99 protein-coding genes, 1 tRNA gene and 1 pseudogene (2 of these 101 running past the window's edge) are annotated in these 114,866 nt (G+C 71.9%); 43 read left to right on the forward strand and 58 right to left on the reverse strand.

Annotated elements, in window-relative coordinates; genetic code table 11:
- On the forward strand, positions 1–138 hold the 3' end of the coding sequence (locus tag ACZ6AA_RS31115; RefSeq protein ID WP_468448853.1) for a class I SAM-dependent methyltransferase. 705 nt of this gene lie to the left of the window's left edge; only the last 138 of its 843 coding nucleotides appear in the window; the start codon falls outside the window, past its left edge; its stop codon occupies positions 136–138.
- 84 nt (positions 139–222) lie between these two features.
- Positions 223–2,898 (forward strand): ATP-dependent RNA helicase, encoded by a 2,676-nt coding sequence (locus ACZ6AA_RS31120; protein ID WP_471461516.1) that lies wholly within the window; start codon positions 223–225, stop codon positions 2,896–2,898.
- A 15-nt stretch (positions 2,899–2,913) separates the two neighbouring features.
- Here the strand turns inward: ACZ6AA_RS31120 and pgfA are convergent, their stop codons facing one another.
- The 4 genes from pgfA to polA form a co-directional block, all read right to left on the reverse strand.
- Positions 2,914–3,915, reverse strand: coding sequence for a cell envelope lipid trafficking protein PgfA (gene pgfA / locus ACZ6AA_RS31125; RefSeq protein WP_471461519.1), 1,002 nt, complete (start codon positions 3,913–3,915; stop codon positions 2,914–2,916).
- Between the two features lie 11 nt (positions 3,916–3,926).
- On the reverse strand, positions 3,927–4,061 hold the full coding sequence (locus tag ACZ6AA_RS31130) for an SPW_0924 family protein (RefSeq protein WP_190116731.1): 135 nt from the start codon (positions 4,059–4,061) through the stop codon (positions 3,927–3,929).
- Between the two features lie 186 nt (positions 4,062–4,247).
- Positions 4,248–6,026, reverse strand: coding sequence for a lytic transglycosylase domain-containing protein (locus ACZ6AA_RS31135; RefSeq protein ID WP_468448859.1), 1,779 nt, complete (start codon positions 6,024–6,026; stop codon positions 4,248–4,250).
- Between the two features lie 352 nt (positions 6,027–6,378).
- A complete protein-coding gene (polA, locus tag ACZ6AA_RS31140; protein WP_468450106.1) occupies positions 6,379–9,039 on the reverse strand; it encodes a DNA polymerase I in 2,661 nt (886 codons plus the stop codon).
- Between the two features lie 219 nt (positions 9,040–9,258).
- Between polA and ACZ6AA_RS31145 the strand changes: the two genes are divergently transcribed.
- From ACZ6AA_RS31145 to ACZ6AA_RS31180, 8 genes are all read left to right on the forward strand, one after another.
- Positions 9,259–11,538 (forward strand): FdhF/YdeP family oxidoreductase, encoded by a 2,280-nt coding sequence (locus tag ACZ6AA_RS31145; RefSeq protein ID WP_468448861.1) that lies wholly within the window; start codon positions 9,259–9,261, stop codon positions 11,536–11,538.
- 82 nt (positions 11,539–11,620) lie between these two features.
- Positions 11,621–12,118 carry a PaaI family thioesterase gene (locus ACZ6AA_RS31150; RefSeq protein ID WP_471461528.1) on the forward strand — a complete coding sequence of 166 codons (498 nt, stop codon included), beginning with the start codon at positions 11,621–11,623 and terminating at the stop codon, positions 12,116–12,118.
- Positions 12,119–12,192: 74 nt separating this feature from the next.
- A complete protein-coding gene (locus tag ACZ6AA_RS31155) occupies positions 12,193–12,594 on the forward strand; it encodes a hypothetical protein (protein WP_471461531.1) in 402 nt (133 codons plus the stop codon).
- A gap of 678 nt (positions 12,595–13,272) precedes the next feature.
- Complete coding sequence (locus tag ACZ6AA_RS31160; protein WP_468448867.1) at positions 13,273–14,505, forward strand: branched-chain amino acid ABC transporter substrate-binding protein; 1,233 nt, start codon at positions 13,273–13,275, stop codon at positions 14,503–14,505.
- A gap of 91 nt (positions 14,506–14,596) precedes the next feature.
- Positions 14,597–15,526, forward strand: a complete 930-nt coding sequence (locus ACZ6AA_RS31165) for a branched-chain amino acid ABC transporter permease (protein ID WP_468448869.1) — start codon at positions 14,597–14,599, stop codon at positions 15,524–15,526.
- Positions 15,527–15,531: 5 nt separating this feature from the next.
- The gene (locus ACZ6AA_RS31170) at positions 15,532–17,376 is read left to right on the forward strand and encodes a branched-chain amino acid ABC transporter permease (protein ID WP_468448871.1); all 1,845 of its coding nucleotides are present in this window, start codon (positions 15,532–15,534) and stop codon (positions 17,374–17,376) included.
- A 5-nt stretch (positions 17,377–17,381) separates the two neighbouring features.
- Entirely contained in the window at positions 17,382–18,311 is a 930-nt protein-coding gene (locus ACZ6AA_RS31175; protein ID WP_468448873.1) for an ABC transporter ATP-binding protein, read from the forward strand.
- Positions 18,308–19,024 carry an ABC transporter ATP-binding protein gene (locus tag ACZ6AA_RS31180; protein ID WP_380851588.1) on the forward strand — a complete coding sequence of 239 codons (717 nt, stop codon included), beginning with the start codon at positions 18,308–18,310 and terminating at the stop codon, positions 19,022–19,024. The genes ACZ6AA_RS31175 and ACZ6AA_RS31180 overlap by 4 nt, the downstream gene beginning before the upstream one ends.
- A 130-nt stretch (positions 19,025–19,154) precedes the next feature.
- Here the strand turns inward: ACZ6AA_RS31180 and ACZ6AA_RS31185 are convergent, their stop codons facing one another.
- Positions 19,155–19,808 carry an ANTAR domain-containing response regulator gene (locus ACZ6AA_RS31185; protein WP_030362911.1) on the reverse strand — a complete coding sequence of 218 codons (654 nt, stop codon included), beginning with the start codon at positions 19,806–19,808 and terminating at the stop codon, positions 19,155–19,157.
- Between the two features lie 100 nt (positions 19,809–19,908).
- On the opposite strand from ACZ6AA_RS31185, the gene ACZ6AA_RS31190 reads away from it, so the two are divergent.
- Both ACZ6AA_RS31190 and ACZ6AA_RS31195 read left to right on the forward strand, forming a co-directional pair.
- Positions 19,909–19,991 (forward strand) — tRNA-Leu (locus tag ACZ6AA_RS31190).
- Positions 19,992–20,073: 82 nt separating this feature from the next.
- Positions 20,074–20,859, forward strand: a complete 786-nt coding sequence (locus ACZ6AA_RS31195; protein ID WP_471461546.1) for a helix-turn-helix domain-containing protein — start codon at positions 20,074–20,076, stop codon at positions 20,857–20,859.
- 10 nt (positions 20,860–20,869) lie between these two features.
- On the opposite strand, the gene pyk is transcribed toward ACZ6AA_RS31195, so the two are convergent.
- Both pyk and ACZ6AA_RS31205 read right to left on the reverse strand, forming a co-directional pair.
- The gene (gene pyk, locus ACZ6AA_RS31200) at positions 20,870–22,306 is read right to left on the reverse strand and encodes a pyruvate kinase (protein ID WP_468482989.1); all 1,437 of its coding nucleotides are present in this window, start codon (positions 22,304–22,306) and stop codon (positions 20,870–20,872) included.
- Between the two features lie 223 nt (positions 22,307–22,529).
- The gene (locus ACZ6AA_RS31205) at positions 22,530–23,243 is read right to left on the reverse strand and encodes an SIMPL domain-containing protein (protein ID WP_468448878.1); all 714 of its coding nucleotides are present in this window, start codon (positions 23,241–23,243) and stop codon (positions 22,530–22,532) included.
- Positions 23,244–23,389: 146 nt separating this feature from the next.
- On the opposite strand from ACZ6AA_RS31205, the gene ACZ6AA_RS31210 reads away from it, so the two are divergent.
- Positions 23,390–25,204 carry a bifunctional metallophosphatase/5'-nucleotidase gene (locus tag ACZ6AA_RS31210; RefSeq protein WP_468483057.1) on the forward strand — a complete coding sequence of 605 codons (1,815 nt, stop codon included), beginning with the start codon at positions 23,390–23,392 and terminating at the stop codon, positions 25,202–25,204.
- 17 nt (positions 25,205–25,221) lie between these two features.
- Positions 25,222–25,641, forward strand: coding sequence for a hypothetical protein (locus ACZ6AA_RS31215; protein WP_468448882.1), 420 nt, complete (start codon positions 25,222–25,224; stop codon positions 25,639–25,641).
- Here ACZ6AA_RS31215 and ACZ6AA_RS31220 read toward each other — a convergent pair.
- The 3 genes from ACZ6AA_RS31220 to ACZ6AA_RS31230 all read right to left on the reverse strand — a co-directional run bounded on the left by ACZ6AA_RS31220 (position 25,631) and on the right by ACZ6AA_RS31230 (position 30,620).
- Positions 25,631–27,085, reverse strand: coding sequence for a lysine N(6)-hydroxylase/L-ornithine N(5)-oxygenase family protein (locus ACZ6AA_RS31220; RefSeq protein ID WP_468448884.1), 1,455 nt, complete (start codon positions 27,083–27,085; stop codon positions 25,631–25,633). The two genes, ACZ6AA_RS31215 and ACZ6AA_RS31220, sit on opposite strands and share 11 nt — an antisense overlap.
- Complete coding sequence (locus tag ACZ6AA_RS31225) at positions 27,082–28,473, reverse strand: pyridoxal phosphate-dependent decarboxylase family protein (RefSeq protein WP_471461554.1); 1,392 nt, start codon at positions 28,471–28,473, stop codon at positions 27,082–27,084. Before ACZ6AA_RS31225 ends, ACZ6AA_RS31220 begins: the two co-directional genes overlap by 4 nt.
- Before the next feature lie 317 nt (positions 28,474–28,790).
- Positions 28,791–30,620: a glycoside hydrolase family 35 protein gene (locus tag ACZ6AA_RS31230; protein WP_471461557.1), complete on the reverse strand. Its 1,830-nt coding sequence runs from the start codon at positions 30,618–30,620 to the stop codon at positions 28,791–28,793.
- 114 nt (positions 30,621–30,734) lie between these two features.
- Here ACZ6AA_RS31230 and ACZ6AA_RS31235 point away from each other — a divergent pair, with 114 nt between their 5' ends.
- On the forward strand, positions 30,735–31,655 hold the full coding sequence (locus tag ACZ6AA_RS31235; protein WP_468482985.1) for a helix-turn-helix domain-containing protein: 921 nt from the start codon (positions 30,735–30,737) through the stop codon (positions 31,653–31,655).
- Between the two features lie 11 nt (positions 31,656–31,666).
- Complete coding sequence (locus ACZ6AA_RS31240; RefSeq protein ID WP_468448891.1) at positions 31,667–32,047, forward strand: chorismate mutase; 381 nt, start codon at positions 31,667–31,669, stop codon at positions 32,045–32,047.
- A gap of 25 nt (positions 32,048–32,072) precedes the next feature.
- Here ACZ6AA_RS31240 and ACZ6AA_RS31245 read toward each other — a convergent pair whose 3' ends face one another.
- Both ACZ6AA_RS31245 and ACZ6AA_RS31250 read right to left on the reverse strand, forming a co-directional pair.
- On the reverse strand, positions 32,073–33,002 hold the full coding sequence (locus ACZ6AA_RS31245; RefSeq protein WP_471461565.1) for a site-specific integrase: 930 nt from the start codon (positions 33,000–33,002) through the stop codon (positions 32,073–32,075).
- Between the two features lie 428 nt (positions 33,003–33,430).
- Entirely contained in the window at positions 33,431–33,658 is a 228-nt protein-coding gene (locus ACZ6AA_RS31250; protein ID WP_471461568.1) for a hypothetical protein, read from the reverse strand.
- On the opposite strand from ACZ6AA_RS31250, the gene ACZ6AA_RS31255 reads away from it, so the two are divergent.
- The 5 genes from ACZ6AA_RS31255 to ACZ6AA_RS31275 all read left to right on the forward strand — a co-directional run bounded on the left by ACZ6AA_RS31255 (position 33,657) and on the right by ACZ6AA_RS31275 (position 38,647).
- Entirely contained in the window at positions 33,657–33,935 is a 279-nt protein-coding gene (locus ACZ6AA_RS31255) for a DUF6011 domain-containing protein (RefSeq protein WP_471461571.1), read from the forward strand. The two genes, ACZ6AA_RS31250 and ACZ6AA_RS31255, sit on opposite strands and share 2 nt — an antisense overlap.
- Before the next feature lie 251 nt (positions 33,936–34,186).
- Entirely contained in the window at positions 34,187–34,687 is a 501-nt protein-coding gene (locus tag ACZ6AA_RS31260) for a hypothetical protein (protein ID WP_471461574.1), read from the forward strand.
- 11 nt (positions 34,688–34,698) lie between these two features.
- On the forward strand, positions 34,699–35,028 hold the full coding sequence (locus ACZ6AA_RS31265) for a hypothetical protein (RefSeq protein WP_468448901.1): 330 nt from the start codon (positions 34,699–34,701) through the stop codon (positions 35,026–35,028).
- Positions 35,029–35,113: 85 nt separating this feature from the next.
- Entirely contained in the window at positions 35,114–37,618 is a 2,505-nt protein-coding gene (gene pepN, locus ACZ6AA_RS31270) for an aminopeptidase N (protein ID WP_471461579.1), read from the forward strand.
- A 180-nt stretch (positions 37,619–37,798) separates the two neighbouring features.
- Positions 37,799–38,647 (forward strand): NAD(P)H-binding protein, encoded by an 849-nt coding sequence (locus tag ACZ6AA_RS31275; RefSeq protein ID WP_468482977.1) that lies wholly within the window; start codon positions 37,799–37,801, stop codon positions 38,645–38,647.
- Between the two features lie 157 nt (positions 38,648–38,804).
- Here the strand turns inward: ACZ6AA_RS31275 and ACZ6AA_RS31280 are convergent, their stop codons facing one another.
- The 4 genes from ACZ6AA_RS31280 to ACZ6AA_RS31295 all read right to left on the reverse strand — a co-directional run bounded on the left by ACZ6AA_RS31280 (position 38,805) and on the right by ACZ6AA_RS31295 (position 44,987).
- The gene (locus tag ACZ6AA_RS31280; protein ID WP_471461583.1) at positions 38,805–41,921 is read right to left on the reverse strand and encodes an endo-alpha-N-acetylgalactosaminidase family protein; all 3,117 of its coding nucleotides are present in this window, start codon (positions 41,919–41,921) and stop codon (positions 38,805–38,807) included.
- 268 nt (positions 41,922–42,189) lie between these two features.
- A complete protein-coding gene (locus tag ACZ6AA_RS31285) occupies positions 42,190–43,356 on the reverse strand; it encodes a sensor histidine kinase (RefSeq protein ID WP_471461586.1) in 1,167 nt (388 codons plus the stop codon).
- Positions 43,353–44,024, reverse strand: coding sequence for a response regulator (locus ACZ6AA_RS31290; protein ID WP_468448910.1), 672 nt, complete (start codon positions 44,022–44,024; stop codon positions 43,353–43,355). Before ACZ6AA_RS31290 ends, ACZ6AA_RS31285 begins: the two co-directional genes overlap by 4 nt.
- 165 nt (positions 44,025–44,189) lie before the next feature.
- Positions 44,190–44,987, reverse strand: coding sequence for a S1 family peptidase (locus tag ACZ6AA_RS31295; RefSeq protein ID WP_468448912.1), 798 nt, complete (start codon positions 44,985–44,987; stop codon positions 44,190–44,192).
- A gap of 233 nt (positions 44,988–45,220) precedes the next feature.
- Between ACZ6AA_RS31295 and ACZ6AA_RS31300 the strand changes: the two genes are divergently transcribed.
- Positions 45,221–46,132, forward strand: a complete 912-nt coding sequence (locus ACZ6AA_RS31300) for a hypothetical protein (protein WP_468448914.1) — start codon at positions 45,221–45,223, stop codon at positions 46,130–46,132.
- Between the two features lie 118 nt (positions 46,133–46,250).
- Here the strand turns inward: ACZ6AA_RS31300 and ACZ6AA_RS31305 are convergent.
- The 3 genes and pseudogenes from ACZ6AA_RS31305 to ACZ6AA_RS31315 form a co-directional block, all read right to left on the reverse strand.
- Positions 46,251–47,927: pseudogene (locus tag ACZ6AA_RS31305) on the reverse strand (DEAD/DEAH box helicase); the annotation flags it as partial.
- A 92-nt stretch (positions 47,928–48,019) separates the two neighbouring features.
- Positions 48,020–48,223, reverse strand: coding sequence for a cold-shock protein (locus ACZ6AA_RS31310; RefSeq protein WP_030362889.1), 204 nt, complete (start codon positions 48,221–48,223; stop codon positions 48,020–48,022).
- A 260-nt stretch (positions 48,224–48,483) separates the two neighbouring features.
- A complete protein-coding gene (locus tag ACZ6AA_RS31315) occupies positions 48,484–49,971 on the reverse strand; it encodes an MFS transporter (protein ID WP_471461596.1) in 1,488 nt (495 codons plus the stop codon).
- A 145-nt stretch (positions 49,972–50,116) separates the two neighbouring features.
- Here ACZ6AA_RS31315 and ACZ6AA_RS31320 point away from each other — a divergent pair, with 145 nt between their 5' ends.
- Positions 50,117–50,605, forward strand: a complete 489-nt coding sequence (locus tag ACZ6AA_RS31320; RefSeq protein WP_471461600.1) for a MarR family winged helix-turn-helix transcriptional regulator — start codon at positions 50,117–50,119, stop codon at positions 50,603–50,605.
- Positions 50,606–50,795: 190 nt separating this feature from the next.
- Positions 50,796–51,725 (forward strand): tyrosine-protein phosphatase, encoded by a 930-nt coding sequence (locus ACZ6AA_RS31325; RefSeq protein WP_471461603.1) that lies wholly within the window; start codon positions 50,796–50,798, stop codon positions 51,723–51,725.
- Here the strand turns inward: ACZ6AA_RS31325 and ACZ6AA_RS31330 are convergent.
- The 10 genes from ACZ6AA_RS31330 to ACZ6AA_RS31375 all read right to left on the reverse strand — a co-directional run bounded on the left by ACZ6AA_RS31330 (position 51,697) and on the right by ACZ6AA_RS31375 (position 65,624).
- Positions 51,697–52,476 carry a VWA domain-containing protein gene (locus ACZ6AA_RS31330; protein WP_468481068.1) on the reverse strand — a complete coding sequence of 260 codons (780 nt, stop codon included), beginning with the start codon at positions 52,474–52,476 and terminating at the stop codon, positions 51,697–51,699. The two genes, ACZ6AA_RS31325 and ACZ6AA_RS31330, sit on opposite strands and share 29 nt — an antisense overlap.
- 34 nt (positions 52,477–52,510) lie before the next feature.
- Complete coding sequence (locus ACZ6AA_RS31335) at positions 52,511–53,263, reverse strand: alpha/beta fold hydrolase (RefSeq protein ID WP_471461891.1); 753 nt, start codon at positions 53,261–53,263, stop codon at positions 52,511–52,513.
- Between the two features lie 335 nt (positions 53,264–53,598).
- Complete coding sequence (locus tag ACZ6AA_RS31340) at positions 53,599–54,699, reverse strand: hypothetical protein (RefSeq protein WP_471461607.1); 1,101 nt, start codon at positions 54,697–54,699, stop codon at positions 53,599–53,601.
- A gap of 18 nt (positions 54,700–54,717) precedes the next feature.
- Positions 54,718–54,936: a hypothetical protein gene (locus ACZ6AA_RS31345; RefSeq protein WP_468448930.1), complete on the reverse strand. Its 219-nt coding sequence runs from the start codon at positions 54,934–54,936 to the stop codon at positions 54,718–54,720.
- Between the two features lie 159 nt (positions 54,937–55,095).
- A complete protein-coding gene (locus ACZ6AA_RS31350; protein WP_468448932.1) occupies positions 55,096–55,929 on the reverse strand; it encodes a carbohydrate ABC transporter permease in 834 nt (277 codons plus the stop codon).
- A complete protein-coding gene (locus ACZ6AA_RS31355; protein WP_468448934.1) occupies positions 55,926–56,918 on the reverse strand; it encodes a carbohydrate ABC transporter permease in 993 nt (330 codons plus the stop codon). Before ACZ6AA_RS31355 ends, ACZ6AA_RS31350 begins: the two co-directional genes overlap by 4 nt.
- 31 nt (positions 56,919–56,949) lie before the next feature.
- The gene (locus ACZ6AA_RS31360; RefSeq protein ID WP_468448936.1) at positions 56,950–58,257 is read right to left on the reverse strand and encodes a sugar ABC transporter substrate-binding protein; all 1,308 of its coding nucleotides are present in this window, start codon (positions 58,255–58,257) and stop codon (positions 56,950–56,952) included.
- Positions 58,258–58,532: 275 nt separating this feature from the next.
- Positions 58,533–59,993: a glutamate synthase subunit beta gene (locus ACZ6AA_RS31365; RefSeq protein WP_468448938.1), complete on the reverse strand. Its 1,461-nt coding sequence runs from the start codon at positions 59,991–59,993 to the stop codon at positions 58,533–58,535.
- On the reverse strand, positions 59,986–64,500 hold the full coding sequence (gene gltB, locus ACZ6AA_RS31370; RefSeq protein WP_471461894.1) for a glutamate synthase large subunit: 4,515 nt from the start codon (positions 64,498–64,500) through the stop codon (positions 59,986–59,988). The genes ACZ6AA_RS31365 and gltB overlap by 8 nt, the downstream gene beginning before the upstream one ends.
- Before the next feature lie 392 nt (positions 64,501–64,892).
- Positions 64,893–65,624 (reverse strand): VIT1/CCC1 transporter family protein, encoded by a 732-nt coding sequence (locus ACZ6AA_RS31375; protein ID WP_468448940.1) that lies wholly within the window; start codon positions 65,622–65,624, stop codon positions 64,893–64,895.
- Between the two features lie 329 nt (positions 65,625–65,953).
- On the opposite strand from ACZ6AA_RS31375, the gene ACZ6AA_RS31380 reads away from it, so the two are divergent.
- Genes ACZ6AA_RS31380 through ACZ6AA_RS31410 form a run of 7 tightly spaced genes read left to right on the forward strand, consistent with a single transcriptional unit; the run spans position 65,954 to position 74,001 of the window.
- Positions 65,954–66,958, forward strand: a complete 1,005-nt coding sequence (locus ACZ6AA_RS31380; RefSeq protein WP_468448942.1) for an ADP-ribosylglycohydrolase family protein — start codon at positions 65,954–65,956, stop codon at positions 66,956–66,958.
- Positions 66,958–68,379, forward strand: coding sequence for an ADP-ribosylglycohydrolase family protein (locus tag ACZ6AA_RS31385; RefSeq protein WP_471461621.1), 1,422 nt, complete (start codon positions 66,958–66,960; stop codon positions 68,377–68,379). Before ACZ6AA_RS31380 ends, ACZ6AA_RS31385 begins: the two co-directional genes overlap by 1 nt.
- Positions 68,276–69,472 (forward strand): ADP-ribosylglycohydrolase family protein, encoded by a 1,197-nt coding sequence (locus tag ACZ6AA_RS31390; protein ID WP_468481065.1) that lies wholly within the window; start codon positions 68,276–68,278, stop codon positions 69,470–69,472. The genes ACZ6AA_RS31385 and ACZ6AA_RS31390 overlap by 104 nt, the downstream gene beginning before the upstream one ends.
- Positions 69,469–71,016 (forward strand): ADP-ribosylglycohydrolase family protein, encoded by a 1,548-nt coding sequence (locus ACZ6AA_RS31395; RefSeq protein WP_471461626.1) that lies wholly within the window; start codon positions 69,469–69,471, stop codon positions 71,014–71,016. The genes ACZ6AA_RS31390 and ACZ6AA_RS31395 overlap by 4 nt, the downstream gene beginning before the upstream one ends.
- A complete protein-coding gene (gene rbsK / locus ACZ6AA_RS31400) occupies positions 71,013–71,918 on the forward strand; it encodes a ribokinase (protein WP_468481064.1) in 906 nt (301 codons plus the stop codon). The genes ACZ6AA_RS31395 and rbsK overlap by 4 nt, the downstream gene beginning before the upstream one ends.
- Positions 71,915–73,147 carry a CaiB/BaiF CoA transferase family protein gene (locus ACZ6AA_RS31405; protein WP_468448952.1) on the forward strand — a complete coding sequence of 411 codons (1,233 nt, stop codon included), beginning with the start codon at positions 71,915–71,917 and terminating at the stop codon, positions 73,145–73,147. The genes rbsK and ACZ6AA_RS31405 overlap by 4 nt, the downstream gene beginning before the upstream one ends.
- Entirely contained in the window at positions 73,144–74,001 is an 858-nt protein-coding gene (locus ACZ6AA_RS31410; RefSeq protein WP_468481062.1) for an HpcH/HpaI aldolase/citrate lyase family protein, read from the forward strand. The genes ACZ6AA_RS31405 and ACZ6AA_RS31410 overlap by 4 nt, the downstream gene beginning before the upstream one ends.
- A gap of 9 nt (positions 74,002–74,010) precedes the next feature.
- Here the strand turns inward: ACZ6AA_RS31410 and lgt are convergent, their stop codons facing one another.
- The 11 genes from lgt to hisI all read right to left on the reverse strand — a co-directional run bounded on the left by lgt (position 74,011) and on the right by hisI (position 83,320).
- Positions 74,011–74,991 (reverse strand): prolipoprotein diacylglyceryl transferase, encoded by a 981-nt coding sequence (gene lgt / locus ACZ6AA_RS31415; protein ID WP_468448956.1) that lies wholly within the window; start codon positions 74,989–74,991, stop codon positions 74,011–74,013.
- Between the two features lie 144 nt (positions 74,992–75,135).
- Entirely contained in the window at positions 75,136–75,918 is a 783-nt protein-coding gene (locus ACZ6AA_RS31420; protein WP_468448958.1) for a DsbA family protein, read from the reverse strand.
- A 63-nt stretch (positions 75,919–75,981) separates the two neighbouring features.
- On the reverse strand, positions 75,982–76,797 hold the full coding sequence (trpA, locus tag ACZ6AA_RS31425) for a tryptophan synthase subunit alpha (protein ID WP_468448960.1): 816 nt from the start codon (positions 76,795–76,797) through the stop codon (positions 75,982–75,984).
- Positions 76,794–78,080, reverse strand: a complete 1,287-nt coding sequence (gene trpB, locus ACZ6AA_RS31430) for a tryptophan synthase subunit beta (RefSeq protein WP_468481059.1) — start codon at positions 78,078–78,080, stop codon at positions 76,794–76,796. Before trpB ends, trpA begins: the two co-directional genes overlap by 4 nt.
- A gap of 323 nt (positions 78,081–78,403) precedes the next feature.
- A complete protein-coding gene (trpM, locus tag ACZ6AA_RS31435; protein ID WP_468450110.1) occupies positions 78,404–78,622 on the reverse strand; it encodes a tryptophan biosynthesis modulator TrpM in 219 nt (72 codons plus the stop codon).
- Between the two features lie 93 nt (positions 78,623–78,715).
- Complete coding sequence (gene trpC, locus ACZ6AA_RS31440; protein ID WP_405654112.1) at positions 78,716–79,525, reverse strand: indole-3-glycerol phosphate synthase TrpC; 810 nt, start codon at positions 79,523–79,525, stop codon at positions 78,716–78,718.
- 225 nt (positions 79,526–79,750) lie between these two features.
- On the reverse strand, positions 79,751–80,188 hold the full coding sequence (locus ACZ6AA_RS31445; RefSeq protein WP_468448964.1) for a DUF2752 domain-containing protein: 438 nt from the start codon (positions 80,186–80,188) through the stop codon (positions 79,751–79,753).
- A gap of 145 nt (positions 80,189–80,333) precedes the next feature.
- A complete protein-coding gene (locus ACZ6AA_RS31450; protein WP_289952043.1) occupies positions 80,334–80,567 on the reverse strand; it encodes an HGxxPAAW family protein in 234 nt (77 codons plus the stop codon).
- Between the two features lie 164 nt (positions 80,568–80,731).
- On the reverse strand, positions 80,732–81,373 hold the full coding sequence (locus tag ACZ6AA_RS31455) for a TIGR02234 family membrane protein (protein ID WP_471461646.1): 642 nt from the start codon (positions 81,371–81,373) through the stop codon (positions 80,732–80,734).
- 43 nt (positions 81,374–81,416) lie between these two features.
- Positions 81,417–82,925 (reverse strand): anthranilate synthase component I, encoded by a 1,509-nt coding sequence (locus ACZ6AA_RS31460; RefSeq protein WP_471461649.1) that lies wholly within the window; start codon positions 82,923–82,925, stop codon positions 81,417–81,419.
- Positions 82,926–82,936: 11 nt separating this feature from the next.
- Positions 82,937–83,320: a phosphoribosyl-AMP cyclohydrolase gene (gene hisI, locus ACZ6AA_RS31465; RefSeq protein WP_468448970.1), complete on the reverse strand. Its 384-nt coding sequence runs from the start codon at positions 83,318–83,320 to the stop codon at positions 82,937–82,939.
- Between the two features lie 81 nt (positions 83,321–83,401).
- Here hisI and ACZ6AA_RS31470 point away from each other — a divergent pair, with 81 nt between their 5' ends.
- Positions 83,402–84,037, forward strand: a complete 636-nt coding sequence (locus tag ACZ6AA_RS31470; protein ID WP_468448972.1) for a TIGR03085 family metal-binding protein — start codon at positions 83,402–83,404, stop codon at positions 84,035–84,037.
- A 141-nt stretch (positions 84,038–84,178) separates the two neighbouring features.
- On the opposite strand, the gene ACZ6AA_RS31475 is transcribed toward ACZ6AA_RS31470, so the two are convergent.
- The 11 genes from ACZ6AA_RS31475 to hisD all read right to left on the reverse strand — a co-directional run bounded on the left by ACZ6AA_RS31475 (position 84,179) and on the right by hisD (position 92,227).
- On the reverse strand, positions 84,179–84,370 hold the full coding sequence (locus tag ACZ6AA_RS31475) for an antitoxin (protein ID WP_164325846.1): 192 nt from the start codon (positions 84,368–84,370) through the stop codon (positions 84,179–84,181).
- Between the two features lie 78 nt (positions 84,371–84,448).
- Positions 84,449–85,690, reverse strand: a complete 1,242-nt coding sequence (locus ACZ6AA_RS31480) for an MFS transporter (protein WP_471461660.1) — start codon at positions 85,688–85,690, stop codon at positions 84,449–84,451.
- Between the two features lie 11 nt (positions 85,691–85,701).
- A complete protein-coding gene (locus ACZ6AA_RS31485) occupies positions 85,702–86,382 on the reverse strand; it encodes a winged helix-turn-helix domain-containing protein (RefSeq protein ID WP_468448976.1) in 681 nt (226 codons plus the stop codon).
- A gap of 121 nt (positions 86,383–86,503) precedes the next feature.
- On the reverse strand, positions 86,504–87,259 hold the full coding sequence (gene hisF / locus ACZ6AA_RS31490; protein ID WP_468448978.1) for an imidazole glycerol phosphate synthase subunit HisF: 756 nt from the start codon (positions 87,257–87,259) through the stop codon (positions 86,504–86,506).
- Positions 87,256–87,666 (reverse strand): RidA family protein, encoded by a 411-nt coding sequence (locus ACZ6AA_RS31495; RefSeq protein ID WP_468448980.1) that lies wholly within the window; start codon positions 87,664–87,666, stop codon positions 87,256–87,258. Before ACZ6AA_RS31495 ends, hisF begins: the two co-directional genes overlap by 4 nt.
- A complete protein-coding gene (gene priA, locus ACZ6AA_RS31500) occupies positions 87,663–88,391 on the reverse strand; it encodes a bifunctional 1-(5-phosphoribosyl)-5-((5-phosphoribosylamino)methylideneamino)imidazole-4-carboxamide isomerase/phosphoribosylanthranilate isomerase PriA (RefSeq protein WP_468448982.1) in 729 nt (242 codons plus the stop codon). Before priA ends, ACZ6AA_RS31495 begins: the two co-directional genes overlap by 4 nt.
- The gene (gene hisH, locus ACZ6AA_RS31505; RefSeq protein WP_468448983.1) at positions 88,388–89,038 is read right to left on the reverse strand and encodes an imidazole glycerol phosphate synthase subunit HisH; all 651 of its coding nucleotides are present in this window, start codon (positions 89,036–89,038) and stop codon (positions 88,388–88,390) included. Before hisH ends, priA begins: the two co-directional genes overlap by 4 nt.
- Complete coding sequence (locus ACZ6AA_RS31510) at positions 89,035–89,199, reverse strand: hypothetical protein (protein WP_030361641.1); 165 nt, start codon at positions 89,197–89,199, stop codon at positions 89,035–89,037. The genes hisH and ACZ6AA_RS31510 overlap by 4 nt, the downstream gene beginning before the upstream one ends.
- A 3-nt stretch (positions 89,200–89,202) precedes the next feature.
- Positions 89,203–89,796: an imidazoleglycerol-phosphate dehydratase HisB gene (gene hisB / locus ACZ6AA_RS31515; RefSeq protein WP_468448985.1), complete on the reverse strand. Its 594-nt coding sequence runs from the start codon at positions 89,794–89,796 to the stop codon at positions 89,203–89,205.
- Positions 89,793–90,908 carry a histidinol-phosphate transaminase gene (locus tag ACZ6AA_RS31520; protein ID WP_471461676.1) on the reverse strand — a complete coding sequence of 372 codons (1,116 nt, stop codon included), beginning with the start codon at positions 90,906–90,908 and terminating at the stop codon, positions 89,793–89,795. Before ACZ6AA_RS31520 ends, hisB begins: the two co-directional genes overlap by 4 nt.
- Positions 90,905–92,227, reverse strand: coding sequence for a histidinol dehydrogenase (gene hisD, locus ACZ6AA_RS31525; protein ID WP_468448989.1), 1,323 nt, complete (start codon positions 92,225–92,227; stop codon positions 90,905–90,907). Before hisD ends, ACZ6AA_RS31520 begins: the two co-directional genes overlap by 4 nt.
- 259 nt (positions 92,228–92,486) lie before the next feature.
- Here hisD and ACZ6AA_RS31530 point away from each other — a divergent pair, with 259 nt between their 5' ends.
- The 4 genes from ACZ6AA_RS31530 (at position 92,487) to ybaK (ending at position 96,577) form a co-directional block, all read left to right on the forward strand.
- A complete protein-coding gene (locus ACZ6AA_RS31530) occupies positions 92,487–94,001 on the forward strand; it encodes an oxidoreductase (RefSeq protein WP_468450112.1) in 1,515 nt (504 codons plus the stop codon).
- A gap of 256 nt (positions 94,002–94,257) precedes the next feature.
- Positions 94,258–95,274, forward strand: a complete 1,017-nt coding sequence (locus ACZ6AA_RS31535; RefSeq protein ID WP_468448990.1) for a hypothetical protein — start codon at positions 94,258–94,260, stop codon at positions 95,272–95,274.
- Positions 95,275–95,285: 11 nt separating this feature from the next.
- A complete protein-coding gene (locus ACZ6AA_RS31540; RefSeq protein WP_468448992.1) occupies positions 95,286–96,026 on the forward strand; it encodes an LON peptidase substrate-binding domain-containing protein in 741 nt (246 codons plus the stop codon).
- A 50-nt stretch (positions 96,027–96,076) separates the two neighbouring features.
- A complete protein-coding gene (gene ybaK / locus ACZ6AA_RS31545; RefSeq protein WP_468448994.1) occupies positions 96,077–96,577 on the forward strand; it encodes a Cys-tRNA(Pro) deacylase in 501 nt (166 codons plus the stop codon).
- Positions 96,578–96,916: 339 nt separating this feature from the next.
- On the opposite strand, the gene ACZ6AA_RS31550 is transcribed toward ybaK, so the two are convergent.
- The 4 genes from ACZ6AA_RS31550 to ACZ6AA_RS31565 all read right to left on the reverse strand — a co-directional run bounded on the left by ACZ6AA_RS31550 (position 96,917) and on the right by ACZ6AA_RS31565 (position 100,954).
- The gene (locus ACZ6AA_RS31550; RefSeq protein ID WP_468448996.1) at positions 96,917–97,621 is read right to left on the reverse strand and encodes a DUF2567 domain-containing protein; all 705 of its coding nucleotides are present in this window, start codon (positions 97,619–97,621) and stop codon (positions 96,917–96,919) included.
- Between the two features lie 55 nt (positions 97,622–97,676).
- Complete coding sequence (locus ACZ6AA_RS31555) at positions 97,677–98,498, reverse strand: ABC transporter permease (protein ID WP_468448998.1); 822 nt, start codon at positions 98,496–98,498, stop codon at positions 97,677–97,679.
- Positions 98,499–98,595: 97 nt separating this feature from the next.
- The gene (locus tag ACZ6AA_RS31560; RefSeq protein ID WP_468449000.1) at positions 98,596–99,633 is read right to left on the reverse strand and encodes an ABC transporter ATP-binding protein; all 1,038 of its coding nucleotides are present in this window, start codon (positions 99,631–99,633) and stop codon (positions 98,596–98,598) included.
- A 106-nt stretch (positions 99,634–99,739) separates the two neighbouring features.
- Positions 99,740–100,954, reverse strand: coding sequence for an NYN domain-containing protein (locus ACZ6AA_RS31565; RefSeq protein ID WP_468449002.1), 1,215 nt, complete (start codon positions 100,952–100,954; stop codon positions 99,740–99,742).
- 333 nt (positions 100,955–101,287) lie between these two features.
- On the opposite strand from ACZ6AA_RS31565, the gene ACZ6AA_RS31570 reads away from it, so the two are divergent.
- Positions 101,288–101,458, forward strand: coding sequence for a hypothetical protein (locus tag ACZ6AA_RS31570; RefSeq protein WP_468449004.1), 171 nt, complete (start codon positions 101,288–101,290; stop codon positions 101,456–101,458).
- A 99-nt stretch (positions 101,459–101,557) separates the two neighbouring features.
- Here the strand turns inward: ACZ6AA_RS31570 and dnaE are convergent, their stop codons facing one another.
- Positions 101,558–105,097, reverse strand: a complete 3,540-nt coding sequence (dnaE, locus tag ACZ6AA_RS31575) for a DNA polymerase III subunit alpha (protein WP_468449006.1) — start codon at positions 105,095–105,097, stop codon at positions 101,558–101,560.
- Between the two features lie 159 nt (positions 105,098–105,256).
- Here dnaE and ACZ6AA_RS31580 point away from each other — a divergent pair, with 159 nt between their 5' ends.
- The 5 genes from ACZ6AA_RS31580 (at position 105,257) to ACZ6AA_RS31600 (ending at position 111,715) form a co-directional block, all read left to right on the forward strand.
- A complete protein-coding gene (locus ACZ6AA_RS31580; protein WP_468449008.1) occupies positions 105,257–106,585 on the forward strand; it encodes a DUF2252 domain-containing protein in 1,329 nt (442 codons plus the stop codon).
- Between the two features lie 72 nt (positions 106,586–106,657).
- Complete coding sequence (locus tag ACZ6AA_RS31585) at positions 106,658–107,344, forward strand: hypothetical protein (protein WP_468449010.1); 687 nt, start codon at positions 106,658–106,660, stop codon at positions 107,342–107,344.
- Between the two features lie 40 nt (positions 107,345–107,384).
- Positions 107,385–108,203: a thioredoxin domain-containing protein gene (locus tag ACZ6AA_RS31590; protein WP_468449012.1), complete on the forward strand. Its 819-nt coding sequence runs from the start codon at positions 107,385–107,387 to the stop codon at positions 108,201–108,203.
- A gap of 104 nt (positions 108,204–108,307) precedes the next feature.
- On the forward strand, positions 108,308–110,002 hold the full coding sequence (locus ACZ6AA_RS31595; RefSeq protein ID WP_471461698.1) for an alkaline phosphatase D family protein: 1,695 nt from the start codon (positions 108,308–108,310) through the stop codon (positions 110,000–110,002).
- Between the two features lie 54 nt (positions 110,003–110,056).
- A complete protein-coding gene (locus ACZ6AA_RS31600; RefSeq protein ID WP_471461701.1) occupies positions 110,057–111,715 on the forward strand; it encodes a serine/threonine-protein kinase in 1,659 nt (552 codons plus the stop codon).
- 7 nt (positions 111,716–111,722) lie between these two features.
- Here ACZ6AA_RS31600 and ACZ6AA_RS31605 read toward each other — a convergent pair whose 3' ends face one another.
- The gene (locus tag ACZ6AA_RS31605; protein ID WP_468449018.1) at positions 111,723–112,292 is read right to left on the reverse strand and encodes a dienelactone hydrolase family protein; all 570 of its coding nucleotides are present in this window, start codon (positions 112,290–112,292) and stop codon (positions 111,723–111,725) included.
- Between the two features lie 30 nt (positions 112,293–112,322).
- On the opposite strand from ACZ6AA_RS31605, the gene ACZ6AA_RS31610 reads away from it, so the two are divergent.
- The gene (locus ACZ6AA_RS31610; protein ID WP_468449019.1) at positions 112,323–113,414 is read left to right on the forward strand and encodes a mechanosensitive ion channel family protein; all 1,092 of its coding nucleotides are present in this window, start codon (positions 112,323–112,325) and stop codon (positions 113,412–113,414) included.
- A 63-nt stretch (positions 113,415–113,477) separates the two neighbouring features.
- On the opposite strand, the gene ACZ6AA_RS31615 is transcribed toward ACZ6AA_RS31610, so the two are convergent.
- Positions 113,478–114,866, reverse strand: the 3' portion of a protein-coding gene (locus ACZ6AA_RS31615) for a Na+/H+ antiporter (protein ID WP_468450114.1). Its footprint extends 198 nt past the window's final position; 1,389 of the gene's 1,587 nt are visible here — the last part of the coding sequence; its start codon lies beyond the right edge, outside the window; its stop codon occupies positions 113,478–113,480.

Here is a 114,866-nt window from a genome sequence, read left to right on the forward strand (position 1 = left end):
GTCGCGGGCGGATTCCGCCTGGTGGACCTGGTGGAGCCCGAGTGGCCGGAATGGAACACCCAGGAGTGGGGCGGCTGGTCCCCGCTGCGCGGGAACCTCATTCCCGGGACGGCGATCTTCGTGTGCGAGCGGGACTGAGGCAGTCCTTCTTGTAGGGGCGGGGCCGAGGCCTTCTCCGGGTCTCGGTTCCGGCGCCGCGCGGTGGCGTACGAGACTGGGGGCGTGATCCGTGACGACGCTCTGAGACTGCCCGTGCGCGACGCGCTGCCCGCCCTGCGGGAGGCCCTGGAGGGGCCGGGGTGCGCCGTGCTGTGCGCGCCGCCCGGCACGGGCAAGACGACGCTCGTGCCGCTGGCGCTCGCGGGTCTGGTGCCCGGGCTCGGTGCCGAGGGTGGTGCGGTACGCCGTGTCGTGGTCGCCGAGCCGCGGCGCATCGCCGCCCGGGCCGCGGCACGGCGGATGGCGTGGCTGCTCGGCGAGAAGGTCGGCCGGAGCGTCGGCTACACGGTGCGCGGCGAGCGCGTGGTGGGGCCGCACACGCGCGTGGAGGTCGTCACCACCGGGGTGCTGCTGCAGCGCCTCCAGCGGGACCAGGAGCTGGCGGGCGGCGGCGGGGGCCGCGCGGTTGACGCAGTGGTGATCGACGAGTGCCACGAGCGGCATCTGGACGCGGACACGGTCGCCGCCTTCCTGGTCGACGTGCGCGAGACGCTGCGGCCCGAGCTGCGGCTCGTGGCCGCGTCGGCGACGACGGACGCCGAGGGGTGGGCGCGGGTCCTCGGCGGCGCCCCCGTGGTGGAGGCGGCGGGGACCACGCATCCCGTGGACGTGGTGTGGGCGCCGCCCGCGCGGCCCGTACGGCCGCCGCACGGCATGCGCGTGGATCCGGCGCTGCTCACACACACGGCGTCCGTGGTGCGGCGGGCGCTGCGGGAGCGGGACGGGGACGTGCTGTGCTTCCTGCCCGGGGTCGGCGAGATCGGCCGGGTGGCCGGGCAGCTGGGGGATCTGGGCGGCGTCGAGGTGCTTCAGGTGCACGGGCGCGCTCCGGCCGCCGTGCAGGACGCGGTCCTCGCGGGCGGTGAGCGGCGCCGCGTCGTCCTCGCCACGTCCGTGGCCGAGTCGTCCCTGACGGTGCCGGGGGTGCGGATCGTGGTCGACTCCGGGCTCGCCAGGGAGCCGCGGGTCGACCACGCGCGCGGGCTCAGCTCACTCACCACCGTGCGGGCCTCGCAGGCGGCCGGGCGGCAGCGGGCGGGGCGGGCCGGGCGGGAGGCGCCCGGGGCGGTGTACCGGTGCTGGGCGGAGGCCGAGGACGGGCGGCTGCCACGCTTCCCCTCCCCCGAGATCAAGGTGGCCGACCTGACGGCGTTCGCGCTCCAGGCCGCGGTCTGGGGAGACCCCGGCGCGTCCGGGCTCGCGCTGCTCGACGCGCCGCCCGCCGGGGCGATGGCCGCCGCGCGGGACGTGCTCGTCGCGATCGGCGCGGTGGACGGGGCGACAGGGCGCGTCACCGAGCGGGGCGTACGGCTGTCCCGGGCCGGGGTGCATCCGCGGCTCGCCCGGGCCCTCCTGGACGCGACGCCCCGGGTCGGCGCCCGGCGGGCCGCGGAAGCCGTCGCCCTGCTCAGCGAGGAGCCTCCCCGGGAGTACGGGGACGACCTGGCGGCGGGGCTGCGGGCCGCCCGGCGGGGCACCGACGCCTATGCCGCGCGCTGGCGGGGCGAGGTGGGGCGCCTCGCCTCGGCCGTCGGTGCGGGGTCGGCCCGTGCCACGTCCGGGACCGGGGGCGGCGCCGATGTCACCTCCGCGTCGGCGCCCGCGCCTTCGGCGCGGGACATCTCCCACCCGCCCGCCCACGACCCGCAGCCGGGGGAACCCGGCGCCGACGCTCCCCGGAGCAAGGTCCCCGACGACCTCGTCGTCGGCCTCGTCGCCGCCCTCGCCTTCCCCGAGCGCGTTGCCCGGCGTACCGACGACGGGACGTTTCTGATGGTCGGGGGGACCCGGGCCGAGGTGAGCGGGGGGTCGGGGCTCGCGGGGGCCGGCTGGGTCGCGGTGGCCGTGGCCGACCGGGCTGCCGGGGCGGGGCATGCCCGGGTGCGGCTCGGGGCCGTCGTCGACGAAGGCGTCGCGCGGGCGGCCGCCGCGTCGACGCACGCCGAGGGGGACGAGGTCGCGTGGGTCGACGGGGATCTTGTGGCGCGCCGCGTGGAGCGGCTCGGTGCGGTGGAGCTGGTGGTGCGGCCGCTCCGGGAGCCGGACCCCGGCCTCGTACGGGAGGCGCTGCTGGAGGGGCTGCGGCGGGACGGGCTCGGGCTGCTGCGGTGGAGCCGGGACGCCGTGGCCCTGCGGGACCGGCTGCGGTTTCTGCGGCGGCACCTCGGGGAGCCCTGGCCGGACGTGTCGGACGAGGCGCTCGTCGAGCGTGCCGACGCCTGGCTCGAACCGGAGCTGGGCCGGGCCGGGCGCCGCGCCGACCTGGGCCGGATCGACGCCGGGCAGGCCCTCGCACGGCTGCTGCCGTGGGCCACGGGCGAGGCGGTCCGCCTGGACGGGCTCGCGCCGGAGCGGGTGGAGGTGCCGAGCGGGTCACGGGTGCGGATCGACTACACCGACCCCGAACAGCCGGTTCTCGCCGTCAAGTTGCAGGAGATGTTCGGGCTCGACGACACCCCGCGGGTGGCGGGCGTACCGCTCCTCGTCCATCTCCTCTCGCCCGCGGGACGCCCGGCCGCCGTCACCGCCGACCTCGCCTCCTTCTGGCGCGACGGCTACCGCGCGGTCCGCGCCGAACTGCGCGGGCGCTACCCCAAGCACCCGTGGCCGGAGGATCCGGCCGGGGCGGCGCCGACGCGGTACACCAAGGCCCGGCAGGAGCGGGCCCACCGGGGGTGAGCCCGGGGCCGGGCCTCACGCGTTGACCGGTTGCGGCTCCGCGTCCGGCGCCGGTGCCGGGTCCCCCGGCCTGCGGCTGCGGGCCTCCAGCCAGAGGGAGAGCGCGAGCAGCAGCACGCCGAGGATCAGAAAGCCCCAGGGGAGGTACGAGGTCAGCAGGAGCACCAGGACGCGCTGGGACTTGACCAGGTCGACCGTGCTCCTGATGTAGTCCTCGCGCATCTTCACGTGCCCGGCGAAGACGGTGAGCTTGTCGCGGTCGCCGAGGAGGGTGCCGCCGCGCAGTTCATTGCGCTGGATCTCCTCGCCGTAGACGGGCGCCCCGGTGGTCGGTTCGACCCAGAACTTGCGGACCGTGGTGTACCAGCGGGTGGTGCCGGTCTTGGCGAGGGACTCCGGGGTGATGTCCTCGACCGGCATCGTCTTGGGGAAGGGGACCTTGGTCCAGGGGATGGTCTGCTCGAAGTAGTAGACCTTCACGCCGCGGAAGTCCTGGGTGCCCTTGTAGTGGATGGGCCTGGTGACGCGGGCCTGCGCGTCGAAGTACTCGTAGTCCCGCTTCTCGGTCAGGAAGGGCCACTTGAACTCGATGCCCTGGCGCTTGACGGGGTCGCCGTCGACCATCTCGCCGGTGGCGTGGACGGGCTCCTGGCTGTGCGCGTCGAAGATGTACCGCTCGGGGATCTTGGAGACCATCTTGCCCTTGGAGTCCTGTACGTAGGACAGGGCGTCCCAGACCACGACGTCGCGGGAGGAGTCCCCGTCGTTCTTCTCGATCTTCTCCGACGCCTCCACGTTGCCCTTGAGGGTCTGCACGATGGTGACCTTGGGGACCTTCTTGGCCTTCATCGTGCCGTAGTCGATGAGCGTCGCGTCCTTCGCCTCCAGGACCGCGTCCTGGTACTGGCTCGGCGGGATCTTGGCGAGGCGCGGGAAGGCGTACCAGCGCATGAGCGGGGACATGGCCGCGCAGAACACGGCGAAGGCGAGCAGGACCAGGCTGGCCTTGCGGCGCATCTCGGCCCTCCCTACGGGTGCTTGGGGACGGTGGTGAGCAGCGGCTTGGGCGAGGTCTCGCCGGACGGCGCGCCGATGGCTGTGATCGTCAGGACCAGGGCGAAGGCGACGGCGAGGCCGGTGGCGGCGGCGATGAGGGCACGCATGCGGGCCTCCCGAGGCGGCTGGAACCGGGAACTGACTGTGCGTCAGAGCGGGGGCACCGTAGCAACGGACAGGCCAGATGAGAACACGTTGCACACACGGCGACCGCCCCCGGCCCGTTGTGGGCCGGAGGCGGTCAGGTGCTGCGCGCGTGCGGTGCTCGCGCCGGGGCGCGGGCGGGTGGCTGGTTACGCGGTGGGCGAGGCGGAAGCGGTCGGCGAGGCGGACGCGGTGGGCGAGGCGGAAGCGGCCACCTTCAGTTCGACGGTGAGGGTGGCGCCGCCGTTGGTGACGATCCGCAGGAGGTACGTCCCGGCGGTGTCGTCGGCGTACATCTTCGGCAGCAGGAGCTTGCCGTCCTCGTCGGTCTTGAGGCCCTTGAGGGTGCGCACGGGCTTGCCGTTCGCGTCCTTGAAGTAGGGGCCCTTGTCGTTGGCGGTGCCGTCCTGCGCCGACTTGATCATCGTGGCGGTGGCGGTGACGCCTGCGGCGCTTTCGCCCTTGTACGTGGCCTCGACCTCGACCTGGTCGGCGAAGGCCTGGCCGGGCACGCAGGTCAGCGCCTTGTCGCTGGTGCGCTCCAGCTTGTCGGCCTGGCGCGCGGTGACGGTCGCGGGCACCTCGACGGCGGTCAGGGAGCGGTCCACGACCCGGGCGCGGACGGTGAACCCACCGGTCCGCTCGCCCGCCTCGATGACGGGTGCCGTGGCCGTGCCGCTGCCGGTCGTGGTGACGGTGACGCTGCGCGCGCCGCCCTCGAACCGGGTGTCCGTGTCGCCGGAGATGGTGAACCGGACCTTGACCTTGGGCACGCCGATGCCGTTGCGGTTCTCCGCCTTGGCCGCGACCCGTCCGGCGAAGGTGTCGCCCGCGGTCGCCGTGAGCTTCGCCGCGCCCGCGTTCTCCAGGCGGGTGACCTGCTCGGACGGCGAGGGCTTGGGCGGCTTCGGGGGCTTGGGCTCGTGGGGCTTGCCGGGCTTGTCCGGCGGCTTCGGGGTTCCGGGGTGCGTACCGGGCTTGTCCCCGCCGGGCGTCTTGCCGGGCTCATGGGGCTTGGGCAGCTGCTTCGGCGGGGTGGTGCTCGGCGGGGGCGTGGGCCGCAGCGGCGGGTTCGACGTGCCGGGCGAGGGCCGGTTCTCGTCGCTGCGGTCGTCGGGCAGGACGCCGGTGCCGTCGGGGACCTCGTGGGTGCCCTTGCGGTAGTACTCCAGCCACGAAAGGACCGTGTTCAGGTACTCCGTGGAGCGGTTGTAGCTGAGGATCGCCGCGTGCAGGTCGTCCTTGTCGGCGAGGTCGCGGCCGCCCGCGCACAGATAGTGGGCGGCGCCGAGCGCGGCGTCGTAGATGTTGTTCGGGTCCTTCTTGCCGTCGGCGTTGCCGTCCTGCTGCCAGCTCGCCCACGTCGAGGGGATGAACTGCATCGGGCCGACGGCGCGGTCGTGCGTGGTGTCGCCGTCGAAGGCACCGCGGTCGGTGTCGGTGATCTTCGCGAAGCCGTTGCCGTCGAGGACCGGGCCGAGGATGGGCGTGAGGGTCGTGCCGTCGGCGTCGACGCGGCCGCCGCGGGCCTGTCCCGACTCGACCTTGCCGATGGCGGCGAGCAGTTGCCAGGGCAGGTTGCAGCCGGGCCGGGAGGTGCGCACGGCCGCTTCGGCCTTCTTGTACGCGTCGAGGACCGAGGCCGGCAGGCCCGCTTCCTTGTCGCCTGTGGCCACGCCGCCACCAGGCTTGGAGCTCGGCGGGACGGGGCTCTTCAGCGGCGGGAGGTCCGTGTAGTACGGCGAGTCACCGGTGGCCGAGTCGCCGTCCGGCGACGGCGTGGTGTCCGCCGCACCCGCCCGGTCGTCCCGCGCCTGGTCGTTGGTCACGCCCGGGGCCTGCGATGCGGCCAGCGCCGCCACCGCGGCGGCGGCGACCGCGGTGGTCACCGCGGTCCTGCGCACCCGACTGCCGAATACCGCCGCCATGTCCGTGAACCCCTCCCCTTGACGACCCGGCCCGTACGTCCCGGCGCACCCGCGCGCCCTTGACGGAACGACTCAGGCGACACTACGACAACTTCCGGAGCCCAGACACCCGTTCGTGACCGTTTTTCCCGTCTTGGCGCGTCACGGTCCTGTCCCGGTTCCCCACGGTTGCGCTCCGGATGCTTCTCGTTCACCCGGGGCCTGTCCAGACCGCCCCGAGCCGACGGACGCACGAAGGCTGTCAAGAGCCCGTCCGGCGATTGAGGACGAGCGCGCAGCGCGATCAAGGGCGCCCCCGGCCGACGGGACCGAAAGCCCCACGCCCAGAGGCACCCCACCCCAGCCGGAGAGGCTAGTGCGCGGCCGACTCCCAGTCGGCCCCCACGCCCACCGACACATCCAACGGCGCTCGAAGCGAAACCGCCCCGGCCATCTCCCGCCGGACCAGCTCCTCCACGGCCGCCCGCTCCCCCGGAGCGATCTCCAGGACGATTTCGTCGTGGACCTGGAGCAGCATCCGCGAGCCGAGCCCCGCCTCGCCCAGCGCACGGTCCACGTTCAGCATGGCGATCTTGACGATGTCGGCCGCCGTGCCCTGGATCGGCGCGTTCAGCGCCATCCGCTCGGCCATCTCGCGCCGCTGCCGGTTGTCGCTGTTGAGGTCGGGGAGATAGCGGCGGCGGCCGAGCATCGTCTCCGTGTACCCCGTGGCGCGGGCGTCGTCGACGACGCGGCGCAGATAGTCGCGGACCCCGCCGAAGCGCTCGAAGTAGGTGTCCATCAGGGCGCGCGCCTCCCCCGCCTCGATGCCGAGCTGTCCGGACAGGCCGAAGGCCGAGAGGCCGTACGCCAGGCCGTACGACATGGCCTTGATCTTGCGGCGCATCTCCGCGTCGACGCCGGAGCGCTCCACGCCGAACACCTGCGAGGCGACGGTGGTGTGCAGGTCCTCGCCGGAGGTGAACGCCTCGATGAGGCCCGCGTCCTCCGACAGGTGGGCCATGACGCGCAGTTCGATCTGGCTGTAGTCGGCGGTCATCAGGGACTCGAAGCCCTCGCCGACGACGAAGCCGCGGCGGATCGCCCGGCCCTCGTCGGTGCGGACGGGGATGTTCTGCAGGTTCGGGTCCGTCGACGACAGGCGGCCGGTGGCGGCCACCGTCTGGTTGTACGTCGTGTGGATGCGGCCGTCCGCGGCGATGGACTTGACCAGGCCCTCGACGGTGACGCGCAGCTTGGCCTGCTCGCGGTGACGGAGCATGATCACGGGGAGTTCGTTGTCCGTCTGGGCGGCGAGCCAGGCGAGGGCGTCCGCGTCCGTGGTGTACCCCGTCTTGGTCTTCTTCGTCTTGGGCAGGCCCAGCTCGCCGAAGAGGACTTCCTGGAGTTGCTTGGGCGAGCCCAGGTTGAACTCGTGGCCCGCGGCCGCGTGCGCCTCCTTCACGGCCTGCTGCACGGCGCCCGCGAACTGCTGCTCCATGGACTCCAGATGCGCCCGGTCGGCCGCGATGCCGTGCCGCTCCAGGCGGGCCAGGAGGGTGGACGTGGGCAGCTCGATGTCCTTGAGGAGGTCGGCGGCGTTCACCTCCTTGAGGCGGTCCCCGAACGCCGTGCCCAGGTCGAGGATGGTGCGGGCCCGGACCATCAGCGTGTCCGCCTCGGCGCCGGCGTCGTCCTCGACGCCGAAGGCGAGCTGCCCGTCGGCCGCCGCGGGCACCAGCTCGCGGCCCAGATACTCCAGGGACAGCGCGTCCAGGTCGAAGGAGCGGCGCCCGGGCTTGACGAGGTACGCCGCGAGGGCGGTGTCCATGGTGATGCCGTCGACGCTCCAGCCGTGCTCGGCGAAGACCCGCATCACGCCCTTGGCGTTGTTCAGGACCTTGGGCTTGTCGGCGTCGGCGAGCCAGGCCGCGAAGGCGTTCTCGTCGGCCTCGTCGAGCTGCGCCGGGTCGAACCAGGCCGCCGCGCCCCCGGCCGCGGCGAGCGCGACCTCGGTGACCGAGCCGGTGCCGAGCTGCCAGGAGTCGACCGTGGCCAGGCCGAGGACGGCCTTGCCGTGCTCGGTGAGCCAGGGCCCGAGCTCACCGGCGCCGAGCACCGCTCCGTCCAGGTCGATGCCCTCGGCGGCGGGTGTCTCCTCGGCCTCCTCGGCGCCCGGGTCGACGGCGAGGAGCCGCTCCCGCAGCGAGGGGTTGCGGATCTCCAGGGTGTCCAGGACCATCGCGAGGCCCTTGCGGTCGTACGGAGCGCGCTCCAGGTCGTCGACGCCCTTGGGCAGCTCGACGTCGCGCACCATCTCCGTAAGACGGCGGTTGAGCTTCACGGCGTCCAGGTGGTCGCGGAAGTTCTGTCCGGCCTTGCCCTTGACCTCGTCGGCGCGCTCGACCAGCTCCGCGAACGAACCGAACTGGTTGATCCACTTCGCGGCCGTCTTCTCGCCGACGCCGGGGATGCCGGGGAGGTTGTCCGACGGGTCGCCGCGCAGGGCCGCGAAGTCGGGGTACTGCGCGGGCGTCAGGCCGTACTTCTCCTCGACCTTCTCCGGCGTGAAGCGCGTCAGCTCCGAGACGCCCTTCGTCGGATACAGCACCGTCACGTGGTCGGTGATCAGCTGGAAGGAGTCGCGGTCGCCGGTGACGATCAGGACCTCGAAACCGGCCGCCTCGGCCTGCGTGGCGAGCGTGGCGATGACGTCGTCCGCCTCGAAGCCGTCGACGGCGAACCGCACGGCGTTCATCGTGTCGAGCAGCTCGCCGATCAGCTCGACCTGGCCCTTGAACTCGTCCGGGGTCTTGGAGCGGTTCGCCTTGTACTCCGTGAACTCCTCGGAGCGCCAGGTCTTGCGCGAGACGTCGAAGGCCACCGCGAAGTGCGTGGGCGCCTCGTCGCGCAGCGTGTTCGCCAGCATCGACGCGAAGCCGTAGATCGCGTTCGTGGGCTGGCCCGTCGCCGTCGTGAAGTTCTCCGCGGGCAGCGCGAAGAACGCCCGATACGCCAGGGAGTGCCCGTCCATCAGGAGCAGGCGCGGACGCTCGCCGCCGGTCGGGGTCGCCTTCTTCGCCGTCTTGGCGGCGGGCGCGGACTTCTTCTTCGCTGCTGTTTCTGCCACGCCCCCGATCCTGCCACGCCCCACTGACAGTCCAGCCACTCCTAGCCCGCCCGGGGGCGGTGTCAGTCGTGCGTGGGAGGATCGGAGACGTACGTCACGTATGCGCTCGAAGAGGAGCAGGCCATGGCAAGCAAGCCGCCCAAGGGTGATCCGGTCCAGGACGCGCCGCAGGTCACGGACGCCCAGCACGCGGCGGCAGGACTGCCCGCCATCGGTCACACCCTGCGTATCGCGCAGCAGCAGATGGGCGTGCGGCGCACGGCGCTGACGCTGCTGCGCGTCAATCAGAAGGACGGCTTCGACTGCCCCGGCTGCGCCTGGCCCGAGCCGGAGCACCGGCACAAGGCGGAGTTCTGCGAGAACGGCGCGAAGGCGGTCGCCGAGGAGGCGACGCTGCGCCGCGTCACACCGGACTTCTTCGCCGCGCACCCGGTCTCCGACCTCGCCACGCGCAGCGGGTACTGGCTGGGGCAGCAGGGCCGCCTCACCCACCCCATGTATCTGGCGGAGGGCTCCGACCGGTACGAGCCGGTGTCGTGGGAGCGGGCCTTCGACATCGTCGCCGAGGAGCTGGCCGCCCTCGGCTCCCCCGACGAGGCCCTCTTCTACACATCGGGGCGCACCAGCAACGAAGCGGCGTTCCTGTACCAGCTGTTCGCCCGCGAGCTGGGCACGAACAACCTCCCCGACTGCTCGAACATGTGCCACGAGTCGTCGGGCTCGGCCCTCACCGAGACCCTCGGCGTCGGCAAGGGCAGCGTCCTCCTCGAAGACCTCTACAAGGCCGACCTGATCATCGTCGCCGGGCAGAACCCGGGCACGAACCACCCGCGCATGCTCTCCGCCCTGGAGAAGGCGAAGAACAACGGCGCGAAGATCATCACGGTGAACCCGCTGCCCGAGGCCGGCCTGGAGCGGTTCAAGAACCCGCAGACCCCGCAGGGCATGCTCAAGGGCACCGCGCTCACCGACCTGTTCCTGCAGATCCGCCTCGGCGGCGACCAGGCCCTCTTCCGCCTCCTCAACAAGCTCGTCCTGGAGACAGAGGGAGCGGTCGACGAGGAGTTCGTCCGCGAACACACCCATGGGTACGAGGAGTTCGTGGCCGCCGCGCGCGCCGCCGACTGGGACGAGACGCTGACGGCGACCGGCCTGGACCGCGCCCGCATCGAGGAGGCGCTGCGCATGGTGCTCGCCTCCAAGCGCACGGTGGTGTGCTGGGCGATGGGCCTGACCCAGCACAAGCACGCGGTGCCCACGATCCGCGAGGTCGTCAACTTCCTGCTCCTGCGGGGCAACATCGGCCGCCCCGGTGCGGGCGTGTGCCCGGTGCGCGGGCACTCCAATGTGCAGGGCGACCGCACGATGGGCATCTTCGAGCGGCCCGCGCCCGCGTTCCTGGACGCCCTGGAGAAGGAGTTCGGGTTCGCGCCGCCGCGCCACCACGGCCTGGACGTCGTCCGTGCCATCCGGGCGCTGCGCGACGGCGAGGCGAAGGTGTTCTTCGCGATGGGCGGCAACTTCGTCTCCGCGTCGCCCGACACGGAGGTCACGGAGGCGGCGATGCGGCGCGCCCGTCTGACGGTGCACGTGTCCACGAAGCTGAACCGCTCGCACGTCGTGACCGGCGCGCGCGCCCTGATCCTGCCCACCCTCGGCCGCACCGAGCGCGACCTCCAGGGCGGCGGCGAGCAGTTCGTGACCGTCGAGGACTCCATGGGCATGGTGCACGCCTCGCGCGGGCGCCTCGACCCGGCGAGCCCGCAGCTGCTGTCCGAGCCCGCGATCGTGTGCCGCCTCGCGCGCCGCGTCCTCGGCCCGGAGTCGGCGACGCCCTGGGAGGAGTTCGAGAAGGACTACGCCACGGTGCGCGACCGCATCGCGCGCGTGATCCCCGGCTTCGAGGACTTCAACGCGCGCGTGGCACGCCCCGAGGGCTTCGCCCTTCCGCACGCCCCGCGCGACGAGCGCCGCTTCCCCACGGCCACCGGCAAGGCCAACTTCACGGCCGCGCCCGTCGAGTACCCCGCCCTCCCCGAGGGCCGCCTGCTGCTCCAGACGCTGCGCTCCCACGATCAGTACAACACCACGATCTACGGCCTGGACGACCGCTACCGAGGCATCAAGAACGGCCGCCGCGTCGTCCTGGTCAACCCTGACGACGCCCGCGAGCTGGGCCTCGCCGACGGCGCGTACACCGACCTCGTCAGCGAGTGGCAGGACGGCGTCGAGCGGCGCGCGCCGGGCTTCCGCGTCGTGCACTACCCGACGGCGCGGGGCTGCGCGGCGGCGTACTACCCGGAGACCAATGTGCTGGTGCCGCTGGACGCCACGGCCGACACCAGCAACACCCCCGCCAGCAAGTCCGTGGTCGTACGCCTGGAACAATCGGCGACCGACTGAGCGTTCGCTCAGCGATAGGCGCGCCGCCGCGGTGGCCGCCGCGGTTGTTGTCAGGTGTCGTCGACGAACGGAGCCCGGCCCGATGGGTGAGCAGCACACGACGAAGTTCCCGCAAGAGGTCATCGACGAGTACGCGGCGCTCGGCGTCGACCTGCCCGCCCTGTTCTCCGCCGGGAACCTCGGCAGGCGCATGGGCGTGCAGATCCTGGAGGCCGCCGCCGACCGCGTGGTCGGCACCATGCCCGTCGAGGGCAACACCCAGCCGTACGGCCTGCTGCACGGCGGCGCGTCCGCGGTCCTCGCCGAGACGCTCGGATCGGTCGGCTCGATGCTGCACGGCGGCAGCACGAAGGTCGCCGTGGGCGTCGACCTGAACTGCACGCACCACCGGGGCGCGCGCTCGGGCCTGGTCACGGGCGTGGCCACGCCGGTGCACCGGGGGCGCTCCACGGCGACGTACGAGATCGTCATCACCGACGAGGACGGCAAGCGGGTGTGCACGGCGCGCCTGACGTGTCTGCTGCGGCCGGTCGACGCGATGCCCGGCATCGACGGGGCGGACGGCGGCTCCCCGGCCTGAGGCCCGGGGTTCTCCCGTCGGGCGGGGGCGCCCGGGCGTTGCCGGAGCGGGCGCCCCCGGCCTAGCGTCGCCGCATGAGGCCAAGCAGGCTCCGCCGCGCGCTCGCCCTCGCCGCCGCCCTCTGTGTCCTGCCCGTCGCCGTCGGCTGCTCGGGTGCGGGCACCGACCGCGCCCATGGCTCCCGTACGCCCGACTCCCCCGCCCCACGCACCACTTCCCCCGCGGACCTGTGCGCGATCCTCATCGTCAAGTGGGGGCGCGACGTCTACGACTTGGGCAAGGAGCCCTACGGCGACTACCAGAACATGGGCCTGTCGAACGGGCAGTACACGATCCTCCTAGACGTCCTGAAGGCCGCGCGGGCCGAGCGCGAGCGCCACGGGGCCACCGCGGGCCGGAAACTGATGCAGCGCCAGGCGCGCGAGAAGTGCGCGGACCGCTACCGCGACGGCGGACCCGGCGGAAATCCCTGGTAGCGCACGGGCGGACGCGCCCGCTCCGCCCAACTCCCGGCGCCCGCGCGGCCCGACGGGAACGGGCCCCGCCCCGGCACTGCCCGGATAGCGGACACGAGTCGTCACCAACCGTATCCGGAGCGCGCCAGCGGGCCGCCACCCGGCCGCACCCGTGCGCGCACCGTGGTCTTCACCTCAAAAACAGGAGTGCTACGCAAAAACACTCCTGACCGCGCACATTCGCGAAAGCGGAAAAGTGGCACGGAATGCCGGGCTCCCTTTTTGTCGGAGTAACGCTGCGTAATGCGCGTGCAATCCCCTCGCGACCCACCGGAAGCACGCCACGCAACGCAAAAGATCATTTCCGTGCGTTCGGCTCCGCATACCCCCCGAACACGGCTGTCATGAGTGAAACCACTTAACGGTCCTGCTGGTTTACGGGGGCGACATCTGCCGAAGCGTGCATATTCCGCCACAACCGACCCCTGCGTTCCAGCGCGGAATACTCCGTGGCATAACAAGAGCGTCACAGCCTTGGCTCGACCACTCCACCAGGATCAATTGCCCCCTTAGAGTCACGGCCAGTCACCGCGCCGCCGGGCGCGAACTGAATTGCACGGCCCGGTACCACCACCAGTACGGCCCGGCGATCTTCACGGCTCCTCCGCAGAGGGGACCGCGCCAGGGAAAGGACCCATCGTGCGAAACCGTTCCGCGCTCATCCTCACCACGGTGTTGACCACGGGGGCACTCACCCTCACCGCCTGCGGGTCGCGCGACAAGGACAAGGACTCCGACGACAACGGCGGCGGCAAGACCACCGTCACCATCGGCTTCGACGCCCCGCTCACCGGCGACCTCTCCGCGCTCGGCATCGGCATGCGCAACTCCGCCGAGCTCGCCGTCAAGACCGCCAACAAGGAGAACACGGTCGACGGCGTCAAGTTCAAGCTGGAGCCCCTCGACGACCAGGCCCAGCCCTCCGTCGGCGGCCAGAACGCCCAGAAGTTCATCAGCAACGACGACGTCATCGGCGTCGTCGGCCCGCTGAACTCCAGCGTCTCCCAGTCGATGCAGAAGCCCTTCAACGACGCCAACCTCACCCAGATCTCGCCCGCCAACACCGGCACCGAGCTGACCCAGGGCGACGGCTGGAAGAAGGGCGACAAGAAGCGTCAGTTCAAGACCTTCTTCCGCACCGCCACCACCGACCAGGTCCAGGGCCAGTTCGCCGCCCAGTACCTGTACCAGAAGGCAAAGATCAAGAAGGTCTATCTGATCGACGACCAGAAGACCTACGGCGCCGGCCTCGCCGCGTCCTTCAAGGACACCTTCACCTCCCTCGGCGGCAAGATCGTCGGCCAGGACCACGTCAACCCCGAGGACCGCGACTTCAAGTCCGTCGCCTCCAAGGTCAAGGGCAAGGGCGCCCAAGCCGTCTACTACGGCGGCGAGTACCCCGCCGCGGCGCCCCTCAGCCAGCAGCTCAAGGAGTCCGGCGCCGACGTCCCGCTCATGGGCGGCGACGGCATGAAGAGCGACGAGTTCCCGAAGCTCAACAAGAAGGCCGAAGGCGACCTCGGCACCTCCGTCGGCGCCCCCGTCGAGGAACTTCCCTCCGCGAAGAAGTTCATCGCGGAATACAACAAGAACTACAAGGAAAACATGGAGACCTACGGTGGCGGCACCTACGACGCCACCTGGGCGATCATCGAAGCCGTGAAGCTCGCCGTCGACGACAACGACGGAAAGCTTCCCGACGACGCCCGCGAGAAGGTCCTCGCCAGCATGAGCAAGGTCAAGTTCGACGGCGTCACCGGCAGCGTCTCCTTCGACCAGTACGGCGACACCACGAACACGATGATGACCGCGTACGAGATCAAGAACAACAAGTGGGAGTCGAAGTTCAGCGAGGCCTACAAGCCCCGGTAAATCCCACGCACACCCATTGACTCAAGACCGCGCGGGAAGCGCTACCAGCGCTCCCGCGCGGTGCCATATCCGAACCAACGGAGGCCCTGCGGTGAACGAACTGCCGCAACAGCTGGCCAATGGACTCATCCTCGGCGCGATGTACGGTCTCATCGCGATCGGCTACACGATGGTCTACGGAATCGTCCAGCTCATCAACTTCGCCCACGGCGAGATCTTCATGGTCGGGGGCTTCGGCGCCCTCACCGTCTCCCTGTGGCTCCCCGAGGGATTCTCGCTGCTCGCCGCGATCCCACTCATGATCATCGGCGGCGTCATCGTCTCCGTCGCCGTCGGCACCGCGGCGGAACGCTTCGCCTACCGCCCCCTGCGCGGCGCCCCACGCCTGGCACCCCTCATCACCGCCATCGGCCTGTCCATCCTGCTCCAGCAGGCCGTCTGGAAGTGGTACCCCGAGGCCAAGAAGGACCGCACGTTCCCGCAGTTCAGCGGCGACCCCGTGCACATCTTCGGCGCCGACATCCAGCGCGGCGACTTCTTCCTCATCCTCGCCGCCCCGCTGTGCATGGTCGCCCTCGCCTACTACGTCAACAAGACCCGCACCGGCCGCGGCATGCAGGCCACCGCGCAGGACCCCGACACCGCCAAGCTCATGGGCATCAACACCGACCGCATCATCGTCATGGCCTTCGCCATCGGTGCCGCGTTCGCCGCCGTCGCAGCCGTCGGCTACGGCCTGCACAACGGCCAAGTCGGCTTCAAAATGGGCTTCATCATGGGCCTCAAGGCCTTCACCGCGGCCGTCCTCGGCGGCATCGGCAACATCTACGGCGCCATGCTCGGCGGCATCGTCCTCGGCGTCGCCGAAGCCCTCGCCACCGGCTACATGGCCGACGTACCCGGCATGGAACAGTTCGGCGGCGGCGCCTGGAAGGACGTGTGGGCCTTCGCCCTCCTCATCCTCGTCCTGCTCCTGAGGCCCCAAGGCCTACTCGGCGAACGCGTCGCGGATCGGGCGTGATACCCATGACCACCAACACCACCAAGGACTCCGGGAACCCGGGAGGCACGGGGAACACCGGCAACACCGCCAAGACCCCCGCGGACCTGTCCACCTCCACCCTCCCCCTCCCGCCGCACCTCGCCCGCATCGCCGTCTACACCGGATCCGCCGCGGCCCTCGTCGGCACCTTCCTCGCCTGGACCTGGACCGCCGCCTTCCCCGGCGACCTCACCGTCACCGGCTACCCCGGCGGCCTCCAGATCATCACCCTCGTCGGCGCCGCCCTCACCCTGCTCTTCGCCCTCTCCGGCCAGGGCATCCGCGGCCTCGGCTGGCTCACCCCCGGCGGCACCAACAGCCCCGTCGTCCTGCTCAGCCTCGGCGTCCTCGGCTCCACCGGCTACACCATGGGCGCCATCGCCGAACACCTCGGCGGCATCGTCAACCTCGAACCCGGCGCCTGGGTCTCCGGCATCGGCGCGCTCGTCGCCACCATCGGCGCCCTCGGGCTCCCCTCCGACCTGCCCGCCGACGAACCCCACCAGAACCCCTGGGAACGCCTGCGCGCCAGCCTCAAAGCACCCGCGCCCAAGCGCGCCAAGACCCTGCCCGACTGGGTCGAGATCCTCATCATCGCCGCCTCGTTCGGCATCGGCCTCTACGTCTTCGCATACGGCATCGAGGCCTACTCCGAACTCTTCATCGGCTTCCTCATCACCACCGTCTTCGGCGCCACCGCACTCAACCGCGCAGGCCTCATCCCCCGCCTCAACGCGCTCACCACCAAGCACCGCAACGTCACCTTCACCGCCGCCATCGTCGCCGCGGCCATGTTCCCCTTCACCCAGAGCGACGCGAGCTACGCCCTCATCGGCGTCAACATCCTCATCTTCGCGACCGTCGCCCTCGGCCTGAACGTCGTCGTCGGCCTCGCCGGACTCCTCGACCTCGGATACGTCGCCTTCCTCGGCGTCGGCGCCTACACCGCCGCCCTCGTCTCCGGATCGCCCGCGTCCACCTTCGACGTCCACTTCCCCTTCTGGGCCGCCGTCCTCGCCGGCGCCGCCGCCTCCCTCCTCTTCGGCGTCATCATCGGCGCCCCCACCCTGAGGCTGCGCGGCGACTACCTCGCCATCGTCACCCTCGGCTTCGGCGAGATCTTCCGCATCACCATGAACAACCTCAACGGCAGCGCGGGCCCCGACCTCACCAACGGCGCCCAGGGCATCCCCAACATCCCCGACCTGGAAATCCTCGGCTGGAACCTCGGCGTCGAACACGAAGTCCTCGGCTTCACCCTCAGCAGGCCCGCCAACTACTACCTGCTGATGCTGTTCTTCACCGCCGTCGTCGTCCTCGTCTTCCGCCGCTCCGGGGAATCCCGCATCGGCCGCGCCTGGGTCGCCATCCGCGAGGACGAGACCGCCGCCACCGCCATGGGCATCAACGGCTTCCGCGTCAAGCTCATCGCCTTCGCCCTCGGCGCCACCCTCGCCGGGTTCGCCGGCACCGTGCAGGCACACGTCTCGTACAGCATCACCCCCGAGCAGTACCTCTTCGCCAACACCGTGCCGCCGAACTCCGCCTTCCTGCTCGCCGCCGTCATCCTCGGCGGCATGGGCACCATCAGCGGACCCCTCATCGGCGCGGCCCTGCTCTACCTCATCCCGGCCAAACTCCAGTTCCTCGAGGACTACCAGCTGCTGCTGTTCGGCCTCGCCCTCATCCTGCTCATGCGCTTCAGGCCCGAAGGCCTCGTCGCCAACAAGCGCGCGCAGCTCGAATACCACGAGACCGACCAACTCGACGTACCCGACCAGCAGAAACTGCCCGAAGGAACCGTCGGCGCCAGCAAGGCGGGGGCGTGACCACCATGACCACCACAACCACCACCACCGTCCTCGAAGCCAGCGGCGTCACCATGCGCTTCGGCGGCCTCACCGCCGTGCGCTCCGTCGACCTCACCGTCAACAGCGGCGAAATCGTCGGCCTCATCGGACCCAACGGCGCCGGCAAGACCACCTTCTTCAACTGCCTCACCGGCCTGTACGTCCCCACCGAGGGCAAGGTCTCCTACAAAGGCACCGTGCTGCCCGCCAAACCCCACCTCGTCACCGACGCCGGCATCGCCCGCACCTTCCAGAACATCCGGCTCTTCGCCAACATGACCGTCCTGGAGAACGTCCTCGTCGGACGCCACACCAGGACCAAGGAAGGCCTCTGGTCGGCGCTCCTGCGCGGCCCCGGCTTCAAACGGGCCGAAGCCGCGTCCCACGCACGGGCCATGGAACTCCTCGAATTCATCGGCCTCGCCCACAAAGCCGACCACCTCTCCCGCAACCTCCCCTACGGCGAACAACGCAAGCTGGAGATCGCCCGCGCACTCGCCAGCGAACCCGGACTGCTCCTCCTCGACGAACCCACCGCGGGCATGAACCCGCAAGAGACCCGGGCCGCCGAGGAACTCGTCTTCGCCATCCGCGACCAGGGCATCGCCGTCCTCGTCATCGAGCACGACATGCGGTTCATCTTCAACCTCTGCGACCGCGTCGCCGTCCTCGTCCAGGGCGAGAAACTCGTCGAAGGCACCTCCGAAGTCGTCCAGGCCGACGAACGCGTCGTCGCCGCCTACCTCGGCACCCCCTTCGAAGGCGCCCCCGGCGCCGCGGAAGTCGCCGAGGTCGAGGCGGCCGAAGCAGAGGCCGAAGCCGCCGCGACCGCCCCCGACGACAGCGCGCCCGGCAGCACCAGTACCGGCAACTCCGGTACCAGCACCACCGGTTCGGAAGGAAAGAGCCTGTGACCACACTGCTCGAGGTCGAGGACCTCAGGGTCGCCTACGGCAAGATCGAAGCCGTCAAGGGCATCTCCTTCAGCGTCGAAGCCGGGCAGGTCGTCACCCTCATCGGCACCAACGGCGCCGGCAAGACCACCACCCTGCGCACCCTCTCCGGCCTCCTCAAACCACTCGCCGGAAAGATCATGTTCGACGGGCAGCCGCTCAACGGCATCCCCGCCCACAAGATCGTCGCGCTCGGCCTCGCCCACTCCCCCGAAGGCCGGCACATCTTCCCCCGGCTCACCATCACCGAGAACCTCCAACTCGGCGCCTACCTCCGCGACGACAAGGCAGGCATCGAAAAAGACATCCAACGCGCCTACGACCTCTTCCCCATCCTCGGAGAACGCCGCAAGCAGGCCGCGGGCACCCTCTCCGGCGGCGAACAACAAATGCTCGCCATGGGGCGCGCCCTGATGTCCCGGCCCAAACTCCTCATGCTCGACGAACCCTCCATGGGGCTCTCGCCGATCATGATGCAGAAGATCATGCAGACCATCAGCGAACTCAAGGCCCAGGGCACCACCATCCTGCTCGTCGAGCAGAACGCCCAGGCCGCGCTGTCCCTCGCGGACCACGGTCACGTCATGGAGGTCGGCAACATCGTCCTGTCCGGTACGGGCCAGGACCTGCTGCACGACGAGTCCGTCCGCAAGGCGTACCTAGGTGAGGACTGACCTGGCCCCTGGGCCCTGAGCAGCGAAGAGGGCGGTCACCCCGGTGTCGGGGTGACCGCCCTCCTTGTGCGTTCTTTGGCTGTGCGCCGGTGGGGGCTGGTCGCGCAGTTCCCCGCGCCCCTTACGGGACTCAGCCCTTGGCTGCCTTCTTCTCTTCCGCGTCCTCGATGACCGCCTCCGCGACCTGCTGCATCGACAGGCGGCGGTCCATCGACGTCTTCTGGATCCAGCGGAAGGCGGCGGGCTCGGTCAGGCCGTACTCCGTCTGAAGAATCGACTTGGCGCGGTCCACCAGCTTGCGGGTCTCCAAGCGCTGTGTGAGGTCCGCGACCTCCTGCTCCAGCGCCTTCAGCTCCGTGAAACGGGACACCGCCATCTCGATGGCGGGCACCACGTCGCTCTTGCTGAACGGCTTCACCAGGTACGCCATGGCACCGGCGTCGCGAGCCCGCTCGACGAGGTCCCGCTGGGAGAACGCCGTGAGCATCAGGACCGGGGCGATGGACTCCTCGGCGATCTTCTCCGCCGCGGAGATCCCGTCGAGGACGGGCATCTTCACGTCCAGGATCACGAGGTCCGGCTTGTGCTCACGGGCCAGCTCGATGGCCTTCTCACCGTCACCGGCCTCACCGACGACGGTGTAGCCCTCCTCCTCCAGCATCTCCTTGAGGTCGAGCCGGATGAGGGCCTCGTCCTCGGCGATGACGACACGGGTCGTCAGCGGCGGCACGTGCGACTGCTCGTCGGACACGTCAGCGGGCTCGGGCGACTCGGGGGTGGTCACGGGGGCTCCTCGTTCATGGCAGGTGCACTGCCTCGTCAGGGTACCTAGCTGCGGCGCTGCGCGGTGACCCGGTATGCTTCCGGGGTGCGTAGCGCCCCAAGCCGGGTTGGCGGAATGGCAGACGCTGATGTCTCAAACACATCTGTCCGAAAGGACGTGCGGGTTCGAATCCCGCACCCGGCACTCCACGTAGCGGAGGTTCACATTCTCGTGAACCTCCGCTTTTTGCTACGCGGCGCCACGATCAGTTGCACAGAGTGGTCGCATGGACTTTCACAGCACAGAAGTGCGACAGAAAGCGCTGACTCTGCTCCGCGGCGGCGCCAGGAACGCGGACGTAGCGCGCCTACTGAACATCCCGAACGGCACGATCAGCTACTGGCGCCATGTGGACCGGGCGAAGCGTGGCGAGTGTCCTGGGCGGGTCCCGCCGCCGTGCCCCCGCTGCCAGGGAGAGCTGCACCTCTCGGCGTATGCCTACCTGCTCGGCCTCTACCTGGGGGATGGGTACATCGTCCAGAACCGTTCCATGCGATCCCCAAGCCTTTCGGTCACCTGCGCTGAAAGCCATCCCGGCCTCATGGACGAGTGCGAGAACGCCATGCGCTTGGTGTTCCCCAAAAACTCCGTGTGCAGGGTCCGCCGCCAGGGCTGCCGGGAAGTGAAGCTGCATTCCATGCACCTGTGGTGCTTGTTCCCCCAGCACGGCCCCGGCAAGAAGCACGACCGCACCATCGCCCTCGAACCCTGGCAGCAGGAGATCGTCGACGCTCACCCGTGGGAGTTCATCCGAGGGCTCATCCACTCCGACGGCTGCCGCCTCACGAACTGGACCACCCGGCTCATCGGCGGCGAGCGCAAGCGCTACGAGTACCCCCGGTACTTCTTCACCAACAAGTCCGACGACATCCGTCAGCTCTACACCGACACCCTCGACAAACTGGGTGTCACCTGGACGCACTGCACCCGCCAAGGCAACGAGTACAACATCTCCGTCGCCCGCAAGGCCTCCGTGGCCCTCATGGACGCCCACGTGGGCCCCAAGTACTGAGAGCGGGCGCCTACTGGGCGCCGTCGTCCTCGCCGATGCGGTGGATGCGGACCAGGTTGGTGGAGCCTGCCACGCCGGGAGGCGAGCCCGCCGTGATGACGACCATGTCGCCCTTCTGGCAGCGGCCGATCTTCAGGAGGTGCTCGTCGACCTGCTGGACCATCGCGTCGGTGGACTCGACGTGGGGGCCGAGGAAGGTCTCGACGCCCCAGGTGAGGTTGAGCTGGGAGCGGGTGGCGGCGACGGGGGTGAAGGCGAGGAGGGGGATCGGGGAGCGGTAGCGGGAGAGGCGGCGGACGGTGTCGCCGGACTGGGTGAAGGCGACGAGGAACTTGGCGCCGAGGAAGTCGCCCATTTCGGCGGCGGCGCGGGCGACGGCGCCGCCCTGGGTGCGGGGCTTGCTGCGTTCGGTGAGCGGGGGCAGGCCCTTGGCGAGGATGTCTTCTTCGGCGGCTTCGACGATGCGGGCCATGGTGCGGACGGTCTCGATGGGGTATTTGCCGACGCTGGTCTCGCCGGAGAGCATCACGGCGTCGGTGCCGTCGATGACGGCGTTGGCGACGTCGGAGGCCTCGGCGCGGGTGGGCCGGGAGTTGTCGATCATCGAGTCGAGCATCTGGGTGGCGACGATGACCGGCTTGGCGTTGCGCTTGGCGAGTTTGATGGCGCGCTTCTGGACGATGGGGACCTGCTCCAGGGGCATTTCGACGCCGAGGTCGCCGCGGGCGACCATGATGCCGTCGAAGGCGGCGACGATGTCGTCGATGTTGTCGACGGCCTGGGGTTTTTCGACCTTGGCGATGACGGGGAGGCGCCGGTTCTCCTCGTCCATGATGCGGTGGACGTCTTCGATGTCGCGTCCGCTGCGGACGAAGGAGAGGGCGATGACGTCGAAGCCGGTGTTGAGGGCCCAGCGGAGGTCGGCTTCGTCCTTGTCGGAGAGTGCGGGGACGGAGACGGCGACGCCGGGGAGGTTGAGGCCCTTGTGGTCGGAGACCATGCCGCCTTCGATGACGGTGGTGGTGACGCGGGGGCCTTCGACGGCGGTGACTTCGAGGGTGACTTTGCCGTCGTCGACGAGGATGCGCTCGCCGGGGGTGACGTCGTCGGCGAGCCCGGCGTAGGTGGTGCCGCAGAGCTGGCGGTCACCCTGGGTGTCGGGTTCGACGGTGATGGTGAACTCGTCGCCGCGTTCGAGGAGTACGGGTCCTTCGTGGAAGCGGCCGAGGCGAATCTTCGGGCCTTGAAGGTCGGCGAGGATGCCGACGCTGCGGCCGAGCTCGTCGGCGGCCTTGCGCACGCGCTGGTAGCGCTCCTCGTGGTCGGCGTAGGTGCCGTGGCTGAGGTTGAAGCGTGCCACGTCCATTCCGGCCTCGACCAGGGCCTTGATCTGGTCGTAGGTGTCGGTGGCGGGTCCCAGGGTGCAAACGATTTTCGCTCGGCGCATGCTTCGAGCCTAGGCCTTACTGACGGGTAGAGGTTTGGCCGGGCATGACTACTCAACGACCTTTGCATGAAAGGGTCTTGACAAGTGTTGAAGTGTGCGCGCGCTCGCTCTGATGAGCGCGTTCAGAGGTCAACGGGGCGTCGGACGGTCACAGTTGCGATGGTTGCGGTTGCTCAGCGTCGCCGAGCGTCCGCGCTGCGGCGTCGCGGTGGGCCCGTGTTGCTCAGAGTCGCGGCGGGTTCATCGTGAAGCGCGCGTTGACCTGGGCGTAGACGGACTGACGCTGGGGTTCGAGGTCGAGGGGGGCGGCGGCTTCGGGGGCTCCGCCGTAGGCGGCGCGGGCCATGCCGGGGGCGGCGGGGCCGCCGCCGAACGGCGGGTAGGGGGCGTTGTCGGCGCCGATGTCGGCGATCTCGACGAGGGCGGCGAGGGCGGTGCCGAGGGCCTCGGCGTACTCGCGGGCGCGCTGGACGGCTTCCTTGACGGCTTCCTGGCGGGCGCGGCGGTGGGAGGGCGAGTCGGGGCGCAGGGACCACCAGGGGCCGTCGACGTGGGTGAGGTCCAAGTCGGCGACGCGGGTGGTGAGTTCGCCGAGGGCGGTGAAGTCGCTGAGTTCGGCGGTGATGTGGACGCGGCCGTGGTAGGTGCGGACGCGTTCGCCCTTGCCGCGTTTGGTGAGTTCGGGGGTGATGGAGAAGGAGCCGGTCTCGACGCGTTCGACGGCTTCGCCGTAGGTCTTGACGAGGTCGATGACGGTGGCGTTGCGGCGGGTGAGGTCGGCGAGGGCGTCGCGGCGGTCGGTGCCGCGGGCGCTGACGGTGATGCCGATGCGGGCGATCTCGGGGTCGACTTCGAGGTGGGCTTCGCCGCGGACGGCGAGGCGGGGGGCCTCGGGGGTGCCGTAGGGGACGCTCTGCTGGGGCTCGTCGGTGGTCATGGCCCCCACTCTCGCATCGGTGGCGGGCACCGGACAGTCATCGGATCGAAACCTGGCGGGTCTGTCGCGAGCCGGTCGGGCGGGTCAGAATCTACGCGCGTTACCACTGTTCATCGATGTTGTACGACGTGTTGGAGGAAGCCGAGATGCCACTGAACCGCAGGAAGTTCCTGGGGCGGTCCGCTGCGACGGGTGCGGGGGTGGCGCTGGCGGGTGCGGTGACGGCGCCGGTGGCCGACGCGGCCGTGGCGCCGGGTGCGGCCCGTCCGGGCAAGCGGCCTCGGCGTTATTCGTTCACGGTGATGGGCACGACCGATCTGCACGGAAATGTCTTCAACTGGGACTACTTCACGGACAAGGAGTTCGACGACAAGGACCACAACGACGTGGGCCTGGCGAAGATCTCCACGCTGGTGTCGGCGGTCCGCAAGGAGAAGGGGCGCCGCAACACCCTCCTGATCGACGCGGGCGACACGATCCAGGGCACCCAGCTGTCGTACTACTACGCGAAGGTCGACCCGATCACGGCCAAGCGCGGTCCGGTGCATCCGATGGCGCAGGCGATGAACGCGATCGGCTATGACGCGGCGGCGCTCGGCAATCACGAGTTCAACTACGGCATTCCAGTGTTGCGGAAGTTCGAGGAGCAGTGCGACTTCCCGCTGCTCGGGGCGAACGCGCTGGACGCGAAGACGCAGCGGCCCGCGTTCGCGCCGTACAGCATGCACCGGCTGCGCACGCCGCACGGTCGTGATGTGCGGGTGGCGGTGCTCGGTCTGACGAATCCGGGGATCGCGATCTGGGACAAGGCGAACGTCCAGGGGAAGATGACGTTCCCGGGTCTTGAGGAGCAGGCGGCGAAGTGGGTGCCGCGGCTGCGTTCGATGGGCGCGGACGTGGTGATCGTGTCGGCGCATTCGGGGTCGAGCGGCACGTCGTCGTACGGGGATCAGCTGCCGCACATCGAGAACGCGGCGGCGCTGGTGGCGGAGCAGGTGCCGGGGATCGACGCGATTCTGGTGGGGCACGCGCACACGGAGATTCCCGAGTATCTGGTGGAGAACAAGAAGACGGGCAAGAAGGTGGTGCTGTCCGAGCCGTTGAAGTGGGGCCAGCGGCTGACGCTCTTCGACTTCGACCTGGAGTGGTCGAAGGGCCGCTGGCGGGTCGCGAAGGTCGGCGCGAAGGTCCTGAACTCGAATACGGCGGCGGAGGACCGGAAGATCACGCGGCTGCTCGGGGACGAGCACAAGAAGGTCGTGGCGTATGTGAACCAGGTCATCGGCACCTCGAAGGAGGCGATGAGCACGGCCGAGGGCCCGTACAAGGATGTCGCGATCATCGATCTGATCAGCCATGTGCAGGCGGAGACGGTGAAGGCGGCGCTCGCGGGGGGCGCGTACGCGAAGCTGCCGGTCCTTTCGCAGGCCTCCTGCTTCTCGCGCACGGCGAAGATCCCGGCGGGCGAGGTGACGATCCGGGACGCGGCGGGTCTGTATCCGTTCGAGAACACCCTCGAAGCGCGGGTGATCACGGGTGCGCAGCTGAAGGACTATCTGGAGTTCTCGGCGCGCTATTACGTGCGGACGGCGGCGGGCGCGCCGGTGGATCCGGCGAAGCTGACGAACGCGGACAGCATTCCGGACTACAACTACGACGCGCTGTACGGAGTGACGTACGAAATCGACATCGCGCAGCCGTCCGGGTCCCGGATCACGAAGTTGCGTTTCGAGGGCAAGGACCTCGATCCGAAGGCGGAGTTCGTGCTCGCGGTGAACAACTACCGGGCGAGCGGTGGCGGCAATTTCCCGCATGTGGCGGCCGCCAAGCAGGTGTGGGCGAATTCCGACGAGATCCGCAACACGATCATTTCGTGGGTGAAGGCGAAGGGCACCGTGGACCCGGCGGAGTTCGCGGCGGTGGGCTGGCGGCTGACCCGCGAGGGCACGCCGGTGTTCTGAGGTCTAGCCTCGGTCGTATGAACGAGGAACTGGCCGTGGCGCTGGCCGTCGTCGAGCGCGACCTCAAGTCGACGTGTGCGGTGCAGCCGATCGTCCGTGAGGAGTTGGACTTCGACGAGGAGCCGCTGGTGGTGCTCTATGAGGCCGACGGTTCGGGGGTGGGGGTCGCGGTGCCGGAGGGCGCCGCTCCCGCCGAGCAGGTGGCGAGCCTCGCGGAGCAGGTGAAGGACTGGGCGGTGGAGGCGCTGGCCGCGCAGTTGCTGCCCGCGACGTGGCCGGAGTGCCCGGACCATCCGGCGTCGCATCCGCTGGACGCGTCGGTGACCGGGGGTGTGGCCGTGTGGTCGTGCCCCCGGTCGCGGCGGGTGGTGGCGCCGGTGGGCGCGCTGAAGGAGCTGGGCGCGCCCGGGGTGCGGCGGCGGGGCGTCAGTTCTTGAGGCGTACGAGGTTGGGGTGGCTGGTGGTGGCGGCGCTCCGGTCCGGGGTGTGGGGGCGGGGGTCGGCGAGGCCGAAGCTGGTGAAGGCGGTGCGGTCCGGCAGGGGGTAGGGGTTCTTGCCGGTGAGGGTGTTGAGGATGGTGGCGCTGCGCCAGGCGGCGAGGCCGAGGTCGGGGGCGCCGACGCCGTGGGTGTGGCGTTCGGCGTTCTGGACGTAGATGTTGCTGCCGGTGCCGGTGACGGAGGGGTCGAGGACGAGGCGGTACTGCTCGTCGATGCGGGGGCGCTCGGAGGAGTCGCGCCGCACATAGGGGTCGAGGCCGGCGAGGAGCTGGTCGAGGGGGCGTTCCTTGTAGCCGGTGGCGAGGATGACGGCGTCGGTGGTGATGCGCGACCGGGTGCCCTGCTCCAGGTGTTCCAGGTGGAGTTCGACGCGGGTGGCGCCGACGCGTCCCGCGGTGCGGACGGCGACGCCGGGGGTGAGGACGGCGTCGGGCCAGCCTCCGTGGAGGGTGCGTTGGTACAGCTCGTCGTGGATGGCGGCGATGGTGTCGGTGTCGATGCCCTTGTGGAGTTGCCACTGGCCGGGGACGAGGCGGTCACGGACGGGTTCGGGCAGGGAGTGGAAGTAGCGGGTGTAGTCGGGGGTGAAGTGTTCCAGGCCGAGCTTGGAGTACTCCATGGGGGCGAAGGCGGGGGTGCGGGCCAGCCAGTGGAGTCGTTCGGCGCCTGGTGGGCGGTGCCGGAGCAGGTCGAGGAAGACTTCGGCGCCGGACTGTCCCGAGCCGATGACGGTGATGTGGTCGGCGGCGAGGAAGCGGTCGCGGTGCAGCAGGTAGTCGGCGGCGTGGACGACGGGGACGGTGGGGGCGTCGGCGAGGGGCCTGAGGGGTTCGGGTACGTAGGGGGCGGTGCCGACGCCGATGGCGATGTTGCGGGCGTGGGTGCGGCCGAGGGCTTCGGCTTCGCCGTCGGAGTCGAGCTGGGTGAAGTCGACCTCGAAGAGGTTCCGTTCGGGGTTCCAGCGGACGGCGTCGATCTGGTGGCCGAAGTGGAGTGCGGGCAGGTTCTCGCTGACCCAGCGGCAGTAGGCGTCGTACTCGGCGCGCTGGATGTGGAAGCGCTCGGCGAAGTAGAAGGGGAAGAGGCGCTCGCGGGCGCGCAGATAGCTGAGGAACGACCAGGGGTTCGCGGGGTCGGCGAGGGTCACCAGGTCGGCGAGGAAGGGGACTTGGAGGGTGGCGCCCTCGATGAGGAGGCCGGGGTGCCAGTGGAAGGAGGGCCGCTGTTCGTAGAAGGCGGCGTCGAGGCCGTCCAGGGGCTGGGCGAGGGCGGCGAGGGAGAGGTTGAACGGGCCGATGCCGATGCCGACCAGGTCGCGGGGTGCGGTGGGGGCGGTGGGCGCCTGGGGTGGTCGGTCGGGCAGTTCGGGCGTCGCCGTCATCGGGGAGTGGTTCCTTCCACGAGCGTGAGCAGGGCCGCGAGGTCTTCGGGGCGGGTGTGCGGGTTGAGCAGCGTCACTTTGAGCCAGCGGCGGCCGTCGAGCTGGGCGCGGCCGAGGACGGCGGTGCCGTCGTTCAGGAGTTTCCTCCGTACGTGGGCGATGTGGTCGTCGTCGGCGTCGGCGGGCCGGAACAGGACGGTGCTGATGGCCGGTTTCTCGTACAGCTCGAAGCCGGGGTGGTCGGCGACGAGGTCGGCGAACTCTCTTGCATGGTCGCAGACTTGGTCGACCAGGTCACCGAGTCCGGTGCGGCCCAGGGCCTTGAGGGTGACGGCGATCTTCAGGGCGTCGGGGCGGCGTGTCGTGCGCAGGGAGCGGCCGAGGAGGTCGGGAAGTCCGGCTTCGGTGTCGTCGTCGGCGTTCAAGTAGTCGGCGCGGTGGGCCAGGACGGCGGTGTCGGCGCGGTCGCGGACGGTGAGGAGTCCGGCTGCCGCTGGTTGCCAGCCCAGTTTGTGCAGGTCGAGGGCGACGCTGTCGGCGCGGTCGAGGCCGTGCAGCTTGGTCCTGCGGGTGTCGCTGAAGAGCAGGCCCGCGCCGTAGGCGGCGTCGACGTGCAGGCGGGCGCCGTGGGCCGCGCACAGGTCGGCGATGTCCGTGAGCGGGTCGATGAGGCCGGCGTCGGTGGTGCCCGCGGTGGCGGCGACCAGGAAGTGGCCCCGTCGGCCCGGGAGTTCGGTGAGTGCCTCGTCCAGGGCCGCGGGGTCCAGTACGCCGGCGGGCGCGGGCACGGTGACGGGCTCGGGCAGGCCGAGGAGCCAGGCGGCGCGGCGCAGCGAGTGGTGGGCGTTGGCGCCGACGAGGAGGTGGAGGGGGTGGCCGTGGGCGGCGGCTTGTTCGCGGGCCAGGAGCAGGGCGAGTTGGTTGGACTCGGTGCCGCCGGTGGTGACGAGGGCGTCGCCGCCGTCGCCGTGGACCTCGGTGGCGAGTGCCTCGGCGAGGAGTGCTTCCAGGGCGGACGCGGCGGGGGCCTGGTCCCAGGAGTCCATGGACGGGTTCAGGGCGGACGCGGCGAGGTCCGCCGCCACCGCCAGGGCCAGGGGTGGGCAGTGCAGGTGTGCCGCGCACAGGGGGTCCGCCGGGTCCGCCGCGCCCTCGCCCACCGCGCCCACGAGTGCGCGCAGCGCCTCCTGCGCGCCCGTGCCCCGCTCCGGCAGGAGGTCGCCCGCCGCCTCCCGCACCCTCGCCGCCACGGCGGCCGGGCCGCCGGGCGGCAGGGGGCCGCCGCGGGCCTCCGCGCCCGCCGCCAGGGCGTCGAGGACCGTGGCGAGCAGCGGCCTCAGGGCGTCGGGGCCCTGGGGGCCTCCGGCGAGGGGCGGGGGGCTGCTCATCGCTGTCCTCCGGGTGTGCGGGTGGGGTCACCAGCCTGTACGGACGGTGGACGGCATGCCCGGAAAGCCCAACGATCGAAACCCGAAAGGGGTATTGGGGGTGGGGGAGTTTGCGGTGGGGTGGGGGTGGGTGTTAGGGCGCGGGGGCCTTGCCGGGGGGGGCTCCCCAACCCCGCCCCTTCCCGAAACCGGGGGCTGCGCCCCCGGGCCCCCGCCAAGGGGGTGGGTGTCCCGGGCGGGTGGGACAGCCCGCCGCCGGATCGGCGCTCCGCGTCTCGTCCTCAAACGCCGGACGGGCTGAAACAGCCCCGCAGGGCCTACCCCAGCCGCACCACCGCCCCCTCCCCCACCTCCCCCTCCACCTCGAGCACCCACACCTCGTTGGCCCCCGGCCGCAGCACCGGCCCGGGCACGTGGAGGCTGTGCTGCGGGCCGACGGCCCAGTAGCGGCCGAGGCAGAAGCCGTTGATCCAGGCGAAGCCGCGTCCCCAGCCGGGGAGTTCGAGGGCGGCGTCGCCGGGGGCGGGCACGTCGAGGGTGCCGCGGTAGAGGCCGGGCGGGCCGGGGGGCGAGGGGGCGGCCGGGAGGCCGCGTACGGCGTCGGTGGAGTCGAAGGCGCCGAGGGGGAGGCCCACGGCCCGTATCCCGTGGGCGTACTGCCGTTCGTGCAGGACACCCCCGGTGATGCCCTTGGGCTCGCCGAGCCGGGGCCCGTAGTTGACGCGGCCGAGGGATTCGGTCCAGAGGGTCACGCGGGCGGGGCCGGGGACGGGTTCGGGAAGGGTGGGGGTCTCCTCGGTGAGGACTCCGGCCCGGGCCCCGTCGACGTACACGGTGGCGCGGTCGCGCAGGCCGCGCACGGTCAGGGGGTACGGCTCGCGCGGCCCCGGCAGGTCGAGGGTGTAGCGGACCAGGCCCCGGTCGACGCCGAGCTGCTCGAAGGTGGGCGGGACGGCGTGCTCGGTCTGGGGGGTGCCGAGGTGGTCGGCGACGGTGTCGAGGGGTACCCAGTCGGTGAGGCGGGCGGTGGCGGGGGCGGCGAGGGCGGCCGGGGGCGGGGGCACCTCGGGCAGGGGGCCCTGGGTGTGGGCCGCGAGGATCTCACGGAAGAGCCAGAACTTCTCGGTGGGGCGGCCGCGTTCGTCGATGGGGGCGTCGTAGTCGTAGGACGTGACGTCGGGTTGGAGGGCGCCGTCGTGGAGCCCGCCGCCGAGGGGGGTGCCGTCGGACGTGGTGCCGTCCGCCCGGTTGGCGCCCGCCCAGCCCGCGAAGTTGGTGCCGCCGTGGGCCATGTAGAGGTTGACGGAGGCGCCGAGGTCGAGGATGTCGCGGAGGGCGGCGGCCGCGTCTCGCGGGGAGCGCAGGACGGGTTCGGCGCCCCAGTGGTCGAACCAGCCGCACCAGAACTCCATGCACATCAGGGGGCCCTTGGGGCGGTGGCGGCGCAGGGTGGCGAAGCCGTCGCGGGCGGCGGAGCCGAAGTTCACGGTGGCGAGGACGCCGGGGACGCTGCCGCCGGTGAGCATGTGGTCCTCGGGGCCGTCGGAGGTGCACAGCTCCGCGGTGACGCCGTGGGCGAGCAGGAGGTCGGCGAGGCGGCGCAGGTAGACCTGGTCGGAGCCGTAGCTGCCGTACTCGTTCTCGACCTGGACCATGATGACGGGGCCGCCGCGGTCGTGTTGACGGGACACGACCTGGGGCAGCAGACGGGCGAACCAGCGCTCGACGTGCGCGAGGTAGGCCGCGTCGCGGGTGCGGACGCGGCCGCCGACCTCGGCGGTCAGCCAGTGCGGCAGCCCGCCGTTGTCCCACTCGGCGCAGATGTAGGGGCCGGGGCGGACGATCGCCCACAGGCCCGCGGCGTGGGCGGCGTCGAGGAAGCGGCCGAGGGCCGTGATGTCGTGGAGCTCGCCGGGGCGTGGTTCGTGCAGGTTCCAGGGGACGTACGTCTCGACGCAGTTGAGGCCCATCGCCCGCAGCATCGCGAGCCGGTGCCCCCACTGGGCCTCGTGCACCCGGAAGTAGTGCAGCGCTCCCGAGAGCAGCCGCACCGGCCGTCCGTCCAGTTCGAAGTCGTCCGCGCCCACCCGGAAGCTGTCGCCGCGCGTGCCGGTGCCGTCGTCTGCCACGTGGTGGCTGGCGTCCATCGTGTCCCTCCCGATCACTACTGCGGCCACGATTGCCTCTGGCGGGCGGCACGGTCCATGGACAAAGATCGAGCCGGGTTGGACGCAGCGATCCGACGAGAGGGGCGGCAGCGGATGTACCACACGTGGATGCGGTATTTCACGCCGAGCCCGGTCCATCACCGCCTCGGCCTGGTGTGTCTGGGCGTGGGCCTGCAGCACGGCACGCTGCCCGCCGTGGGGCCCCGCACCCTGGACCACCACGTGGCCCTGGTGATCAGTTCGGGCGGCGGCTGGTTCCGGGCGCCGGACGGGCGCCGCCGACCGGTCACGGCGCCCGCGTTGATCTGGCTGTCGCCGGGGGTGCCGCACCACTACGGCGCCGATCCGGAGACGGGCTGGGACGAGTGCTTCGTGGACTTCACGGGGCCTGCCACGACGACGTACACGGAGCTGGGCTACATCGAGCCGGACCGGCCGGTGGTGCCGCTCGCCGACCCGGACGGGGCGCGTGCCGTCGTCGGGCGCGTCGCCCGCGCCGCGCGCCGGGGCAATCCGCTGCTCGAGGTCGAGACGAGCGCCGCCGTCCATGAGCTGCTCGTGGCGCTGCGCCGGGCCCGCGCCGACATCGCGCCGGACGGCGACCCGGTGCTTCAGTCCCTGGCCAGGGACGCGTTCAAGGCGCTGTCGGTGACCGAGCACGCGGCCCGGCACGGCATGACGCCCGCGGAGCTGCGGACGGCGGTGCGCCGGGGGGCGGGGTGCAGCCCCAAGGACTATCTGCTCGGCATCCGGCTCGGCCGCGCCAAGGAGCTGCTCGCGGCGACGGAGCTGCCGGTGGCCGCGGTGGCCCGGCGGGTGGGCTACGACGATCCGGCGTACTTCTCGCGGCTGTTCACGCGGCGGGTCGGGATGGCGCCGGTGCGGTTCCGGGAGCAGCAGGGGCGGGCGGTGCCGGGGGGCTGGTCGCAGCAGGTGCCGGACCCGGAGCGGCCGCCGACGCTCACGTCGCTCGACGGCACGGCCGCTTCGGGTGGCACGGGTGCGGGCACGTAGGCTCGGCTGCCATGACCACACGCCACACCAGTGACGACAGCGGCGCGGCCGGGGCCGGTGCGGGGGACGCCGTGGACCCCGCGGTGCGCGCGGAGCTGTCCCGGCTGCGCGACAGCATCGACAACATCGACGCGGCCGTCGTCCATATGCTCGCCGAGCGCTTCAAGTGCACCCAGCAGGTCGGCCATCTCAAGGCCAACCACCAGTTGCCGCCCGCCGACCCGGCGCGGGAGGCCCGGCAGATCGCGCGGCTGCGGGAGCTGGCGGAGAACGCGAAGCTGGATCCGGCGTTCGCCGAGAAGTTCCTGAACTTCATCATCGCTGAAGTGATCCGGCACCATGAGCAGATCGCCGATGACACTGTGACCAGCAGCGCAAGCCCATCTGAGTGATCCCCTTCTCTCCTCTGGGGATCGTTTAGGAGGGATTTGGGAGATCATCAGTCTTGGGGCTCGCCACCTCCGGCCAGATCTCCGTCCACCCCAGGTCGGCCATCGCGCGGTCGAACAGCCCCTGGAGGCCATCGAGTCGGCGCTTGCGCATCGCCGGGGTGGGGCGCCGGTAGGTGCCCTTGATGCCAGGGTACTTGTGCCCCATCTGCTCGTAGGCCAACACGGGGTGGACGCCGATCTCCTCCTGCCACGAGTCGTGCGTCTTGCGCAGGTCCCGGGCCGTCAGCCCCGGCTTGATCGGCTTCCACTCCTCCTTCACCGCCCGCCCCCGCGCCTTGGGGCGGGCGTCGCGCCCGTCCGCGGCCGGGCGGAGCACGCTGTGCCAGTGACTACGCCACCACAGCTTGCCCGTCGGGGTGGTGCCCACGTGCTCGTGCGGCCACGACGGCAGGAACGCCAGCCAGAGCTTCTCCAGGAACGGCGGCACATCGATGTCCCGCGCGGACGTCGGGTTCTTCGGCGGCTCCAGTGCACGGAAGCAGCGCCGCTTGCCGTCCTCGTCGCGCACGTAGTACTCGGCGAGCGCACCCGTGTCCTTGTCGACACGGATCACCGGGCATTCGAAGACGCCGCCGTCGTACTTCCGCTTCCGGCGCCGCAGCACATTAGGACGGCGCAGGCCGGCGTTCTCCTCGTAGCGGGGACCGCACCAGGCGAGGGTGAGGACCTGGATGCCAACCACCGGGCCGAGCCGCCGGGCCAGGAGCAGAACCTCCTCCGGCGTGGCGATGATGCTGTCGTCATCCTCGTCCTCGTCCCCATCGCGCGCCACGACGTCGTGAGCTGGGGCCTGCTCGGCGCCGGACAAGCCCGTGAGGCGCCTCCCGTAGAGCGGGTTGACCGTGAGGTGCTTCGCGTCCACAGCCCCGGTGAGGATCCGGGAAAGGAGTTGCACGCACGCGCGGGTGGTCCGCGGCGCACAGCTCAGCGTGCGCGCCCGCACCTCGACGTCGAACCAGTTGAACGTGATGCGTGATGAGCGGCGCGTACTCCCACTTCGGCAGAATGTGGGCTTCCAGCCGCTCCCACCGGTTCATCGTCGTCCGGCCGCGCGGCGTCTGGACTGCCATCCACTCCCGGGCCCACACGCCGAAGTGCTTGCGCATCAGGTCAGGATCGACCCAGCGGCCTTCCCTGATTGCCGTTTCCTGGGTGTCGCGCCACTCTTCGGCGATTCGTTTCGTCGGGAAGCCCGGCTCGCTGCCCCATGCCCCGTCGGGCTTCTTGTAGCGGGCCCGCCACGTGTACTGCTTCGTAGTCCGTCCGCCCCGGACCTTGTAGACCTTCTCTGCGTACGCCATGAGACCCCCTCCGGCTACGCGTTCAGTCAGCTCGCCTGGGCGTGGACGACGTAGCGAGCCGGGGTCCGCATCGCATCCAGTCCGGTGACCGCTCGGCCTGCGAGCCCGTGATCACGTCGCCTGCGTGCTGCGTAATCAGGTCCGCGCGCACGACGTAGCAGATGCTGTCGGCACGGTCGTCCACGAGGATCGCCACGCCGTCGTCGACGTGCTCGCGCCCCGCCGCGCACGCGCACAGAGGGCCGGACATGACCACCTCCACCCCGCAGCCGACCAACTGCGCGCTGTGCGGCAGACCCTTGCGCACGGCCGCCGCCCGGGCCCGGGGCATCGGCCCGCACTGCCTGCGCAAACTCCCCCGCGCGCCGAGCCCCGCTCCAGCTCCGGGAGCGCAAGCCCTCACCGCGGCGACCACCACGCATCCCGAACAGGCCGCGGAACTCGCCGAATGGGCCCAGCGCGTGCACCAGCGGTGCCGCCGCAACCACAAATTCACCGGCAGACTCTGCGACTGCACCTGCCACTGACGTCCCCGCTCCAGACGCACCGGCCCGCATATGCGAGCCGGTGCGTGGTGTTTCCCGGCGGGGGGATGAAGCGTGGGGATCGGTTTCCGGCGCTCCCGAAAGTCGGGGGCGGGATACCGGAAGGATTCCCCTATCGCTATAACGGAATTTCCTTGTAGATCTTGGTATGGAGATGTGCGTAGAGTTCCGCGGCAGTAGAGGGACCTCAATCAGAGACCCCTCTAGCTGAACCGGGAGAAGGGTGAATTCACGTGCATCCCAATCGAGCGATCACAGCTTCACTTGCTGCCGCCGCAGCAGTGGCCGGCGTCTCACTCTCAGTGCCAACAGCCAACGCATTACCTCAAGCGCATGACGGTATTGCGCAGGCCGCGAAAAAGAAGCCCACCGAGCCCTGCAAGGGCAAGCAGCCCAATAGCAAGATTGTCTACACGTTCCACCGTGGCCCCGCGAAGATCCCTCTGCGCTGCGGGAACAAGAACTGGGGATTCCGTCACATAGTTGCCCGTGGCAGGTGGAGCGATTCCTTCAAAAACAAGATCAGTAATACGCTCTGGAAGGGCTATGAACAGAGCCCAGGCGTCATCTTCCGGGACAAGCCGGGAGTGAGTTGCACCCCCAATCCCAAAAAGAACTTCAAGGTCGTCTACAATAGTGGCCCCCTCGGAGGGAAGCCCGGAGGGATCACCCCTCAAGGCGTCATCACGGCCTCCGTGCAGTACACTGCAAAATCTGCCAAAGGTCCGTGCTAGAAAGGTCAACCATGGCGACCTCGGAACAAGTGGAAGAAGGACTAAGCGAGAAGCTCCTGGGGAAACAGCAAGAATATCCAGGCTTCACCATCGAAGTCCTAGACCTACGAGTTCCTGAGGTCTACCCAACCCTCACAGTACAGCTCAAAATAAAAACCCAAGGCCAGCAATGGCAAGTCACCCTCAACTACAAGGGCCCAGAAGCAAGCCTCGTCAGCGGCGACCTCGACCCCGACCACGTCACGTACCTCGCATTCCTGATGCGCACCCACCTCTTCGAATGGTGGGACACAAAGGACACCGAGGAGCTATCCACGAGAATGGGTCAAAGGCTCAACTAGCGCTGAGGTTCGCTCCCCGCGTCGGCGCCCCCGTCGCGGGGACACCCACTCCCAGCCGCCGGGCCCGATCGGGCACCATGGCCAGATGCCCGCACTGACGCGCGACGAAGCGCAGACCCGAGCCCAGCTCCTCGACGTCCGGCGGTACGAGATCGCCCTCGATCTCACCACCGGCGAGGAGACCTTCGACTCCCGCACGGTGATCACGTTCACGGCCGCCGCGGACGGGGACACCTTCGTCGAACTGAAGCCCGCCCAGCTGCGTTCCGTCACGCTCGACGGCGCCCCGCTCGACCCGGCGGACCTGGCCGACAACCGGCTGCCGCTGCGGGGCCTCGCCGCGGGCGAGCACGAGCTGCGTGTCGACGCGTCGATGCGCTACTCCCGCACCGGCGAGGGCATGCACCGCTTCACCGACCCGAGCGACGGCGAGACGTACGTCTACACGCAGTTGTTCATGGAGGACGTGCAGCGCGTGTTCGCGGCCTTCGACCAGCCCGATCTGAAGGCGGTGTTCGCGCTCACCGTGCGGGCCCCCAGGGGCTGGACGGTCCTGGCCAACGGTGTCACCGAGCAGGTGGGGGCGGGCGAGTGGCGGGCGGCGCCCACGCCGCCGCTTTCGACGTATCTCGTGGCGGTCGCCGCGGGGCCCTGGCACTCGGTGCGCACCGAGCACCGGGGGCTGCCCTTCGGCCTGCACTGCCGTCGCTCGCTGGCGCCGCACCTGGACGCCGACGCCGACGAGCTGTTCGACATCACACGGGCGTGCTTCGACCGGTACGAGGAGAAGTTCACCGAGCCCTACCCCTTCGACTCCTACGACCAGGCGTTCGTGCCCGAGTTCAACGCGGGCGCGATGGAGAACCCGGGTCTGGTCACCTTCCGCGACGACTTCGTGTACCGCTCGGCGGTCACCGACACCGAGCGGCTGATCCGCGGCATGGTCGTCGCGCACGAGATGGCGCACATGTGGTTCGGCGACCTGGTGACCCTGCGGTGGTGGGACGACATCTGGTTGAACGAGTCGTTCGCGGAGTACATGGGCTATCAGACGCTGAGCGAGGCGACGCGTTTCACCACCACCTGGGTCGACTTCGCCGTCGCCCGCAAGTCGTGGGGCTACGACGCCGACCAGCGCCCGTCCACGCACCCCGTCGCGCCGGACCCGGACGCGGTGCCCGACACGGCGTCGGCGATGCTCAACTTCGACGGGATCTCCTACGCCAAGGGCGCGAGCGCGCTGCGTCAGCTCGTCGCGTGGCTGGGCGAGAAGGACTTCCTGGCGGGCATCAACGCGCACTTCGCACGGCACAGGTTCGGCAACGCCACGCTCGCCGACTTCATCGACAACCTCGCCTCGGCCACGGACCGCGACGTGCACGGCTGGGCCCGGTCGTGGCTGCGGACGACCGGCGTGGACGCGTTCACGCCGACGGTCACGCACGGCGGCCGGGAGTGGACGCTGTCCCTGGAGCGGAACGGCAGCCGTCCGCACCGGGTGGCGGTCGGTGTGTTCGACCGCGATCTGTCGGACGGCACGTCGCTGGTGCTGCGCGAGCGGTACGAGACGGACGTGCCGGAGCAGGAGGCCCCGGCGGCGCGCGACGGGGGCAGGCCCGCGCTGATCGTGCCCAACGACCACGACTTGACGTACGCGAAGATCCGCCTTGACCCGGTGTCCCAGGAGACCGTCCTCACGTCCCTCTCGGGGGTGCCGGACGCGCTGACGCGGGCGGTGCTGTGGAACGCGCTGCGCGACATGGTGCGCGACGGCGAGCTGGCGCCGGGCGTGTTCCTGGCGGCGGCGCGGGCGCATCTGCCCGCGGAGAACGACCTGGCCCTCGTCTCCGGTGTGCTGCCGTTCGCGTCGGCCGTCGTCGCCGGGCGCTACACACCGCCGGACGGCCGCAGCGCCGCCCTCGCCGTCCTGGACGCGCTGTGCCAGGACGTGATCCGTCGCACGGAGGACGGTTCGCACCCGGGGCTCCGCCTGGTGGCGGTGCGGGGTCTCATCGACGCGGCGACGCAGCCCGAGCCGCTGACGACGTGGCTGTCGCAGGGGGCGGTGCCCGGCGGGCCCGAGCTCGACCCCGAGCTGCGCTGGCGGGTCCTCGGGCGGCTCGCGGTGCTCGGGGCGACCGACGAGGACGCCATCGCCGCCGAGCTGCGCAGGGACCCGAGCGCGACCGGCAGGGAAGGGGCCGCGCGCTGCCGGGCCGCGCTGCCGGACGCGGAGGCCAAGCGGGCCGCGTGGGACGCGATGTTCGGCTCCGACGAGCTGTCCAACTACCTGTTCACCGCGACCGCGCAGGGGTTCTGGCAGCCCGAGCAGGACTCGGTCGTCCGCACCTATGTGCCGCGGTTCTTCGAGGACGCGGTGGCGCTCGCCGCCCGCCGCGGACCCGCCATCGCCGAGGCCGCGGGGCAGTACGCGTTCCCGGTGTACGCCGTCGACGAGGACACCCTGCGCCTGGGCAGGCAGTGCCTGGAACGCACCGATGTGCTGCCCGCGCTGCGCCGTCGACTCGTGGACCAACTGGACGACCTGGAGCGGGCGTTGCGGGTGCGCCGGGGTGCCGAGGGGGTGTGAGGCGGGCGCGGCGGGCTTGGGTCCTGCGACCTAGGTCCGCCGGACCAGGAGGGCGTGGGTCATCTACTTCCTGGTGATGATCCGATGGACCCGGTCCGCCGCCTAGGGTCGGTGGTGATCAGAGCCGGGCCGGGGGCGTGCGTCCCCGGCCCGGTGTCGTCCCGACCTCAAGGAGCCCCCGTGATCGTCGTGACCGGTGCCACCGGAAACGTAGGCCGCGCTCTCGTCGCCCAACTCGCCGCCGACCAGGTTCCGGTCCGCGCCCTGACCCGGGATCCGGCCCGCGCGCGGGTGCCGGCCGGGGCCGAGGTGGCGCGGTTCGCGGGGCCGGGCGAACCCGCCGCCATGGCCGCGCAGTTCGAGGGCGCGACGGCGCTGTTCCTGCATCTGGTGGCGGGCGGCGAGGACACCCCGGCGCTGCTCGCGGCCGCGCGGGACGGCGGCGTCAAGCATGTCGTGGTGCTCTCGTCGATCATCGTCGACCACGACGCCGCCGCCGAGCACCCCATCCACGTCGTGCACTCCGCGCTGGAGCGGCACGTCCGGGAGAGCGGGCTCGGCTGGACGGCGCTGCGGCCGGGCGCGTTCAGCACCAACTCGCTGCAGTGGGCGCCCCAGGTCCGCGCGGGCGACACGGTCCGCGGGCCGTTCGGCGACGCCGTGTCCTCGCCGATCCACGAGGCCGACATCGCGGCCGTCGCCGCCGTGGCGCTGCGCGACCCCGCCGGGCACACCGGCGCCGTCCACTCCCTGACCGGGCCGGAGGGCGTCACCACGCGGGAGCAGATCCACGCCGTGGGCCGGGCGGTCGGCCGGGAGCTGCGGTTCGAGGAGATAGCGCCCGCCGAGGTGCCCGCGGACATGTTCCCGCACGTCGCGCCGGAGATGCTCCCGGCCCTCCTTCGGGCCCTCGGTGACAGCGTCGGCACGGAACCGGACCTGACGACGGCGGTGCGGGACGTCACGGGCCGTCCGGCGCGGACGTTCGCGCGCTGGGCCGAGGACCACGCGGACGACTTCCGCGCGTAGGCGAAGGCGGATACAGCGGGTACGGGAGCGGCTGGCTCGCCGACACGTCCCAGGGCGGCCGGGCGGGTCCGGGAGCCACACCCCCGGACCCGCCCGGACCCGCCGAGCCCGCCGGACCCGCCGGACCCGCCGGACCGCCGAACCCTCCCCAGGCCCCCTAGACCTCCCGCACCTCGAACGCGTCGAGCACGAACTCCGCCTTCCCGTCGTCGCCGACCTTCCGCAGCCCGACCCACGCCTCGCCGTCCCCGGGGGCGGTGAACTCGTAGGACAGGGTGGTGGGGGCGGTGGCCACGGGCAGGGCCTCGCGGGACAGTTCGCGCGCGTCGGGCTCGTCCACCGCGGTCACCCACGCGTACTGCCCGGCCTTCTCGTTCTCGTACCGGAACGACACCCGGTAGCGCTTGCCGCCCTCGAAGCGGACCGTGTGCGGCACCGTCCGGTAGACGAGGCCGTCGTTCTCGCCGCGGGACTTCAGGGACTGGGTGCCGTCCACGACGTCGTCGACGGCCTTGCCGTTCCAGCCGCGCTGGGTGTACGGGGCGTGGCGCTGCGCGATGTGGGTGCGGGGGTCGGTGGCTCCCCCGGCGTCGCCCTTCACGAACGGCCCCCAGCCCTGCGGTACGTCCTCGAAGTCCTCGTGGGCGAGGACGCCCCGGCCGAGCGGCGCCCGCGCGCCGACGGCGACGACGCGCACGTTGTCGAAGCGCACCCGGGCGTCCCCGGCGACGGCGCGCAGCGCGAGCCGCACCGGGCCGCCGCCCTCGGGGACGGTGAAGCGGGTGAACAGGCGCTGGAAGCGGGTGCCGTGCTTGCGGTCGGCGGCGACGAAGTTGCCCGCGGTGGAGGTGTGCGTCCAGTTGGCGGCGGTGACGCCGTCGGCGGTGCGGACCTCCAGGGCGGCGCGGCGCCGCTGCCCGGCCTTCTCCCCCACCTCGACCTGCACGGACGCCACATAGGTGCCGGGCTTGAGGCGGCGCAGGCGCTGGCTGACGGAGGCCGCGGCGCCCGCGGCGAGGACGAGTTCGTAGTCGCCGAGCTTGCTGCGCTCCACCGACGCGGGGCCGCTGACCTGCCAGGCGTCCAGGTCGCCCGCGTGGAAGCCGGGGTCGCGCAGCGCGGTGCCCTGGCCCCAGTCGGGGTCGGGGGCGCGGCGGACGCGGGTGCGGTGGACGACGTAGGGCTGCTTGGCGTCCGCGTCGAGGGTGATCTTCCCGGCGCGCACGGGGACGTCGGCGACGAAGACGCGGCCCTGGTCGGTGAGGCGGTACAGGGCGACCTTGCGAGCGCCGGACCAGCCGCGGGGCAGGGCCCAACTGGTCTTTCCGCCGCCGGGGTTGAAGTGGTAGAGCTTCGCGGGGTCGGTGGCCCGGCGCGGCTCCCAGGGCAGCAGATAGCTTCCGCCGTCGTAGACGAGGTGGCCGTCGGTGGTGATGCGGCGCGTGCCGCCGTCCGCGTCGGACACGGAGGTGGCTCCGGCGCCGAAGAACGTGATCTCGTGCTCGCCCCATGTCTTGATGGGCTGCGCCTGGAGGTACTTGGCGGGCAGCGCGTGCGTCCAGATCAGCTCGTGGAACGTCGTCCAGTCGGTCTTGCCGGTCCAGCCGGTGAAGTTGCCCATGCGGGCGATGCCGAGCAGCGAGGGCCACTTGTCGGCGAAGACGTCCTTCTGGTGGTGCCGGATGAAGCGGATGAGCTGGGAGTTGATGCCGCGGGAGGTGTCGGGGCCGTAGTCGGTCTCGGTCGCCCAGTGCGACCACAGGGCCGAGCGTTCGAAGCCGTGGCCCCATTCGCTGGTGACCATCCAGCCCTGGTCGCGGAAGGTGCGCTGGAGGCGGTCGGAGGTCCAGCCGGACTCGCGGAACACGTCGATGTAGAGGGTGTTCAGGGCCGGGTGGGCGTCGCGGCGCAGGTCGGCGAAGCGGCGCACGATGTCGCCGGAGACCAGGTCGCGGCGCTGGTCGATGCGGTAGCTCTGGTCGAGCCAGTCCCACTGCTCGTTCTTCTTGTCGACGAGCGTGTCGGAGAAGGCGTTGGCCACGGGGTAGGACTCGGTGGCGTTGACGTGGACGCCGAAGTCGCTGTTCCACTTGGAGCCCTCGCGGACCAGGGTGTTGAGGTCGGCGAGGCCGCCCGCGCGCTGGTTGTAGTTGCCCGCGTAGTCGGGGTGCGCGGAGTCGTGGCCCTCGGACTGGTAGCCCTTGAGGAGCGTGTACTGGCGCAGCCCGTCGGTGGCCAGGTGGATCCGCTTGACGTCGTCGAGGGTCGCGAGGAACGGGTTGGTGGCCTGCGAGGCGAAGTTGAAGGGGATGTGCGGGACGACGCGGAGGTGCTGCTCGTCCGCGCCGAGCGGGTTCACCATGATGTCGCGGAAGGCGATGGCGGCGTCCTGCCAGTCGACCTTGCCGTCGCCGTTGCGGTCGCCGGTGACGACGACGGTCGCGTACGGCAGGGGTTCGGTGGCGCCGACCGGGGAGGTGGCGGCGCGGTGCGTCCACTGGCCGGGGGTGAGGCGGGCCTCGACGTGGGAGTCCTTGCGCACGGTCTGGCGCCACAGCCGGCCGTTCTCCCAGCTGGTCTCCGAGGTGGGCTTGTCGTAGACGGTGTTGGTCTCGACGGCGCCGCCGAGCCTGTCGTGGGCGAGCACCGCGTACGCGCAGCCGCTCGCCGCGTCCGCGGGGGTGTCCGGTGTGAGCTTGACCAGGGTGTCGCCGCTCTTGGCCTTGTCGAGCTGCACCTTCGCGGCGAGCAGCGCGGCGCCGGGCTGGTCGCTGCGCACGGACAGCAGGGCGAGGCCGGGGATCCGCAGGGTGCCGACGCGCAGGGCGGCGGTGTCGGCGATCTTCGTGACGCGCCAGTGCACCTGGCGGCCCTTGACCGCGATCTCCACGTCGATGCGGGTGCCGCCGTCGAGGGTGAGGGTGTACGCGGCCCGGTCGCCGCGTACGTCCGCGGTGACCTTCGGCGTGTGCTCCTTGTCGTCGATGAGGAGCGTGGTGACCGGGTCCGGCTGGCCGTGCAGGACCGCGCGGCTCTTACGGTCGGTGTACGACACGACGCGCGGGAAGCCGGTGGCGACGCGCACCTCCAGGGCTGCCGAGCGCAGGATCGCCTCGTCCGCCGCCGCGCGGGCGGCGGACGAGGCCGAGGGGGCCGCGTGCGCGGAGCCGGTGCCGGCTCCGACGGCGGCCCCTATCCCTGCGATCGCTCCCGAGGCGACCACGGCTCTGCGGCTCGGGCCGGAACCTGAACCGGATGTCTCTGACGGCAGCATGAACGCACCCTCCGTGGAACCGAATTTGTGACGGTCACGATGCGTCGGGTGGGGTGAGGGCGCCCATGGACAAAGGTGGGAGAGGTGTTGGACTAACGTCCTGGCCCTCGCGGGGCGCCCCAGTCCCGCCCCTTCTCCGAAACCGGGGGCGCGCCCCCTGGACCCCGCTTGTCGGCGCTCCGCGCCTCGTCCTCAAGCGCCGGACGGGCTGAATGCTCGGGTGGGGGTCCCTGCGGGTGGGACGGGCCGGGGTGTTGCCGGGTGGGGGCTACCCCGCCGTCCCCTGCCCGTACGGCAGTACGGCCCGTACCTCCCAGCCGCCCTCGGGCGACGGTCCCGCCGTCAAGGTGCCGCCCAGTGCCGTGGCCCGTTCCTCCAGGCCGGTGAGGCCGAACCCTCCCCGCTCGCCGGAGCGTTCAGGCGGCTGTCCGCCGTCGTCGGCGACCCGCACCTCCAGGCCGCCCTCGACGACGCGGACACCGACGCGCACCGCCGAGACGCCGGTGGCGTGTTTGCGGACGTTCGTCAGTGCTTCGCGGACGATGTGGTGGGTGGTGGCGGCGAGATCGGCCGGAAGCCGCTCCTGAAGGGCCTGTTCCACATGCACGGTGACCGGAGGGCCGGTCCGGGTGAACGTCTCGGACAGCTCGCGCAGCTCGGCGAGCCCGGCCACGGGCACGGTGCGGGCCTCTCCCTCGCGCAGGACCCGCACCAGGCGCCGCATCGCACCGAGCGCCTCGTCGCCCGCGTCCGCGATCCGCACGAATGCGCTGGTCGCGGTGGAGGCGCCGACCTCGGTGAAGGACGCGGCGCGGGCCTGTACGACGATTCCGGTGACGTGGTGGGCGACCAGATCGTGCAGTTCCCGGGCGAGTTCGAGGCGTTCGGCGGCACGCACGGCCTCGATGTCGCGGACGCGCTGCGCCTGCTGGGCGCGTAGAAGCAAAGAGAAGGCGCTCACCACGGCGGCCAGCGCGGAGAACAGGAGCGTGAACCGGCCCGGTGAGGCGTCGCGCACCGGCGCGGCCACGCAGGCGAGCGCGAGCAGCGGCCCGAGCACGGCGGCACACCGCGCGGGCAGCCGCAGCAGGACGCCGGTGAGGAGCACGAGCAGCGCGATGGCCTCGCCCATGCCCCAGACGATCTGCGGCCGGGCGCTGACGAACACGTACAGGGTGGCGGCCCAGGACACACAGGCGGCGAGCCAGGCGCGGGTCGCGAGGGCCGGGCGGGCCCAGGGGACGGCGCACAGGCAGCAGAGGATGCCCGCCGTCCAGACGGCGGCGCGCGGCCCGGTGGGCTGGCGGGCGAGGGTCAGGCCCTCGACGCTGACGAGCAGGACGAGGACGGCGGCGAGCAGCAGGCGGGCGGCGGTGCGGCGCGCGGGGTGCCGGTCGAGCAGGCGCGCGTACCGGTCGAGGATCGCGGTGGTCACGGCGTGCGGGTGGCGAGGCCGGACTCCCAGGCCCAGGCGGCGATCTCGACGCGGTTCCTGGCGTCGAGCTTGGCCTGGACGTTCGCGAGGTGGGACTTGACCGTGGACAGGGAGACGAAGAGTTCGGCGGCGATCTCGTTGTTGGTGCGGCCGCGGGCGAGGGCGCGCACGACGTCCTGCTCGCGCTGGGTGAGGGGTTCGGAGGGGGCGCGGGCGCCGGGCCCTTCCGCGGCGGCGGGGGTCCCGGCGGCCAGCTCCCGCAGCAGTCGTACGGTGATCGCGGGTGAGACGAGCGCGTCGCCGACGGCCGCCGCACGCACGGCCTCCACCAGCATGGCGGGGCTCGCGTTCTTCAGCAGGAAGCCGCTGGCGCCCCCGTGCAGCGCCGCGTGCACGTACTCGTCGAGGTCGAAGGTGGTGACGATGACGACGCGGGGGCGCACCCCGGCGCGGGCGGCCAGGCGGCGGGTGACCTCCAGGCCGTCCAGGCGCGGCATGCGGATGTCGAGGAGCAGCACGTCGGGGTCGTGGCGGGCGACGGCGGCGAGCGCGGCCTCGCCGTCGGTGACGTCGGCGAGCACCTCGATGTCGGGCTGGCTCTCCAGGATCATGCGGAAGCCGGTGCGGACCATGTCCTGGTCGTCCGCGATGACCACCGTGATCGCCATGTGCTGCCGTCCGCCCTGCCGTGCCTGTCTCGTACGCCCCCGAGTGTCCCATATATGGGCATACGAAGCGGGGCCGGGTCAGCCGTGACCCGGCCCCGCGACGGCTCAGCCGTTCACCTCACGAACGCCCTGGGCGCCCGGGGCGTCAGAGCTGGTCAGAACTGGTCAGAGCTGGTTGGCGTGCTTGGTGATGTCGGCCGCGAAGGTCGAGACCTCGGTGTAGACACCGGGGAACTTCGGGCGGGCGCAGCCGTTGCCCCAGCTCACGATGCCGACCTGGATGAACTGACCGGCCTCGTCCTTGCGGAACATGGGGCCGCCGGAGTCGCCCTGGCAGGTGTCGACGCCACCCACGTTGAGCTTGCCCGCGCAGATCTCCTCGCCCGGGATGATGTCGCCGCTGTAGGCGGCCTGGCAGTCGGCGTCGCTCACGAAGGGCACGGTGGCCTTGAGCAGGTAGCGCTGCTGCGCGCCGCCCTCGCGGTTGGCGCCCCAGCCCGCGACGGTGAAGTTTCCGTTGTTGTACTTGGTGGTGGTGGCTATCTTCAGCGTGGGCTGGTTGATCGGCTTGGCGAGCTTGATCAGCGCCCAGTCCTTGCCCTTGCCGTTGTAGCCGGGGGCCTGCAGGACCTTGGTGGACTTGACCTTGACCGCGCTGGAGCTCTGCAGGTCGACGACGCCGCCGGTGGCGGTGATGGAGGTGTTGTTGCCCGAGCCGTCGACACAGTGCGCGGCGGTCAGGACGACGTCCTGCTTGAGCAGGGAGCCGCCACAGCCCATCGAGAGCCGGACCATGAACGGGAACTCACCCTGCGCGGCACGCACACCGCCGACGACACGCTCGCCGGGGTTCGGGCCGGGGTGAGGGGCCGCCTGCGCGACGACGGGCTGCAGGCTGGCGACACCGAGGGCGACCGACCCGAGGACGGCGGCTCTCTTGACTCCACGGAACTTCGTCTTCAACTTCTTGCCCCTTCGTGGGAGTTGTGGGGGGTTGCGCACGCGGCGGGCCCATGCCGCACGCACCAGAGGCACTGCGTGGCATGAGCCCGCCAAGCGTTGTTGGATTATGAGGAGGGCCACACACGGGCGACAAGGGGCGGTTTTCGGCCAGGCGTTGGGGTCCGGGCTGGTTACCGGTGCGAACAACCCCCGTACAGTGGGGACGAATCGGGCGGTGCTCAGGGGGTGGGGGCGTGGCGAACGGCGGTCCGGTGGAGCACGGCTATCCGCATCTGGAGACGGTGCACGCGGCCATCACCGCGCTGTACCGACGGCTCTCGTACGACACCGTGCACACCTTCGACACCAGCGTCGCCCCGGCCGACGTGGCCTTCTGCGACCAGGACGACCTGTATCTGGGCGCGCAGCGGGTGGCCCGCGAGATGGTGCGGCATCTGCGCCTCCCGGACGCCCGCATGATCGTGTCGTTCCGGGAGATGCGGCACGCGGCGTCCGTCGAACTCGCCGCGGGGCCCGAGTACTTCATCGAGCTGAACGACCGCTTCCGCACGCACCGCAGGGACATCGGCGCGGCCCTCGCGCACGAGGTGATGCACGTGTATCTGCACCGCCTCGACCTGACGTTCCCGGGCACGCGCGACAACGAGATCCTCACCGACACGGCGACCACGTACCTGGGCGCGGGCTGGCTGCTCCTCGACGCCTACCGCGAGGACAGCGCCTCGTCGCAGAAGCTCGGCTATCTGACGCCGGAGGAGTTCGGCTACGTCCTCGCCAAGCGCTCGCTGGCGTTCGGCGAGGCCCCCGAGACCTGGTTCACCAGCCCGCAGGCGTACACGGCGTATACGAAGGGGCTCGCCCGGGCCCGGCAGGACGAGCAGCAGCCCCCGCTGACGGCGGCGGGCTGGGCGGGCCGGCGGCGGTACGCCAAGGACCGGCGCTACGCCCAGGACCACGGCACGGCGACGGGGCCGGGCGCGGGGCGGTCCAGCGGCCCGTACGCCTTCTCGCGCCCGGACGGCACCGGCCCGCTGCGGGTGTCGTTCCCGTGCCCGACCTGCCGCCAGCGCATCCGGGTACCCGCACGGGGCCGGATGCGGGCGCGGTGCGGGCTGTGCCGGACGGTGTTGGACTGCGACACGTGAAACTCGCGCGTGACAGGGGCGAGTTGACGGCGATACGACGACGGGGTGGGCGCGCGCCCACCCCGTCGTCCCTGTCTGTCATCTCTGTCCCAGGTGCCCCTGAGCCGCCCGCGGACTACGCGGCGTTGCTGCTCCGGCCGCCCCGGCGGCCACGGCCGCCGCGACGTCGGGCACCGCCGCCGGCGCCACCCGCTCCCCCGGCTCCGGCGCCCGCGGACCTGCGCTGCGCGGGGGCCTTGCGCTGCGCCACGACCTGCACGGGCGGCGCGATGACGACCGGCACGCCGGAGGGCTCCCGCGCCCCGGTGATCGTGACCAGTTCCTCGGAGGACGAGCGGACGGCGACGGCCTCCGGCTTGATGCCCGCGTCGGACATGAGGCGGGCCACCTCGCGCTTCTCCTCGGGCAGGACGAGCGTGACGACGCGCCCGGACTCGCCCGCGCGCGCGGTGCGGCCGCCGCGGTGCAGGTAGTCCTTGTGGTCGACGGGCGGGTCGACGTTCACGACCAGGTCGAGGTCGTCGACGTGGATGCCGCGCGCGGCCACGTTGGTGGCGACGAGCGCGGTGACCTCGCCGCTCTTGAACTGCTCCAGGGTGCGGTTGCGCTGCGGCTGCGAGCGTCCGCCGTGCAGGCCGGAGGCCCGCACTCCGCTGGCGAGGAGCCGCTTGGTGAAGCGGTCCACGGCGCGCTTGGTGTGCAGGAACAGAATGACGTTGCCGTCGCGGGCGGCGATGCGCAGGGCGACCGCCTTCTTGTCCGTCTCGTCGGCGACGTACAGGACGTGGTGCTCCATCGTGGTCACCGCGCCCGCGGAGGGGTCGACGGAGTGCACGACGGGGTCGCTCAGGTAGCCGCGGACGAGGCGGTCGACGTTGCGGTCCAGGGTCGCCGAGAACAGCATCGTCTGGCCACCCGGCTCCACCTGCCCGAGCAGCGCGGTGACCTGGGGCAGGAAGCCCATGTCGGCCATCTGGTCGGCCTCGTCGAGGACGGTGACGCGGACCTGGCCGAGGGCGCAGTCGCCGCGCTCGATGAGGTCCTTCAGACGGCCCGGGGTGGCGACGAGCACCTCGACGCCGCGGCGCAGCGTCGCGGCCTGCTTGTTGATCGACAGACCGCCGACGACGGCGGCGACGCGCAGGTTCACGGACGTGGCGTACGGCGCGAGGGCGTCGGTGACCTGCTGCGCCAGCTCGCGGGTGGGGACGAGGACCAGGGCGAGCGGCTTGCCGGGCTCGGCGCGGCGGCCCGCGGTGCGGCCGAGGAGCGCGAGGCCGAAGGCGAGGGTCTTGCCGGAGCCGGTGCGGCCACGGCCGAGGACGTCACGTCCGGCCAGGGAGTTCGGCAGGGTCGCGGCCTGGATCGGGAAGGGCGTGGTGACGCCCTGCGCGGCGAGGGTCTTGAGCAGCGCCTCGGGCATGTCGAGGTCCTCGAAGCCCTCGACGGCGGGCAGCGCGGGGGTGCGGGTCTCGGGCAGCGCGAAGTCGGCGGGCGCGGTGCGTGCCGGGGCGGGGCGGGGAGCCTTGCGGCCGCCTCGGCCGCCGCCGTTCACCGGGCGCTTGGCGCCGCCCGCGTTCCGGTTGCCACCGGCGCCGCCGTTGCGCGAACCGCTGGTGCCGCCCGCGTTGCCGGTGCCCTTCCGGCCGGCGTCGCCCGACGCCTGTCCGCGGGAGGCCGAGCCGGCACCGCCACGGGTGCTCTGGCCTGCCGAGCCGCGGGTGGCCGAGCCTGCCGTGCGGTCATTCGATGAGCGCCGACGGGCGGGGCGCGCGGGACGGTCGGGGCGATTCATGGGCAAGCCTTCCTGGCCGGTGACAGCACACAAGCCGGGACCCGCACCGTGGTGGTGCGGGCCCCGGCTGCGAGGTTCGCGAGAAGCGACGATCAGGCGGGAACGATGTTCTCGGCCTGCAGGCCCTTCTGGCCCTGGGTCACCTCGAAGGAGACCTTCTGGCCCTCCAGGAGCTCACGGAAGCCGGAGCTGGCGATGTTGGAGTAGTGGGCGAAGACGTCGGGGCCGCCGCCGTCCTGCTCGATGAAGCCGAAGCCCTTTTCCGAGTTGAACCACTTCACGGTTCCAGTTGCCATGTCAATCTCCTCAACAGGGGCAGATTAAGGAGAGCCACGGAATTGTGGTCCTCCCAGCGCTGCAAGGACCCCCATCCGGAGAGACCGGGGTCCGGCCCGCAAAAGAGCCGGAAAAACAAAATAATGCGCCCTCGGAAGCATTCCGTCAGGCGCACATAAAGTTCATGGGTACCAAAACTGCAACGGTTAACCTTAACATGCGCCCGGCCCCCGCAGGCAGGAGCCCTCCGGGGACCGGGTCGACGCCGACGCGCGGGGCCTCACTCGGGCGGCTCCACCGCCCGTCGCGGCAGCGCCGGGCACAGCAGCGCGCAGAGTGCGAAGGCGGCCACCACCCACGGCATCGCGGCACCGAGCGCGTCGGTGAGCCCCGTCGCCGTACCCACCGGGCCGTGCTCGCCGGACCCCGGGCCGGACGGGACGTGGCCGAAGAAGACCGTCCCGATGACGGCGGCGCCGAGCGCCCCGCCGAACTGCTGGGCCGTGGAGAAGATGCCGGACGCCCCGCCCGCGATGTCGCCCGGTACCGCCGACAGGACGACGTTCACCAGCGGTACGACCAGGAAGCCGAGCCCCGCGCCCGCCACCAGGAGCCCCGGCACCAGCGGCCAGGCCCCGGTGTGCGCGTCGCTCGCGTCCGCCACCGCCGACCACACCCAGGCGAAGCCGCCCGCCATCAGGAGCGCCCCGGCCGCGAGCACCAGCCGCCCGAAGCGCAGCGCCAGCGCGTCCGCGGCGGGCGCGGTCAGGAAGCCCCCGACGGAGAAGGCGATGGTGACGACACCGGCCTGCATCGGCGTGTAGCCCTCGCTGCCCTGCAGCCAGATCGCGAAGACCAGGAAGAAGCCCTGCATGCCGACGGAGAACAGGAGCTGCACCAGGACGCCCACGGAGAACGCGGGCAGCTTGAAGGCGCGCGCGGGCAGCAGCGGCACGATCTTGTGCGAGCGGCGCCGCCCCTCGGCCACGCCGAGCCCGGCGAGCGCGGCCACCCCGGCGCCCAGGCACACCCAGCCCCACACCGGCCAGCCGTTGGCGCGGCCCTGGACCAGCGGCAGCACGATGGCGACCAGGGCCCCGGCGAGGACCAGGCTGCCGAGCGCGTCGGGCCGCCCGGCGGAGCGCTCACGCGTGGAGGGTACGAGGACGATCCCGGCGGCGAAGGTGGCGACGGCCACGGGGATGTTCACCAGGAACACCGAGCGCCAGCCCCAGCCGAACAGGTCGGCGTCGGTGAGCAGGCCGCCGAGCAGCAGCCCGATCGCCGACGCGAACCCGGCGACGGCTCCGTACATCCCGAAGGCCGTGCCGCGCTCCTTGCCCCGGAACAGCGTGCGGAAGGAGCCGAGCACCTGTGGCATGAGGAGCGCGGCCATGACGCCCTGCACGGCGCGGGCCGCCACCAGCTGCCCCGGCGACTGCGCGATCCCGCAGGCGAGGCTCGCCAGGCCGAAGCCCGCGGTGCCGGTCAGGAACAGGGCCTTGCGGCCGTACCGGTCGCCGAGGTGTCCGGCGACGATCAGCGTGGCGGCGAAGCCGAGCAGATAGGCGGAGACGATCCACTGGAGCGCGCTCTCGGACGCGCCGAGGTCGCGCCCGATCGAGGGGATCGCGACGTTCACGATCGTCACGTCGAGCAGGTCCATGAGGGCGGCGACCATCATCACGACGGCGGCCGCCCAGCGCCGGGGGTGCGGGGCGCCGACGGCGGCGCCGTCCGCGGGCGGGGTGGTCAGGGTGGCGGTCATGTGGGCTCAGGGCTCCTCGGGTCTCGTCGACGGGACGGGTGGGTCTCCGATTTATTTCGTTCGGTCGAACGAAAGACTTGCACGGGGCGATCCGTGATCACAAGTCTTTCGTTCGTCCGAACGAACTTCTTGCTAGGCTCACCCCATGCCGAAGAGCCGCACGCACCAGGAGTCGCCGGACCCGGAGCGCGCCGACGTCGTGGCGCGCCTGTCCGCCGCGGGCCGGGCCAACAGCGCGGTCACCGTGATGTTCCACTCGGCCGTCGCCGCCCGGCAGGGCCTGAACGCCACCGAGAGCAAGACCCTCGACCTGCTCATCCGCAAGGGCCCCCTCACCGCCAAGGACCTCGCGGCCGAGACGGGCCTCGCGCCCGCGTCCGTGACGGGCCTCGTCGACCGCCTGGAGGCCAAGGGCTTCGCGCGCCGGGTGAAGCACCCCACGGACAAGCGGCGGGTCCTGGTGGAGTTCCGCGCCGAGAAGATGGCGGGCCTGACGGAGGTCTTCGCGGACTGGGGGCGCGAGGTGGAGGAGTTCTGCGAGGAGTTCACGACCGCCGAGCTGGAGACGATCATCCGCTTCCTGGACGGCGCGGCGGACCGCCAGCGCCAGGCGGCGGCGCAGCTCGCGGAGTAGCGGGCGGTACGCGACCGAGGACACCCCTCACATCAGGCACACGCGCCCGCACCGCCTCCCCCGTATTGACGCCCCGTCAAATAACCTTCGTACGCGCCTTCCCCCTTCGACGGGCCGCCGTTACCGTCCCACCCGATCCCGGCCAAACAGTTGTTTGGCCGGACGGCGACAGGTACGGAAAGGCGGCCCGATGCGCAGCACTCGCACCCGTACGGCGGCCACGGTCGCGGTCCTCACGCTCGTCCTCGGCACCGCGCCGGCGGTGACGGCGCACGCCGCGCCGACGGCGCCCCGGCCCTCGTACACGCACCCCCTCACCTCCGAAACGCCCCGGCAGATCCCGCTCCAGGGGGCGGTGAACGTCCGTGACGTGGGCGGCTACCGCACCTATGACGGCGAGCGGGTGCGGCACGGCCGGGTCTTCCGCGCGGACGCGCTCAGCAAGCTCACGGACGGGGACGTCGCGACGCTGGCCGGGCTCCGGCTGCGGAAGGTCGTGGACTTCCGGGTCGCGGAGGAGGTCCGGTACGACGGGCCGGACCGGCTGCCCGCCGGGCTGGTCGCGACCGCGCGGCCCGTCACCGACAACGGCCTGTTCCGGCAGCTCATGACCGTGATCGGCTCCCGGGATCCGGTCAGGCAGGAGGAGATGCTCGGCGGCGGGAGGGCCGAGGCGTTCATGCGGGACGTCTACCGCACGTTCGTCACGGACGCGACGGACCGCGCGCAGTTCGGCGCGACGCTGCGCGACATCGCGGGCGGCGGCGCGGCCGCGCCCCTGCTCTACCACTGCACGTCGGGCAAGGACCGCACGGGCTGGACGACGTACGTCCTGCTGCGCGCCGTGGGGGTGCCCGAACGCACCGCGGTGAACGACTACTTGGCGTCCAACACCTTCCGCGCCGCGTACGACGCGAGGCTGCGCGAGACGCTTCGGCAGACCGGCATGATGCAGAACCCGGACCTGCTCGTCCCGCTCCAGGAGGTCCGCACCGGCTATCTGGACGCGGCGCTCGCCGAGGTGACACGGCAGTACGGGAGCTTCGGCGGCTATCTGACGAAGGGCCTCGGCCTGGACGCGGGGACGCTGGTCACGTTGCGCCGGGCGATGGTCGACTGAGCCGTGGGAGCTGGGGAGCCGCGGTGCGGGGTGCGACGATGCCGCGCTCGCGTGCCGCGGCCAGCCACTGGGGGAACTCGGCGACGAGGTGGTCGTACAGGAAGTCGTCCGAGGCGGCGGCCGGGTCCTTGCCGAGGTGGAAGAACCCGGCGTTGTCGACGACGCGGCGCCCGGGCACGGGCAGTTCGTCGAGCCTGCGCAGATAGTCGAACTGCCTGCTCGCGGGGTCGCCGAAGCCGATGAACTGCCAGAACAGCGGCAGCTTCGCCGCCTTGCACAGGTAGCGCTCGGCGGCGGCCCTGTTCAGCGGGCCGCCGTCGGTCTGGAAGACCACCAGGGCGGGGGCGGTCGCGCCGCATTCCAGGTAGTGGTCGATGACGGCGTCCATGGCGGCGTGGTAGTTCGTGCGCCCCATGTGCCCGAGCCCGGCGACGATCTCCCCGATGCGGCCCTGGTGGCCGGTCAGTTCGACGTCGACGACCGCGTCCACGTCGGTGGAGAAGAAGACGGCCGGTACGACGCCGTCGTCGTCCAGGTGCGCGGAGAGGCCGAGCACGCGGTCGGCGAGCGCCTGCACGCTGCCGTCGTCGAAGTACGGCCGCATCGAGCCGGAGTGGTCGACGACCAGATACACGGCGGCGCGCTCGCCCTCCAGGCCGTGGGCCCGCAGCCGCTCCCCCGCCGTCTTGTAGAGACTGACGAGGCCGGGCGCCACGGCCCGCACCTTGTCGAGACTGATCGCCGCGCCCATGGCACCAGCGTACGGGCCGGGCGGCGCGCCCCGGTCAGCCTTCGAGGAAGTCGAGGGCCAGGCGCAGGAACTCCGTCTCCCGCTCCACGTACGCCAGATGGCCGCAGCGCGGGAACACGTGCAGGCGGGCGTCCGGCATCGCCTTGAGTGCGACGAACGCTCCGTCGACGGGGTTGACCCGGTCCTCCCTGCCCCAGGTGAGGAGCGTCGGCCGGGTGATCCGGTGCGCCTCGCGCCACAGCATGGACCCTTCGGGCCACTTGGCGAAGGCCGCCCCGAGCCGCTGGGCGCCGAGACGGGAGCCGGGGTCGAGGGCCTGCGCGTACCGCTCCTCCACGAGGGCGTCCGTCACCAGGGACGGGTCGTGGACGAGGGAGGTCAGGAAGGCGCGCACGTGCTCGCGGGTCGGGTCGGGGGCGACGCTGAACTCGATGAGGCGCTTGACGCCTTCGGTGGGTTCGGCGGTGAAGAGGTTGAGCGAGAGTCCCGCGGGGGCCGTGAGCAGCAGTCGGTCGACCTTGTCCGGGTGGTCGAGCGCCAGGCGCACGCACACGCCACCGCCGAGCGACACGCCCGCGAAGTGCGCCTTCTCCACTCCCAGCTCGTCCAGGAGCCCGGCCACGGCGTCCGCGGCGAACGAGAACACGTCCTTGTCCAACTCGGGCTTGTCCGACCGCCCGAACCCCGGCAGATCGACGAGCAGCGTCCGAAACCGCCCGGCGAGGGCCCCCACCACGTCCCCGAACGCCGACCACGCACTGGCCCCCGGCCCACCCCCGTGCAACATCACCAGCACAGGCGCGTCCGGCTCCCCCACCTCGTGAAAGTGCAGCGCAACCCCCGCCCCACGCCCCCACCTCGAGGTCCCCTCACAGCTCAAACCCACACCAGCCTCCACACACACCCCACGACCACCGTCACCCCATGCTCCCTCACCCACCACCGCCCTTGCCCACCCACCCCGGAGCCCCGAAGGGAGAAGGGGCAGGTGGGCGAGGAAAAGCCCGTCCGGCGCCTGAGGACGAGCGCGCAGCGCGACCGGCCCCCGCCCCGGCCAACGAGCAGACACGACCCACCCCTTCACCGCGCCCGCCCCGGGCAACGTACAGACGAACCCCCCGGCTAGGAGGGCCGGTCCTCGAAGGCCGGGAGCGCGAAGATCCTGACCTTCGCCTCGTCGTCCATCAGCTCCACGAGCGGCAGCACCAAGTCCCAGAGGTCCCGCTTCCCGACCTCGCGCACAAGCGCGTCGAGCTCCGCGTCGGAGAGCGCGGCGGCCCGCGAGGCGACCACCCGCCGGGAGTCCTCGGGCAGCACCTCGACCAGGGGCAGGAACTCCCCCCACAGCCCGGTGGCCACGACGGCGGGGACGACCCCGCCGAGGACATCGGCGTCCCGCAGCGCCGGCAGCCCCGCCACCGTACGCAACTCCTCCTCACCGAGCAGCGCGACCAACGGAAGCAGCGACTCCCAGAGCCCCTGACCGGCCACGGTCACCACGAGCGGGTCGAGCCGTTCGGGCGGCTGCGCGGCGGCGAGGGAGGCGATCCGCCCGCGCTGCTCGCCGGTCACCATCCCGGCCACGGCGAGCGCCTCGGGCCACAGCCCGTCGGCGGCGGCCGTCCCGATGACGGCGGCGAGCCGCTCCGCACCCATCAACTCGACGATGTGCCCGAGCCGTTCGGGCACATCGATGAGGAAGCCGGTGCGCAGCACCACCGCGTCGGCGACCTGCGGCAGGATCCGCCGCAGCGCGCTGTCGCGCAGATGGCCGACGAACCGCCCCATCGTGATGTGGTCCTCGCGCTCGGCGAGGGCGACGGCGATGCGGACGAGCAGGTTCTCGTCGAGGCGGTCGACGATGCCGCTGATGCGCCGCGGGTCGAGGTGCGCGCAGGACTCGGCGGTGAAGGAGACGGGCAGCTTCTCGATGATGTCGGCGGCGCGGCCGGGTTCGAGGCGCCCGGCGACGGCGGCGGCGAGCCGGGGCCCGAGCGCCTTCTGGGAGATGGCGGCGGCGACCCCGGCGGGCACGAGCTTGGTCGCGGAGGCGATGCGGTCGAGCATGTCGGGCGCCCGGTCGTGGAGCGTCGCGACGCAGTCGGCGCGGAAGCGGTGCACGTCCTCGGCGGGCAGTTCCGCGAGGAACGCGAGCGCGTCGGGCTCGACGTCGAGGAGGCGGGCGGTCTTCAGGGCCTCGGCCCTGCCGCGCAGCTTGTCCATGGTGTCCTCGCCCCCGGCCTACCGGAACAGAATCCGGCGTACGGGCCCGCGGGCCAGCGCGGGCACCAGCTTCAGGGCCTCCTCGGCCGCCTGGTTCAGGCCGGACGCCCGGCTCTCGCGCTCGCGGCGCAGCGCGTCGGCGAGCGACGCGAGCCGCTCGGGCGGCAGCCCGGCGAAGGACGCCGGGGGCCCGACTCCCAGCTCCGCCGTCAGTTTCTCCAGTGCTTCGGTGCTCACGGGACCTCCTGGAGGGTGCGCCGGTCTTCAAGGACCCGAGAGTGGAGCGGAATTGAATAATAGTCAATAGCGCGGGCGGAGCGGTGCGCCAGCGCAAACGGAAGGGGGTGCGGGGAGGGCCGCCGTGTCCCGGCGACCCTCCCCGCACCCTCGCGCAGGTCAGCCCTTGACGGCCCCCGCCGCCAGACCCGAGCCGAGCCTGCGGTGGACGACGACGAAGAAGAGCATGACGGGCACCGTGACCAGCGTGGAGCTGGCCATCACGGGACCCCAGGACGTGGTGTTCTCGCCGAAGAACTGGAAGATGCCCACGGCCGCCGTGTACTTGTCGCTGCCCTTCATGAAGGTGTACGCGAACACGAACTCGTTCCACGCCGTGATGAAGGCGAAGATCGAGGTGGCGACGAGCCCCGGCGCGACCAGCGGAAGCAGCACCGACCAGAACATCCGGAACCAGGAGGCTCCGTCGATGTACGCGGCCTCCTCGACCTCCTTGGGCACGGCCGCCACGAACCCGCGCAGGGTCCAGATGGCGAACGGCAGCGACAGGGCGATGTAGACGATCGACAGGCCGAGCAGCGAGTTGAGCATCTCGTAGTCCCGCATCTGGATGAACAGCGGGATGACGAGGGCCTCCAGCGGCACCATCTGCACGATCAGGATCATGATCAGCACGGAGGTGCGGAACTTGAACTTGAAGCGGGCCACCGCGATCGCCGCGAACAGCGAGAGCAGCGCCGCCGCCAGGATCGTGGAGATCCCGACGATCGCCGAGTTCAGCAGGTACTGCCCGAAGTTGCCCCGGTCGAAGACGAAGTCGAAGTGCTCGAAGCTGATGCCGCTCGGCAGCAGGTCCGAGCCGCGGGTGAGCGCCTTCGGGTCGAGGGCGGTGGAGACCATCCAGTAGACCGGGAAGAGCGTGAAGACCAGCAGGGCCGCCACGGACAGCGGCAGGCCGATGCGCGCGGCGAGCGAGGTACGGCGGGTGCTCACAGGTCCTCATCCCCCTGCCGGAACAGCGTCCGGATGTAGACGACGGTGATGGCGAGCAGCAGCAGCGTCAGGAGGACGGCGGCCGCGGCGCCCGCACCGTAGTCGTTCTTGGCGAACGCCTCGATGTAGGAGTACACGCCGAGGTTGTACACGTCCGGGTTCTCGCCGCCGCCTCCCGGCATCAGGAAGATCTGCGTGAAGACCTTGAAGTCCCAGATGGTGGAGAGGATGGTCACCACCAGGAAGACGGGCTTGATGGTCGGCACGGTGATCTTCCAGAACCGCTGCCAGGCGTTGGCGCCGTCGATCTCCCCGGCCTCGTACAGCTCCTTGGGGATCGTCAGGAGCCCCGCGAGGACGGTGATCGCCACGAACGGGAAGCCGTGGTGCACGACGTTGATGGTGGCGATGGCGTAGAACGGCAGCCGTTCGGTGAACCAGTTGGTGGTCTCGGCGTCGATCAGGCCCATGGAGTCGGCGAGTTGACTGACCATGCCGTCCTCGGGCGAGAACAGCCAGATCCAGACGTACGTCCCGGTCACCGCGGGCATCGCCCAGGCGGCCAGGATCGACACCGAGCAGATCAGCTTCCAGGTCGGGCCGAGGCGGTTGAGGAGCAGCGCCACGGCTGTGCCGAGGGCGACGGTCAGACCGACACAGGCGAACGCGAAGAAGACCGTGTTCGGCAGGACCGTCTTCCACAGCAGATCGCCGGTCAGCAGGTCCGTGTAGTTGTCGAAGCCGGTGTACGTGCCCTTGCCGCCGCCGAATTTCACGACGTAGTCCTGCAGCGACAGCTTGCCGACCTGGATCAGCGGCCACAGGAGCAGGCCGATGAGCACGATCAGTGCGGGCGCGAGGAGCAGCCAGGGGCGGGTGAGGGTGGTGAGCTTCTTGCGGCGGCGCGCGCGCTCACCGTCGTCGGACGGGTGGGAGCGAAGGCTCGAAGAGCTGGACGAACCGTCCTTCGAGCCGTCGCTGACGAGCATGTCTTTCACTTTGTTACTCGTCCCTGTGTGCCTACTTGTCGTCGGCGAAGATCTTGTCCATGTCCTTGGCCGCCTTGTCCGCGGCCTCCTTCACGGACGACTTGCCCGTGATGATCGACTGCACCATGCCGGTCACGACCTTCGACGCCTGGATCTCGCCGTACGCCTTGGTCTTGGGCACCGTGGCGCCGGCCTCGATCATCTGCTTCGCGAACGGCTCGACCAGCGGGTCCTTCTGGGCCTCGATCTTCTTCAGCTCGGAGTTCTGGCCGGGGAAGTAGTTGGTCTGCTTGGCCCACTTCGCGGCGAACTCACCGGTCGTCATGAGCTTGACCAGCTCCCAGGCGAGTTCCTTCTTGTCCGTGTTGAACGCGGACAGGTAGGAGCCGCCGAGGAACGACTTGCTCATGCCGCCGGTCGGGCCCGGGATCGGGACCGCGCCGAGCTTGCCCTTGAGCTTGGGGTTCGCGTCCGTGATGGCCTTCGGCGTCCAGTTGCCGCCGATCGCCATGGCGATCTGGCTCTTGTTCCAGGCGTCGCCGACCTCCTTCTCGGTCCAGGTGTTCACCTTGGCCGGGGAGACCTTGTCCTTGGTGGCGAGGCCCGTGTAGAACTCAAGGCCCTTGATCGCCTGGGGCGAGTTGATCGCGGACTTCCACTGGTCGCCGTCCTGAGTGGCGAGTTCACCGCCCGCGCCCCAGATGAAGGGGGTCGCGAACATCTCCGCGCCGCCCGCCACCGGGAACGGGATCAGGTCCGGCTCCTTCTCCTTCAGCGTCTTCGCCGTGGCCTGGAGTTCCTTCCAGGTCGTCGGCGGCTTCAGCTTGTGCTTCTCGAAGATGTCCTTGCGGTAGACGATGGAGCGCACGCCCGCGTACCACGGCATGCCGTACTGCTTGCCGTCCAGCGTGCCCGCGTCCTTCAGGCCCTCGACCAGGTCGTCGGCCAGGCCGGACTTCTTCACGTCGTCGGTGACGTCGACGAGCGCGTCGGTCTCGGCGAACTGCGGCACCCAGGTGGTGCCGACCTCGGCGACGTCGGGGACCTGGTCCTCGCCGCCCTCGATCGCGGTCGTGAACTTCTTCTGGGCGGTCGCCCACTGCTGGTACTCGACCTTGATCTTGGCGCCGGTCTTCTTTTCGAAGGCCGCGCCGACCTCCTTGAAGAAGGGCCGGGGATCGGGGTTGGTGCCCTCCATGATCCACACGGTGAGCGTCTTGCCCTTGCCCTCGACCTTGCCGCCGTCGCCGCTGTCGCCGCCGTCATCGCCACCGCACGCGGTCGCGGTCAGACCGAGCGTCAGGGCGATACAACCTGCCGCGATGACACGTCGCTTCATGCCGGCCCCCTTCAGGTTCCTTTGGTGAGAGCGATTCTGGTCACACAGAGTGTGGGCGGTCTAGACCCTTTCGGCGAAGCGGCCGAACCGTAATCACCGTTGCGCGGTGCGCTACGGCTTGCAATCGTCGTTGCGCATCACGCAATGACGGTGTACGTGCCGGGCGCCGGGCGCACGAAAAACGCGACGCCCACCCAGTGTCCGGTCGGGGACAGGGCAGGCGTCGCGCCAGTTCCGTACGCCGTTGTACGGGACGTATGAGGGGGCCGTACGGATTACACCGTCAGCGCCCGGTCGGTCGGGCGAATGGGCGAGGGAAGATCACTCGCACCGGTGAGGAAGCGGTCGACGCCGCGGGCGGCCGAGCGCCCCTCGGCGATCGCCCACACGATGAGCGACTGGCCGCGCCCGGCGTCTCCGGCGACGAACACACCGGGGACGTTGGTCTGGAACTCGCCGTCCCTGGCGACGTTCCCGCGCGCGTCCAGGTCGAGCCCGAACTGCTCCACCATGCCGTTCTCCCGGTCCGTGCCGGTGAAGCCCATGGCCAGCGTGACGAGCTGGGCGGGGATGCGCCGCTCCGTGCCCGGCTTCTGGTTGAGCTTGCCGTCCACGAACTCGACCTCGACCAGGTGCAGGAACTGCACGTTCCCCTCCTCGTCGCCCTCGAAGTGGGTGGTCGAGACGGAGTAGACGCGCTCGCCGCCCTCCTCGTGGGCCGAGGTGACCTTGTAGAGCATGGGGAAGGTCGGCCAGGGCTGCCCGGCGGAGCGCTCGTCGCCCGGCCGGGGCATGATCTCCAGCTGGGTGACGGAGGCCGCGCCCTGCCGGTGGGCGGTGCCCACGCAGTCCGCGCCGGTGTCGCCGCCGCCGATGACGACGACGTGCTTGCCCTCGGCGGAGACGGGCGTGGTGACGTAGTCGCCCTCCTGCACCTTGTTCGCCAGGGGGAGGTACTCCATCGCCTGGTAGACGCCCTTCAACTCCCGCCCGGGGACAGGGAGATCACGGGCGGTCGTCGCACCCGCCGCGATGACCACGGCGTCGTACCTCTTGCGCAGCTTCGCCGCGTCGATGTCGCGGCCGATCTCCACGCCGGTGCGGAACTTGGTGCCCTCCGCGCGCATCTGCTCGATGCGGCGGTTGATGTGCCGCTTCTCCATCTTGAACTCGGGGATGCCGTAGCGGAGCAGGCCGCCGATGCGGTCGGCGCGCTCGTACACGGCGACGGTGTGTCCGGCGCGCGTGAGCTGCTGGGCGGCGGCGAGGCCCGCCGGGCCCGAGCCGATCACGGCGACGGTCTTGCCGGACAGGCGCTCGGGCGCCTGCGGCGCCACGTCACCGGTCTCCCACGCCTTGTCGATGATGGAGACTTCGACGTTCTTGATGGTGACGGCGGGCTGGTTGATGCCGAGGACGCAGGCCGCCTCGCAGGGTGCGGGGCACAGCCGCCCGGTGAACTCCGGGAAGTTGTTCGTGGCGTGCAGCCGCTCCTGGGCCGCCGACCAGTCCTCGCGGTAGGCGTAGTCGTTCCACTCGGGGATGAGGTTCCCGAGCGGACAGCCGTTGTGGCAGAACGGGATGCCGCAGTCCATGCAGCGCGAGGCCTGCTTGGAGATGATCGGGAGCAGCGAGCCGGGGACGTAGACCTCGTTCCAGTCGCGCAGCCGCTCGCCGACCGGGCGGGTCTCGGCGACCTCGCGGCCGTGGTTCAAAAAGCCCTTGGGATCAGCCATTGGTCGCCGCCTCCATCATCTTCTCGGTGATCTCGGACTCGGAGAGTCCGGCTCGCTCGGCGGCGTCCTTGGCGGCGAGCACTGCCTTGTACGTGCTGGGGATGATCCTGCTGAAGCGGGTCACGGACGTGTCCCAGTCCGCGAGCAGCTTCTCGGCGACGGTGGAGCCCGTCTCCTCCTGGTGGCGGCGCACGACGTCGTGCAGCCACTGCTTGTCGGTGTCGTCGAGGGGCTCGACGGCCGCCAGGTTCCCGGCGTTGACGTTGTCGGGGTCCAGGTCGATGACGTACGCGATGCCGCCCGACATGCCGGCCGCGAAGTTGCGCCCGGTCTCGCCGAGGACGACCGCGTGGCCGCCGGTCATGTACTCGCAGCCGTGGTCGCCCACGCCCTCGGACACCACGAGCGCGCCGGAGTTGCGCACGCAGAACCGCTCGCCGGTGCGGCCGCGCAGGAACAGCTCGCCGCCGGTCGCGCCGTAGCCGATGGTGTTGCCCGCGATGGTGGAGTACTCGGCGAGGTGGTCGGCGCCGCGGTCGGGGCGGACCACGATCCGGCCGCCGGAGAGTCCCTTGCCGACGTAGTCGTTGGCGTCGCCCTCCAGGCGCAGGGTGATGCCGCGCGGCACGAAGGCGCCGAAGGACTGGCCCGCGGAGCCGGTGAAGGTGATGTCGATGGTGTCGTCGGGCAGGCCCGCGCCGCCGAACTTCTTCGTCACCTCGTGGCCGAGCATGGTGCCGACCGTGCGGTTGATGTTGCGGATCGCGACCTGGGCGCGGACCGGCTGGGCGTCCGCCTGGGAGTCGGCCGCGAGGGCGTCCGCCGCGAGCTTGATCAGCTCGTTGTCGAGGGCCTTCGCCAGGCCGTGGTCCTGGGCGACGACGCGGTGGCGCACGGCGCCGCCGGGCAGGTCCGGGACGTGGAACAGCGGCTCCAGGTCCAGGCCCTGGGCCTTCCAGTGGTTCACGGCCCGCTCGGTGTCGAGGAGTTCGGCGTGGCCGACGGCCTCCTCGATGGAGCGGAAGCCGAGCTCGGCGAGGAGCTCGCGGACCTCCTGCGCGATGAACTCGAAGAAGTTGACGACGTACTCGGCCTTGCCGCTGAAGCGCTCGCGCAGCGTCGGGTTCTGCGTGGCGATGCCGACCGGGCAGGTGTCCAGGTGGCAGACGCGCATCATGACGCAGCCGGACACGACCAGCGGGGCGGTCGCGAAGCCGAACTCCTCGGCGCCGAGGAGCGCGGCGATGAGCACGTCACGGCCGGTCTTCAGCTGGCCGTCGGTCTGCACGACGATGCGGTCGCGCAGGCCGTTGAGCAGCAGGGTCTGCTGGGTCTCGGCGAGGCCGAGCTCCCAAGGCCCGCCGGCGTGCTTGAGCGAGGTGAGCGGGGAGGCGCCCGTTCCGCCGTCGTGGCCGGAGATGAGGACCACGTCCGCGTGCGCCTTGGAGACACCCGCGGCGACGGTGCCGACGCCGACCTCGGAGACCAGCTTCACGTGGATGCGGGCCTGCGGGTTGGCGTTCTTCAGGTCGTGGATGAGCTGGGCGAGGTCCTCGATGGAGTAGATGTCGTGGTGCGGCGGCGGGGAGATGAGCCCCACGCCCGGCGTCGAGTGCCGGGTCTTGGCCACCCACGGGTAGACCTTGTGGCCGGGCAGCTGGCCGCCCTCGCCGGGCTTGGCGCCCTGGGCCATCTTGATCTGGATGTCGTCGGCGTTGACCAGGTATTCGCTGGTCACGCCGAAGCGGCCGGAGGCGACCTGCTTGATGGACGAGCGGCGCGCCGGGTCGTACAGGCGGTCGGCGTCCTCGCCGCCCTCACCGGTGTTGGACTTGCCGCCCAGCTGGTTCATGGCGATGGCGAGGGTCTCGTGCGCCTCGCGGGAGATCGATCCGTACGACATGGCGCCCGTGGAGAAGCGCTTGACGATCTCGGAGACCGGCTCGACCTCGTCCACGGGGATCGGCGAGCGGCCCTCGCTCTTGAAGCCGAACAGGCCGCGGAGCGTCATCAGGCGCTCGGACTGCTCGTTCACGCGGTCCGTGTACTGCTTGAAGATGTCGTAGCGGCGGCTGCGCGTGGAGTGCTGGAGGCGGAAGACCGTGTCCGGGTCGAAGAGGTGCGGCTCGCCCTCGCGGCGCCACTGGTACTCGCCCCCTATGTCCAGGGCACGGTGCGCGGACGGCACGCCGGAGGCCGGGTAGGCCTTGGCGTGGCGGGCGGCGACCTCCTTGGCGACGACGTCGATGCCGACGCCGCCGATCTTGGACGCGGTGCCGTTGAAGTACTTCTCGACGAAGGCCTGCTCCAGGCCGACGGCCTCGAAGACCTGCGCGCCGCGGTAGGAGGCGACGGTGGAGATGCCCATCTTGGACATCACCTTCAGGACGCCCTTGCCGAGGGCGTAGATGAGGTTGCGGATGGCCTGCTCGGCCTCGATGCCGGGCAGGAACGTGCCCGCGCGGACCAGGTCCTCGACGGACTCCATCGCCAGGTACGGATTGACGGCCGCGGCGCCGAAGCCGATGAGCAGCGCGACGTGGTGCACCTCGCGCACGTCGCCCGCCTCGACCAGCAGGCCCACCTGGGTGCGCTGCTTGGTGCGGATGAGGTGGTGGTGGACGGCCGCGGTGAGGAGGAGCGAGGGGATCGGGGCGTGCTCGGCGTCGGAGTGCCGGTCGGAGAGCACGATCAGGCGGGCGCCGGCCTCGATGGCGGCGTCGGCCTCGGCGCAGATCTCCTCGATGCGGGCGGTCAGGGCGTCACCGCCACCGCCGACCCGGTACAGGCCGGAGAGCGTCGCGGCCTTCATGCCGGGCATGTCGCCGTCGGCGTTGATGTGGATGAGCTTGGCCAGCTCGTCGTTGTCGATCACCGGGAAGGGCAGGGTGACGCTGCGGCAGGAGGCCGCGGTGGGGTCGAGGAGGTTGCCCTGCGGGCCGAGCGAGGAGCGCAGGCTCGTCACCAGCTCCTCGCGGATGGCGTCCAGCGGCGGGTTGGTGACCTGCGCGAACAGCTGGGTGAAGTAGTCGAAGATCAGCCGCGGGCGCGCGGAGAGCGCGGCGATCGGGGTGTCCGTGCCCATCGAGCCGATCGGCTCGGCCCCGGCCTTGGCCATCGGCGCGAGCAGGATGCGCAGCTCCTCCTCGGTGTAGCCGAAGGTCTGCTGGCGGCGCGTGACGGAGGCGTGCGTGTGCACGATGTGCTCGCGCTCGGGCAGGTCGGACAGCTCGATCTCGCCGGCCTCCAGCCACTCCGCGTACGGCTTCTCGGCGGCGAGGGCGGCCTTGATCTCGTCGTCCTCGACGATGCGGTGCTCGGCGGTGTCGACGAGGAACATCCGGCCGGGCTGCAGGCGGCCCTTGCGGACGACCTTGGCCGGGTCGATGTCGAGGACGCCGACCTCGGAGCCGAGGACGACCAGGCCGTCGTCGGTGACCCAGTAGCGGCCCGGGCGCAGGCCGTTGCGGTCCAGGACCGCGCCGACCTGGGTGCCGTCGGTGAAGGTGACGCAGGCCGGGCCGTCCCAGGGCTCCATCATCGTGGCGTGGAACTGGTAGAAGGCGCGGCGGTCCTGGTCCATGGAGGCGTGGTTCTCCCAGGCCTCCGGGATCATCATCAGGACCGAGTGCGGCAGCGAGCGGCCACCGAGGTGCAGGAGTTCGAGGACCTCGTCGAAGGACGCGGAGTCGGAGGCGTCCGGCGTACAGACCGGGAAGGTCCGCTCCAGCTTCTCCTGGCTCCCGAACACCTCGCCGACCAGCTGCGACTCCCGGGCCCGCATCCAGTTGCGGTTGCCCTGCACGGTGTTGATCTCGCCGTTGTGGGCGACGAACCGGTACGGGTGCGCGAGCGGCCAGCTCGGGAAGGTGTTCGTGGAGAAGCGCGAGTGGACCAGGGCGACGGCCGTGGCGAAGCGGCGGTCGGACAGGTCCGGGAAGAAGGGTTCGAGCTGGCCGGTGGTCAGCATGCCCTTGTAGACGATCGTGCGGGCCGACAGCGACGGGAAGTAGGTGGCCGCCTCGCGTTCGGCGCGCTTGCGCAGCACGAAGGCCTTGCGGTCGAGGACGAGCCCGCTGCTCTCGCTGTCGGCGACGAACAGCTGGCGGAAGACCGGCATCGTCGAGCGGGCGGTGGCGCCGAGCAGCGTCGGGGCGACGGGGACCTCGCGCCAGCCGAGCACGGTCAGGCCCTCTTCGGCGGCGATCGTCTCGATCCGTGAGACGGATTCGTCGGCGGACTCCTGCGGCAGGAAGGCGATGCCGACGGCGTACGCACCCGTCTCGGGGAGGCTGAAACCGGCCACTTCGCGCAGGAACGCGTCCGGGACCTGGAGCAGGATGCCGGCGCCGTCGCCGGAGTCGGGCTCGGAGCCGGTGGCGCCGCGGTGTTCGAGATTGCGCAGTACGGTCAGCGCCTGCTCGACGAGCTCATGGCTCGCCTCACCGGTGAGGGTGGCCACGAACCCGACACCGCAGGCGTCGTGCTCATTACGGGGGTCGTACATCCCTTGCGGGGCGGGGCGACCGTCCATGGGCGACCAGGCGTCGGAACGCATCGGCACTCCCGTCGTCGTGATGGGGGCGACCTCCCGGGCGACTGGGGCTCCGGGGGCGCGAGCGGCGATAGGGACGACGTTGGCCCTGGCTAAATTTCGTGCAGGTTACATGATGGCCCGCTTCTCGAAAAGCGGATACTTCATTCCAACATGTGGACGCGCTCTGGGGGGTCGAGAGCGGCGGAGAAGGGACCGGAAGCGGACAGATCGGTGACCGCGGGCCCGGAGCGCCAGGGGCCTCATTGCCCGCAGCGCTTACGGCTCATGCCCAGCGGTCAAGGAATCGAAACCGCACGGTAACGACTACTTATGCAGAATCCTGCATACACCTGCACGGCCGCCTATCCTACGGCCGTCCCGAACAGACTGCCCAGGGCGTACGTCACACCCGCCGCGGCCCCACCGAGAGCGAGCTGCCGCAGTCCGCTGAACCACCAGGACCGCGCCGTCACCCGGGCCACGACCGCACCGCACGCGAAGAGCCCGATCAGCGCGAGCAGCAGCGCGGGCCACAGGGCACTGGCACCGAGCAGATACGGCAGTACGGGCAGCAGGGCTCCCAGCGCGAAGGAGCCGAACGAGGACACGGCGGCGACCAGCGGCGAAGGCAGGTCGCCCGGGTCGATGCCCAGCTCCTCGCGGGCGTGGATCTCCAGGGCCTGCTCGGGGTCCTTGGACAGCTGCCGGGCGACCTCACCGGCCAGCTCGGGCTCGACGCCGCGCGACACGTACAGCGCGGCCAGCTCCCGCTCCTCGTCCTTGGGGTGCTTGCGCAACTCCCGGCGCTCCACGTCCAGTTCGGCCTGGACCAGCTCGCGCTGCGAGGCGACGGAGGTGTACTCGCCCGCGGCCATCGAGAACGCGCCGGCCGCGAGCCCCGCGAGGCCGGTGATGACGATGGTCTCGCGCGACACGGCCCCGCCCGCGACACCGGTCATCAGGGCGAGGTTGGACACGAGGCCGTCCATGGCGCCGAAGACGGCGGGGCGCAGCCAGCCGCCGTTGACGTCACGGTGGGTGTGGTTGTCCCGGTGCGCCTCGTGCAGCGGGGCCTCGGTCTCGATGATCGCCATGACAGTCAGCTGTTCCTCTCCCACTCGGACGGGGGTACACGCACACGGACGGGGGCACACGTCACCCCGGTACAGAGCGCTCCGGCCCCGGTCCCTCCCCCTCGGACACCCTCGAAAGTACGCGCGAAAAATCTTGCCCGCCAGCAAGGAAGGCCGTACTTACCTGCGAAAACGCGCCTCGACGCCCCTTCGCGCGGGCCACCGCACGGGCCCCCGCCGAGCCGAAGGGGTGACGCTGAGCGCACGGATGCTCACATGAGTGCCGTCGCGTGGCAGGGATGGTCCAACGCACTGCAACCCGGCAGTCGGCGTGACAGGGAGGCACGGCATTGGCATCCGTCGCATGTGTTCCCTCGGTCCCGGCGCCCGGTGACGCCGGCGGACTCCGTGAGCGGGCCCGCGGGGCGATGCTCGGCCTCGCCGTCGGCGACGCGCTCGGCGCGCCCGCGGAGAACATGAAGCCCTCCGAGATCCGCCGCCGCTGGGGCCGCATCACGGGGTACGTCGTCGAGCATCCGGCGGGCACCGACGACACCGAGTACGCCATCTTCTCCGGCCTCCTTCTCGCCCGGCACGGCTCCGCGCTCACCGTCGCGCACGTCGAGGCGGCCTGGCACCAGTGGATCGCCGACCTGGACGAAGGCCCGTTCCGCGGCGCGGGGTTCAGCGAACGCGGCACCCTGGAGAACCTGCGCCGGGGCCTCGCCGCGCCCATCTCCGCCCAGCACCGGCACGCCTGGAGCGACGGCCTGGCGATGCGCGCCGCGCCCTTCGGCGTCTTCGCCGCGGGCGCCCCCGCCGAGGCGGCCCGCCTCGTCGCCGTCGACGGCACGGTCAGCCACGAGGGCGAGGGCATCCACGGCGGCCGGGCGGTGGCGGCGGGCGTGGCGGCGGCGATGGCGGGCGCGCCGGTGGAGTCGGTGGTCGCGGCGGCCCTTTCGGTCATCCCGGCGGACAGCTGGACCGCCCGCTCGCTGCGCCGCGCCGTGGCCGTCGCCCACCGCGGCGAACGCGCGGTCCGCTCGGCGGTCGTCATCGGCGGCTACCCGTGGACGGACCTCGCCCCCGAGGCGGTCGGCCTCGCCTTCGGCGCGTACGCGGCCGCCGGGGGCGACTTCACGACGGCCGTCCTCACGGCGGTGAACATGGGCCGCGACGCCGACACCACGGCGGCGGTCGCGGGCGCCCTCGCGGGCGCGACCTGCGGCGCGACCGCGATCCCCGCGGAGTGGTCCACCCCCATCGGCCCGGCCCTCGGCACGTGCCTGCCCTCGATGCGGGGCCATCACGTCCTGGACATCGCGGAGTTGCTCACGCCGGACGAGGAGCCCTGATGAGCCACACGTCTGCGGGCAACTGGTTCGCTCCCGCTGTGGGCAGCTGGTCCGCCGCTCCCGCTGTGGGCAGCTGGTCCGCCCAGAGGGCGGAACGGGTGGGCACAGCGGACGCCCGCAGCGCCGGGCCACCATGCACTCGCCCTGCCTCAGCCCCGGTACGGGGCACGACGGCGAGGACTCGTACCGAAGGCCTCCTCCTCGGCCTGGCCGCGGGCGACGCCGCGGGCTGGCCCGCCGCCCGCCACCGCGCGGCGCGGATGCCCACCTGGACCCGCCGCCTCACCCGCGAACTCGACACCTTCGCCGAACACAACGCGACCACCACCCTCCCCGTCCCCATCGCCCTGAACCAGCCCCCCGAACCCCTCCGCCTCGGCCCCTCCGACGACGCCGAATGGGCGGCCTTCACCGCCGAAGCGGTACTGAAGGCGACGGACGGCACCCTGGACCAGACCCTCACCAGGGACCGCCGCACCCGGGCCACCCTCGCCCTGGCCTGGAACACCCTGGCCAGCGAGGTGGCCGCGGCGGCGGACCGCGCCCCGGAGGTGGAGTCCGCCGTCCTGCCCCTGCGCGCCCGCATCTCCGTACGCGCGGGCCTCGGCAACCTGGCCGCCGGCCTGCGCCCGCCCGCCACCGGCCACGACAACCCGCACTTCTTCGACGACGCCGCCTGCGTACGCGCCTGCGTCCTCGCCCTGGTCCACCCGGGCGAGCCCGAACGGGCCGCCGACCTGGCCGAGTTCGACGCCCGCTACACCCAGGACGGCGACGGCGTGCACGGCGCCCGCGCGATGGCCGCGGCGATCGCGACCGCACTCGTGGGCGTGACCTCCGAGGAGGCCGTGGCCGCCGCCCTCGCCCAGCTGCCCGCGCACACGGAGATCGGCCGCAACGCCCGGCACGCCCTGGACCTGGCCCGCGCACAGGACCCGCACTCCGGCGACGCCACCTTCGCCCTGGTCCCGCTCCTGGAGCACCAGATCGTCGACCACGTCTACAGCTACGGCATCGCCGCCGCCGAGACCGTCCCGGTGGCCCTGGCGCTCGCCGTCGCCTCCGGGGGCCGGATCCGCGAGGCGGTACCGGCGGCCGCCTGCCTGTCCCGCGTGGCCGACTCCGCGCCCGCGCTCGCCGGTGCGCTGACCGGCGCCCTGGCCACGGCGACCGCCATCCCGTACACGTGGCGGGAGACCTGCCGCACCCTCTCCGGCTGCGCCCTGCCCCGCCTCGCGGGCACCGATCTGGTGGAGCTGGCCGGGCAGTTGGCGCGGGCACACACCGAACCACCCACCCCACAGGAGGACTCGGGACATGCCACCACTGGATCCGACATCGGGAAGCTCCCGGTCGAGCCGCCCGACGCTGACCCTCGCCGACCGCGTGACAGGAGCCCTGGTCGGCGCGGCGGTCGGTGACGCGCTCGGCGGCCCCGTCGAGGGCTACTCCCCCGACCGGATCGCGGAGCGCCACGGCGGCCGCGTCCAGGGGATCGTCGGCCCCTGGAACGGGGACGACTGGCGCACGGCCCGCCCCATCGCCCCGTACCACAAGGGCGACGGCCACATCACCGACGACACCTTGATGACCCACGCGCTGGTCCGCGTGTACGCCACGGTCCGCGACCACCTCGACGCGTACGCGATCGCCGACCACCTGGTCCCCGACCTGATCACCACCCCGCGCTGGATCCCCGAACTCGAAGCCGACGCCCTCCCCCTGCACCGCCTCTTCCTCGCCGAGAAGTGGCTCGTGGCCCGCCTCCACTACGGCCACGTGGATCCGCGCGAGGCGGGCGCGGGCAACATCGTCAACTGCGGTGCCGCGATGTACATGGCGCCGGTCGGCCTGGTCAACGCGGCGAACCCGGCGGGCGCGTACGCCGAGGCCCTGGACGTCGCGGGCGCGCACCAGTCGTCGTACGGCAGGGAGGCGGCCGGGGTGTTCGCGGCGGCCGTGGCGGCGGCCTGCGTTCCCGGCGCGACGCCCGCGTCCGTCGTCGACACCTGCCTCGCCCTGGCGAAGGACGGCACGCGCGCGGCGATCGAGGCGGTGGCCGAAGTGGCGTCCGGGTACGACGAGTTCGAGCCCGCCCTGGCCCCGCTCCGGACGGCGATCGCCCCCTTCGACACGGTCGGCCCGGAGTACCGCGCCCCGTCCCTGGGCGCCCGCCGCCCCTCCCGCCTGCACTCCATCGAGGAGTTGCCCGTCGCCCTCGCCATGTTCCTGATCGCCGACGGCGACTACCGCGGGGCCGTCCTCGGCTCGGTGAACTACGGCCGCGACTGCGACTCGACCGCCACGATGAGCGGCGCCCTCGCGGGTGCCCTGCGCGGCGCGTCCGCGGTCCCCGACGACTGGTCGACGACGGTCGCCGAGGCAAGCCGCCTCGACCTCCACACCCCCGCCGCCACCCTCACGGAAGTCACCCGGGAGATCTTTGCCAAGGACCGCGCCCGCCGCCGGGCCCACGAGTCGGCGTTCACGACCCTGACGGACACCGCCGGATGATGCGCCTGACCTGGCTGCAGCCCGAGGACCTCCTCCCGCACGAGTTCCGCCAGGCGCGGGAGGAGGGCAGAGACGTCACGGAGGCGACCGCCCGCTGGCTGGCGGCGGGCGGCCGCGCCACCCCACCCCAGTCGGGCGCGTCCCCGAACCAGGCCTCGCCGGAGCTACGCGCCCTGGCGGAGACTCTTTTGACCGAACTCACGACGGAACAGGAAGGGGAAGGGGACGGGGACGGGCACGGGGAAGACGAGACCGAACCGACCACTCTCCAGCCCGTCCGGCGCTTGAGGACGAGGCGCGAAGCGCCGATCCGGCGCAAGCCCGTCCCACCCGCACGGGACACCCACCCCATTCCAGCCCGTCCGGCGCTTGAGGACGAGCCGCGGAGCGGCGATGGCGGGGTCCAGGGGGCGCAGCCCCCGGTTACGGGAAGGGGCGGGACCGGGGAGCCCCCGGCAGGGCCCACCCACCTGCCCCGCCTCCACGCGGCCTGGCTGGGCCGAGCCGCAGGCTGCCTCCTCGGCAAGCCGGTAGAAAAGCTCCCCCTGGAAGGCATCCGCGCCCTGGCGAAAGCCACCGGCAACTGGCCCTTGGGCACCTGGTTCACCGCACAGGGAGTCCCACCCGAACTCACCACCACGTACCCCTGGAACAGACGCTCGGCCCCCACCTCCCTGGCCGAGAACATCGACGGCATGCCGGAGGACGACGACCTCAACTACCCCCTCCTGAACCTGCTCCTCCTCCAGCGCCACGGCAAGACGTTCACGACGCACGACGTGGCCACGCTCTGGCTGGAGGAGCTCCCGGCCGCGAGGACGTTCACGGCGGAACGCGTGGCGTACCGCAACCTCCTGAACGGCGTGCCGCCACCCCGCGCGGCCCGCCACCACAACCCGTTCCGCGAGTGGATCGGCGCCCTGATCCGCGCGGACGTGCACGGCTGGACGAACCCGGGCGACCCGGCGTCGGCGGCGGAGCAGGCGTACCGGGACGCGTGTCTGACGCACACGGGCAACGGCGTGTACGGGGCGATGTTCGCGGCGGCGACGATCGCGACGGCGGCGTCGGGGACGGCCGACGTGCACGCCAGCCTGGCGGCGGGCCTCGACGTGGTCCCGCCGGACTCGCGCCTCGCCGCCGCGGTGCGCCGCGGCGTCCGGCTGGCCGGGGAGCACCGGGACTTCGACGCCGTGGTGGACCGGCTGCACGCGGAGTACGGCGGGTACCACTGGGTGCACGTCGTCCCGAACGCGGCGCTGCTCGCGGCCGCCCTCACGCACGCCGACGGCGACTTCACGGCCTCGATCACGCGCGTGGTGTCGGGCGGCTGGGACACGGACTCCAACGGGGCGACGGCGGGCTCGGTCGCGGGCCTGCTGTCCGGTCGCCCGGACGCGCTCCCGGACCGCTGGACGGCCCCTCTCAAGAACCGGCTCGCGACCTCGGTCGGCGGCTTCCACGGCACCGGCTTCGACACCCTCGCGCGGCTCACCGCGCACCTGACCCCCGACCCCACCCCCCAGGAGGCACCCCGCCCATGACCCGGCCCCACATCGCCGTACTCGGCAGCACCAACATGGACCTCGTCGCGTACGTGGCCAAGGCCCCGCAGCGCGGGGAGACCGTCACCGGCCGCGAGTTCCGCACCCTCCCCGGCGGCAAGGGCGCCAACCAGGCCGTCGCCGCGGCCCGCGCGGGCGCCACCGTCGCGATGATCGGCGCGGTCGGCAACGACGGCTTCGGCACCCGACTGCGGTCCGCCCTCGACCACTCGGGCGTGGACACCGACCTGCTGCGCACGGTCGAGGGCCCGAGCGGCACGGCCCACATCGTCGTCGACGACGACGGCGGCAACGCGATCGTCGTCATCCCCGGCGCGAACGCCACGCTCACCGCGCTGTCCGCGGGCGACAAGGCCGAGATCGCCTCCGCCGCCGCGCTCCTGCTCCAGCTCGAGGTCCCGCTGGAGGGCGTGCTCGCCGCCGCCCGGACCGCCCGCGAACACGGCGTGCGCACCATCCTCACCCCGGCGCCCGCACAGCCCCTGCCGCCCGAACTCCTCGCCGCCACCGACCTGTTGCTCCCCAACGAGCACGAGGCCGCCGCCCTCACCGGCATCACCGACCCGGCCGCCGCGGCCCGAGCGCTCCTCTCCCAGGTCCCGGAGGTCGTCGTGACACTGGGCGCGGCGGGCAGCCTGTACGCGGCCCGGGGCGCCGAGCCCGTCACGGTGCCCGCGCGGCGGGTCACGGCGGTGGACACGACGGGCGCGGGCGACACCTTCGCGGGCGCGCTCGCGGTGGCGCTCTGCGAGGGCAACTCCCCTCCGGATGCCCTGAGTTGGGCATCGACGGCGTCCGCGCTCTCCGTGCAGCGAACGGGTGCGGCGACCTCCATGCCGTACCGGGCGGAGATCGACGCCGAAGCGGGAGCGAGCGCATGACCCCCGCGAGCAACGACACGCCTCCGTCAGCGCCCCCGCCCCCACCGCCGCCCCTGACAGGCCTGCGCGTCCTCGACCTGGCCACCCTCTTCGCCGGTCCCCTCGCCGCCACCCTCCTCGGCGACTTCGGCGCGGACGTCGTCAAGGTCGAGCACCCCACCCGCCCCGACCCGTCACGGGGGCACGGCCCGGCCAAGGACGGCGTCGGCCTGTGGTGGAAGCTGCTCGGCCGCAACAAGCGCACGATGACCCTCGACCTCTCCACCCCGGGCGGCCGCGCCACGCTGCTCCGCCTCGCCGCCGACGCGGACGTGATCGTGGAGAACTTCCGCCCGGGCACCCTGGAGAAGTGGGACCTCGGCTGGGCGGAGCTGAGCGCCGCGAACCCGCGCCTCGTCCTGGCCCGCGTCACCGGCTTCGGCCAGTTCGGGCCGTACGCGCGCCGCCCCGGGTTCGGCACCCTCGCGGAGGCGATGAGCGGGTTCGCCGCGGCCACCGGGGAGCCGGACGGGCCGCCGACGCTGCCGCCGTTCGGCCTCGCGGACTCCATCGCGGGCCTGACGACGGCGTACGCGGTCATGACCGCCCTGGCGGCGCGCGAGCGCACGGGCCGCGGCCAGGTCGTCGACATGGCGATCATCGAGCCGATCCTCACGGTCCTCGGCCCGGGGCCCCTCTGGTACGACCAGCTCGGCCACGTGCAGCCGCGCACCGGCAACCGCTCCGCGAACAACGCGCCCCGCAACACCTACCGCACGGCGGACGGCAAGTGGGTCGCCGTCTCCACCTCCGCCCAGTCCGTCGCCGAGCGCGTGCTGTGCCTCGTGGGCCGCCCCGACCTGGCCGCCGAGCCGTGGTTCGGCTCCGGCACGGAGCGCGCCGCCCACGCCGACGTGCTGGACGAGGCCGTCGGCGCGTGGATCGCCGACCGCACCCGCACCGAGGTGATCGAGGCGTTCGAGAAGGCGGAGGCGGCGGTGGCCCCCGTCCAGGACGTACGCGACGTCATGACCGACCCCCAGTACGCGGCCCTCGGCACCATCACCACCGTCCCGGACCCGGAGCTGGGCGACCTGCGCATGCAGAACGTGCTGTTCCGCCTCAGCGACACCCCCGGCGCGATCCGCTGGGCGGGCCGCCCGCACGGCGCGGACACGGAGGCGATCCTCACCGGTCTCGGCCTCACCGACCCCGAGATCACCGCGCTGCGCGAGGCGGGCGCGCTGTGAGACCGATCCCGCTGACCTGGCTGTACGTTCCCGGGGACCGGCCCGACGTGGTGGCGAAGGCGCTCGTGGCGGGCGCGGACGTGGTGGTGGTCGACCTGGAGGACGCGGTGGCCCCGGCCCGCAAGGAGTACGCCCGCGCGGCCACCGCGGAACTCCTCGCCGAGCCGCCGCCCCCGCCGTCACCCGGCACCGCCCGCCCTGCCGTGCAGGTCCGCGTGAACGCGCTCGGCACCCCGCTGTCCGACGCGGACCTGCGCGCCATCGCCCCGCTTCCCGGACTCGCCGGACTGCGGCTGCCCAAGGTCACCTCACCGGCCGACGTGATCCGCGCGGCGGAGCGGGCGGCGCCGCACGACGGCGGTGCGCCCGCCCTGCACGCCCTCCTGGAGTCCGCCCTCGGCATCGAGCGGGCCCACGCCATCGCCACCGCCCACCCGGCCCTGCGCGGGGTGTCCATCGGGGAGGCCGACCTCCGCGCCGACCTGGGCGTACGCGAGGACGCGGGGCTCGACTGGGCGCGCTCACGGGTGATCGTGGCCGCGCGGGCGGCGTCGCTCCCGGCGCCGCCGCAGTCCGTCCACCCCGACATCCGCGACACGGACGGCCTCGCGGCGTCCTGCGCGCACGGGCGCACCCTGGGCTTCCTGGGCCGCGCGGCGATCCACCCGCGCCAGCTCCCGGTGATCGAGCGCGCCTATCTGCCCACCGCACGGGAGGTCGAGCAGGCCGAGTCGGTCCTCAAGGCGGCGGCGTCCGAGGAGGGCGCGCTGGCCCTCCCTGACGGCCGCTTCGTGGACCGGGCGGTGGTGGAGCAGGCCCGCAGGACGCTGGCCCTGGCCGGGAGCGGGCCGTAGCGGAGCCGGTCAGCCCTTGTCGGCGGCCGCGTCCGTGGACTTCGGCTCGGACGGGGCCTTGGTCAGGGACGGGGACTTGGCGGCGCCGCCGGTCGTGGCGTCGGCGGGCTCCTTGTCGCCGACGTCGGCACCGGTGTCGGCGGCGCCGGAGCCCGCGAGCTGCTTCTCCTCGGCGGCGCCGGGCTCGACGACCTCCTCGCGGCCGGGCCGCGTCCGCGCCGACACCACGAAGTAGACGACGGCCAGGACGAAGACGAGCAGCGCCGTCCAGTTGTTCAGGCGCAGGCCGAGGACCTCGTGCGCGTCGTCGACACGCATGTACTCGATCCAGAAGCGGCCGACGCAGTACGAGGCGACGTACAGCGCGAAGGCGCGGCCGTGGCCGAGCTTGAAGCGGCGGTCGGCCCAGATGACGAGGACGGCGACGCCGATGCACCACAGCGACTCGTACAGGAACGTCGGGTGGTAGGTGCCGGGGACCCGGCCGTCCTCCGCGGACGTGATCTTCAGCGCCCACGGCACGTCGGTCTTCTTGCCGTACAGCTCCTGGTTGAACCAGTTTCCCCAGCGGCCGATGGCCTGGGCGACGGCGATGCCGGGCGCCAGCGCGTCGGCCCACGCGGGCAGCGGGATGCCCCGGCGGCGACAGCCGATCCAGGCGCCGACGGCGCCGAAGGCGATGGCGCCCCAGATGCCGAGCCCGCCCTCCCAGATCTTGAAGGCGTCCACCCAGTCACGGCCGTCGCTGAAGTACAGCTGGTAGTCCGTGATCACGTGGTAGAGGCGGCCGCCGACGAGTCCGAAGGGCACCGCCCAGACGGAGATGTCGGCCACGGTGCCGGGCCGGCCACCGCGGGCGATCCACCGCTTGTTGCCGAGCCACACGGCAACGAAGACGCCGATGATGATGCAGAACGCGTAGCCGCGCAGCGGAATCGGGCCGAGATCGACCACTCCGCGCGAGGGGCTGGGGATGTAGGCAAATTCCATGGCAGGGTCGACGCTACCGTGCCGGGCGGCGGCGACGGCAGCCAGCCCCGCAACGGGTCCATAACGGGGCCCTGACACCGGCGGGCCCGGGGCGGGGCCGACGCCCCCGTCCCCGGGCCGTGATCGCCGTCGGCCGATCCGCGGCTACTTGTTCGCCTTCTCCACCATGGCCTTGAGCTTCTGGGGGGTCAGCGGGTTCTGCTGGTCGCTGAAGATGTCCTTGCCGTCGAGCAGGACCGTGGGCGTGCCGCGGAGCTTGGCCTTCTGGAAGGCCTCGTGGGACTTGCCGACCCAGCTGTTGTGGGTGCCGTCGTTCACGCACTTCTTGAACGGGGCGGTGACGAGTCCTTCGACCTTGCCCGCGAGGTCGATCAGCTTGGCGTTGTCGGCGAAGGCGTCGTCGGGCTCCGGCGGCTGGTTCTTGAACAGCTCGTCGTGGTACGGAGCGAACTTGCCCGCGTCCTGGGCGCAGGCGGCGGCGTTGGCGGCGTGCAGGGAGCCGCTGCCGCCCATGTTGCCGTCGATGAGGGTCGCGAGGTGGTAGTTCACCTTCAGCATGCCCTTGGCGGCGAGGTCGTTGATCGTCGAGCGGTACATGTCCTCGAACTGCTTGCAGGCCGGGCAGCGGAAGTCCTCCCAGACCGTGAGCGTGGACTTCGCGCTGTCCTTGCCGAGCGGGATGGACAGCCTGCCCTCGCCGCTCGCTCCCTTCGGCACGACGACCGGACCCGCGGTGTCCTTGTCCTTCTTGTCGTCGCCCGCGTTGGCCGCGAGCACGCCGACGACCGCGGCCAGGCCGAGCACGCCGACGACGGCCGCGCCGACCAGGAGGGCGCGGCGCCGCTTGTCGCGCGCCTTCTGCCGCTCCCGCTCCACCGCGAGGCGTTCACGGGCCGATTGCTTACCTTCTCGGTTCTTCTCGCTCACATCCGGGCAAACGAACCGGGGAGGCCCGTGCGGCCTCCCCGGTCCCAGGTCCACCCTTAAGGATTACGCGTGTTCGCGTACGCCCTTCGCCAGTTCACCCGCGAGTTCGCGGACCGCGGCGAGACCGGCCGCCTCGTCGTCGGCGTCCAGCATCCGCTGGACGAACGCCGAGCCGACGATGACGCCGTCGGCGAAACCCGCGACCTCGGCGGCCTGCGCGGCGTTCGAGACGCCGAGGCCGACGCAGACCGGCAGGTCGGTGGTGGCGCGGGTGCGCTCCACCAGTTCCGCTGCCTGCGCACCCACGGACACGCGGGTGCCGGTGACGCCCATCAGTGAGGCCGCGTACACGAAGCCCGAACCGGCCGCCGTGATCGTCGCGAGCCGGGCGTCCTTGCTGCTCGGCGCGACGACGAAGACGGTGGCGAGGCCGTGCTTGGCCGCGTGCTCGCGCCACAGCGCCGACTCCTGGACCGGCAGGTCGGGCAGGATGCAGCCCGCGCCGCCCGCCTGCGCGAGCTCGGCGGTGAAGCGCTCCACGCCGTAGCGGTCGATGGGGTTCCAGTACGTCATGACGAGCACCGGCTTGCCCGTGGCGGCGTGCGCCTCGCGGACCGTGCGGAACACGTCGGCGATCTTCACGCCGCCGCGCAGGGCGATGTCGTCGGCGGTCTGGATGACCGGCCCGTCCAGGACGGGGTCGCTGTGCGGCAGGCCGACCTCGACGACGTCCGCGCCGCCGTCGAAGGCCGCCTTGATGGCCTCGATGCCGCCGTCCACGGTGGGGAAGCCCGCCGGGAGGTAGGCGATGAGGGCCGACCTGCCCTCGGCCTTGGCGGCGGCGAGGGTGTCGTTCAACAGCTGGATGTTCCCGCTCACTTGGCGTCCCCCTCGATCTCGGCGTGTGCGCCGGCCGCGTCCGCCGCGACGGCGGCGTCCGTGTCGTACAGGTCGAAGTAGCGGGCGGCGGTGTCCATGTCCTTGTCGCCGCGGCCCGACAGGTTGACGACGATCAGCCCGTCCTTGCCCAGTTCCTTGCCGATCTCCAGGGCACCCGCGAGGGCGTGTGCGCTCTCGATCGCCGGGATGATGCCCTCGGTGCGCGAGAGCAGGCGCAGGGCCTCCATCGCGGCGGCGTCGGTGACCGCGCGGTACTCGCCGCGGCCGCTGTCCTTGAGGAAGGCGTGCTCGGGGCCGATGCCCGGGTAGTCGAGTCCGGCCGAGATCGAGTACGGCTCGGTGATCTGGCCCTCCTCGTCCTGGAGGACGTAGCTGCGCGAGCCGTGCAGGATCCCCGGCTCGCCCGCCGTCAGGGTGGCCGCGTGCTCGCCGGTCTCCACGCCGTGCCCCGCGGGCTCGCAGCCGATGAGGCGTACGTCGGCGTCCGGAATGAACGCGTGGAACAGGCCGATCGCGTTGGAGCCGCCGCCGACGCAGGCCACGGCCGCGTCGGGCAGGCGCCCGGCGCGCTCCAGGATCTGCCGCCTGGCCTCGACGCCGATGACGCGGTGGAAGTCGCGGACCATGGCGGGGAAGGGGTGCGGGCCCGCCACGGTGCCGAACAGGTAGTGGGTGTGGTCGACGTTGGCCACCCAGTCGCGGAACGCCTCGTTGATCGCGTCCTTGAGCGTACGGCTGCCGGACTTCACCGCGATGACCTCGGCGCCGAGCATGCGCATCCGGGCCACGTTGAGTGCCTGGCGCTGGGTGTCGATCTCGCCCATGTAGATGGTGCACTCGAGGCCGAACAGCGCGCAGGCGGTGGCCGTCGCGACGCCGTGCTGGCCCGCGCCGGTCTCGGCGATGACGCGGGTCTTGCCCATGCGCTTGGTGAGCAGGGCCTGCCCGAGCACGTTGTTGATCTTGTGGGAGCCGGTGTGGTTCAGGTCCTCCCGCTTGAGGAACACGCGGGCGCCGCCGGCGTGTTCGGCGAACCTCGGCACCTCGGTGAGGGCGCTCGGGCGGCCCGTGTAGTTCACGAGCAGGTCGTCCAGTTCGCGGGCGAACTCCGGGTCCGCCTTCGCCTTGTCGAACTCGACGGCCACCTCGTCGACGGCGGCGACCAGCGCCTCCGGGATGAACTTGCCGCCGAACGCGCCGAAGTACCCTTCGGCGCTCGGGATCCGACCCTCCGGGTCGGGGATGAAGTACTCGCTGGGCATGTCGAACCTCGCGTGATGTGGGTGGACTGTCGGTCACCGTATGCGAGCGCCTCTGGCCGGCGGGGGCGGCAGCCGTCCCGCCGCTGCGCGGCGGGTTTCCCACTCGGCCGCACGTGCGGGTGCGGAAGCTGTCCCGCCGCTCCGCGGCGGATCGCCCCACCCGCCCACCCGTCACTCTGGGACCCGGGTGCGGGAACGGACCACCCACCCGGGGGTCCGGGGGCAGAGCCCCCGGTCTCGGGAAGGGGCGGGCTTGGGGAAGAAGAATCCGCCGCCGCGGCGAACAGCCCCGACGGCGCGTCCCGGCGGTGCCGAACGTGCCGCTAGCCGTGCCGCAGGCAAAGGCGCGCGTCGTCGCGCGAGCGCCATCGCATGCCGTTCACCTGGCCGGGCTCGTCCCCGATGACGTACCGCACCCGCCGCCCGTGCACGCGCCGCGCGGGCGCCCTGCACCCCCGCGGCCGACAGCCGCGGGCAAGGCGGGCGTACGGGTCACGGGCGCCCGAGAGGCCCGCGGGCCCCGGGGGGACCGAAAGACCCACCGGCGCCGCCGACCGCACGCACGCGCGACCGCCGTCCGGGCGCGGGCCCGGACGGTCGGCGGCGGCGAAGAGGTCGGCGGGCATGGGGGCGGGTCAGCTCCTGCCGTGCCGGAGGGCCGGGTGGGCCCCGGCGGCGACGAGGTCGGACACCGCGCCCCGCGGGTCCCTGCCGGTGACGAGGGACTCGCCGACGAGCACGGCGTCAGCGCCCGCGTTGGCGTAGGCGATGAGGTCGTGCGGCCCGCGCACCCCGGACTCGGCGATCTTCACGACGGAGTCGGGCAGCTCGGGCGCGACCCGCTCGAAGGTGTCGCGGTCGACCTTGAGGGTCTTCAGGTCGCGCGCGTTGACGCCGATGACCCGCGCCCCCGCGTCGACGGCCCGCTCGGCCTCGTCCTCGTCGTGGACCTCCACGATCGGGGTGAGGCCGATGGACTCGGCGCGCTCGATCAGCGACTCCAGGGCGGGCTGGTCGAGGGCGGCGACGATCAGCAGGGCGAGGTCGGCGCCGTACGCCCTGGCCTCCCACAGCTGGTACGACGTGACGATGAAGTCCTTGCGGAGCACCGGGATGTCGACCTTGGCGCGCACGGCCTCCAGGTCGGCGAGCGAGCCGCCGAAGCGGCGCTCCTCGGTGAGCACGGAGATGGCGGCGGCACCACCGGCCTCGTAGTCGGCGGCGAGCCCCGCGGGGTCGGCGATCGCGGCGAGCGCGCCCTTGGACGGGCTGGAGCGCTTGACCTCGCAGATGACCTTGACGCCGTCGCCGCGCAGCGCGGCGACCCCGTCCTTGGCCGCGGGGGCCTTCGCCGCGCGCTCCTTGAGCTCGTCGAGGCTGACGCGCGCCTGCCGCTGTGCGAGGTCGGCGCGGACTCCGTCGATGATCTCGTCGAGCACACTCACGCGAGCGGCCCCCTTCCAGGACGGTTGAATCTACGTTCAAGCAGTTTCAGTGCGGTGTTCAAGCAGTACAGCCCCACTCGGTCCGCCCTCGACGGGCTTTCCCATGGTCACTGCGATGGTATCCGCAGGAGGGCGAAGGACTCGCATCCGGTTGACGCGGGTCCCACGACCTGGACATTTGTCAGGCGTGCGGCGCAGTGCTAGGGCCTGCCCCACCGGGTCGGCCTAGGGATGCAGCGCGCCTCCGAACGGCAGGTTCCGTACGAGGGTGAACAGGGCGACGACGATGCCGACGCCCCACAGCTGCGCGCGGCCCAGTTCGAGCCGCAGCGGCCTGCCGCGCGCCGTCCGCAGCGCCCACACGCCCCACACCACCGCGAACAGGCCGAAGCCCACGACGGCCAGCGCGTTGGCGCCGAGGGCCGTCGGCAGGTCGCCGTGCGCGAAGGCGTGGGCGCTGCGCAGGCCGCCGCAGCCGGGGCAGAAGAGGCCCGTGTAGTGCAGGAGCGGGCAGGGCGGGTAGTGGCCCGGTTCGTTCGGGTCGACCGTGGCGACGTACGCGAAGGCCGCGGTGACCGAGCCGAGCAGGCCGAGCGGCACGGCCAGGCGCCGGAGGGCCCCGGCCGGGCCCGGGGGCGCGGTGGTCCGCGGTTGTGGGGTCACCCGGGCATTGTCTCCCGCGCGGGGCCCGTGCGCCCGGGTGGTACGCCGACGGAGGGGTGAAGTGGTCCGGCCGGGTGCCGGGTACGCCGAAGGGGGCCGGAACGTGCTCCGGCCCCCTTCGGCGTACGTGTGCCCGCTGTCGCGGTCAGCTCTCGGAGCTCGCCACCCGCGGCGCCCGCTGCGGCTTCTGGCCGAGGCCCGCGAGGCGCATGGCGCCGCCCACGATGCCGCCGACGAGGGTGAGGGCCATGCCCGCCCAGAAGCCGAGCGGGTTGTCCATCACCATGAAGGCGCCCGCGACACAGAAACCGATGAAGGCGATGATGACGCCGGTCCAGGCGGCCGGGGTGTGACCGTGTCCGTGGCTGCTGCCCGCCATGACTTGCTCCTCGTAGCTATGCGTGTGGGGTGGGCGCCGGTCCGGGCGGATCGCCGGTCCCGCGCCACCGTGAGTCGGACGCTCGGTGCCATTGTCCCGTACCCGCGCGTATGCCTTGAGCGCGGGGTCCGGGCATCAGGGCGCGTCCTGGGGGTGGGACGGGCTCAGGCCTCGCGTGTCGGGTCCTCGCCGCGGTCGATGGCCTTCCACAGCTCCTCGGGCCGGTCCGGGTCGGGGGCGCGGCGGGGGGCGCGGGGGCGGGGCGAGCCGTCGCGTTCGTAACGCCCGGACATCGCGGGCCAGTTGCGGCCGCAGAAGAGGGCGAGCAGTCCGGCGGCGAGGATCAGGGCGCCCGCGGCGACGGCCGCGTAGGGCCAGCCGGTGTGGCTGAGCCCGGCGATCTGGGAGGCGGCGTCGCCGGAGGTCTCGGCGGCCTTCTCGTCGAGCGCGTCGCTGTCGTTCGCGCCGAGCAGCGCGGCCACGACGATGCCGACGCCGCTGAGCGCGAGCAGCAGGGACACCAGCAGGCGGCCCGTGCGGCGCACGGCGAAGACGGCGACGAGCGCGGCCAGGCCCACTATCGCGAGGGCCGCGGGCACGCCCGTGACGTCGCTGCCCTTGGCCGTCAGCGGGAAGTCGCCGCCGGCCACGGCCGCGGTGCCGTGCGCCCAGGACTGCCGGGACGCGAGCAGCGCGAGGGCGGCCCCGGCGGCGCCGAGCAGCAGGGCGGCGGCGAGGCTGCGCCGGCCGCCGCGGGGGGCGGGGTCGGCGGCCACCTGCGGCGCCCCGTCGGAACGGGACGACACGCCGTCGGTACGGGGTGTTGGCACTGCAGAAGTCACCCGTCCACTATCCCTCACGGCTCGCGGCGCCGTGCAGCCGGTTCGCGGTGTGGATGGCGCGCAGCACGGCGGCGGCCTTGTTGCGGCACTCGGTGTCCTCGGCGACGGGGTCGGAGTCGGCCACGACCCCCGCTCCGGCCTGCACGTACGCCGTGCCGTCGCGCAGCAGCGCGGTGCGGATGGCGATGGCGGTGTCGGAGTCGCCCGCGAAGTCCAGATAGCCGACGCAGCCGCCGTACAGGCCGCGCCGGGACGGCTCGAGCTCGTCGATGATCTGCATGGCGCGGGGCTTGGGGGCGCCGGAGAGGGTGCCCGCGGGGAAGCAGGCGGTGAGCACGTCGTAGGCGGTGCGGCCCTCGGCGACGCGGCCGGTGACCGTCGAGACGATGTGCATGACGTGGGAGTACTTCTCGATGGACATGAAGTCCACGACCTCGACGGAGCCCGGCTCGCAGACCCGGCCCAGGTCGTTGCGGCCCAGGTCGACGAGCATCAGGTGCTCGGCGCGCTCCTTGGGGTCGGCGAGGAGTTCCTCGGCGAGCGCCTGGTCCTCCTGCGGGGTCGCGCCGCGCGGCCGGGTCCCGGCGATGGGGTGCACCATGGCGCGCCCGTCCTCGACCTTGACCAGCGCCTCCGGCGAGGACCCGACGACGTCGAAGCCGTCGAAGCGGAACAGGTACATGTACGGCGAGGGGTTGGTGGCCCGCAGCACGCGGTAGACGTCCAACGCGCTCGCCCCGCACGGGGTCTCGAAGCGCTGCGACGGCACGACCTGGAAGGCCTCGCCCGCGCGGATGCGCTCCTTGATGTCCTCGACGGCTTCCTGGTACTGCTCGCCGCCCCACAGCGCGGTGTACGGGGGCAGTTCGGAGGGCGGGAGGGCCGCCGGGGGCTGGGAGAGCGGCCGGGAGAGGTCGGCCTCCATGGCGTCGAGGCGGGCGACGGCGTCGGCGTGGGCCTCGTCGACGCCGGTGTCCAGGTCGTTGTGGTTGATGGCGTTGGCGATGAGCAGGACCGAGCCGTCCCAGTGGTCGAGGACGGCGAGGTCGCTGGTCAGGAGCATCGTCAGCTCGGGCAGCCCCAGGTCGTCCCGCTCCCCCGGGCCGATCTTCTCCAGGCGGCGCACGATGTCGTAGCCGAGGTAGCCGACCATGCCGCCGGTGAACGGCGGCAGGCCCTCCGCCCCGGCCAGGTCGCGCGGGGTGTGCAGGGCCTCGACGGTGGCGCGCAGCGCGGCCAGCGGGTCGCCGGAGGTGGGGACGCCGACGGGCGGGTCGCCGAGCCAGTGCGCCTCACCGTCGCGGACGGTCAGGGTGGCGGCGCTGCGTACACCGACGAAGGAGTACCGGCACCACGAGCGGCCGTTCTCGGCGGACTCCAGGAGGAACGTCCCGGGGCGCTCGGCGGCGAGCTTGCGGTAGAGCCCGACCGGCGTGTCCCCGTCCGCGAGGAGTCTGCGGCTGACAGGGATCACCCGGCGGTCGGTCGCGAGCTTGCGGAAGGTCTCCAGATCCATGGGGCAAGACCCTACTGACCCGGCGCCGGGGCGTCGGCCACGGCGAGCACGTCGGTGTCGAAGCAGGTGCGGGTGCCGGTGTGGCAGGCGGCGCCGACCTGGTCGACCCGGACGAGGACGGTGTCCGCGTCGCAGTCGAGGGCGACGGACTTGACGTACTGGAAGTGGCCGGAGGTGTCGCCCTTGACCCAGTACTCCTGCCTGCTGCGGGACCAGTACGTGCAGCGGCCCGTCGTCAGGGTGCGGTGCAGCGCCTCGTCGTCCATCCAGCCGAGCATCAGCACCTCACCGGTGTCGTACTGCTGGGCGATGGCGGGGACCAGGCCGTCGGCGCTGCGCTTCAGGCGCGCGGCGATCTCCGGGTCGAGGCTGCTGGGCTGCGGCGATGCGGTCATGGGGCCATTGTGCCGCCCGCGCGGCGCGCGCCCGTCGGACGTCCACTGTCCGGACCGGGCACCCGGTCGTAGGCTGGCTCCATGTCGACCCATGCCAAGCGTGAACGACTCCTCCTCGCCGATCTGTTGGAGGCGGCCGGCCCGGACGCGCCGACCCTCTGCGACGGCTGGACCACCCGGGATCTCGCGGCCCACGTGGTGGTGCGCGAGCGACGCGCGGACGCCGCGGGCGGAATCCTGATCAAGCAGCTCGCCGGGCGCCTGGAGCGGGTGCAGGCGGAGTTCGCCGCGAAGCCGTACGAGGAGCTGATCCAGCTGATCCGGACGGGCCCGCCGCGGTTCTCGCCGTTCAACCTGAAGCAGGTCGACGAGGCCTCGAACGCCGTGGAGTTCTACGTCCACGCCGAGGACGTGCGGCGCGCGCAGCCCGACTGGACGCCGCGCGAGCTGGACCCCGTCTTCGCCGAGGCCCTGTGGTCCCGGCTAGAGCGGATGGCCCGGGTCGTCGGCCGCAAGGCCCCGGTGGGCCTGGTCCTGCGCCGACCCGACGGGCAGACCGCGGTGGCCCACCGCGGCGCCCCCGTGGTCACGGTGACGGGTGAGCCCGCCGAGCTCCTGATGTTCGCCTTCGGGCGCCAGGAGGCGGCGGAGGTGGAGCTGGAGGGCGACAAGGACGCGGTCGCGCGGCTGCACGAGACCAAGCAGCTGGGCCTCTGACCGTCAGGTCCGTGTCCTACCGGGAACCGGGAGTCCGTGTCCTACCGGGAACACCGGGAGTCCGTGTCCTACCGGGAACCGGGACGGCCGCGGCAGGCCCTGTGAGCTCCTGCCGCGGCCGTGGTCCGTGCCCGTCCCACGTCACCGCTGGGGCGGCTCCTCCGGCCGGTCGGCGCCGAGCTGCCCCTTGAGCTTGTCCTGGGCCGTGTCGACCTGGCTGCTGTACTTGCCCTGGGTCTTGTCGTCGACAAAGTCACCGGCCTTGTCGATGCCCTGTCCGGCCTTGTCCTCGTGACCCTTGAGCATCTGCTTCAGCTTGTCCATCACAGACATCGCCGACCTCCTTGCTGTTCGTCGGTCACCTCCAGCATGGGCTCCGCATACGCAGCGCGCATCCGCAGGACCCCGCAGTCACCGAGCGAGCTCGGCGCCGCGCAGCCACCGGAGCCCGACCACACCGCCCACCCCGGTCACCACCGCCCCCGCGACGAACACGGGACCGACGCCCCACAGCCCGATCGCGACCCCGGTGAGCGGGTAGCACAGCGGCGGCACCCCGAGGGTGAGCAGGCTCGCCACCGACGTGACCCGCCCCAGGTACGCGGGCTCGGTGACCGTCTGCAGCAGCGCGCCGCCGAGGGCCCCGCCGAGCCCGAGCAGCAGTCCGACCAGGAGTGCCGCGAGCGCCGCCGCCGGGACCGAGGGCACGAACGCCAGGGCCGCGAGCGCCGCCGCCCCCGGCAGCGCCGTCCACGACAGGACGGCCCCGGCCCGCCGCGCCCGCCCCCGCACGGCCACGCCGAGTGCGGCGAGCCCCGCTCCGAGGCCGAACCCGGAGACGATCCACCCCATCCCGGCCGCGCCCCAGCCCCGCTCGTCGGCGAGCAGCACGATCCCTACGTTGGCCGGTCCGGAGAAGCCCATCTCGGTCACCGCGATGACGACCATCAGGGGTGCGAGCACCTTGTGCCCGCGCACATACAGCAGGCCGCTCAGGAGCTGCCGCCGGGCGGACTCCGCGGCGTCGACCCGGTCGTCGGCGGGCAGTTCGCGCACCCGCACGGCCAGCAGGAGCGGCAGCGAGAGGGCGAACAGCAGCCCCGCCACGGCGAACCCCGCCGCGGGTCCGCCGAGCGCGACGGCCATGCCGCCCGCCGGGGCCGCCGTCACCGTCGCGACCCGCTGGGCGAGCACCTTCATCCCCTGCACCCGGGCCAGCTCCCCCGGAGCGGTGAGCCGCGGCGGCAGGGCCCCCACGCTCGGCAGGAACAGCGCGTCGACCACGCCGAAGAGCAGCGCCGCCGCCACGAGCAGCCCGACCGCGGGGGTCGACATCAGCAGGACCCCGGCCAGCGCGAGGGTCACCAGGCAGCGCGCGGCGTCGCTGCCGAGCACCACGCGGCGCGGCCCGAACCGGTCGGCGACGACTCCCCCACCGAGCATCAGGACGGCGCGCGGCACGGCACCGGCGGCGAGCACGAGGCCGGTCTGGGTCGCGCTGCCGCTGCGGGCGGCGGCCCAGGACAGGGCGGCGAAGTAGACGCTGTCGCCGATCATCGAGGCGGTGTACGCGGCGAGCCAGCGCAGGACGTTGCCGTCGCGGTGGGCGGGTTTCCCGGTGGCCGGGGCGGTGCGGATCCGGGTGACGGTCACGGGTGGGCCCCTCAGGTCCGGAACGGGAAGCTGTAGAGGTGCAGCGCGACGTTCTCGCGCCCTTCGTCGTCGCCCGCCTCGTGCGCGGCGTTGCCGGAGCCGACGTACTTCTTGATGACGGCGCGCACCTCGTCGGAGAGGTCGGAGAGTTCGGCGGCGGTGAGCCGGAGCAGGTAGTCGGAGCCGTCCGCGGCGGCCTGCCACTCGGGGCTCCAGGCGGGCTGCTCGTCGAGGTAGCGCAGGTAGGCGTCGGTGCGCTGGTCGACGATCACGCGGGTCACGGCGCTGTGCGCGGCGAGCTTCTCGGGGGCGTCCTCGAAGTCGCGCCGGTGCAGGCTCAGGCCCTGCTGCGCGGGCTGCCACCAGCGCTCGCGGCCGTCGCCCCGGTGGACGCCCGGCGCCTCCTCGATGAGGCCGTGCTCGGCGAGTTTGCGCAGGTGGTAGCTGACCAGGGAGACGGCTCCGTCGACCTCTTCGGCGAGCTGGGAGGCCGTCGCCCTGCGGCGTACGTACAGGGAGCGGTACAGCTTCAGGCGCAGCGGATGGCCGAAGGCCTTCAGCGTGCCGAGGTCGGTGATGCGGCGGTCCTCGGGCTGCCCGCCCGCGCTCCGCTCGCCCTGCCCGGGCTGTTCGGACTGTCCAGGCTGTTCGGGCTGTTCGGGCTTGTCTTTCTGTCCGGGCTTGTCGCTCATGCCCTTCACGCTAGACAGGAAGGAAAAGTTGCGCAATTAGTTTTGCGCAACTTTTCCTTCGCATCTGTGCGCGAGAAGGCCCCGGCCACCCTGAGGTGGACCGGGGCCCGGTGGCGCGGAGCTAGCGGACGGGGTGTCCCGCCGACCGCAGCGTCTCCTTGACCTCGCCGATGCGCAGGTCGCCGAAGTGGAAGACGGAGGCGGCGAGCACCGCGTCCGCGCCCGCCGCGACGGCGGGCGGGAAGTGCTCCAGGCGGCCCGCGCCGCCCGAGGCGATGACAGGGACGCTGACGTATTTGCGGACCGCCTCGATCATCTCGATGTCGTAGCCGTCCTTCGTGCCGTCGGCGTCCATCGAGTTCAGCAGGATCTCGCCCGCGCCGAGCTCGGCCGCCCGGTGCGCCCACTCGACGGCGTCGATCCCGGCGGACCTGCGCCCGCCGTGGGTGGTGACCTCGAACGTGCCCGCTTCCGTGCGCCGCGCGTCCACCGACAGGACGAGCACCTGGCGCCCGAAGCGCTCGGCGATCTCGCGGATCAGGTCGGGGCGGGCGATGGCGGCGGTGTTCACGCCGACCTTGTCCGCACCGGCCCGCAGGAGCTTGTCGACGTCCTCGGCCGCCCGCACGCCGCCGCCGACGGTGAGCGGGATGAAGACCTGCTCGGCGGTGCGGCGGACCACGTCGTACGTCGTCTCGCGGTCGCCGGAGGACGCCGTGATGTCCAGGAACGTCAGCTCGTCGGCGCCCTCGGCGTCGTACACCTTGGCCATCTCGACGGGGTCGCCCGCGTCGCGCAGGTTCTGGAAGTTGACGCCCTTGACGACGCGGCCGTTGTCCACGTCCAGGCAGGGGATGACCCGTACGGCGAGCGTCATGCGGCATCACCCTGCCCGGCGGGCGCGTACGCCTCCACCTCGACCTCGACGACCAGGCTCGGGTCGATGAAGCCGGAGACGATGAGCATGGACGCGGCCGGGCGGACGGCGTCGAACAGCTCCTTGTGGGCGCGGCCGACGTCCTCCACGTCCCGGGCGTGCGTCAGGTACATCCGGGTGCGCACCACGTGCTCGGGGCCGAGGCCGACCTTCTTCAGGGCGTCGAAGGCGACCTGGAAGGCGTTGAGCGTCTGCTGGTACGGCGTGCCCGCGTCTATCGTGCCGTCCACCACGGACGTGCAGCCCGACACCAGGACCAGGCCGTTGGGCAGCGCGACGGCGCGGGAGTAGCCGATGGACTCCTCCCACGGCCCGCCCGAGCCCACCCGGCGGATGTCCCCGGTCATGACGACGCCACCGCCGCGAGAGCCTCCTCCAGCGTGAACGCCTTCGCGTACAGCGCCTTGCCGACGATCGCGCCCTCGACGCCCTGCGGCACGAGCTCCGCGATGGCCCGCAGGTCGTCCAGGGACGAGACGCCGCCGGAGGCGACGACGGGGCGGTCGGTGGCCGCGCACACGTTCTTCAGGAGCTCCAGGTTCGGGCCCTGGAGCGTGCCGTCCTTGGCGATGTCGGTGACCACGTAGCGCGCGCAGCCCTCGGCGTTGAGGCGCTCCAGGGTCTCGTACAGATCGCCGCCGTCGCGGGTCCAGCCGCGGCCGCGCAGCGTGGTGCCGCGCACGTCCAGACCGACCGCGATCTTGTCGCCGTGCTCGGCGATGACCTTGGCGACCCACTCGGGGGTCTCCAGGGCGGCCGTGCCGAGGTTGACGCGGGTGCAGCCGGTGGCGAGGGCGGCGGCGAGGGTGTCGTCGTCGCGGATGCCGCCGGACAGCTCGACCTTGATGTCCATGGCGGCGGCGACCTCGGCGATCAGGGCGCGGTTGTCGCCGGTGCCGAACGCGGCGTCCAGGTCGACCAGGTGCAGCCACTCGGCGCCCGACCGCTGCCAGGCCAGGGCGGCCTCCAGCGGGGAGCCGTAGGAGGTCTCCGAGCCGGACTCGCCGTGGACGAGGCGCACGGCCTGGCCGTCGCGGACGTCGACGGCGGGGAGGAGTTCGAGGGTGCTCACAGGGTTCCGATCCAGTTGGTGAGGAGCTGGGCGCCGGCGTCGCCGGACTTCTCGGGGTGGAACTGGGTGGCCCACAGGGCGCCGTTCTCCACGGCCGCGACGAACGGCTCGCCGTGCGTGGCCCAGGTGACGAGCGGGGCGCGCAGGGCGGGGTTCACCGTCTCCAGGGACCAGTCGTGGACCGCGTAGGAGTGCACGAAGTAGTAGCGCTCGTCGGCGTCGAGGCCCTTGAACAGCTCGGAGCCCGCGGGCGCGTCGACGGTGTTCCAGCCCATGTGCGGGACGATGTCGGCCTTCAGCGGCTCGACCGTGCCGGGCCACTCGTCCAGGCCCTCGGTCTCGACGCCGTGCTCGATGCCGCGCGCGAAGAGGATCTGCATGCCCACGCAGATGCCCATCACGGGCCGCCCGCCGGACAGGCGGCGGCCCACGATCCAGTCGCCGCGCGCCTCGGTGAGGCCCTTCATGCAGGCCTCGAAGGCGCCGACGCCCGGCACCAGGAGGCCGTCGGCGTTCATGGCCTTGTCGTAGTCACCGGTGATCTCGACGTCGGCGCCCGCCCGGGCCAGGGCCCGCTCGGCGGAGCGGACGTTGCCGAAGCCGTAGTCGAAGACGACGACCCGCTTACGTGGAGCCGCGGAGGTCAATTCCACACCTCCAGGCGGACCACGCCCGCGATCAGGCACATGCCCGCGCCGATGGAGAGCAGCGTGATCAGGCTCTTGGACTGCTTCTGCTTGACGAAGGAGTAGACGCCGCCGAGCAGGAAGAGCCCGACGAAGAACAGCAGGGTGGAGGTACCGCTCATGGCTTACAGCGCGCCCTTCGTGGAGGGGAGGATGCCGGCCGCGCGCGGGTCCCGCTCGCTGGCGTAGCGCAGCGCCCGGGCGAGGGCCTTGAACTGGCACTCCACGATGTGGTGCGCGTTGCGCCCGTAGGGCACGTGGATGTGCAGGGCGATCTGCGCCTGGGCGACGAAGGACTCGAAGATGTGCCGGGTCATCGTCGTGTCGTACTCGCCGATCATCGGCGCCATGTTCTCCGGCTCGGTGTGCACCAGGTAGGGGCGGCCGGAGAGGTCGACGGTCACCTGGGCGAGGGACTCGTCGAGGGGGACCGTGCAGTTGCCGAAGCGGTAGATGCCGACCTTGTCGCCGAGCGCCTGCTTGAAGGCGGCGCCCAGGGCGAGGGCGGTGTCCTCGATGGTGTGGTGCGAGTCGATGTGCAGGTCGCCGTCGGTCTTGACCGTGAGGTCGAACAGGCCGTGGCGGCCCAGCTGGTCGAGCATGTGGTCGTAGAAGCCGACACCGGTCGCCACGTCGACCTTGCCGGTGCCGTCGAGGTCGATCTCGACGAGGACCGAGGTCTCCTTGGTGGTCCGCTCGACTCTGCCAACGCGGCTCATGCGCTCTGCTCCTTCTTCAGTTCGCGTACCGCATCGAGGAACGCGTCGTTTTCGGCGGGGGTTCCCGCGGACACCCGCAGCCACCCCGGCACTCCGTTGTCCCGGACGAGCACGCCCCGGTCGAGGATCCGCTGCCAGGCGGCGTGGGTGGCGCCCTCGCCCGCGAACCGCCCGAACTGCACGAAGTTGGCGTCGGACTCGGTCACGTCGAAGCCGATCGCCCGCAGCTCGGTGACCAGGCGGTCGCGCTCGGCCTTCAGCTGCTCCACGTACCCGAGGAGGGTGTCCGTGTGCTCCAGGGCGGCCAGGGCGGTGGCCTGGGTGACGGCCGACAGGTGGTACGGCAGGCGCACCAGCTGGACCGCGTCGACGACCGCGGGGTCGGCGGCGAGATAGCCGAGGCGCAGCCCGGCCGCGCCGAACGCCTTCGACATCGTGCGCGAGACGACCAGGTGCGGGCGGCCCTCCAGCAGCGGAAGCAGCGACGCGCCGTGGCTGAACTCCACGTACGCCTCGTCGACCACGACGATCGACGGCTTGGCAGCCTGCGCGGCGTCGTACAGCGCCACGACCGTCTCGGCGGAGACGGCGTTGCCCGTGGGGTTGTTGGGGGTGGTGATGAAGACGATGTCCGGCGCGTTCTCGGCGATGGCGCGCGCCGCCGCCTGCGGGTCGATCGTGAAGTCCTCGCGGCGCGGGCCCGAGATCCAGCCGGTGCCGGTGCCGCGGGCGATCAGGCCGTGCATCGAGTACGAGGGCTCGAAGCCGATGGCCGTACGGCCCGGGCCGCCGAAGGTCTGCAGGAGCTGCTGGATGACCTCGTTCGAGCCGTTGGCCGCCCACACCTGGGCGCGCGTCACCTCGTGGCCGCCGGTGCGGGTGAGGTAGCGCGCGAGCTCGGTGCGCAGCTCGACCGCGTCCCGGTCCGGGTAGCGGTTCAGGTCGCGGGCGGCCTCGCGCACGCGCTCGGCGATGCGCTCGACCAGCGGCTCGGGCAGCGGGTAGGGGTTCTCGTTGGTGTTCAGGCGGACGGGGACGTCCAGCTGGGGCGCGCCGTACGGGGACTTGCCGCGCAGCTCGTCGCGGACGGGGAGGTCGTCGATCCTGGTCACTGGTTCGGCACCTTCCATCCGAACCTCGCCTTGACGGCGGCGCCGTGCGCGGGCAGGTCCTCGGCCTCGGCGAGCGTCACCACGTGGTGCGCGACGTCGGCCAGGGCCTCGCGGGTGTAGTCCACGATGTGAATGCCGCGCAGGAAGGACTGGACGGACAGGCCCGAGGAGTGGCACGCGCAACCGCCCGTGGGCAGCACGTGGTTGGAGCCCGCGCAGTAGTCGCCGAGGGAGACCGGCGCCCAGGGGCCGACGAAGATCGCGCCCGCGTTCTTCACGCGGTCGGCGACGGCGGCGGCGTCGCGGGTCTGGATCTCCAGGTGCTCGGCGCCGTACGCGTCGACGACGCGCAGGCCCTCGTCCAGGCCGTCGACCAGGACGATCGCGGACTGCCTGCCCGCGAGGGCCGGGGCGATCCGGTCCTCGACGTGCTTGGTCGCGGCGACCTGCGGCTCCAGCTCCTTGGCCACGGCGTCGGCGAGGTCGGTGGAGTCGGTGACCAGGACGGCGGCGGCCAGCGGGTCGTGCTCGGCCTGGCTGATCAGGTCGGAGGCGACGTGCACCGGGTCGGCGGTGTCGTCGGCGAGGATCGCGATCTCGGTCGGCCCGGCCTCGGTGTCGATGCCGATGCGGCCGGTGAAGTACCGCTTGGCGGCGGCGACCCAGATGTTGCCGGGGCCCGTGACCATGTTGGCCGGGGCGCAGGTGTCCGTGCCGTACGCGAACATCGCGACGGCCTGGGCGCCGCCGACCGCGTACACCTCGTCGATGCCGAGCAGCGCGCAGGCGGCGAGGATCGTCGGGTGCGGCAGGCCGCCGAAGTCGGCCTGCGGCGGGGACGCGAGCGCCATGGAGGCGACACCGGCCTCCTGCGCGGGCACGGCGTTCATGATCACTGAGGACGGGTAGACGGAGCGGCCGCCCGGTGCGTACAGGCCGACGCGCTCGACCGGCACCCACTTCTCGGTGACCGAGCCGCCGGGCACGACCTGCGTGGTGTGCGGGGCGCGGCGCTGGGCGCGGTGGACGGTGCGGGCGCGGCGAATGGATTCCTCCAGGGCCGCGCGGACGTCCGGGGCGAGACCCGCGAGGGCCTCGGCGAGCGCGGCGGCGGGCACCCGGACGTGCTCCAGCTTCACGCCGTCGAACTTCTCCGCGTACTCGATCAGCGCCGCGTCGCCGCGATGATGCACGTCCTCGCAGATCGGCCGCACCTTCTCCAGGGCGGCCGCGACATCGAAGTCGGCACGGGGCAGCAGGGCGCGCAGGGCGTTGCCCTCGGGGAGGGCGTCGCCGCGCAGATCGATTCGAGAGATCACGTGGCCAATTCTCTCAGACCGCCATCGGCGGCCGGTCGCCTGTATCAGTGGCTGATACAGGCCCCCCGGACCCGGACGTTCCATCCGGCGAATTAACGGAAGTCCGTGTTCACCACTAGCGTTCAGGCGGTCACGGAGCGGGCATGAACAGGTGTACGAGACACGAGTACACCGGCGAACACACGGGAGGACACCAGCAGTGGTCGACGACACCGGCATCGGGGACCCGCCGGACGGGCTGACCGCAGCGGAGATCGGCATGTGGCAGGCGTTCCGCAACGGCAGCGTGTACGACCTGCGGTCGGGGGACGCGGCCGAGGACGACCCGCACGGCGGGTATCCCTGGGGCCCCGAGCGCAGCGTCCGGGCCCGCATCGTGTGCTGGCTGCTGCTCGACGGCCCGCCCGCGCTCGCGGGCCGGGTGTCGTCCCTGAAGCTGGCCGGGTTGCAGATCACGGATGTGCTGGACCTGGCGGGCGGCACGGTCGTGCCGTACACGGAGCTGAAGGGCTGCCGGTTCGAGAAGGAGGTCCTGCTGCCCGAGGCGCGCTTCACCACGCTGCGCCTGGTCGACTGCTCCATCCCGCGCCTGGAGGCCGCCCGCCTGCACACGGAGGGCGATCTGCATCTGCCGCGCTGCCGCCTGCACAACGGCATGCGGCTCACCGACGCCCACATCGGCACCGACCTGCTGCTCAACCAGGCCGTGGTCTACCGCGACCGGCGCGGCCGCTCGATCATGGGCGACGGCATGACGGTCGGCCAGGACCTCCAGGCCGAGATGCTGGAGTCGCACGGCGAGCTGAGCCTGCGCGGCGCGAAGGTCGGCGTCAGCCTGAGCCTGCGCGGCAGCCGCCTCGCCAATCCCTACAGCCGCCGCGCCCTGAACGCGCCCCAGCTGACCGTCGAGCGCACCCTCTACCTGACCCCGGCGGGCGTCGGCAATCCCCCGCAGACCAGCGGCACGACACCCGCGCGCGGCACCCGTGTGCAGCGCTTCGAGTGCGAGGGCGGCATCCGCCTGGACGACGGGCGCTTCGGCGACGCGGTGGATTTCGGCCAGGCCCGCTTCACCCTGCAGAACGACCAGGAGGTGTCGCTGCGCCGCGTCCAGACGCCCGAGCTGCGCTTCCTGTCCGAGGCGCCCCGGCGCGGCAAGATCGTGCTGTCCGGCGCGCGGGTGGTCAACCTGATGGACCGCGCCTCCAGCTGGCCCGGCCCCGGCAACCTCCAGATGGGCGGCTTCAGTTACGAGAACCTCATCCCGCAGGGCAGCTTCCCGCTGTCGCGGCGCCTCGCGTGGGTGGCGGCGGCCACCCCCGAGTACAACCCCGAGCCGTACGAGAAGCTCGCCACCGTCCTGCGCAACGGCGGCGAGGACGCCGACGCCCGCGAGGTCCTGCTCGCCAAGCAGCGCCGCCGCCGCGAGACCCTGCCCCCCGCCGCCAAGCTCTGGGGGTACGCACAGGACTGGACGGTGGCCTACGGCTACCGCCCCGGCCGGGCCGCGCTGTGGATGGCGGTCCTGTGGGCGGCGAGCGCCATCGCCTTCTCCCGCGCCGACCACCCCCCGCTCAAACCCGGCGAACACCCCAACTGGAACCCCTCCCTCTTCGCCCTCGACCTCCTCCTGCCCGTCATCAACCTGGGCCAGGACAGCTACTGGCAGCTCCGCGGCGGCTGGCAGTGGCTCGCGGCGGTCCTGATCCTCCTCGGCTGGATCCTGGCGACGACGGTGGCGGCGGGGGCCACGCGGCTGCTGCGACGGAGCTGAGGCCCCCCCGGGGGGGGCCGGGCGCGCCGGAGCCGGGCCGGGGACGTGCGCCGTGCGGGCGCCCGCGCTTCGCGGCTGAACCGTTATCCGGCGCGGGGCAACCTTCGACCCACCTCGCCCGTCAACACACGCGACCAGCAAGAGACCCGCTCGCGGACCACGAGCGGGCTGCAGCACCGACCACGACACCGGCCACGGTGACCGGCGCCCCGCCCCACGGAGCGGCGCCGGTCGGGGCGCGAAGGGGGACAGCCAGATGCCGCTGCTGCGCGCCTTCGTCCGGACCGCCCGCATGATCCGGCACACCCCCCGCCTGGCCGACGGCCTCACCCCCGACGACGAAGTGCTGCTCGACGTGCCGGACGACCGCCTGGGGCCCGCCCTGGTCGCGGCAGGCCGGGGCGAGTACGGCCCGGCCGCCAAGCTGCTCGCCACCACCCGCGAGGCCGCCGAGTGGGAGAACCGCGACCGGTACGCGACCCGCCTCGCCGCCTTCGCCCGCTCCCGCCCCGAGTGGTTCGACGACTGGCTGTCCGCCGCCCCGCACGACCCGGACGCCCTGCTGCTCAAGGCCGAGCTGGCCGTCGTCCGCGGCTGGGAGTCGCCCGCACGCGCGGAGCTCCTGCGCGAGGTCAGCCCGCTGCTCACGGCCGCCGCCGACGCCGACCCGCGCGACCCGGTGCCGTGGCGCATCGCGCTCGACCACGCCCGCGGCACGCACGCCTCGCACACCGAGTTCGAGGAGCTGTGGGCGCAGGCGGTGCGCCGCTCCTCGTACCACTACGGCTGCCACGCCTCGGCCCTGATGTACCTGTCGGCGGCCTGGTACGGCTCGCACGCCGAGTGCTTCCACTTCGCGGAGCGTGCGGCGGCCGACGCGCTGCCCGGCTCGCTGATACAGGCACTGCCGGTGCGCGCCGCGTTCGCGTACCTCACCAGCGCCGCCGGAAACCTGCCGCGCGAGCGCCTGGACAAGGCGGCCGACCTGGCCATCGCCCTGTCGGGCGAGTACGCCGCCGCCGACCCCTGGCCGGCCGAGGTCCGCAACCTCCTCATGTACGTCCTGATCCGCCTGGAGCGCTGGGACGACGCCCTCGACCAGCTCCGCCTGATCGGCCCGTACGCGACGTCGTTCCCCTGGGACCGGCTGTCCGACGACCCGCTCGGGCAGTTCCTCGAGCTGAGGGACGGGGTGCGGATAGAGGTCGCGGCACGTACGCCGCTGCGCCCCCGGCACGGCGACGCGGACGGCCGGGGTGCCGACGGCCGTTAGGCTTTCGGATCGTGACGACCGTCCGGCTTCCGCTCTTCCCGCTCAACTCGGTGCTGTTCCCGGGGCTCGTACTGCCCCTGAACGTCTTCGAGGAGCGCTATCGCGCCATGATGCGCGAACTCCTGAAGGTTCCCGACGACGAGCAGCGGCAGTTCGCGGTCGTGGCGATCCGTGACGGCCGGGAAGTGGCGCCCAGCGCGCCGGGCCTGCCCGACCAGACCGCGCAGCCCGAGCAGGGCCCCGGCGCGGGCTTCGGCGACGACCCGCTGAAGGCGTTCCACGAGGTGGGCTGCGTCGCGGACGCGGCGACCATCCGGGAGCGCGAGGACGGCGGCTTCGAGGTCCTCGCCACCGGCACCACCCGGGTGCGGCTGCGCTCGGTGGACGCCTCCGGGCCCTACCTCGTCGGCGAGCTCGAACCGCTCCAGGAGGAGCCCGGCGAGGAGGCGGGCGCGCTCGCCGAGGGTGTGCTGCGCGCCTTCCGCTCGTACCAGAAGCGGCTCGCGGGCGCCCGCGAGCGGTCCCTGTCGACCACCGCGGAACTCCCCGACGAGCCGTCGGTCGTGTCCTACCTGGTCGCGGCGGCCGCCGTCCTCGACACCCCCACCAAGCAGGAACTCCTCGAAGCCCCCGACACGGCCGCCCGGCTGCGCGCCGAGCTGAAATTGCTGCGCGCCGAGACCGCCATCATCCGTAACCTGCCGTCGTTGCCCGCGACGGAGCTGACGCGCGGCACGACCAGCCTCAACTGAGGCGCGGCCGGAACCCCTCACGTACGAACCCGCGGAAGTTGGCGAGCAGCGTGGCGAAGAAGCAGAAGAAGACGCAGGCCGGTGGCACCCCCGCCACGGTCGCCCTCACCGCGGCGGGCACCGCCTTCACCGTGCACTCCTACGACCACGACCCCGCCCACCCCTCGTACGGCCAGGAGGCCGCCGAGGCCATGGGCGTCTCCCCCGACCGCGTCTTCAAGACCCTGGTCGCCGACGTCGACGGGGAGCTGACCGTGGCGGTCGTCCCGGTCGCGGGCACCCTCGATCTGAAGGCCCTCGCCACGGCGGTCGGCGGCAAGCGGGCCACGATGGCGGATCCGGTGGCGGCCGAGCGCACCACCGGTTACGTACGCGGGGGTATCTCGCCCCTCGGCCAGCGCAAACGCCTGCGTACCGTCCTGGACGAGTCGGCCTCCGGCCACCCCACGATCTGCGTCTCGGCCGGGCGCCGCGGGCTCGAGGTCGAGCTCTCCCCCGGCGATCTCGCCGCTCTCACCGGTGCGGTGCTCGCCCCGATCGGGCGTGCGTGACCCCTCGACGGGGGGCCGGTCCTCGACTAGGACCACACCCATGTCGAAGAAAACACGCAAGCGGAAGTGGCGGACCAGGAAGGGCAAGTCCAACCATGGCCGCCGCCCGGCGTAGAGGCGACCGGGGGTGACCTTCCCCAACCCCGCCCCTTCCCGAAACCGGGGCTCCGCCCCGGACCCCGTTGTCGGCGCTCCGCGCCTCGTCCTCAATCGCCGGACGGGCTGGATCAGGTGCTGCTGTCGTATTTCAGCCCCTCCGGCGTTTGAGGAGCGGGGGTCTGGGGGCGGAGCCCCCAGTTTCGGGAAGGGGCGGGGTTGGGGAGCCCCCGGCAGGGCCCCCTACCGCTCAGGCGCTCCGTACCCGTCCCGGTACGAACCCTCGTACGACGAGAACGGCTCCGGATCCCGGGGCCCGAACAACCCCGTGAGCACCAGCTGAAAGACCATCGCAGCAACGGGCCACGCAAGCAGCACCCCCTTGGCCTTCAACTCCATGGGCGCGTCGAAGACAACCCCCACCCCCACAGCCTCCGCGTGCGCCGCCACATCCGTCTCGGGCCCGACCCAGACACCCACCTTCCAGGCGAGCACGGCCCCGAGCAGCCCGCCCGCGGCGAGCCCGACGACGAGCGGAATGCCGCCGCGCCGCCGCAGGAGGAAGACGACGACCGCGCTGACGAGGCCGAAGGCGAGGCCGAGGAGAGTGAACGTTCCGTCGACGCCGATGGCCTGCTCGCCCTCGGTGTCCTTGAGGTAGACGGCCGTCTTGTCGGCGATGAGCGGCACGGTGGGCGCGAGCCACAGCCACAGCAACCCGAGCAGCACTCCGCTGGCCGCGACCGCGACCATGATCACTACGGCGTCCCGTACGTCGGCCTTCAGGTCGGTCGGCACGGGGAATTCGCCCTCCTCGTGCGCCGCCTCGGCCGCGTACCCCGAGGACCGCGCGGGTTCCCGCCAGGGGTTGTCGGGGCCGGAGGAGTCGGCGTCGCTGTCTTCGGGGCGGTCGTGCGGCGGTTGGGAGGGTGTCAGCGGTGCGGTCACGCACACATGGTGCCAGCTCCGCCTGAGAACCGCGCCACCGGACGGCGGATCGGCGTCAGCGGACGGCGGCCCGCCGGTAGGCCCAGGTGGCGACGGCCAGGGAGGCGACGCCGACGCCCGCGCAGACGCCGAGATCGAGCGCGACGGCACCCCAGTCGGGGTCGGCCCCGAAGGTCCGGGCGAGGGCCTCCACGCCGTACGTGGAGGGCAGCAGATCGCGGGCGTACTGCAGGAACTCGGGCATCCGCTCGGCCGGGAGCACCCCGAGCAGGAGCGCGGCGGACATGCCCATCTGCCCGAGCAGGGTGGCGAGTTCGGGCCGCGGCGCGAGCAGCCCGAGGGCGGCGCCGAGCCCGGCGAGGGCGGCGCCGGAGAGCGGGATCACGGCGGCGAGCACCCACAGGTGCGTCAGCGGCAGGCCGAAGAGCCCGCAGCCGACGACGGCCGTGACGACGGTACCGGGCACGGTGAAGGAGGCGTACGCGGCGGCGGCGCCGAGGACGACGGCGGCGGGCGGCACGGGCAGCGTGGCGTAGTGGTCGAGGCCGCCGTCGCCGCGGAGCTGGCCGAAGTACTGGGCGAGCAGGTTCAGCGCGACGAACGCGACCACGAGGACGGAGGACCCGGCGACGACGGCGTGGGCCTCGCCGCCGCCGTCCACGACGCCCCGCATCAGGATCATGATGCCGACGGACTGGAAGGTGGCGACGAAGAGCAGCGGGATGCGCGCGACGCGGGCCCGCGACAGCTGTGCCCGGTAGACGGCCCCCAGGGCCGGCAGGAGCCGCGCCCGGGCCCCGAGCGGCGCGACGGGGTCCGTCACCTCCGCGGCGCGGTCCTCGGCACGCACGACGGCTTCCAGGGGAACGGCACTCAACGGACAACCTTCCTACCGACTGGCCTGACTACTGCGCGCCGCACGGGCGCCCCCGCACGGTCCCGGGCGCCGAGCAGCGCCCTCGGGCGCACCGGGCTCACGCCTTCACCAGCCCGTCCCCGCCCCGCCCGCCCAGGGCGAGATACACATCTTCCAGGCTGGGCGTGGCCAGCGTGAAGTCGTCAAGGGCGGCGAAGGCGCCGCCGCCGGTGACCGCCGCGACGGCCGCCCGCGCCTCCTCGGGCGCGAGCCGCAGCGTCCACTTGCGCCCGGACTCGACCGCCGAGGACCGCAGCGCGGCGACCTCGGGCACGTCGATGGGCGCCCGCTCGCGCCAGACGAGTTCCACCCTGACCTCCCCGGCGACCTGCTCCTTGAGCCCGGCGGGCGTGTCGCAGGCGATGACCCGGCCGTGGTCGAGCACGGCGACGCGGTCGAGCACGGTCTCGGCCTCGATGACGTTGTGGGTGACGAGCAGGACGGTGGTGCCGCGCTCGGCCCGGCGCCGGTCGACGGCGCCCCACACGGCGCGCCGCGCCACCGGGTCCATGCCGGTCGTCGGCTCGTCGAGCACGAGCAGCCGCCGCTCCCCCACCAGGGCGGTGGCGAAGCAGGCGAGCCTGCGCTGGCCGCCGGAGAGCTTCTTCAGGGGCCGCGAGGCGAGGGCGGTGAGCCCCAGCTCCTCCAGGACGTCGTCGCGCTCTGCCCGCGCGCGGGCGGTCTCGAGGCCGCGCAGGCGCGCGGTCGTCTCGACGGCGAGGGAGACGGTCAGCTCGTCCAGGGCGGTGGACTCCTGGCCCAGATAGGCGAGGAGCCGGGCGGCACGCTCCGGGTGGCGCACGATGTCGTGGCCGAGGACGTGGACGCTGCCACTGTCGGGCCGCATCAGCCCGGTCAGCTGGCGCACGAGGGTGGACTTGCCGGCGCCGTTGGGTCCGAGGAGGCCGAAGATCTCGCCGCGGCCGACCTCGATGCCGAGGCCGTCGCTGGCCCGGACCTCGGGCGTGGCGGGCCTGCCGCGCCTGCCCCGGGCGGCGGGATAGACCTTGACCAGGTCACGCACGACGCAGACGGCATCGCTGCCGTGCCCCTGCCGGAGCCCCTGTCGGACTGCCTGTGCCGCGCGCGTACTCACGAAGGACGAGGGTACGGGGTCCTGTGTCCGGTATGGCGCGCGGGGCGGCTCTCGCGCCCCCTGTCCCCACCGAGGAGGGGACCCGCGCCGCCCGCCGGAACGGCCCTCACTCCCCCGCCGGAGCGTGCTCGGCGGCGGTCCGTACGTCGATCTCGCGCCAGAAGCCCGCCCGGATCGCGTACCGGTCGTGCTCGTCGATCTGGTCGTCCTTGTGGGCGAGCAGCCCGAACCTGGCGGCGTAGCGCAGCAGCTCGCCGTCGATGCGGTGCGGGATGCGCGGGTACATCGCGCCGAGCTTCTGGAGGTTGTGCTGCTCGGGCAGGCGCCCCATCCAGCGCCGGGCGAAGACCTGGCCGACCTCGTAGGGGTCGCCACCGACGGTGGTGATGTCCTCCTCCCGGTCGGCCCAGCGCTGCTCGGCCGTGGTGAGCTGGGCGAGGGTGGGCAGCGCCGCGGCCTCCGGGGGCTCGGCGGGGGTGCCGGGGCGGTCCACCCAGCCCCTGTCGGACGACCAGCGCAGGGTCGCGTTCGCCGGTTCCTTGGGGTCCTTGACGCCGGGGGCGCGCAGGGCCGCGAGGTCCTTGGGGGTGGGCACGCCCTTCGTGGCCGGATTCCGGTCCCCGTTCTCCTGGACGCGGGGCGGCGCGGCGGGGTGCGGGGCGGCGGTGGCCTGCTCGGGGCTCGCGGTGAGCGCGGACTCGGGCAGCGGGGCGGAGAGGATCGCGGCGATCTCGGGGCGGGGGGCGGGCGGCGGGGCGCAGACGCCGGTCAGTTCCTTGGCGCGGACGGCCTTGGTGATCCAGACGCGGTCGAGGACGCGCCGCTCGTCGGCCTCGGCGACCAGGTCCTCGGACTGGTTGTAGTCGCCGTCGGCGGCCTGCACGGCCCAGAGGTGGACGGCGACGCCGTGTTCCTTGGCGGCCATCATGCCGGGCAGCAGATCGCCGTCGCCGGTGACGAGCACGACGTCGGAGCAGGCGCGGTTGCGGGCCAGCTCGGTCAGCTCGGCGTGCATGGCGGCGTCCACGCCCTTCTGCGCCCAGCGGCCGTCGCTGCGGGTCAGGGCGCCCAGGCGGACGGTGACGCGGGGCATCACACGGAGCCTGCGGTGCTCCGGTTGGGGTACGCGGTCGGGGGCGCCGTCGAACCAGTAGATCCGCAGCAGCGGGCGCTCCGTGTCGGACTCGGCGCGCTCGCGCAGACCCTGGATGAGGGCGGTGTGGTCGACGGTGATCCTGGACCGGGACGGCTCTCCCGCGAGGAGGCTCGCGGCGGCTCCCAGCAGATACCCGGCGTCCACCAGGACGATGCAGCGGTCCACGCCATCCACCCTCTTTCCTGGAAGATTCCTGAAGGTGCCCGAAGATCCCACAGATCCCGGCCAGGGATCCGGCGATTTCGCGGATCGGGAGCTCCCGCGGATCCTGGAGGTCACTTCGGGTTTCCTTCGAGTCTGCCCGACCTCGCGGAGGTTAACGGCCCGAACTCGATCTTCGGCGTGGCGTATCCGCCCGAACGCGTTGCGTGGCCCCTTTCGAGTGCCTCCGCGAGTCCCCCTATGACGCACGGTAATTATCCAAAATGCGCCTTTTGCAGACCTATGTGAGTCTGGTCGCGTCCTGGCCCCTCGATCACCCTCAGGAGGAAGATCACCATGGCCAAGAACAAGAACCGCGATCGCAACCAGAAGGCCGCCGCCCAGGCCGAGCGCGGTCAGCAGCAGGCCCAGCAGTCCGCCATGGAGGCACAGGCCAAGTCCGCGGCCGAGGCGAACCCCGGCGATGTCGCCCGTAAGCACCGCGAGCGCCGCTTCGGCCACAACTGACGCCCGCACAGGCACACATGAGGGGCGCACCCGGTCCGGGTGCGCCCCTTGGCCATGCGATTGCCGCCGTGCGCGTCGCCCGCGCCGCTCGCGGTGGGGTCAGCCCGCCAGGCAGGACGGGCCGAGCAGCACCTTGAGGTCGCCGAAGAGCGCCGGATCGGGCTTCACGCGGTGCCGGTCGAGCCGGAGCACGGTGGTCTTCTGCGCGCCCTGGAGCTTGATCCGCACCTCGCTGTTGCCCCGGTGGTGGCTGAGGATCTCGCCGAGGCGCGTGACCATCGGCGGGCTCACCTTCACGGTCGGGATGGTGATGAGGACGGGGGCGTTGGTCCCGGCGTTCGACAGGTCGGGGACCTGCATCTCCATGGCGACGAGGCGGGGGACGTCCTCACGCTTGTCGAGGCGGCCCTTGACGAACACCACGGCGTCCTCGACGAGTTGCGTGGACACCAGCTGGTACGTCGCCGGGAAGAACATGCACTCGATGGAGCCCGCCAGGTCCTCGACCGTGGCGATCGCCCACGCGTTGCCCTGCTTGGTCATCTTGCGCTGCAGCCCGGAGATGATCCCGCCGATGGTGACGACCGCGCCGTCGGAGAAGTCGCCACCGGTCAGCTGCCCGATGCCCGCGTCCGCCTTGTCGGAGAGCACGTGCTCCAGGCCGAACAGCGGATGGTCGGAGACGTACAGACCCAGCATCTCCCGCTCCTGGGCGAGCAGATAGGTCTTGTCCCACTCGTCGGTGGAGAACTCCACGTCCAGGCCGAACCCGGGCTCGTCGGAGTCGTCATCGCCCATCCCGCCGAAGAGGTCGAACTGCCCCTCGGCCTCCTTGCGCTTGACCGCCACCACGTTGTCGATCATCGGCTCGTACTGCGCGGTCAGACCCTTGCGGGTGTGCCCCATCGTGTCGAACGCGCCCGCCTTGATCAGCGACTCCGTCGTGCGCTTGTTGCACGCGGCCGCCTCCACCTTGTCCAGGTAGTCCGGGAACGAGGCGAACTTCCCCTTCGCCTTCCGCGACCGGATGATCGACTCGACCACGTTCGTGCCGACGTTGCGCACCGCCTCCAGGCCGAACAGGATCACGTCGTCACCCTGCGCCGCGAAGTTGTGCACCGACTCGTTCACGTTCGGCGGCAGCACCTTGATGCCCATGCGGCGGCACTCGTTCAGATACACCGCCGACTTGTCCTTGTCGTCCTTCACCGACGTCAGGAGCGCCGCCATGTACTCGGCCGGGTAATTCGCCTTCAGGTACGCGGTCCAGTAGGTGACCAGGCCGTACGCGGACGAGTGCGCCTTGTTGAACGCGTATCCGGCGAAGGGCACCAGGACGTCCCACAGGGCCTGGATCGCGGCGTCCGAATAGCCCTTGTTCTTGGCGCCCGCCTGGAAGAGGACGAAGTTCTTCTCCAGCTCCTCGGGCTTCTTCTTGCCCATCACGCGGCGCAGGATGTCGGCCTCGCCGAGGGAGTAACCGGCGATGATCTGCGCGGCCTTCTGCACCTGCTCCTGGTACACGATCAGGCCGTAGGTGAGGCCCAGGGTCTCCTTCAGGGGCTCTTCGAGCTCCGGGTGGATCGGAGTGATCTCCTGGCGGCCGTTCTTGCGCTCGGCGTAGTTCGTGTGCGAGTTCATTCCCATCGGGCCCGGCCGGTACAGGGCCGAGACGGCGGAAATGTCCTCGAAGTTGTCGGGCTGCATCTGGCGCAGCAGCGAGCGCATGGGGCCGCCGTCGAACTGGAAGACGCCGAGGGTGTCACCGCGGCAGAGCAGTTCGAAGGTTTTGGGGTCGTCCAGCGGAAGGCTGAGCATCTCCAGGTCGACGCCCTTGTTGGCCTTCACCATCTTGACGGCGTCGTCCATGATCGTGAGGTTGCGCAGGCCCAGGAAGTCCATCTTCAGGAGGCCGAGCGACTCGCACTGCGGGTAGTCCCACTGCGTGATGGTGACGCCGTCGGTGTGCCGCACCCAGATCGGGGCGTGGTCCACGATCGGCTCGCTGGACATGATCACGCCGGCCGCGTGCACACCCATCTGCCGGACCAGGCCCTCCACGCCCTTGGCGGTGTCGATGACCTTCTTGACGTCCGGCTCGTTCTCGTACATCCCCCGGATCTCGCCCGCCTCGCTGTAGCGCGGGTGGGTGGGGTTGGTGATGCCGTCGAGGTCGATGCCCTTGCCGAGGACGTCGGCGGGCATGGCCTTGGTGAGCCGGTCGCCCATGGCGTAGGGGTAGCCGAGGACGCGCGCGGAGTCCTTGATGGCGTTCTTCGCCTTGATCTTTCCGTACGTACCGATCATGGCGACCTTGTCCTCGCCGTACTTCTCGGTCACGTACCTGATCACTTCGACGCGCCGACGCTCGTCGAAGTCGATGTCGACGTCGGGCATGGAGACGCGCTCGGGGTTGAGGAACCGCTCGAAGATCAGTCCGTGCGTGATCGGGTCGAGGTCGGTGATGCCCATGGCGTACGCGACGATCGATCCTGCCGCGGAGCCTCGGCCGGGGCCGACCGCGATGCCGTTGTTCTTGGCCCACATGATGAAGTCGGCGACCACGAGGAAGTACCCCGGGAACCCCATCTGGATGATGATGTCCATCTCGTACTCGGCCTGCTTCTGGCGGTCCTCGGGGACGCCGCCCGGGTAGCGGCGGTTCATGCCGACCCGGACCTCCTCCTGGAACCAGGTGACCTCGGTGAAGCCGTCGGGGATGTCGAACTTCGGCATGAGGTCGCGCTTCTCGAACATGCCGGTCGTGTCGATCTGCTCCGCCACCAGGAGCGTGTTCGCACACCCCTCCTGCCAGGCGTCGGAGGAATCGACGGCGTACATCTCGTCCGTCGACTTCAGGTAATAACCCGTCCCGTCGAAACGGAAACGATCCGGATCCGACAGGTTCTTGCCCGTCTGAATGCACAGCAACGCGTCATGCGCCGTCGCCTCGTGCGCATAGGTGTAATGCGAGTCATTCGTCACCAGCGGCGGAATACCGAGCTTCTTGCCGACCCGGAGCAGATCCTCACGGACCCGGCGCTCGATATCGATTCCGTGGTCCATCAGCTCCAGGAAATACCGGTCCTTGCCGAAAATGTCCTGGTACTCCGAAGCCGCCTTCACCGCCTCGTCGAACTGCCCCAGACGCAACCGCGTCTGCAGCTCACCCGAAGGACACCCGGTCGAGGCGATCAGCCCCTCCGACCACTGGGAGATCGTCTCCTTGTCCATCCGGGGCCACTTCTGCAGCCAGCCCTCGGCATACGCGTCCGAGGACAGCCGGAACAGATTGTGCAGGCCCGTCTGGTTCGCCGCCCAGATCGTCTTGTGCGTATAACCACCCGAACCCGACACGTCGTCGCGCTTCTGGTGCGGCTGGCCCCACTGGATCTTCCGCTTGTTGCGCCGCGACTCCGGCGCCACATACGCCTCGATCCCGATGATCGGCGTCACCCCCGCCTTCTTCGCCGAATGGAAGAAGTCGTACGCCCCGTGCAGATTCCCGTGGTCGGACATCGCGATATGCGTCATGCCCATCTCATTGCACGCGTTGAACATGTCCTTCAGCCGCGCGGCACCGTCCAGCAGCGAGTACTGGGTGTGAACGTGCAGGTGCGTGAAGGGCGGCTTCGACACGACGTTGGCCTCCGGGGGAACTCTGCGGGTGGCGTGGGTGGACAGCGTGGAAGTCTAGTCCGGCTCACTGACAGCGGGCGGGCACTCGGGAGTACGGTCGGGCGTTGAGAAGAGGGCGGACGACCGTCCCCCATGTGATGCACCAGGAGGCACCCCGCGATGTCGGTCCCGCAGCCCACCGCCGACCAGCGCGGCGAGGAGATCCTCGCCGTCTTCGACACCGCGTTCGGCGAGCTGCTCGCCGCCGACCCCGCCGCGTTCCGGGTGAAGTTCCGGAAGATGGCGGCCTCGGCCTTCGCGTTCTACCGCGGCACGGCGTGCCTCTTCTACCACGACCTGGGCCGCGACCAGCACGCCGGTCCCTACGTGGACGACCGCACCGGCCGGGTCTGGATCCACGGCGACCTGCACGCCGAGAACTTCGGCACGTACATGGACTCCCAGGGCCGCCTGATCTTCAACGTCAACGACTTCGACGAGGCGTACGTGGGCCCCTTCACCTGGGACCTGAAGCGCCTCGCGGCCTCCCTGGCCCTGATCGGGTACACGAAGGCGCTGAGCGACGAGCAGATCACGTCCCTGGTGCGGACGTACGCCGCGGCGTACCGCGAGCGCGTCCACGACCTGGCGACGGGCGCCAAGAGCGACGAGGTGCCGCCCTTCACCCTCGACACGGCCCAGGGCCCCCTCCTGGACGCCCTGCGCGCCGCCCGCTCCCTGACCCGCTTCGAGCTCCTGGACTCGATGACGGAGATCCGTGACTTCGAGCGCCGCTTCGCGCCGGGCGGCGGCTCCATCGAGCTCGACGCGGCGACGCGGTACAAGGTCCTCGCGGCCTTCGACGGCTATCTGGAGACGCTGCCCGAGTCCTCCCTGTCCCGCCCCGACTCGTATCGGGTGAAGGACGTCGTGGGCCGCCGCGGCATCGGCATCGGCTCGGCCGGACTGCCGTCGTACAACATCCTCCTGGAGGGCAACAGCGACGCCCTGGAGAACGACGTCGTCATCTACCTGAAGCAGGCCCAGACCCCGGCCGTCTCCCGGCACATCACGGACGCCGCGGTCCGCGGCTACTTCCAGCACGAGGGCCACCGCACGGTCATCTCGCAGCGCGCCCTCCAGGCGCACGCCGACCCCTGGCTCGGCTGGACCGAGCTGGACGGCGCGGGCCAGCTCGTCGCCGAGGTCTCGCCGTACGCGGTCGACCTGGACTGGTCGGACATCGACGACCTGGACGAGATCTCCTCCGTGGTGGCCGACCTGGGTCGGGCCACGGCGACCATGCACGCGGCCGCAGACGACGAGAGCGGCCACTCGGAGCTGGTGCCGTTCTCCACGGAGCGGGCCATCGACGCCGCCATCGCGGCCGACGAGGGCGGCTTCGGCGACCTCCTGGTGGACTTCGCGCACAGCTACGGCGCACGGGCCCGCGCGGACCACCAGATCTTCGTGGACCTGTTCCGCAACGGCCGGATCCCGGGGCTGTAGCGGGCCGCCATGGCATTCACAGGGACCCTTTAGGGGTCTCTTATGACGGCTCATGGCACACTCGCTTGCGCGATGGACATATCCGGGACCCAGATCAGAGTGGTGCGTGCGGCACTGTTCACGGCACTCGTCGTGATGCTGTCCGCCGCGTCGCACATTCTGCTGTCCCGGGCCCCGCTGCCGCTCACGACCTGCCTCGCCGTCACGGCCGGCGTGTACGTCATCGCGTATGCCCTGGCCGGGCGCGAGCGCGGGTTCAGCCGCATCGCCGCCCTGCTGATCCCGCTGGAGCTGGCCGCCGACACCGTCTTCACCTCGGGCCAGCACGTCTGCTACGGCCAGTCGGGCGGCCCCGTCACGGGCCCGCTGCGGTCCTTCGGCGTGGACGTGCTGTGCGGCGGCGGCAGCGTCGGCACCCCACTGGCGCGGATGGCGGGCGGCGAGAGCCACGGCGCCGCCGCCCTGCTCGCCGACGGCGGCCCGGCCACGGCCTGGCTGCTGCTCGGCGCGCACATCGGCGTCGGGCTGCTCGCGGCGGCCTGGCTCGGGCGCATGGAGCGGGCCGTGGCGGGGCTCCTCCGGGCCGCGGCCGCGGCGACGTTCCGGCCGCTGCTGCTCGCGGTCGCCGCGGTGACCCGGCGGATCGAGCCGGTGCGCCGGCTGCCGCGCCCCGCCCGCCGGACGCCGGTCGTCCGCACCCGGCTGCTCGTGCACTGCGTGGGACGGCGTGGACCGCCGTGCTCGGCCCTCTTCGCCTGAGCACAGCCGACCAGCCACGCCACACCCACGGAGAACCACCATGAGCAAGCGCAACAGCCAGGCCGCGAAGCAGGCCGCCCGCGAGCGGATCCGCGCCCAGCAGGAAGCCGAGCGCAAGCGCGAGAAGCGCAAGCGGTCGATCATCGTCGGCACGTCCATCGTCGGCGTCCTCGCCCTCGCGGGCGGCGTCTCGTACGCCGTCATGCAGAGCAACAAGCCCGACTACTGGGACGACGCCAAGGACGCGAAGCTCGTCAAGCCCGCGAACACCTCGGGCAAGGACGGCACGACCGTCGTCGTCGGCAAGGCCAGTGCCAAGAAGACCCTGAAGGTCTACGAGGACCCGCGCTGCCCGATCTGCGCGAGCTTCGAGCAGACCGTCGGCCCGACGGTCGAGAAGGACCTCAAGGACGGCAAGTACAAGGTCCAGTTCGTCGGCGCCACCTTCCTCGACCGGAACATCCCGGGCGAGGGCTCCCGCAACGCGATGAGCGCGCTCGGCGCCGCCCTGAACGTCTCCCCGGACGCGTTCCTCGCCTACAAGAAGGCGCTGTACTCGGCGGACAACCACCCGAGCGAGCAGGACGACAAGTTCAAGGACGACTCCTACCTGCTGAAGGTCGCCAACGAGGTGCCCGCGCTGAAGAAGAGCGCGGCCTTCAAGAAGGCGGTCAAGGACGGGACGTACGACCGCTGGGCCCTGGCCATGGGGCAGGCGTTCCAGGACGACAAGGACGGGGTCGAGGGCACCCCCGCGTTCGTCATGAACGGCAAGCAGCTCAAGGGCGCCGACGGCAAGAACGCGCCGATGTCGGTCGAGGACTTCAACAAGGCCGTCGACGCCGAGCTGAAGGCCTGATCCAGGAGTTATCACGCAAGCGCAGTAGGCGTGTTGCGGAAGAGCGGGCGAACTTTCGGTGGTCGCCCGCTCTTCGCTGTTACCGGTCCGTAGGGTTGCCCCTCGTGACCAGTCGAAGAGACAACTTCCTTACGCCCGCTGAGGGTCCCGGCACACCGTCCGCCGCCCTCACGCCGCGCCGCCGCACCGTCGTCAAGGCCGCGGCGGCCACCGCCGTCCTCGCGGCCCCGCTCGCGGCGGCCGCCTCGGCCCGCGCCGCCGACGGCCCCGCCTTCCTGCACGGTGTCGCCTCCGGTGACCCGCTGCCCGACGGCGTCCTGCTGTGGACGCGGATCACCCCGACGCCCGAGGCGGTGCCCGGGTCCGGCAAGGGCCCGGACGTCGAGGTGCGTTGGGAGGTGGCCGAGGACAAGGGCTTCAGCAAGGTCGTGGGCCACGGCTCGACCACCGCGAAGGCCGCGGGCGACCACACGGTCAAGGCCGATGTAAGGGGCCTGCGCCAGGCGACCACCTATTACTACCGCTTCTCCATAGGCAACGATGCGCCGGTGCACTCCCCCGTGGGCCGCACCCGCACCGCCCCCGCCCACGAGGCCGCCGCGCCCGGCGTCCGCTTCGGCGTCGTGTCGTGCTCCAACTGGGAGGCCGGGTACTTCTCCGCGTACCGCCATCTCGCCGCCCGCACCGAACTCGACGCGGTCCTGCACCTCGGCGACTACCTGTACGAGTACGCGTCCGGCGGCTTCGCCTCCTCCGGCGACGTCGTGCGCGAGCACCAGCCGAAGCACGAGATCCTCACCCTCGCCGACTACCGGACCCGGCACGGCGCCCACAAGACCGACGCCGACGCGCAGGCCATGCACGCCACGCACCCGGTCATCGCGATCTGGGACGACCACGAGGTCGCCAACGACGCCTGGTCGGGCGGCGCGGAGAACCACAGCCCGGAGACCGAGGGCCCCTGGGCCGCGCGCGTGGCCGCCGCCAAGCAGGCCTACTTCGAGTGGATGCCGGTGCGCCCGGCCACCGAGGGCACCGTCTACCGCAGGCTGCGCTTCGGCAAGCTCGCCGACCTGCACCTGCTCGACCTGCGCTCGTTCCGCTCGAAGCAGGCGGGGGTGGGCAGCGGCGACGTCGACTCGCCGGACCGCACGATCGCGGGCCGCGCCCAACTCGACTGGCTGAAGGCGGGCCTGGCCGCGTCGGACGCCGCGTGGAAGCTGGTCGGCACGTCGGTGATGATCTCGCCGGTCGCGTTCGGCTCACTGCCCGCGTACCTCCTGAAGCCGCTCGCGAAGCTGCTCGGCCTGCCCGAGGGCGGTCTCGCCGTCAACACCGACCAGTGGGACGGCTACACCCACGACCGCAAGGAACTCATCGGACACCTGCGGGACAAGGGCATCCGGAACACCGTCTTCCTGACCGGTGACATCCACATGGCATGGGCCAACGACGTGCCGGTGACCGCCGCCACGTACCCGGCGTCGCCGTCCGCGGCCACGGAGTTCGTCGTCACGTCCGTGACGTCCGACAACGTCGACGACCTCCTGAACGTCCCGCCGCAGACCCTGTCCCTGGTCGGCGTCGCCGCGGTCAAGGCCGCCAACCGCCATGTGAAGTGGCTGGACATGGACTCCCACGGGTACGGCGTCCTGGACGTCACCGCGGAGCGCTCGCAGATGGACTACTACATCGTCTCCGACCGCTCGGACCCCAGGGCGACGTCGTCGTGGGCGCGTTCGTACCGCACGCTCACCGGCACCCAGAAGGTCGAGCGGGTGCATTCGCCGGTGCGCTGACAAGCCCGGTGAAGTGGGCCGACAGCCGCCCGTCGACCCCCTACGCTGTCGGCCATGAGCGGCCAGGGGGACGTACTCGACGGGCGCTTCGAGCTGCTGCGGCGGCTCGGCAGCGGAGGCATGGGCACGGTGTGGCGGGCCCGCGACACCGTGCTGCACCGCGAGGTGGCGCTGAAGGAGGTCCGGCCGCCGGGCCCCGAGCCCGCCGACGACACCTCGCGGCTGCTGCGGGAGCGGGTGCTGCGCGAGGCCCGCGCCCTGGCCCGGCTCAACCATCCGCATGTCGTGACGATCCACCACATCGTCGATGTCGAGCCGCACCCGTGGCTGGTGATGGAGCTGCTCTCGGGCCGCACCCTCCAGGACTTCCTGGAGGAGCGCACCCTGCCGCCGCGGGAGGCGGCCCGCATGGGCCGGGAAGTCCTCTCCGCGCTGCGGGCCGCCCACGCGGCGGGCATCCTGCACCGCGACATCAAGCCCGCCAACATCCTGCTCCGCGAGCCCTCCCCCGCCCGCCCCGACGAGGTGCCGCCCGTCGTCCTCACCGACTTCGGCATCGCCGCCCTCCAGGGCTCCACGCAGCTCACCGCCACCGGCGAGCTGATCGGCTCGCCCGAGTACATCGCGCCGGAACGAGTCCGCGGCACCGGCGAGGGCCCGGCCGCCGACCTGTGGTCACTGGGTCTGGTCCTGTACGTGGCCGTGGAGGGCGTGAGTCCGCTGCGCCGTGCGTCCACCCTCGCCACACTGGCCGCGGTGCTCGACGAGCCGGTGCCGCCGCCGGTGCGCTCCGGCCCGCTCGCCCCGGTCCTGGAGGCGCTGCTGGTACGGGACCCGGCGCTGCGGCCCGACGTGGAGCGCCTGGACGCGATGCTCTCGGCGGTCGCCGACGGGATCGCGTGGCAGCCCACCCAGACGGCGCCCCGCCCGTCCGCACCGCCCACGCACAGCGCGCCGCACCCGCCCGCGCCACCCACCGCGCCACCACCCGGCGTCCCGGACCACACCCGTCCGCAGCCCGCGCCCGACCCGTCTCCCGGCCTCACGCCCCGGGCCGACCACCAGGGCACCGCCCGGCGCCGCACGCCCCTGCTCGCCGCCGCGATGGTGGCCCTCGTGCTGGTGGCGGGCGTGGCCCTGGCGTTCGCGCTGCGCGACGGCGGAGGCGGCGGGAACGGCGGGGCGACGGCGGGCAAGGGCGGCGGCCGGACCGGCGGGGCGGCCTCCGAGGGTTCGCGTACGACGGGACCGGACGGGCGGCCCACCGACGCGGCGAGCACCGGGCCGAGCCAGGGCCCGGCGTCCCCCGCCTCCTCGGCACCGACCGCGCCGACCGCACCGACCACGCCCGCCACACCCGCCACGTCGTCCGCGCCGCCCGATGCGGGGCGCTGGATCGCCCAGCTGCACTCCGAGCCGGGCTCGTCGTCCGCCGCGACCCGCGACCGCAAACTCGCCGCCGTCCGCAGGACCGTCCCACAGGCCCAGTACCTGCGCAGCGACGACTATGCCTCGCTGCGCCCGGGGTACTGGGTGTTCTACGCGCCGGGCCCGTTCCCGAACGGCCAGGCGGCGCTGCGGTTCTGCGCGGAGCACGGCCGCACCTCGGACACCACCTGCGTGGGGCGCTATCTCAGCGACGAGGCCACGGACCTCGGCCTGCAGTGCAAGCCGCCCGCGAGCAGGCCGGTGGGCCGCTGCGTGCGGAGCTGAGGCGGGACTACAGGCTCTCCAGGAACCCCAGCGCCGTGCGCCACGTCGCCTCCGCCGCCTCGGCGTCGTAGTCGTCCAGGTCCGGGTCGGTGTACAGGTGCCCGGCGCCCGCGTACCGGTAGACCTCCACGTCGGCGCCCGCGCGGCCCATCTGGAGGTACCAGGCGCTGAGCCAGTCGTCCGTCTCGAACGCGTCGGGCTCGGCGACGTGCAGCTGCACGGGGAGCTCGTCCACGGACGCGTTCTCCGCGATGTCCGACGTGCCGTGCAGGAGCAGCAGGCCACGCGCCTTGGCGTCGCCGAGGGCGAGGGTCTGCGCGGTGGCGGCGCCGAGCGAGAAGCCCGCGTAGACGAGGCCCCGGTCGGAGTAGGGCGCGGCGGCCAGGACCGCGCGCTTGAGCAGCTCGTCGTTGCCGAGCTCGTCCTTGAAGGCCAGCCCTTCCTCGACGCTCTCGAAGGTGCGGCCGTCGAAGAGGTCCGGGGTCCACACCTCGTGCCCGGCCGCGCGCAGCCGGTCGGCCGCCGCCCGCACCGCGGGCCGCAGCCCGTACGTCGAATGGAAAAGCATGATGTTCATGGGGCCATCGTGCCACCTACCCTCGGAGGCATGGAGAACGTGCTGCGTCCATTGATCGTGGTCGGCGGCTCGGTCGTGCTCACGCTCGCGGTCGGCTGGGTGGCCGACTGGGCGTTGCGCCGAGCCGCCGACCGACGGCCCGAACAGCCGCTGTGGGAGCTGCTGCGCCGCTGCCGACTGCCGTTGCAACTGGTGCTGTGCGCGGCGATGCTGCGCGGGTCCTACGCCCAGGCGAAGATCGCCGAGGGGCATTCGGTGGCCATCGGCAGAGCGCTCACGCTGGTCCTCATCGCCTCGGTGGCCTGGCTCGCGGTGCGCATCTCGGCGGCCGTGGTGGAGTCCTCGTACGCGCGCTACGCCTCCGCGCACCGCGACCCGGCGCGGGTCCGGCGGGTGCGCACGCAGGTCACGCTGATCCAGCGCGTGGTCGCGGCGGTCGTCGGCGTGGTGGCCGTCGCCGCGATGCTGCTCACGTTCCCCGCCATGCAGGCGGCCGGGGCCTCGCTGCTCGCGTCGGCGGGCATCCTCGGCATCGTCGCGGGCGTGGCCGCGCAGTCCACGCTCGCCAACCTCTTCGCGGGGCTGCAGATCGCCTTCGGCGACATGGTGCGGATAGGGGACACGGTGGTGGTGGACGGCGAGTGGGGTGTCGTCGACGAGATCACGCTGACGTTCCTGACGGTGCGGACCTGGGACGAGCGCCGGATCACTATGCCGGTGTCGTACTTCACGTCGAAGCCGTTCGAGAACTGGTCCCGCGGCGGCGCCCAGATGACCGGCACCGTCTTCCTGCAGCTCGACCACAGCGCCCCGATGGCGGCGATGCGCGAGAAGCTGCACGAGATCCTGCGCGAGTGCGGCGCCTGGGACGGCCGCGACTGGGGTCTCGCGGTCACGGACACGACGCCGAACACCGTGCAGGTGCGGGCCCTGGTCACGGCCAAGGACGCCGACGACATCTGGACGGTGCGCGTCACGGTCCGCGAGCAGCTCGTGGCCTGGCTGACCGAGCACCATCCGTACGCGCTGCCCCGGGTCAACACGGCCTGGGCGGTGGAGCCGCCGAACGGCGACCATCCGCATCCGGTGACTCCGCACGTGCCGCGGACGGGGCGGGGCTGAGGCATCGGCGGGGGCGGGGCTGAGGGCTGCCCCCGGGGCCTTCGCGGCGCCAGGGCCCGTGCGTCAGCGCAGGCTGCGTACGTCCAGGTGGTGCAGCACCCGGTCCACGATCTCCGGGTCGTAGCCGGGTTCGCTGCGCGCGGCGAGGACCTCGTGGCGGGCGGCCGACATCATCTCGCGCTGGATGCGCTGGACGGCCTTGAACCGGTCGACGCGGGTGGCGTACCGCTCGCGCCGCTCGTCGTCCAGGATGTCGGGGCTGATCCGGGCGCCGATGTCGAAGGCGCCGCGCAGCAGCCGCTCGGCGACCTCCTCGGGCAGCTCCTCGACCTCCTCGATCTCCTTCAGGCGCGCCTTGGCGGCCTTCGCGGCGCGCACGGCGAGCTCGCGCTCCAGGGCCCGCTCGGCATCGGTGTCGGCGCGTACGCCGAGCTTCCTGACCAGCCACGGCAGGGTCAGGCCCTGGGCGATCAGGGTCGCGATGATCACGCAGAAGGCGATGAAGATGATCTCTTCACGGGCGGGGAACGGAGCCCCGTCGTCCGTCTTGAGCGGAATGGCGAGGGCCAGCGCGACCGACGCGACGCCGCGCATGCCGGACCACCACATGACGACGGTCTCGCGCCAGCTGGTCGGGATCTCCTCGTCGTAGTCACGGCGCTTGTGCAGCCGCTTGGCCAGCCAGGTGGCGGGCAGCAGCCACATCAGCCGTACGCCGACGACGACCGCCACGATGGCGGCGCCCCAGCCGACCATCTCCCACTCGCGCCCGTCGGCCGTACCGAAGACGTTGTGCAGTTCGAGGCCGATGAGCCCGAACGCGACGCCGGTGACGAGGGTGTCGACGATCTCCCAGAAGGACTGCCCGGTGATCCGGCCGAGCACGTCGTCGGCGTCGGTGGCGTTCTCGGCGAGGTAGAGGGCCGTGGTCAGGACCGCGAGGACGCCGGAGCCGAGGAGTTCCTCGGCGAGTACGTAGGCGACGAACGGCACCAGCAGCGTCAGGCCGGTCTGCAGGGTCGCGTCGCCAAGCAGGCCCATGAGCTTGTTGGAGAGCCAGCCGAGCGCGAGGCCGACGGCGACGGCGACGACGGCGGAGAGCACGAGCTGGCCGACGGCCGAGGGCCAGGAGAAGGTGCCGCTGACGGCGGCGGCGATGGCCACGTGGTACAGCACGATCGCGGTGACGTCGTTGAAGAGCCCCTCGCCCTCCAGGATCGACACCAGGCGGCGCGGCAGGCCGAGCGAACCGGCGACGGCGGTCGCGGCCACCGGGTCCGGCGGGGCGACGAGCGCGCCGAGCGCGACGGCCGCGGCGAGCGGCAGCCCCGGTACGACGGCGTTGGCCACGGCTGCGACGGCCGCCGTGGTCACGAACACGAGCGCCACGGCGAGCAGCAGGATGGGCCGGATGTTGGCCGCGAACTGCCGCCAGGACGTGCGCTGCACGGA

The organism is Streptomyces sp. NPDC040610, assembly GCF_055594065.1.

Bases quoted from the DNA above. Each gene is read 5' to 3' on its own strand.
- pgfA (WP_471461519.1), bottom strand. From the start codon at position 3,915: ATGCGCCGCAAGGCCAGCCTGGTCCTGCTCGCCTTCGCCGTGTTCTGC.
- ACZ6AA_RS31130 (WP_190116731.1), bottom strand. From the start codon at position 4,061: ATGCGTGCCCTCATCGCCGCCGCCACCGGCCTCGCCGTCGCCTTCGCC.
- ACZ6AA_RS31135 (WP_468448859.1), bottom strand. From the start codon at position 6,026: ATGGCGGCGGTATTCGGCAGTCGGGTGCGCAGGACCGCGGTGACCACC.
- polA (WP_468450106.1), bottom strand. From the start codon at position 9,039: ATGGACGGGCACTCCCTGGCGTATCGGGCGTTCTTCGCGCTGCCCGCG.
- ACZ6AA_RS31145 (WP_468448861.1), top strand. From the start codon at position 9,259: ATGGCAAGCAAGCCGCCCAAGGGTGATCCGGTCCAGGACGCGCCGCAG.
- ACZ6AA_RS31150 (WP_471461528.1), top strand. From the start codon at position 11,621: ATGGGTGAGCAGCACACGACGAAGTTCCCGCAAGAGGTCATCGACGAG.
- ACZ6AA_RS31155 (WP_471461531.1), top strand. From the start codon at position 12,193: ATGAGGCCAAGCAGGCTCCGCCGCGCGCTCGCCCTCGCCGCCGCCCTC.
- ACZ6AA_RS31170 (WP_468448871.1), top strand. From the start codon at position 15,532: ATGACCACCAACACCACCAAGGACTCCGGGAACCCGGGAGGCACGGGG.
- ACZ6AA_RS31175 (WP_468448873.1), top strand. From the start codon at position 17,382: ATGACCACCACAACCACCACCACCGTCCTCGAAGCCAGCGGCGTCACC.
- ACZ6AA_RS31195 (WP_471461546.1), top strand. From the start codon at position 20,074: ATGGACTTTCACAGCACAGAAGTGCGACAGAAAGCGCTGACTCTGCTC.
- pyk (WP_468482989.1), bottom strand. From the start codon at position 22,306: ATGCGCCGAGCGAAAATCGTTTGCACCCTGGGACCCGCCACCGACACC.
- ACZ6AA_RS31205 (WP_468448878.1), bottom strand. From the start codon at position 23,243: ATGACCACCGACGAGCCCCAGCAGAGCGTCCCCTACGGCACCCCCGAG.
- ACZ6AA_RS31210 (WP_468483057.1), top strand. From the start codon at position 23,390: ATGCCACTGAACCGCAGGAAGTTCCTGGGGCGGTCCGCTGCGACGGGT.
- ACZ6AA_RS31215 (WP_468448882.1), top strand. From the start codon at position 25,222: ATGAACGAGGAACTGGCCGTGGCGCTGGCCGTCGTCGAGCGCGACCTC.
- ACZ6AA_RS31220 (WP_468448884.1), bottom strand. From the start codon at position 27,085: ATGACGGCGACGCCCGAACTGCCCGACCGACCACCCCAGGCGCCCACC.
- ACZ6AA_RS31225 (WP_471461554.1), bottom strand. From the start codon at position 28,473: ATGAGCAGCCCCCCGCCCCTCGCCGGAGGCCCCCAGGGCCCCGACGCC.
- ACZ6AA_RS31230 (WP_471461557.1), bottom strand. From the start codon at position 30,620: ATGGACGCCAGCCACCACGTGGCAGACGACGGCACCGGCACGCGCGGC.
- ACZ6AA_RS31235 (WP_468482985.1), top strand. From the start codon at position 30,735: ATGTACCACACGTGGATGCGGTATTTCACGCCGAGCCCGGTCCATCAC.
- ACZ6AA_RS31240 (WP_468448891.1), top strand. From the start codon at position 31,667: ATGACCACACGCCACACCAGTGACGACAGCGGCGCGGCCGGGGCCGGT.
- ACZ6AA_RS31255 (WP_471461571.1), top strand. From the start codon at position 33,657: ATGACCACCTCCACCCCGCAGCCGACCAACTGCGCGCTGTGCGGCAGA.
- ACZ6AA_RS31250 (WP_471461568.1), bottom strand. From the start codon at position 33,658: ATGTCCGGCCCTCTGTGCGCGTGCGCGGCGGGGCGCGAGCACGTCGAC.
- ACZ6AA_RS31265 (WP_468448901.1), top strand. From the start codon at position 34,699: ATGGCGACCTCGGAACAAGTGGAAGAAGGACTAAGCGAGAAGCTCCTG.
- pepN (WP_471461579.1), top strand. From the start codon at position 35,114: ATGCCCGCACTGACGCGCGACGAAGCGCAGACCCGAGCCCAGCTCCTC.
- ACZ6AA_RS31280 (WP_471461583.1), bottom strand. From the start codon at position 41,921: ATGCTGCCGTCAGAGACATCCGGTTCAGGTTCCGGCCCGAGCCGCAGA.
- ACZ6AA_RS31290 (WP_468448910.1), bottom strand. From the start codon at position 44,024: ATGGCGATCACGGTGGTCATCGCGGACGACCAGGACATGGTCCGCACC.
- ACZ6AA_RS31310 (WP_030362889.1), bottom strand. From the start codon at position 48,223: ATGGCAACTGGAACCGTGAAGTGGTTCAACTCGGAAAAGGGCTTCGGC.
- ACZ6AA_RS31315 (WP_471461596.1), bottom strand. From the start codon at position 49,971: ATGACCGCCACCCTGACCACCCCGCCCGCGGACGGCGCCGCCGTCGGC.
- ACZ6AA_RS31320 (WP_471461600.1), top strand. From the start codon at position 50,117: ATGCCGAAGAGCCGCACGCACCAGGAGTCGCCGGACCCGGAGCGCGCC.
- ACZ6AA_RS31325 (WP_471461603.1), top strand. From the start codon at position 50,796: ATGCGCAGCACTCGCACCCGTACGGCGGCCACGGTCGCGGTCCTCACG.
- ACZ6AA_RS31330 (WP_468481068.1), bottom strand. From the start codon at position 52,476: ATGGGCGCGGCGATCAGTCTCGACAAGGTGCGGGCCGTGGCGCCCGGC.
- ACZ6AA_RS31335 (WP_471461891.1), bottom strand. From the start codon at position 53,263: ATGTTGCACGGGGGTGGGCCGGGGGCCAGTGCGTGGTCGGCGTTCGGG.
- ACZ6AA_RS31340 (WP_471461607.1), bottom strand. From the start codon at position 54,699: ATGGACAAGCTGCGCGGCAGGGCCGAGGCCCTGAAGACCGCCCGCCTC.
- ACZ6AA_RS31355 (WP_468448934.1), bottom strand. From the start codon at position 56,918: ATGCTCGTCAGCGACGGCTCGAAGGACGGTTCGTCCAGCTCTTCGAGC.
- ACZ6AA_RS31360 (WP_468448936.1), bottom strand. From the start codon at position 58,257: ATGAAGCGACGTGTCATCGCGGCAGGTTGTATCGCCCTGACGCTCGGT.
- ACZ6AA_RS31365 (WP_468448938.1), bottom strand. From the start codon at position 59,993: ATGGCTGATCCCAAGGGCTTTTTGAACCACGGCCGCGAGGTCGCCGAG.
- gltB (WP_471461894.1), bottom strand. From the start codon at position 64,500: ATGTACGACCCCCGTAATGAGCACGACGCCTGCGGTGTCGGGTTCGTG.
- ACZ6AA_RS31375 (WP_468448940.1), bottom strand. From the start codon at position 65,624: ATGGCGATCATCGAGACCGAGGCCCCGCTGCACGAGGCGCACCGGGAC.
- ACZ6AA_RS31385 (WP_471461621.1), top strand. From the start codon at position 66,958: ATGAGCCACACGTCTGCGGGCAACTGGTTCGCTCCCGCTGTGGGCAGC.
- ACZ6AA_RS31390 (WP_468481065.1), top strand. From the start codon at position 68,276: ATGCCACCACTGGATCCGACATCGGGAAGCTCCCGGTCGAGCCGCCCG.
- ACZ6AA_RS31395 (WP_471461626.1), top strand. From the start codon at position 69,469: ATGATGCGCCTGACCTGGCTGCAGCCCGAGGACCTCCTCCCGCACGAG.
- rbsK (WP_468481064.1), top strand. From the start codon at position 71,013: ATGACCCGGCCCCACATCGCCGTACTCGGCAGCACCAACATGGACCTC.
- ACZ6AA_RS31405 (WP_468448952.1), top strand. From the start codon at position 71,915: ATGACCCCCGCGAGCAACGACACGCCTCCGTCAGCGCCCCCGCCCCCA.
- lgt (WP_468448956.1), bottom strand. From the start codon at position 74,991: ATGGAATTTGCCTACATCCCCAGCCCCTCGCGCGGAGTGGTCGATCTC.
- trpB (WP_468481059.1), bottom strand. From the start codon at position 78,080: ATGCCCAGCGAGTACTTCATCCCCGACCCGGAGGGTCGGATCCCGAGC.
- ACZ6AA_RS31450 (WP_289952043.1), bottom strand. From the start codon at position 80,567: ATGGCGGGCAGCAGCCACGGACACGGTCACACCCCGGCCGCCTGGACC.
- ACZ6AA_RS31460 (WP_471461649.1), bottom strand. From the start codon at position 82,925: ATGGATCTGGAGACCTTCCGCAAGCTCGCGACCGACCGCCGGGTGATC.
- hisI (WP_468448970.1), bottom strand. From the start codon at position 83,320: ATGACCGCATCGCCGCAGCCCAGCAGCCTCGACCCGGAGATCGCCGCG.
- ACZ6AA_RS31470 (WP_468448972.1), top strand. From the start codon at position 83,402: ATGTCGACCCATGCCAAGCGTGAACGACTCCTCCTCGCCGATCTGTTG.
- ACZ6AA_RS31475 (WP_164325846.1), bottom strand. From the start codon at position 84,370: ATGTCTGTGATGGACAAGCTGAAGCAGATGCTCAAGGGTCACGAGGAC.
- ACZ6AA_RS31485 (WP_468448976.1), bottom strand. From the start codon at position 86,382: ATGAGCGACAAGCCCGGACAGAAAGACAAGCCCGAACAGCCCGAACAG.
- hisF (WP_468448978.1), bottom strand. From the start codon at position 87,259: ATGACGCTCGCCGTACGGGTCATCCCCTGCCTGGACGTGGACAACGGC.
- ACZ6AA_RS31495 (WP_468448980.1), bottom strand. From the start codon at position 87,666: ATGACCGGGGACATCCGCCGGGTGGGCTCGGGCGGGCCGTGGGAGGAG.
- ACZ6AA_RS31510 (WP_030361641.1), bottom strand. From the start codon at position 89,199: ATGAGCGGTACCTCCACCCTGCTGTTCTTCGTCGGGCTCTTCCTGCTC.
- hisB (WP_468448985.1), bottom strand. From the start codon at position 89,796: ATGAGCCGCGTTGGCAGAGTCGAGCGGACCACCAAGGAGACCTCGGTC.
- ACZ6AA_RS31530 (WP_468450112.1), top strand. From the start codon at position 92,487: ATGTGGCAGGCGTTCCGCAACGGCAGCGTGTACGACCTGCGGTCGGGG.
- ACZ6AA_RS31535 (WP_468448990.1), top strand. From the start codon at position 94,258: ATGCCGCTGCTGCGCGCCTTCGTCCGGACCGCCCGCATGATCCGGCAC.
- ACZ6AA_RS31570 (WP_468449004.1), top strand. From the start codon at position 101,288: ATGGCCAAGAACAAGAACCGCGATCGCAACCAGAAGGCCGCCGCCCAG.
- ACZ6AA_RS31580 (WP_468449008.1), top strand. From the start codon at position 105,257: ATGTCGGTCCCGCAGCCCACCGCCGACCAGCGCGGCGAGGAGATCCTC.
- ACZ6AA_RS31585 (WP_468449010.1), top strand. From the start codon at position 106,658: ATGGACATATCCGGGACCCAGATCAGAGTGGTGCGTGCGGCACTGTTC.
- ACZ6AA_RS31590 (WP_468449012.1), top strand. From the start codon at position 107,385: ATGAGCAAGCGCAACAGCCAGGCCGCGAAGCAGGCCGCCCGCGAGCGG.
- ACZ6AA_RS31600 (WP_471461701.1), top strand. From the start codon at position 110,057: ATGAGCGGCCAGGGGGACGTACTCGACGGGCGCTTCGAGCTGCTGCGG.
- ACZ6AA_RS31605 (WP_468449018.1), bottom strand. From the start codon at position 112,292: ATGAACATCATGCTTTTCCATTCGACGTACGGGCTGCGGCCCGCGGTG.
- ACZ6AA_RS31610 (WP_468449019.1), top strand. From the start codon at position 112,323: ATGGAGAACGTGCTGCGTCCATTGATCGTGGTCGGCGGCTCGGTCGTG.